Raw genomic sequence first — 82,432 nt, 5'->3', positions numbered from 1 at the left:
TCCTGAGCCAGGATCAAACTCTCCAAAGAATTTGATATAGCTCTTTAAAAATGACGAAGCTTGCGCTTCATTCAAAAATTGTAAAACTTTTTTGCCTCATCGTTCAGTTTTCAAAGTTCGTCTGCCGCTCTTAGCGACTCATTAATAATAGCACCTGCTCTACTATTCGTCAACTATAAAAATAAAATATTTTAAAAGAATAAAAACGTGGTGTGTTTTCGGTCGCCACTATATAGAAGAAACACACCACAGATCATTGGAATGCAATGATTCGAACTTCATCTAAACGAGTCAAATCGTACATTTCTTGCGTCGGTTCAGATATGACAATCGGTTGTTCGACGTTCGGTGTATAGTTACGGATTGTACCTCGAACCCCACTACTCAACAACACAGTTCGACCGACTTCATAAAATCCAAGCAATGTCGCCAAAAGGGTAAGTGCTTCCCCATCGTAAGCTTCATTTTGCCACATATAGAAATATGCCTCTTCCGGTGTCAAAGCGTCTCGAAACGTGCGTGGGGCTGTCAACTGACAAAATCGATCTGCCACAATGAACAGCGGCGAGGCCGGATGGAGCGACCGCTCCTCGAGACGATTCGGAAAGCCAGAACCATTAAGACGCTCATGGTGTTCCGCAACCAACTTACTGACGCGCTGGCGCAGCGTCTGATCTTGAGGCAACATCGCCATCGATACGAGTGGATGTTGATACAATAACTCTCGTTCCATTTTTGTGAAATAACGCATATGCGACCATTTTCGAATTTTTGCGTAGCTGGCGTCTGCAAAATACGAGGCGATGCCGTAGTCGAACTGGAGTCGATGTTCATCCCCCCGATACTTGGACAAGGTCCTTGCAACGAGTGCGCGATAAATCGCATGATGAATGACGTGATTTTTTCGAAGTGGTTGTTTCGTGAAAAATGTAACGATAGCTGATAATGGATAATCACGACGAAACAATTGATGGATAAACTCTAAGGCTTCATAGGGATTCGGAGCAATCCGTTCCTCCCATTGATTATAGTGACGTTCATATTGGAGGATCTTCTCACACAAATCGCGTTCTTCTTCTTGCGTGAAGCGACGACGTTCCACAGGAGCAACTTCAATCGTCTCCACTTTTAAAAACCGAAGCAAGCGTAAATGTTCATTCGTCAGTCTAATGCCAGCCTCTAATGAAGAGACCGATGTTTTTAGGACCATCCCTACGTGAACGTTTGAAATAGCGAGTCGCATGCTCATCCCTCCTGATCGTATGAAAACAGGTCGAACGGAAGCTCCGTTCGACCTGTTTCGCCTTATTCGGTCACTTCAGACGATAGGTCGGTTTCTGGTGCTTCACCATCAAATCCATTCTCCATCTCATCTGCTGATTCCTCTTCTAGCTCATCTTTTTTCAATTTTGCGATGGTCGCTAAGCGATCGCCGTCCTCGATGTTCATGACTTTCACACCGCGCGTACTGCGACCCATTTGTGAAATCGTCTGTGCGTCAATTCGAATGGCGACACCGAGCTCGGTCATGAGCATGATATCGTCGTCCTCATCCACGACTCGCATACCGACGACGGTGCCGCGGTCGGTCTTGATTCCGATGATTCCAGAACCACCTCGACCTTGCGTACGGAATTGCTCCATTGCGGTACGTTTTCCGTAACCTTTTTCCGTGATGATCAATACGTCTTGTGTCGGTCGTACGATTTCCATCGAGACAACTTGATCATCGTCCTTTTTCAATCGGATGGCACGAACGCCGCGAGCTGTACGGCCCATCGAACGCACTTCCCCTTCAAGTGGGAAACGAATCGACATCCCTTCACGCGTCACAATCAACATTTCGTCGTCGCTCTTCGCGAGACGAACGGTGACGAGTTCATCGGTGTCATTCAAACTGATGGCACGAAGTCCATTTTTATTGATGCGGGCATACGCCGAGAGCGGTGAACGTTTAACGAGTCCTTGTTTCGTAATGAATACGAGCGACAATTGCTCATCCGCCACTTCCGCTTCCGAGTCTTCAGTGCCATCCTCGACGATGGCCTTGTCCGCCAAGTAACTCTGGAAATCGACCGGAATCATCGTTTCGACTTTCTCTCCTTTATCGACTTGGAGCAAGTTGATAATCGGCATCCCTTTCGCAGTCCGACTCATCTCAGGAATCTCATAGCCTTTCAAGCGGAAGACACGGCCGAAATTCGTAAAGAAGAGAATCGTATCATGCGTAGATGCAGACAAAAGACGTAACACGAAGTCTTCATCGTTTGTGCCCATTCCTTGTTTCCCTCGTCCACCACGGCGTTGCGTACGATATGAGTCACTCGGGATCGACTTGATGTATCCTTCACTCGTAAGTGTGATCATCATGTCACGGACCGGAATCAAATCTTCATCTTCGAGTTCGATGATGTCCGTACGGATTACCGTCCGACGTGGATCGCCGTAACGCTCTTTGATTTCTGTCAACTCGTTGCGGATGATTTGGAGCAAGAGTTCTTCGTCCCCTAAAATGGCACGAAGTTCTTCAATCAAGGCACGAATCTCACGATACTCGCCTTCGATTTTCTCTCGTTCAAGTCCAGTTAACCGCTGAAGACGCATGTCGAGAATCGCTTGTGTCTGTTCAGTCGACAATCCAAAACGAGCGATCAACTTCTCGCGAGCCTCGTCACCGGTCCGTGTACTACGGATGATGGCGATGACTTCGTCCAAATGATCCAGTGCCACGCGCAATCCTTCGAGGATGTGCGCACGTGCCTCAGCCTTGTCGAGGTCGAATTGTGTCCGACGACGAACGACTTCTTTTTGGTGCTCGATATAGTAATAAATCGCCTGCTTCAAGTTGAGGGTCTTCGGTCGACCGCCGACGAGGGCGAGCATGTTGACTCCAAACGTCGTTTGCATCGGCGTTTGTTTATACAAGTTGTTCAAAATGACGCTGGCATTCGCATCCCGGCGTACTTCGATGACGACACGCATCCCGTTACGGTCTGATTCGTCACGAAGGTCGGTGATGCCTTCGATTTTCTTGTCGCGTACCAAGTCGGCAATCTTTTCGACGAGGCGCGCTTTGTTCACTTGATACGGGATTTCATGAACGAGAATGCGCTCACGGCCATTTTTCAACACTTCGATCTCAGCTTTGGCACGCATCGTGATCGATCCACGACCCGTCTCATAGGCGCGGCGAATTCCGCTACGTCCTAAAATCTCACCAGCTGTCGGGAAATCAGGACCAGGAATATGCTGCATCAACTCAGAAATCGTGATATCCGGATTATGCGTCAATGCAAGTACCCCATCAATCACTTCGTTCAAGTTATGCGGCGGTACGTTCGTGGCCATCCCGACTGCAATCCCGCTCGTTCCATTAACCAAGAAGTTCGGGAACCGGGCAGGCATGACGACCGGTTCTTTTTCTTCCCCGTCAAAGTTCGGTTGGTAATCGATTGTATTCTTCCCGATATCACGGACGAGTTCCATCGCAATTTTCGACATCCGCGCTTCTGTGTAACGCATCGCTGCCGCCGAGTCACCGTCGACAGAACCAAAGTTTCCGTGGCCATCTACGAGTTCGTAACGGTAACTAAAGTCTTGCGCCATCCGAACCATCGTCTCGTAAACGGCAGAGTCACCGTGTGGGTGATACTTACCGATAACGTCACCGACAACACGCGCCGATTTCTTATGGGGCTTGTCAGCACGAATTCCAAGTTCGTTCATCGCATAAAGAATGCGGCGGTGAACCGGCTTCAAACCGTCTCGTACATCTGGGAGGGCACGTGACACGATTACGCTCATCGCATAGTCCATGAACGAGGTGCGCATCTCTTGGCTAATATTTATATCCTTGATATTTTCTTGTTCTGCCATTCGTTATTGCCTACCCTTCTTTTTAAATATCGAGGTTTTTCACGTAATGCGCATGTGATTGGATGAAGTCACGTCGCGGCTCGACATTGTCACCCATGAGTGTTTCAAAGATCTCATCCGCCTCAATGGCGTCTTGAAGGTCGACACGAAGCATCGAGCGTGTCTCTGGATTCATCGTCGTGCTCCACAGCTGTTCAGGGTCCATCTCACCGAGACCTTTGTAACGCTGTACACTGTAACGAGCATTTTCTGGAAGCTGTTTAATCGCTTCTTGCAGTTCCCGTTCATTTTGGACGTAGGTGACGTCTTTTCCGTGCTTCAAGCCGTAAAGTGGCGGTTGCGCGATATACACATAGCCGCTTTCAACGAGCGGACGCATGTAACGGTAGAAGAACGTCAAGAGCAGTGTCCGAATGTGGGCTCCATCGACGTCGGCATCGGTCATGATAATCAATTTATGGTACCGCGCCTTCGCGAGATCGAACTCTTCCGCGATCCCAGTCCCGAGCGCCGTAATAATTGTACGAACTTCTTGGTTGGCTAAAATCTTATCGAGTCTCGCTTTTTCGACGTTGATGATTTTACCTCGAATCGGCAAGATCGCTTGGAAGTGACGATCGCGACCTGATTTTGCAGAGCCACCGGCCGAGTCACCCTCGACGATGTACAATTCAGACTTCGATGCATCTTTCGATGAACAGTCTGCTAGTTTCCCAGGCAATGAACTGACTTCGAGGATTCCTTTTCGGCGAGTCATTTCACGAGCACGTTTCGCTGCAAGACGAGCACGTGCCGCCATTAAACCTTTGTCGACAATCAATCGCCCGACAGACGGGTTCTCAAGCAAGAACTGCTCAAACGTGTCTGTGAAGAGCGAGTCTGTCGCTGTACGAGCGTCAGCGTTGCCGAGCTTTGTCTTCGTTTGACCCTCGAACTGTGGCGATGGGTGTTTGACCGAGACAATCGCCGTCAATCCTTCACGTACGTCATCCCCTGACAAGCTACCATCGGCTTCTTTCATGAGACCGAAGCGTTTTGCATAGTCGTTGATCGAACGAGTCAGTGCCGTTTTGAACCCTGTCTCGTGCGTTCCGCCCTCGTGGGTCGGAATGTTGTTCGTGAATGAATAGATGTTGCTCGCAAATCCTTCGTTGTACTGAAGCGCGATCTCAACTTCAATCCCATCCTTCGTGCCATGTACATAGACAGGCTCATCGTGGATTGAGGCTTTTGAGCGGTTCAAGTGTTCAACGTATGACTTGATTCCGCCCTCGTAATGATAGTTGCGTTCAATCGTCTCATCACTGCGCTCGTCTTTTGCGACGATGCGAAGCCCTTTGTTCAGGAAGGCAAGTTCGCGCAGACGTGTGGCGAGTAAATCAAAGTCGTATTCGAGCGTCTCCTCAAAGATATCGCCGTCCGGGAAGAAACGGACAGTCGTACCCGTCGTATCAGTCGTACCAACAATTTCGAGTTCTCCTTGTGGAACACCGCGTTTGAATGATTGGTAGTAGACGTTGCCGTTACGGCGAACGAACACTTCAAGTTTCGTCGACAAGGCGTTAACGACCGAGGCCCCGACGCCGTGCAAACCGCCTGAGACTTTATATCCGCCACCACCGAATTTACCTCCGGCGTGAAGGACCGTGAAAATGACTTCAACGGCTGGACGTCCCGTTTTCTTTTGAACATCGACCGGGATGCCTCGCCCGTTGTCTTCAACGACGACTGAGTTACCCGGCTCGACCGTGACCGTAATCGTGTCACAGTGTCCCGCGAGTGCTTCGTCAATCGAGTTATCGACGATTTCCCATACTAAGTGATGGAGTCCTCGTGAGCTCGTCGAACCGATATACATCCCCGGGCGTTTGCGAACAGCTTCTAACCCTTCAAGTACTTGAATCTGATCGGCACCATAATCTTGCATTTGTTTTTCGTTTTCGTTACTCATCGGTTTCATTCACCTACTATACATGAATTGGTGTTCATATGGATTGGTCTTACTTCATACAGATTCTGTTTCAACTTCGCCCTGTTTCACGTGAAACACCTTTGCTTGTTGAATCGTTTCGTGAGCGATCCCATCAATATTGGTTGTCGTGATAATCGTTTGGACTTTTTGGCCCATCGTATCGAGCAGATGGGTTTGGCGATGGTCGTCTAATTCAGATAACACGTCATCTAACAAGAGCAGCGGATATTCCCCGACCTCTTCGTGAATCAGTTCAATCTCCGCTAGCTTTAAAGACAAAGCCGCTGTGCGCTGCTGACCTTGCGAACCGAACGTTTGGACATTGCGATTGTTGACGTACAACTCAAAATCATCTCGATGCGGACCAAATAACGTCACACCCCGTCTTCGTTCGTTCTCTCTTATTTTATCAAACTTTCGACGATACGTTTCAAACATCGCATCTTTTGGGTAACGTTCTTTTTGGAATGTATCCGATACGTACTGAATCGTCAGTGTCTCCAAGTTTCGCGTGATGCCGGCGTGAATCGGTCCGGCCCATTTTTCGAGTTGATCGATGAAATGATGGCGCCGTGAAACGATTTTCACCGCAAGTTCAATCATTTGATCGGTAAGTACCTCGAGCAGTGTCTCATCCCCGCCTTTGATCGACAGCTGCTTCAACAAGGCGTTCCGTTGCTTCAGCGTCTTCAAATACTGATTCAATTCATGTAAATAGACAGGACTCACTTGCCCGATCTCCATATCTAAAAACCGACGTCGTCCTTGCGGGCTGCCTTTGACGATGGCGAGGTCTTCTGGTGCGAACAGTACGACGTTGAAGGCCCCGACGTAGTCGCTGAGACGACGTTGTTCGAGATGGTTCAATTTCGCTTTTTTCCCTTTCGGTGAAAACGTGAGCGATTGGACCGTCTCACCGGTCCGTTTATGAATCCGCCCTTCGACCATCGCAGCATCCGCTTCCCAGCCGATCAGTTCACGGTCTTGCGTCGTCCGATGTGACTTCGCGAGCGCAAGTACGTAAATCGATTCGAGTAGATTCGTTTTCCCTTGGGCATTTTCCCCGATGAGAACGTTCGTCTGTTCTGAAAAATCTAGCTCGAGGGTTTCGTAGTTGCGGTAGTTTTGCAATCGGATCGACTTTAAGTGCACGTTAGTTCCCCTCGATTTGGAAGTCTCCGAAGCCTTCGACTTCGATCGTATCCCCATCCCGTAGTTTCCGTCCGCGACGTTGATCGACCTCGCCGTTCACTTTGATCTGAACGTCCTCTAAAAAGAACTTCGCTTGGCCTCCGCTTGAAATAATATCAGCCAACTTCAAAAATTGTCCGAGTGTTACATACTCGGTTGTAATCGACACTTTTTGCATGTCGTCACTTCCTTTCTTTCATACTTAGTACAAAAAATCGCCATACTTATTAGTTTATCGAAAAACGTCGAATAAGGCAAAAACGGGGATGATAAGGTGAAACACCTCATCATCCCCGAATCCGCTCCGTCAGATTTAAGACGTACGGACTGGCAAGATCAACTGAAGGACGCTATCCTGTTCGACCGGACGCAAGATGAACGGTCGCATCGAACCCGTAAACTGGATTTCGATTTCTGAAGCATCAAGCGCACGGAGTGCATCCATCACAAATTTAGAGTTGAATGAAATTTTTAACTCTTCTCCTTCAAGCGACAGGATGCTGACGCGTTCTGACACTTTCCCGACTTCTGGAGAGTGGGACGAAACTTCAACCGTCGTCGCTTCTTCCGCGACAAATTTAATGACGTTGTTGCGATCGGCCCGGGCGAGCAGCGAGGCTCGGTCAATTGCCTGCAAGAAATCTTTAGCGTTCAAACGGACCGCTGTCCGGTATTCTTCCGGAATCAAACGTGATGTGTCCGGGTACGCCCCGTCTAAGAGACGTGAGAAGAACGAGATGTTTTTCATTCGGAATAAAATTTGTTGATCCGTCAAAACAATCTCGACTGGCAATTCTTCGCGGTCGAGCAATTTAGCGAGCTCGTTCAATGAGCGGCCCGGTACGACAACGTTTTGGAACGTCAAATCGTTGTCGGTCTCGAACCGTGCCCGACGGAGGGCTAAACGGTGGCTATCCGTGGCGACACAAGTCAAAAATCCTTTCTCAGCTGAGAAGTTAACCCCTGTAAGAACGGGACGTGTCTCTTGTGCTGATACAGCGAAGCTCGTCTGACGGATGATTGTCTTCAACAAATCAGCCGGCAAGTAAAAACGACGCTCGCTTGAAAGCTCAGGAAGACGTGGGTATTCATCTGGGTCGAGTCCGTTCAAGTGGAATTCGGCTTGTCCTGACTCAATCCGCGTCATAAAGTTTGGAGACACTTCAAGTGTCACTTCATTCGTCGGCAACTTTTTAACAATTTCGCCAAGGAAGCGTGCATTGAGCACGACGCTGCCTGCTCGTTGGATTTGAATGAGTTCGATTCCGCCTTCTTCAATCGGGATTAAGCGTTCGATTGAAATCTCGGTATCACTTCCTGTGAGTGTCAACCCATCGGCATGAGCCTCAAGCTTTAAACCTGTGAGGATTGGAATCGTCGTTCTAGAAGCAACGGCCTTCGATACGTCTTGTACGGCTTGCATGAATACATCTCGCTGAATCGTTAAGTGCATGTGGATAATTCCTCCTAAGTGAACTGAGTCATATAGTTTAATAATAATAGTATTATTTAAGTCATAATAGTAATAAGGGCTGTGGATACTGGGGATAAGTCACTTGAACCACTCGTACTAAGCCATTCTGCCTGTGAATAACATGTGGATAACTATGTGGGTTTATCCACAGGATATCCACAGCGAAACACAAGACGTTAGGACAAAGCCTTCTTTAGTGTCTGAATCGTCTCTTGCATCTCTGGATCATGCTTGAGTAACGTACTAATTTTCTCATGAGCGTGGATAACTGTCGTGTGATCACGTCCGCCGAACTCTTCTCCTATCTTAGGAAGCGAGCTTTCCGTCATCTCACGGGACAAGTACATCGCGATTTGACGAGGGAATGCTAGCGTCTTCGTCCGTTTCTTCGCTTTCAGCTCGTCTACTTCAATATTAAAGTGACGACCGACAATCTCTTGAATGTCACGAATGACGATTTTCTTCGCTTCTTGGACCGGCATGATATTGTGCAACGCTTCGGCAGCGACATCCGGATCAATCGGACGACCGACGAGTTTGGCGTAGGCGACGACGCGCGTCAACGCCCCTTCGAGCTCACGAATGTTCGTGTCGATTTGATTGGCGATGTACAGCATGACGTCGTTCGCGATATCAAGCCCTTCTGCTGTCGCTTTCTTACGTAAGATGGCAATCCGCGTTTCGAGGTCAGGCGGTGTGATATCTGTGATAAGACCCCATTCGAACCGCGAACGAAGACGATCTTCGAGCGTCGGGATCTCTTTAGGCGGTCGGTCGCTAGAAATCACAATCTGTTTTTGGTCGTTATGAAGCGCATTGAACGTATGGAAGAACTCTTCCTGCGTCTGCTCTTTACCGGCCAAGAACTGAATGTCATCAATCAAGAGGACATCGATGTTCCGATAACGGTTACGGAACTCTTCGGTCTTATTGTCACGAATCGAGTTGATGAACTCATTTGTGAACTTTTCAGATGATACGTAAGCAATTCGTGCGCCAGGCTTTTGCCCTTTCACGTAATGCCCAATCGCATGCATCAAATGTGTCTTGCCGAGTCCGACTCCCCCATAAATGAAGAGCGGGTTATAGGCGCGGGCCGGAGCTTCTGCCACGGCGAGCGAGGCGGCATGGGCAAACCGGTTTCCGGAGCCGATGACAAATGTCTCGAAAATGTATTTGTCATTCAGTTGTCCGAGGTTCCCTTCCTCTTTTGGCAGTACTGGAATCGGCTGTTCTTTCATTTCTGTGGCAGCAATCGTTTCTTTCGATCCATCCGCAGGTGCATACTTGTGTGCTTGCGACTCCTCGATAAAATGAATCTCAAGCTTGTTGTTTGTCACTTCTTCAATCGTATCTTGTAACAATGACAAGTACTGACGTTCAAGCCAAGTCACAATGAAACTGGCTGGCGCGGATACGACGAGCGTCGTCCCCATCAACGAAATTCCTTCTGTTGATTTCAACCACATATCAAAGCTGGCTTTTGGCGTTCGTTCCTCTTCTTCAATCAGAGATAAAACATTTCTCCAAATCTCGCGAGCATTCTTCAATGAAAGACCTCCTTTACTCACATGTTGGCGAAACTTATTCACATGATATACACATTCACTATTCTATAGTAGATACTAGGGTTATCCCCAGAGAACAAAAACTGTGGATAACGTTATCCACATGGTGTTGATGTTGGGGATAACAGTTATCCACAGCCTGTGTATATCTTGGAATTGCTAAAAGTTCATCCACAAGTTTGTGCACATTCAGTTTATCAAAATAAAATAGACGTGGCAACGGTTTTTGATATTTATCCACAGACGACCAAAAGAATCCACAGGCAGTTATCCACATGCTGTGTACAGTGTGGATAAACTGTGGATATGTTGTGGATAATTGTTAGTAAGCAAAGTTGTGGTCAGAAAAGTTATACACAAAAGAGGAAGAAGGAATGGAGAAGAATATTTTTTTAAAAGAAGAAAATGAAAAATTAAAAAACGGCATGCTTAATTTGTTGAAAAAGAAGGAGTTATTCACATATAAGTGTGGATAACTCTTGGGATATGTGGATAAAATGGCTTAAGACAGCTGTTTGTAAAAAAGTCACTGTAAGATTGTTAATTCTCGATGTTACTTAACGCTTCCGTTTCTTCTAAATCGTGCCATCCAGAGATCGTCTCCCCCTCCCCTGGCAATTGATTTCGCCCTAATGGAAAACCTAACGAAAATTCATTGACAATCTGGGGAACTGTTTATATAATCTTAAAGACTGCCTTAAATGAAACTATAACTTGCTAATAGAGCGTTAACCTTGAGGAGGTGCTTTAACCATGAAACCAACTTTCAATCCTAACAACCGTAAGCGTAAGAAAGTCCACGGATTCCGTGCTCGCATGGCGACTAAAAACGGCCGCAACATTCTTGCAGCTCGCCGTCGTAAAGGCCGCAAAGCCTTGACTGTCTAATAAAGATCATGAGATTGCCCGAGGATTTTTCCTTGGGCAATCTTTTTTTATATCGTCACAGAAGTCACACAAACGGACGGAAAAAGCTGATTCGCCCTCGTTGAAACGAATGGGATATGGTATGATGTTAGTTGACGATTTTTGAAGTGAAGGATGGAGTGAGAATTTTGAAAAAAGAATACCGCCTGCAAAAGAATGAAGAGTTCCAAGCGGTGTTTCGTGAAGGACGCTCCGTGGCCAATCGTCAGTTTGTCGTCTACACGCAAAAAGCGGATCAAGCGCACTTCCGGGTCGGACTTTCGGTCAGTAAAAAGCTTGGAAATGCCGTGGAACGAAACCGGATGAAACGATTGATGCGTGAATCACTTCGCTTGCTCGAACCAAACGTGGCTCCGCACAATTACGTCATCATTGCGCGCAAACCTGCGACGTCCCTTACACAAGATGAAGTGACGGAAAGCTTGAAACACGTCTTTAAACGGGCTAAAGTTTGGAAGCAGAGACAAGTCGATCGATCGTAACAATCCGAGCTCGTTCTTTCATATATAACGCGAACTAATTAGGATTGACCGATAGACGTGTGATGAAACAAAAGAATCGATAAAGAAAGCGTAGGAGGAACTATGAGCAAAAAGCTAAAATTAGGATTGTTGGCCGTCATGACCGGCGTCATCATGTTGATGGCTGGTTGTGTCGACCCATCGACGATCCAAGGAGAGCCGATCACGGCTGAGACGGAAGGCTTCTGGTCGAAATACTTTGTTTGGCCATTGGCATGGTTGTTGAAAGAAGCGGCTTACTTAATCGGTGGGACGTGGCAGTACGGATACTCGATCATCGTTGCGACGATTATCGTTCGTCTCTTGATTTTACCGCTTATGATCAAGCAGACGAAGAGCATGGGTGCGATGCAAGTGTTGCAACCGGAAATGCTCAAGCTTCGTGAGAAGTACAGCTCGAAAGACCAAGAGACGCAACGCAAGCTTCAAGAAGAAATGATGAAGATGTATCAAGAGTATCAAATCAACCCGCTCGCGGGCTGCTTGCCAATCTTGATTCAAATGCCGATCCTCTTCGCGTTCTACGATGCGATCCGTCGGACACCTGAAATCTTTGAAGCGCAGTTCCTTTGGTTCGACCTCGGGGCACCAGATCCGACGTTCATCTTGCCGATTCTCGCGGCAATCTTGACGTTTGCACAGCAAAAAATTTCAATGGCGGGCCAAGAACAAAACCCACAATTGAAAATGATGCTCTACATCTTCCCGGTGATGATCTTCGTCATGTCGATTACCCTTCCGGCTGCCCTCTCGATGTACTGGGTCGTCGGTTACATCATCTCGATCATCGTGACGATGGCAATCATGCTCCCGATGCGTGAGAAGATGAAAGTCCAAGCTGAAGCGAAGATTGCGGCGAAAGAAGCAGAACGTGCCGCGCTTGCTGAAGAAGAGAAGAAGACGAAAAAGAAAAAACGTAAATAAATCCTAAGGCTGTGGATAACCAATCCACAGCCTTTTTTTGTCGCTTCGGATGGATAAGGGCCGAATACGGGAATAAAGGAAGAAGTGGTCTACTTCGTTACATCGGAAAGGGGTCTTTCAAATGGAGACGCTTATCAAACGGTTGGAACGGTCGACATTCATTCAGGCAGCACTTTATGTCATCATCGGTTTACTCATCATCTTATATCCACGTTTCTTTTTTGATGCGATTGTCTATGTGGTCGCGGCTTATTTTGCCATCATCGGTCTAATCGCCATCGTTCAAGGGTTGCGCCACAAACGAAACGGCCTCCCACCCGGCTTTTTTATGGGAATCATCTATCTATTGATCGCCTTGATCGTCTTTTTCTTCGCCGAGACGTTAGCGAGCCTGCTTCCAATCTTCATCGGTGCCCTCTTCTTGTTCGGGGGGATCATCCGGTTGATTCAAGCCGTCGGATTTCGCCGGACGATCGCCAATCGGTGGATGTACTTCATGCTGAGCAGTCTATTGTGGATTGGGATTGGCCTGCTCATGTTGGCGAACCCGTTCGATAGCCTGCTCGTCTTGTTCCAATTGTTCGGCGGTTTTCTCATCGCCGTCGGGGTGATCGAATGGGTGCTCTATTTCACGCTCCGCTCGTCGAGACGTCAGCAAGCATAAACGAAAGCCGCTCACATCAGGAGCGGCTTTTTTCACGAGTGACGAGTCGGTCCAAAAACGGACGAATCACTTCGAACGCAACGGTCGTCTCGAAGAAGGGACGCTCGGCTTCGAGACGGGAGATATACCAGCGAGCGGCTGTCGCATGATGGTCGGGTGTCAACGCTTCATAAAAGGTCCGGATTTCAATCCGCTGCCGGGCGGCCACGTCTTTCAACCCGAGCGCGGCCCGTTCAGGTTCATAGTGAGCGGCAAGTGCGTAAGCGAAATGACTCATGCCTTGCCGGAGCATCTCGACGGCCCAGACATCGTTGCCGCGGTCACGGGCTTTCGTATATTGGAAAAAGAACCAAATCGCATCAAACACGTGTCCGCTCAAATTTTCAACAGATAAAGTGAGCGAACTCGGGTGATGTTGCAGTCGGTGTTCCGGATCGTACAGCACCGTAATTGTGTCTTGATGGTTCAACGTGTCCGCCGTCACCGTGAAGAAGTCGAGATGCAAGAAATCATCATAGACGACGATCAGTTGCGGGGCCACGATATCGATTTCGTCCTCGAGCAGGATCGGGCGATATGTGGCCAGATGGTCGCGGCGGCGCGGCAAGAACTCATTCAGGCTGTCAGGGGCGACCATGACGTACAAGTCGACATCGGAATGTTCGTCCGCTTCACCACGTCCGAACGATCCTTTCAAGAAAATGGCCTGCACATCCGTGTCGGAGATGAGGCTGTCGGTCAATGTGGCGATGGCATCTTGCTGTCGCATTTCATCACGTCCTCCATGGAAATATATTCCTTTATTGTACTAAAGTAATTCCTTGAAATGCAACCGTTGCTCGAGAGGTCGGACTCTTTCGTTCGAGACAAATATCGTGTATAGTAGGTGCGTTATGCATAAGATAGAGGAAGTAGTAAGAAGTATGGGAGGGAAAGATGATGCTAGAGTTTGACACGATTACGGCGATTTCGACGCCGATGGGTGAAGGGGCAATCGGAATCGTCCGCTTGTCCGGTGACCGCGCCGTCGAGACGGTGGGCCGTGTGTTTTCTGGAAAAGATTTGACGAAAGTGGAGTCACATACGATCCATTACGGAAAATTGAAACGTCCTGGCACGGACGAGGTCGTCGATGAAGTCATGGTGAGCATCATGCGCGCACCGAAGACGTTCACGCGAGAAGACGTCGTCGAAATCAATTGCCACGGAGGAATCGTCGCGGTCAATCGTGTCCTCGAACTGATTCTTGAACAACCGGACATCCGCTTGGCAGAACCGGGCGAGTTCACGAAACGCGCCTTTTTAAATGGACGCATCGATTTGTCGCAAGCAGAAGCCGTCATGGATTTGATTCGTGCCAAAACGGATCGGGCCATGAACGTCGCCATGTCACAAATGGAAGGACGTTTGTCACGGCTTGTCCGCGAGTTGCGTCAATTGTTGCTTGAGACGATTGCGGCGGTCGAGGTCAATATCGACTACCCGGAATACGACGCCGAAGAGATGACCCAGGCCATCGTCGAAGACAAGGCTTGCGAAGTGAAGCGTGTGCTCGAGCAACTGCTTGAGACGGCGCGACAAGGGAAAATCTTGCGGGAAGGTCTCGCGACAGCGATTATCGGTCGGCCGAACGTCGGCAAGTCATCGCTCATGAACACGCTCGTTCAAGAGACGAAAGCGATTGTCACGGAAATCGCCGGCACGACGCGCGATACGATTGAAGAGTATGTGAACGTCAAAGGCGTTCCGCTCAAATTGATTGATACGGCAGGGATTCGCGAGACGGAAGACATCGTCGAGCGGATCGGTGTCGAGAAATCGCGCAAGGCGCTCACGGGCGCGGACTTGATTTTGCTCGTCTTGAACGGGCACGAAGGTCTGACTATCGAGGATGAGGCCTTGTTTGAGGCGATTGCTGGTATGAATGCGATCATCATCATTAATAAGACGGACTTGCCACAAAGTATGGATTCTTCTAAGCTGGAGAAACTAGCGGCAGGTCGCCCGATCGTGGCGACGTCTCTCTTATTAGAAGAGGGAATCGACGCATTGGAGAAGGCGATCTCGAACTTGTTCTTCGCTAAAGGCGTCGAATCACAGGATATGACATATATCTCGAACGCACGACACATTCAACTCATCAAACGGACGATCGAACAAATCGATGAGGCGCTCGGAAGTGCCGTCATGAATTTGCCGATCGATATGGTCCAAATCGATTTACGACGGGCGTGGGACACGCTCGGCGAGATCAACGGGGACACCGTTCAAGAAAGTTTGATTGATCAACTCTTTTCACAGTTTTGTCTTGGGAAATAATAAGGAGGAACAACTATGGCTTACACGGCAGGCGAGTTTGATGTCATCGTCATCGGAGCCGGTCATGCAGGGATCGAGGCCGCACTGGCGTCGGCACGCATGGGCGCGAAAACGGCGATGCTCACGATGAATCCGGATATGGTCGGATTCATGTACTGCAACCCATCGATCGGTGGTCCCGCGAAAGGGATCGTCGTTCGCGAAATCGATGCCCTCGGCGGCGAGATGGCGAAGGCGATCGATGCGACATACATTCAAATGAAGATGCTCAACACATCAAAAGGTCCAGCAGTGCGCGCATTACGGGCGCAAGCGGACAAATTCCAATACCAAAATCATATGAAGAAAGTGCTTGAAGACGAACCGAACCTATTGCTTCGTCAAGCGCTCGTCGAACGACTTCTCATCGAAGACGGGAAAGTCGCCGGTGTCGTCACGAATACCGGTTCGGAGTACCGCTCGAAAGCGGTCATCGTCACGACGGGTACGTTCATGCGCGGTCAAATCATCATCGGCGAGTTGTCGTATGAGAGCGGTCCGAACAACCAGATGCCTTCGGTCGAATTGTCGAAGCATTTAGAAGAGCTCGGGCTCGAACTCGTCCGTTTCAAAACGGGGACACCACCACGAATCGACGGCAAGACGATCGATTACTCGAAGACGGAGATTCAACCAGGGGACGACAATCCGTCGCTCTTCTCCTACACATCGAAAGACCTCGACCCGATCGAGCAAATCCCGTGCTGGCTCACCTACACGAGCGAGCGGACGCACCAATTGATTGATGAGAACTTGCATCGTTCGCCAATGTACTCAGGTGCCATCAAAGGGACGGGCCCGCGTTACTGCCCATCGATTGAAGATAAAGTCGTCCGGTTCAACGATAAACCGCGTCACCAAATCTTCCTCGAGCCAGAAGGTCGCGACACGGAAGAAATTTACGTGCAAGGCTTCTCGACGAGTATGCCGGAAGACGTTCAGCATCAAATGCTCCGGACGATTCCAGGGCTTGAGAACTCAGAGATGATGCGCCCTGGATACGCGATTGAGTACGATGCAGTCGTACCGACGCAACTTTGGCCGACACTCGAGACGAAGACGGTCGGCGGATTGTTCACGGCAGGTCAAATCAACGGGACGAGCGGCTATGAAGAAGCGGCCGGACAAGGAATCATGGCCGGAATCAACGCCGCATGCCAAGTGCTCGGCAAAGATCCGGTCATCTTGGACCGCTCACAGGCGTATATCGGCGTCTTGATTGACGACCTCGTGACGAAAGGGACGAACGAGCCGTATCGCTTGCTCACATCCCGTGCCGAGTATCGGTTGCTCCTGCGTCACGACAATGCGGACCTTCGCTTGAGCGACATCGGTCATGAAGTCGGTCTATTGTCACCAGAGCGTCATGCCCATCTTGAAGACAAACGAGTCGCGATTGCGGCAGAAGTAAAACGTCTCAACGGACTCGTCATCAAACCGTCGGCTGACGTGAACGCCGTGCTCGAAGAAGTTGGCGCGAACCCGCTCAAAGAAGCGACGCATGCCAGTATTCTTTTGAAGCGGCCAGAAGTGACGTACGCGACGCTCATGCGCTTTGCACCGGCACCGATCGAAGTGCCGTTTGAAGTGGCGGAGCAAGTCGAGATTCAAGTGAAATACGAAGGCTACATCTCGAAGCAGCTCGAGCAAGTCGAGAAGATGCGTCGGATGGAAGAAAAACGGATTCCGGAGAAACTCGATTACGATGCAATCGGTGGTCTTGCGACGGAAGCGAAACAAAAACTAAAACAAGTTCGTCCGCTCTCGATTGGACAAGCGTCACGTATTTCCGGGGTAAACCCGGCGGACGTTTCGATCCTTCTTGTCTATATCGAGCAAGGACAATACGCGACAGTGGAGTGAAACGATGAACCAATCCCAATTTATTGAGGCGCTGCAGGCAGAAGGGTTTGAATTGAGCGAGAAACAACTCGCTCAGTTCGAACTGTATTTCGAGATGCTCGTCGAGTGGAATGAGAAGATGAATTTGACGGCGATCACGGACAAGGAAGAAGTGTATTTGAAGCATTTCTATGACTCGCTCAGTGCGGCGTTCCATTTCGACTTCGCAAACGTGGATACCGTATGTGATGTCGGTGCCGGGGCTGGATTCCCGAGTTTGCCGCTCAAAATTCTATTCCCGCACCTTCACGTGACGATTATCGACTCGCTTAACAAGCGGATCACGTTCTTAAACGAACTCGCGCTCGCGCTCGGGTTAGAAGGTGTGGCGTTCCATCATGGACGCGCCGAAGAGTTTGGAAAAAATAAAAAATTTCGTGAGCAATTTGATGTCGTAACCGCCCGTGCGGTTGCCCGGATGACGGTGCTCGCCGAGTACTGTTTACCGCTCGCAAAAGTCGGCGGAACGTTCGTAGCGCTCAAAGCAGCGAAGGTTTCCGACGAGCTTATCGATGCGAAAAACGCCTTGGCCGTGCTCGGTGGGAAAGTAAAAACGACACACCAGTTCCTATTGCCAGGAGAGATGAGTGAGCGTAATATCGTAATTGTAGATAAATTACGAAAAACGCCTGGGAAATATCCACGTAAAGCGGGTACCCCAGCGAAAGAGCCGCTAATCTGAGCAATAGTGTTTCACGTGAAACTAAAAGCAGATTCCGGTAGTGGAATCTGCTTATTTTTTACATAGAGGGGTGCCGACGTTGAAGAAAACATTTGCTAAACTGTTCGGAAGTCGTCCGGAAGTAGCCGTCGCGGAACTGGCAGAAGTCAAATCGAATGATGCTGTCCAAGAAATTGCCTTATCGTTGCTTTTACCGAACCGTTATCAACCGCGTAAAGTATTCGAGCCGGCTAAAATTGACGAATTGGCCGTCACGATTGACGAACATGGTCTTTTGCAGCCAATCGTCGTCCGAAAAGCAGAAGAGGGACGCTACGAGATTATCGCTGGGGAACGCCGCTTCCGCGCCGTTAAATCGCTCGGCTGGTCGGTCATTCCGGCCATCGTCCGGGAGATGGATGACGATACGACAGCTGCCTTGGCGCTGATTGAGAACTTGCAACGCGAACAGCTCAGTCCAATCGAGGAAGCGGAAGCATATGATCGTCTGCTCGCCATGAAAGGTCTGACACAAGACGCGCTCGCGAAGAGTCTCGGCAAGAGTCAGTCGACAATTGCCAATAAACTACGCCTGTTGAAATTGCCGAACGACGTCAAGCAATGTTTGCGCGACCGCCAAATCAATGAACGTCACGCTCGGGCGCTTTTGCCGCTCAAAGAGGAAGGACTCCAGCTCCAAGTGCTCATGGAGATTATAGAGCAGGACTTTAACGTCAAAGAGACGGAAGAACGCGTCGCCTTCTTGACGACACCGATTGAAGAAGAGAAGCGGAAACCGAAAAAGCAACGCCGTCGGACGAAAAGTTTCGCACGTGACACGCGAATCGCCCTCAATACGATCCGGGACTCGGTCAGTTTGATCGGAAAGACCGGGATTGAAGTCCAGACCGAGGAAGTCGAAGAAGACGAATTTGTTGAAATTCGAATTCGAATCCCGAAAGCACGGCCACAAAAGTGAGCCTGTGCTTTTTTTATAGCTATCAGTCAGAAGGAATGGAGGAATCATGATGGAACGGTTACCGATTAAACACATTCGTCCCAACCCGAACCAGCCCCGTAAGCAGTTCGAACCAGAAAAGCTAGACGAGCTCAGGCAATCGATTGAACGTTATGGTGTGTTGCAACCAATCGTCGTCCGTAAAGCGAGTGGGTTTTATGAAATCATCGCCGGCGAGCGCCGGTTTCAAGCTGCGAAGTTAGCCGGCAAGACGGATATCCCGGCATTGATTGTCACGGCCGACTCGGACCGCGTCATGGAACTCGCCTTGATTGAGAATATTCAACGTGCCGACTTGAACGCGATCGAAGAGGCGCTCGCCTACGAACAGTTGATGCAAACGCTCGGATTGACCCAGCAACAACTGGCCGAACGCGTCGGCAAGAGTCGGAGCCATGTGACGAACAGCCTGAGACTGCTTCGGTTACCGAATGCGGTCCAGCATGCGGTCATGGTCGGTGAGTTGACGATGGGCCACGCCCGGGCCATCACCGGCATGAAATCGGTTCAGGCGATGGAACAGATTGCCCGTCGCGTCATCGCCGAGCAATGGACGGTCCGCCGACTCGAGCGCTATTTACAAAAAGAGCGCATTGAAAAAAAGACGCTCAAACGCTCGGACGCCGACGTGGAAGCCGTCGAGGCGGTGCTAGCGGAACGTCTTCAAATGGATGTATCGATTCGCCCGCGTCGAAAAGGGGGCGTCCTCGAGCTGAAGTATTTCTCGCAAGACGATTTGGAGCATTTGTTGACGCTTTTATCGCCTCAAGATTTCGATTCGTCGCGAGATTGACGAAGCCGGGTAATGGTTGCCTCTTCTTGATGGAGCCGTCCGATTCGTAAGTCGAACTCGACTAACCCGTCGGTGATGAAACGGGCCAACTCGTAGACGAGATGTAAGCGTGTGTTCTGCAAAATCATCATCTCCATAAAGCCGCTCACGTTGACGACAGCTTTGATGTTGTATTCACCGACCGAAGGGAGCTCTTTTTGGACGCCGGCGCCAGGAGCGAGCGGCCCTTCCGAAAAGAAGATATACCCGACACTCGACAATCGGCCGAGACAGGCGTCGATTGCAATGATGAGGGGGCGGTGAAATCGTGTCTGAATCTCGTGGAGCGTCTCGACGAGGTTCAAGGCATGGACCGGTTTTGTCAGTGTCCCGTAAACATGGATATTGCGAACGGACCGTTCTTCGAGGAAGGTACCGACGAGCGGTCCGAGTGAATCCCCCGTGGAACGGTCGGAGCCGATACACACGAGGACGATGGGACGATGCGTCTCTTTCGCCAACTGGTCGTGCAGTTGATCGGCAAAGAGCTTGGATCCACTCCGTTCGGTATGTTCGATGAAGAAAGAGTATGGTTTATGAGGTTTTAGGCGAAACGGCATGAATCTCATCCTCTCTTCTAAGCTGCCTGCGTCTAGTTGCAATTGCGGAATGAAACCGTATTATCCCATTCCCGGAACACCGAAACTTATAACGTCCGGATGTAGGGTTTGAGAAAAGTCGTCAATTATGGTTTGATGAGTTAGAATCTATAACTTTAGAGGTGACAACATGGCTTCACAAAATACAGATACAGACTTGAGCACAGTGGCCGATGAGACGATTGATAACGTCAATCGGTTCGTCGCTTATTTCCAAGACACGGAGATGTGGATTGGGCTCGGCATTAAATTGACAGGTGTCGCGCTCATCATCTTGGCGCTTTATGTGGCGTCACGCATTTTGACGTCGATGGTGCAGCGCGTGTTCGCCTTGCGCAAAATCAAAGAAGATAATATCGTCGCCCAGCGCCAAAATGAGACGCTGTCAAAACTGACTCAAAACACGATTCGGTACGTCCTTGGCTTGATTATGATTTTGACGGTGCTAGGCCAGTTCGGCGTCAACATCGCTGGTTTGATCGCATCGGCCGGGGTCGCCGGTCTCGCCATCTCGTTCGGGGCGCAGAACTTGGTGAAAGACGTCATCACGGGCGCCTTCATCATCTTTGAAAATCAATACAAGAACGGGGATTACGTCAATTTGAATCAACAAGTCGACGGGACCGTCATCGAAGTCGGGATTCGGACGACGAAGTTGAAGGGATTGAACGGGCAAGTGACGATCATCCCGAACGGACAGATCATGCAAGTGACGAACTACTCGCTCGAGAACAGCGTCGCGGTCGTCGATATCGGTGTCGCCTATGAAGAAGACATGGGCAAAGTCGAGAAGGCGTTGAAAGAGATCGCGAAGACTGTCGAAGAGAAGTATCACGACTTGTTCATCGAGCCGATCACGCTCGCCGGGGTCCAGTCGCTCGGACCGTCGGAAGTCGTCTATCGTCTCATGGCCGAAGTGCCACCGACGCAACATTTCGCGGCCGGACGGATTTTGCATAAAGAGTTGAAAACCGGACTTGATGAGCGCGGAATCGAGATCCCGTATCCGCGGACCGTCATGATGCCGCCAACCACATCGACTAAAGGAGCGCCCGAAAATGCAGGCTAAATCGTATGAGTTGAACGATTTTGTAGAAATGAAGAAACCACACGCCTGTCAGACGAACCGTTGGCAGGTGACTCGGGTCGGGATGGACATTCGTATCAAGTGTCAAGGCTGCGGGGCGAGTGTACTCATGCCGCGCCGAGACTTTGATAAGCGATTGAAAAAAGTGCTTCCACAAGAGAACGCCGCTGAATAAGTGGCGTTTTTCTCTATGTTACAACCGTGAGTTGCGGTTTAATCGAGGACTAACTATAATTGTGAAGGATGTGACGGTGTGGTGTACTGAACGTACCCACTCCACAGACGGATCAACATTTCCCGGGAAAGCCGGATGAGGAGGAAATACAAGTGGGATTAACAGCAGGAATCGTCGGATTACCGAACGTCGGGAAATCGACATTATTTAACGCCATCACGCAAGCCGGTGTAGAGGCAGCCAACTATCCGTTCGCCACGATCGACCCTAACGTTGGGGTCGTCGAAGTACCGGACGCGCGTCTTGACCGGTTGACGGAACTCGTCAAACCGAAGAAGACCGTACCGACCGCATTTGAGTTTACAGACATCGCCGGAATCGTAAAAGGTGCGTCAAAAGGGGAAGGGCTCGGAAACAAATTCCTGGCTAACATCCGTGAAGTCGACGCGATTTGCCAAGTCGTCCGTTGCTTTGAAGATGACAACATCACACACGTCGCGGGTAAAGTCTCACCGATCGATGACATCACGACCATCAACCTCGAATTGATTTTGGCCGACCTTGAATTGGTCGAGAAACGCATCACACGCGTTCAAAAAATGGTCAAGTCGAAAGACAAAGGCGCAGCTCAAGAGCTCGAAGCACTTGAAATCGTTCAAGCAGTCCTCGAATCGGAGCGCCCGGCTCGTGTTGCTGAATTGACAGAGGATCAACTCGCTATCGTCAAACATTTCCAGTTGCTCACGATGAAGCCGATGCTTTACGTCGCGAACGTGAGTGAGGACGAAGTGGCTGACGCGGACCAAAATCCTTACGTCCAAGCAGTTCGTGAACACGCCGCGACAGAAGAGGCGAAAGTAATCGTCATCTGTGCTCGCATCGAGGAAGAAATCTCAGAACTCGAGCCAGAAGAGCGCCTTGAGTTCTTGCAAGACCTCGGCATCGAAGAGTCGGGGCTCGATCAATTGATTCGTGCCGCCTACTCGACGCTCGGTCTCGCCACATACTTCACGGCTGGTGAGAAAGAAGTGCGCGCCTGGACGTTCAAGCAAGGCATGAAAGCTCCACAATGTGCGGGCGTCATCCACTCTGACTTTGAACGTGGGTTCATCCGTGCCGAAGTCGTATCGTATGAAGACTTGTCAGCTGCCGGCAACATGACGGCAGTTAAAGAACAAGGGAAACTTCGCTCAGAAGGAAAAGAATACGTCTTCCAAGACGGCGATGTTGTCACGTTCCGCTTCAACGTTTAAGCCATTTTCCGCAAACGTATTGTAAAATGAACAGAAGTTTGATAGTATATTATGACGTGAGTAAAACAATTGTTTGCTCCTTGCTCCTACAACCGGTAGGAGCCGTTAGTCCAAGAGGAGGTGAAAGATAATGCGTAAATACGAACTTCTTTACATTATCCGTCCATCAGTTGATGAGGAAGCTAAGAAAGCTTTAATCGAACGCTTCAACAACGTCATCACTGAAAACGGTGGTACTGTTGATAAAACAACAGACATGGGTAAACGTCGTCTCGCTTACGAAATCAACAAGATGCGCGAAGGACACTACGTTCTTCTCAACATCACTGCTGAGCCTAAAGCGATTCAAGAAACAGAGCGTCTCATGAAGATCTCTGATGACGTTGTCCGTCAAATGACAACTAAAGACGAGCGTTAATTCTTAACGCTTCATATTGCGAAAGGGGAGCTTTGAGATGATTAACCGAGTTGTGTTAGTTGGTCGATTGACACGCGATCCAGAAATGCGTTATACGCAGAGCGGGATTGCCGTAACTCGCTTCACTCTCGCTTGCGATCGTCCATTCACTGGACAAGATGGGAAGCGCGAGGCGGACTTTATTGATTGTGTCGTTTGGCGCAAACAAGCAGAGAACGTAGCACAATATTTGAAAAAAGGCAGCATGGCCGGCGTAGACGGTCGCCTTCAAATCAGTAGTTACGAAGGTCAAGATGGCCAACGTCGTTACCGGGCAGAAGTCGTAGCCGATAGCGTACGCTTCCTTGAACCACGCGGTGCTTCAACGCAACGTGATACAGCACCGGCTGGAGATGTCTTCGGTGGTGGTGAGTCAAGTGGATCAGGATGGGGCGCAGCCGCTTCTTCGACTTCATCTCAGTCCTCGAACTCAAACAAAGGTTTTGAAGCTGACCCGTTCTCGGGTGGCGGAAAAATCGACTTATCGGATGACGATCTACCATTTTGATCGCGTCGATTCGAAACTAAACTAAAAAGGAGGTCTTCACATGGCACGTCGTCCAGGAGGTCGTCGTCGTCGTAAAGTATGTTTCTTTACGTCGAACAACATCACTCATATCGATTATAAAGACGTAGAATTGCTCAAACGCTTCGTTTCGGAGCGTGGTAAAATTCTTCCACGTCGTGTGACTGGTACTTCAGCGAAATACCAACGTCCACTTACTGTCGCTATCAAGCGCTCACGTCAAATGGCTTTGCTTCCATACGTTGCAGAGTAATTTTTGACACACGGCTTATCCCTCGGGATAGGTCGTTTTTTGTTTTCCGAGCCGATGTAGGAGTGTAAGTGAAACGGACGGATATGGTATGATAGAGCAGAAACCATTTAGATATCATGGGTGGAACACCACTCATTTTAGGAGGCACACATGTACAGTGGTGAAGCAATAACATCAGTGAAGAACCAGTACGCGCGTCACGCCGTTCCATATGTGATTGGACTGCTTGTCGCGTTAGGATTGGCGTTCTACAGCATTGTGGCGGCAATCACCCTGTTCGTGGGCACGCTGATTTTTTTCATCTATCAGCAAGTGACGATTCGACGAGAACGCAAGGCGTGGGAACAATACGTCCATTCTTTGTCGCATCGAATCGAAGACGTGGGGAAAGAAGCGCTCACCGGCATGCCGATTGGGATTCTCGTCTTTGACGAAACTCGTCGCATCAGCTGGTTCAATGAACAGTCTCGACTCATCTTTGAGCTCGAGATGGAACTCGGGATCTCGATCGATTCGATTCACTCGGCGTTCACCGAGTTGATTGAGGAAGAAGAGGACGAGGCGACCATCGAAGTCGGAGACCGCGTTTATCGGGTCCTCTACAATAAGGAATATCAGACCCTTTACTTGTTCGACATGACGGATGAGGCAGAGATTGAACAAAAATACTCGGAAACGCAGACGGTGATCGGCGTCTTATATTTAGACAACTATGACGAGATGTCAACCGCTGTGGATGAACAGGTCCGGAGTGAAATCAATCGACGCGTGACCGTCCTCTTGAACCAATGGGCTCAAAAATACCACATCTATATGCGTCGAACGGCAGCCGATCGTTTCTTTCTCGTGATGAACGAACGGACGCTCTCCGAACTCGAGAACAATCGATTCTCGATTCTCGATGAGGTCCGTGAGGCGACGAAAGAGCATAAAATTCCGCTCACACTCTCCATCGGGATCGGTTGTGGGGAGACGACGCTGACGGAACTGGGGAACTTGTCGCAATCGAGCCTTGATTTAGGGCTCGGACGCGGCGGGGATCAAGTCGTCGTCAAACGTCATAACGGGAAAGTCCGCTTTTTCGGCGGCAAGACGAACCCGACCGAGAAACGGACCCGGGTTCGCGCCCGCGTCATCTCGAACTCGATGCGTGATTTGATTCGCGAGTCGAGCCGTGTCCTGATCATGGGGCATAAAAACCCGGATATGGACTCGCTTGGAGCATCCATCGGCATCATGAAACTGGCTGAATTTGTCGGACGTGAGGCGTACGTCGTCATCCCGGCCGGCGAGACGAGCGTTGGGATCCAACGTCTCGTCAATGAAGTCGAAAACGACGAAGAGCTGTATAGCCGTTTTTTGACCGAGTTCGAGGCTCAACCCCTCATCGACGAACAGACGCTCCTCGTCGTCGTCGATACGCACCGGCCGTCGCTCGTCATCTCGCGGGATATTCTAGACCGCGCGGAACGGGTCGTCGTCATCGACCACCATCGCCGTGGTGAAGAGTTCATTGAAGATCCGGTCCTCGTCTATATGGAGCCGTACGCATCCTCGACGTGCGAACTCGTAACGGAGTTGATCGAGTATCAGGCCGGTACGCGCAAGCTATCGATTTTAGAAGCGACGTCGCTCCTCGCAGGTATGGTGGTCGACACGAAAGGATTCACCTTGCGGACCGGGTCACGGACGTTCGATGCCGCTTCCTTCCTTCGGATTCAAGGGGCAGACACCGTGCTCGTCCAGCACTTCATGCGGCAAGACCTCGATTCGTATATCGAACAGTCTCATATTCTCGAAAACACGGACATCTATTCCGACGGCATGGCGATCGCCGTCGCCTCGGACGATGAAGTGCACCATCAAGTGTTGATCGCCCAAGCCGCTGACCAGCTCCTTAATATGGAGGGCGTCAAAGCATCGTTCGTCATCGCCGTCTTACCCGACGGCCGAACCGGCATTAGTGCCCGTTCGCTCGGTGATGTCAACGTCCAAGTCATCATGGAGATGCTGGACGGGGGCGGTCATTTGACGAATGCGGCGACACAATTGAACGTGAGCCCGGAACAGGCGAAAACGTTATTACAAGAAGCGATTGATCATTATATGACAGATGAAACAGAGGGAGAGGATTCTGAATGAAAGTCATTTTAAAAGTAGATGTTAAAGGTCAAGGTAAAGCTGGTGACGTCAAAGACGTCGCGGACGCTTACGCGAAGAACGTACTCTTTAAAAAGAACTTGGCGGTCGAAGCGACACCGGGTAACTTGAAGGCGTTCGCCGCAAAAGAGCGACGCGCCGAAGAAGCGGCTGAAGCAGAATTGAAACAAGCCCTGCAGTTGAAGGACAAGCTTGAAAAAGAGACGATCGTCGTCAAGACGAAGTCAGGTGAGGGCGGTCGCGTCTTCGGATCGGTCACGAGCAAACAAATCGGTGAAGCGTTGAAAGGGATGGGCTACAAGATCGACAAGCGTAAAATCGAGCTCGAACACCCAATCAAAGCGCTCGGGTTTACGAAAGTGCCGGTGAAGTTGCACCACGACGTCACGGCTATGTTAAACGTTCATGTTCAAGAAGCGTGAAGGTGAGGTAGACACGTATGAGTGATGCGATTCAAGTCAATACCCCGCCACATAGCGTCGAAGCGGAACAAGCTGTCCTCGGGGCCGTCATCCTCGATTCCGATCGGCTGATCACGGCCTCGGAACGGGTCGACCCGGACGACTTTTATCGTGTCAGCCATCAACGAATCTTTGAGGCGATGCTGAAAATCAATGACCGGGGCGAACTCGTCGATTTGGTCACGCTCAGTTCGGAGCTTCAAGCCCAAGGTATTCTCGATGAGATCGGTGGATTGAACTATTTGGCGGAAATCGCCGAGGCGGTTCCAGCCATCGGGAACATCGGGTATTATTTGAACGTCGTCGATCAAAAGGCGGCACTCCGCCGCTTGATTCGGACTGCGACGAATATCGTCTCGGACGGCTATGAACGCCAAGACGAGGTCGATGCCGTCCTGTCAGATGCTGAGCGGAACATTTTGAAAGTCTCGCAACGAAAAGGGCAGTCGAGCTTTCATCCGATCGGTTCCGTCTTATCGGACGCCTACTCGACGATTGAAAAACTGCACCAATCGAGCGGCGAAATCACCGGCATCGCGACCGGGTTCAGCGATCTCGATAAGATGACGGCTGGGTTTCAACGTAACGACCTCATTATCGTCGCGGCCCGTCCTTCCGTCGGGAAGACGGCCTTCGCCTTGAATATCTCGCAAAACGTGGCCGTCCGTACCGGCGAGAACGTCGCCATCTTCAGTTTGGAGATGGGTGCCGAGCAGCTCGTCATGCGGATGCTCTGTGCGGAAGGCAATATCGATGCCCAGCGTCTACGGACGGGTCGGCTCGAGGCCGAGGACTGGGGGCGTCTCTCGCTCGCCATGTCGTCGCTGTCACAAGCCGGTATCTATATCGATGATACGCCGGGTCTCCGGGTCAACGAGATCCGAGCCAAGTGCCGTCGCTTGAAACAAGAGCACGGCCTCGGCATGATTATGATTGACTACTTGCAGCTCATCGTCGGGAACGGCAAGCCGGGCGAGAACCGGCAACAAGAAGTCTCGGAAATCTCGCGTACGCTCAAAGCGATCGCGCGTGAGCTTCAAGTGCCGGTCATCGCCTTGTCCCAGCTCTCACGTGGTGTTGAGAGCCGTCAAGACAAGCGGCCGATGATGTCAGATATCCGGGAATCCGGGGCGATTGAGCAAGATGCCGATATCGTCGCGTTCCTCTACCGGGACGACTATTACGATAAAGAGAGTGAAGACGCCAACACGATCGAGATCATCATCGCCAAACAGCGTAATGGTCCGACCGGCACGGTCAAGCTCTCGTTCCGAAAAGAATATAACAAGTTCGTCAACATGGAGACGCAAGCTTTTGCGCCACAGATGTAGAACGAGTCATTCCGCCAAAGGCGACGTCACGAGACGTCGCCTTTTTTGTCGGTCTTTGGACCTAAACGTATTCAATTTTTGAAGAATTCATTCGTTGGATGGGAAATGATGCGTCAATAACGAACGAAAGGTTACAATATAAAAATATCGTTCGGTATTAGGTTGACTTTCACGAGAAGCAAGTGTACACTTACGGATGGTTTGAATAGAACGTTTATCTACAAGGAGGATTCATTATGTCATCAGTAGTCGTAGTGGGAACGCAGTGGGGCGATGAAGGTAAAGGGAAAATCACGGACTTCTTATCGAAGCAGGCCGAGGTCGTCGCGCGTTATCAAGGGGGAGACAACGCTGGTCATACGATCGTCTTCAACGATACGAAGTATAAACTTCACTTGATTCCATCGGGGATCTTCTACTCGGACAAAACATGTGTCATCGGGAACGGGATGGTCGTCAATCCGAAATCGCTCGTCACGGAGCTCGCGTACTTGCACGAGCGTGGCGTGAGTACGGATAACCTCCGCATCTCGAACCGGGCCCACGTCATCTTGCCGTACCACCAATTGCAAGACAAGCTCGAAGAGGACGCGAAAGGCGACGCCAAAGTCGGGACGACGCTCAAAGGGATCGGTCCTTGCTACATGGACAAAGCGGCGCGTATCGGGATTCGCATCGCTGACCTTCTCGACAAAGAAGTGTTCGCCGAGAAGCTCAAGACCGTCCTCGCGATTAAAAACCGCATGTTCGTGAAGATGTATGAAGTCGATGCGATTGAATTCGATGACATCTTCGAAGAATATTACGCGTACGGCCAACAGTTCGCCAAGTACGTATGTGATACATCGGTCGTGTTGAACAACGCGCTCGACGAAGAACAGAAAGTGTTATTTGAAGGCGCACAAGGTGTCTTGCTCGACATCGACCATGGAACGTACCCGTTCGTCACATCATCGAACGCAGCTTCAGGCGGCGTATCGAGCGGTGCCGGAATCGGACCATCGAAGATCCATCACGTCGTCGGCGTCTGTAAGGCGTACACGTCACGTGTCGGAGACGGCCCGTTCCCGACCCAGCTTGACGATGAGATCGGTCACACGATCCGTGAAGTCGGAAAAGAGTACGGTACGACGACAGGACGCCCGCGTCGCGTCGGTTGGTTCGACTCGGTCGTCGTCCGCCACTCGCGCCGCGTCAGCGGCATCACAGACCTTTGCCTCAACTCAATCGACGTGTTGACAGGTCTTGAGACGCTCAAGATTTGTACGGCATACGAGTTCGAAGGCAAGCTCCTCGACGAGTACCCGCCGAACTTCCGCGTGCTCGAACAGTGCAAACCGGTGTTTGAAGAGCTCCCAGGCTGGACAGAAGACATCACAGGCGTTCGCAAGTTCGAAGACTTGCCGGTGAACGCGCAGAACTATGTCAAGCGCATCGAAGCGTTGACAGGTATCGAATTGTTGACGTTCTCGGTCGGACCGGCACGTGAGCAGACGGTCATCTTACGTGATATTTACGAAGCATAAGACAGAGAGCCCTCGTGGCTCTCTTTTCATTTCCACGGAAATGGACCACGCTTTCTAACCTATAGAAAAAGAGTTACAATGTAGACATGTACGTTTAACGATAAGAGGAGGACTCACTGAATGGATCGTACGATTTTAGTGGTAGATGACGAACAACCAATCGCAGATATATTGAAGTTTAAGCTTGAAAAAGAAGGTTACCAAGTCCACGTCGCCTATGACGGGGAAGAAGCGCTCGTGAAAGTCGAAGAAGTCAAACCAGATTTGATTTTGCTCGACATCATGTTGCCGCTCAAAGACGGTATGGAAGTATGCCGTGAAGTCCGGAAGAAGTACGATATGCCGATCATCATGTTGACGGCGAAAGACTCTGAGATCGATAAAGTGCTCGGACTCGAGCTCGGTGCTGACGATTACGTCACGAAGCCGTTCAGCTCGCGCGAGCTCTTGGCCCGCGTCAAGGCGAACATGCGCCGTCATGCAACGGCCCCGTCCCCAGAAACGAAAGGTGCCAACGCCAATGATATCGTCATCGGTGACTTGACGATTCATCCGGATTCATACATGGTCACGAAACGGGAAGAGAAAATCGAACTGACACACCGTGAGTTCGAGCTCATCCATTATCTTGCCCAAAACATCGGGCAAGTCATGACGCGCGAGCATTTGCTCCAGACGGTATGGGGCTATGACTACTTCGGCGATGTCCGTACGGTCGATGTGACGGTCCGACGTTTGCGCGAGAAAGTCGAAGACAACCCATCGACGCCGACGTATATCATCACGCGCCGTGGTGTCGGTTACTATTTAAAAGCAGGAGAAGAAGACTAAACGATGAAACGGACGAACTTCTTTAAATCTATCCAGTGGAAGCTCGTCGTCATCTATGCGCTGCTCATTCTTGTTGCGATGCAAGTCATCGGAGTGTACTTTGTGCGCTCCCTCGAACGACAATACATCAACAACTTCTCGCAGTCGCTCGTCGATCGCGCCAACCTTCTGAGCTATAACGTCAGTGAAGGGATCGCATCGAACGGCGGTGACTCGACTTCGGACCAGCAGTTGAACCAGGTACTGGATCAACTGCTGTCTGAGTTTACGGAGAGCACGACGCTAGCTGATGACATTCGCGAAGTCCAGATTATCGACACGAACAGTGTCGTCCGGGCGACGTCGAATCCGAATAACCAAAGTCTCGTCGGACAACGGACGGCGAACTCGTTTATTCAAAAATCGTTTGCGACGAGCGGAGCGCAAGAGACGCTCGTCTATGAAGACTCGAACGAACGCATGCGTGTCGTCGCCGTCCCGGTCAAATCCGAGGTCGATGGGACGACGACCGGTATGATCTATATCGAGGCCTCGATGCAGTCCATCTATAACCAAATGGAACAAGTGACGAGGATTCTCGCGACCGGGACGCTCATCGCTCTCATCATCACATCGATCCTTGGGGTGTTGCTGTCACGGACGATCACGCGACCGATTGCGGATATGCGTCGTCAAGCCGTCGAGATGCAAAAAGGGAATTTCTCGCGGAAAGTTAAAGTCTATTCCGACGACGAGGTCGGCCAACTTGCTTACGCCTTCAACGAATTGACCGATGAACTCATGGAGGCGAACGCAACGACGGAAGCCGAACGGCGCCGCTTGACGAGCGTCCTCGAGAACATGTCGGACGGGGTCGTCGCGACGGATCGTTCGTTGCGCGTCATCTTGATGAACGACCAAGCCCGCGATATGATCGGGCTCGCTGAAGAAGAAGCGATGGGGGCGAACCTACAGAACTTGCTCGAATTCGATGACGAGATCGTCATTCCGGAAGACGGGACGATGCCGCCAAAACTGATCGACCTCAGTACGGACGAAGAACTATTCCTCGTCCGCGCCTACTTCTCACCGATCCAAAAGCATAGCGGACCAATCACCGGTCTCATCGTCGTTCTGCACGATGTGACCGAGCAAGAACAAGTCGAGCAAGACCGCCGTGAGTTCGTCGCGAACGTCAGCCACGAGCTGCGGACGCCGCTCACGACGATGCGGAGTTACCTCGAAGTGCTCGCGGAAGGCGCATACAAGGACGATGAGCTTGCCCCGCGCTTCCTCGAGACGACCCAGAATGAGACGGAGCGGATGATTCGCCTCGTCAACGATCTGTTACAGCTATCGAAGATGGACAGCAAAGAGTATACGATGCAAAAAGTGAAGTTCGATTTTATCCAGTTCTTCAACGACATCATCGACCGGCATGAGATGACGAAAGGCGAGACGATCCAGTTCCGCCGGAAGCTCATGAAACGCCGGGTATACGTCCACGCCGATCAAGATAAGATGACGCAGGTCATCGACAACATCATTACGAACGCCATCAAGTTCTCGCCAGAAGGCGGGACGATCACGTTCCGGACGATGCTCCGTGCCAAGCGACTCGTCATCGGTATTAAAGATGAAGGGGTCGGCATTCCGAAATCGAATTTGAAGAAAATCTTTGAACGGTTCTACCGGGTCGATAAGGCTCGGGCCCGCAATATCGGCGGGACCGGACTTGGTTTGTCGATTGCCAAAGAAGTCGTTTCCGCCCATGGCGGCGACATTTGGGCCGAGAGTGAGTTCGGACGCGGGACGACGATTTACTTCACCATCCCATTCGATACGATCGTGGAGGTGAATGACTGATGGAACGACCACGCTTCTTGGCGAAGCCAGAACTAGTAAAATCGCTCGTCTTGCTCACCTTGATCGTCACGTCCATCGTCCAAACGGTCATCCTCTGGGACTACCATCCGAAGTATCAGTCGGTCCAGTCAGAGACGCAAGTCGCGACGGTGGATGAGTCGCTGCAACGACAACCGCGCCAAGTCATCGTACCGGCCCAGACGGTCGTCCACGAGAACAACGCCGTCTTCGCCACGAAAAACTCACCGAAACAGATTATGCGTGTCATCCGGGAGTCGTTCGAGGCGAGCGAATTTAAACCGCTCGCCGTCAAGAACGTCCCGAGTTTGTATGCGGGTGTCGATGAGGCCGTCGAATTGATTTTACCGGAGCCGTATTATGCGGATACACTCAGCTACATGCTTCCGGGCTCATACAGCTTGTCCGGGAAAGTGCCACAGCGGGCCCTCATCTTCATGGAGGACGACACGTGGCGCATCCGCACGATCATGAGCGACCAATCACTTTGGGAAGGACGTTTGTCGAAAGTCGGCCAAGGGGACGTCAACAGTCTGTTCTTGAAAGACTCAGACCGATCGATGCGTCGTGTCACGTACACGGATGAACGCGTCAACTACATCCCCGTCGTCGGACCGGAGATGAACGAGCTGTTCGCTTACGACGTATCTCAGATTCAAATCTCGGCCCGTCTTGATTGGATGCGCGATACGTTCTTCCCGGGCGACCCGAACGTGCAGGAAGTCGATCCGGCCAGCTCCGTGGGCGCACTCACGAACGGGATTAGCGTCGCCGAATATGATGCGAACCTGAACGCGAGCCGTTATCGAAACTTATCACGCAACAGTTCGGAACAGGAGTCGGTCATCGGACTCGACACGATCGTCGAGTTCGTCAACTTCCACGGAGGTTGGGTCGATGAGACGTCGGAGAGCCAAGGTTTGTCGCTTCGGTTTGATGCGATCACTCCGGCCAACAAAGGTTTTGAAACGACCGTGTTCCGGTTTCACGTGAAGGGTTTCCCGGTGTTCAGTCAACGGGAGGCGTTTATCAACAACGATGCCGTCGACTTATCGACGCTGCGTGTCGAGAACGACGGGACACAAGTCCGGTCGATCACTCGGCACCATCTCGAGATCGATCGCTTGATCTCGGTCGGGACGACACAGCTCGCGGATGGACAAGATGTGGTCGATACGCTCGTCAATGCCGGACGATTTGAAAACGTGACCGAGATTCGACTCGGCTATGAGATTGAATACAATGAAGACACGAGCCGTTACGTCACGTTCTCCCCGAACTGGTTCGTTCGGGAAGCCGGAAGATGGATCCCATTCGATCAACCGGATGACTGGACAGAAAGGATGATGTATCGTGGATTGGAGTAAAGCGAAAACGATTCTTCTCTTCGCCTTCCTCGCGCTGAACATCTACCTGTTGTTCCAGCTTTTGACGGAAACGTGGGCGACAGAGGTCGTGACGAACGACAATACGTCGATTGCGCAAATCTTGGACCAACGAAACGTCGATGCGTCGAAGTTGCCGCGGATGGGTCGGGATATCGGTTATTTGACGGGGTCGTCGGAACAGATGTCGGCCTCGATGATCACGAAGAACCGGGAAGCCCAACTGGCGACGACGCTCGACAATATGCAACTCGAAGTCGAGCTCAAACAGCCGGTCCCGCTCGATCAAGACGATTTACGGACGACTGCGTCGACGTTCGTCTCCGAGTATGTCCCGTTCGGTTCCGAGTATGCGTACTGGCGCTATGACGCCGAGACGCGTCAAGTCGCCTTCGCACAGACGTATGAGAACAATAAGATCTTCTCGAACCCCGAGATCGATGGGGGAACCGAGCAGTACATCGGTCCGTCGCTCCTGTTGCTTCAATTGAACGAAGCGCTTGAAGTGACCGACTATAAACAACGTCATTTGACGAACTTGTCCTCGAAGTCGCAAGACGATCTCGTCTTGACGGCGAGCGAGGCGATCTCGCAACTCGCGGCCCGGAAGTACTTCCAGCCGAACCAAGAGATGCGGGCCATCAACACGGGCTTCTATAGCCTGCCGCTCGACAGTTCCGGCAGCTTGATTATCATGCCGCCGCTCTGGTCGATCACGATTGACGAGGACGTCTACTTCGTCAATGCGATCGATGGGACCGTCGAACGGGTCGAATTTGATTCAGAAGAATGAAAGGAGTGATCGAGTGACTTTACGCTATAGTGTGCTTGCGAGCGGTTCGACCGGGAACGCCCTCTACATTGAGACGGAACGGGCGAAATTGCTCGTCGATGCCGGATTGACCGGGAAGGCGATGCAACAACGCATCACTGAGATTGGACGATCGTTTGATGGGATCGATGCACTGCTCGTCACACATGAGCACTCCGACCATATTAAAGGTGTCGGGATTCTCGCTCGAAAATATAACTTACCGATTTATGCGAACGCGAAGACGTGGGATGCGATGGAATCGTTGATTGGAAAAGTCGACCCGGCCTTGAAGTTTCACTTCGAGGTAGGGGAGATTAAACAGTTCGGGGATATCGAAATCGAGTCGTTCAATGTCAGCCATGACGCGGCCGACCCGATGTTCTACCAGTTCGCGCATGAAGGCAGACGCCTCGCCCACATCACCGATACGGGCTATGTGTCCGATCGGATGAAAGGCGTCATCCGTGGGGCCGATGATTTTATTTTCGAATCGAACCATGACGTCTCGATGCTTCAAATGGGACGGTACCCGTGGAGCGTCAAGCGACGGATTCTTGGGGACTACGGTCACGTCTCGAACGAAGACGCGGCCATCGCGATGAGCGAGGTCATCGGAGACCAGACGAAACGGATTTATTTGGCCCACCTCAGTAAAGATAACAATATGAAAGAACTCGCTCAAATGAGCGTGTCCCAAACACTCGGGATGCGCGATGTCGACCTCGGTCGCATCAAATTGTGCGATACCGACCCATCGACCCCCACTTCGCTCGTTTCTTTATAAGCGAACTTGGGAAAAGACAGATAACACACTGTCTTGAAGGGGGGACGCGTCGTGAATGAAGAGAGACACCATGAGTATGAACCTCAAGACGTCGAACCTTTAGAGCACGAAGCAGATACAATGAACGATGTAAAACCGACGTACCCATCTCGCAGCGAATGGCGCCCGAAACAAGAAGAACATGTGCGCCATAAGCCGCGAATGAACTTAAAACCGTTGTTACTCGGAGGGGTTGGCGGATTCTTAGGAGCGGCTTTGTTCTTTTTGGCGATGATGCTCTGGGATTCCCCAACCTCTCGTTTTGTGACAAATGAACTGATTCGGACGGAACAAGCCGTCACCATCACGGAATCCGACATCACGAGCGCTGTGACGGGCGCTAAAACGTCCGTCGTCAGCATTACGAACATCCAGCGGGCGTTCACCTCGGACTCGCAGTGGGAGGCCGGAGCGGGCTCTGGTGTCATCTATAAGGTCGACGGCGACACGGCGTATATCGTCACGAACTTCCACGTCATCGAAGAAGCGGACGAGATCAACGTCGCGTTTTCTGACGGACAAGTCGCTTCGGCGACGATTCTCGGAGAAGACCCGCTCAACGATTTAGCTGTCGCATCGGTCGAACTGCCCGCCAATATCGATGTCGCCCCGATCCCGCTCGGTGACTCGACCGTACTTCAAGCGGGCGAGACCGTCATGGCGATCGGCAATCCGCTCGGCGTCTTTTCAAACTCGGTCACCCGTGGTATCGTCAGTGGTGTCGAACGCACCGTGCCGGTCGATACGAACAGTGATGGCCTCATGGATTATAACGCCGAGGTCATCCAGACCGACGCCGCCATCAACCCGGGGAACTCCGGCGGGGCACTCATCAACATCCGTGGCGAGCTCGTCGGCATCAACTCGATGAAAATCGCCGAGGCGAGCGTCGAAGGGGTCGGCTTCTCGATTCCCGTCAACGTTGCGCTGCCGGTCATCGATATGCTCGAGCGTGATGGGAAAGTGACGCGGGCCCAGCTCGGCGTCACGATTCAAGAAGTCATCGCCGTACCGGGTAACGTCCGGGAAGAGTATGGGATTAGTTTTGACAACGAAGACGGGGTGTTCGTCGAGGCAATCACGCCCGGCAGTCCGGCCGAAGAGGCCGGACTTCGCGTCGGTGACGTCATCGTCAAAATCGGCGACCGCGACATCAAACGTTACGTCGATTTGCGGGACGCGCTGTATCGTGACGCCACGGTTGGCGATAACGTCACGATTGAATATACGCGACGCGGCAAGGCAGGCAAGACCGAGGCCACATTAACTGAAGCAACCTAAAGGAGCGGCGACGCTTCTTTTTTAAGGAGGAAACTTTGTGGAAAAAAAAGTATGCAAGGAACATGTTGAAATCGCGTTAGATATCATTGTCGATGAGACGGGGGAATACCCGTTGCTCGAAGAACTATCCACAAGTGGACAAGTGACATGTGAGTTCTGCGATGCCGACGCAACATATGTTGTGTCAAGCAAAAAATGATTATCAACATGTGGATTTGTGGATAACTCTGTGGATAACCCTATGGATAACTCCAAAAAAACTGTGGAAAAAGGAAGAATTGGATGAATATTTCAATTATCACGGTCGGCAAACTAAAAGAGAAGTATTTGAAACTAGGGATTGCCGAGTACACAAAACGCCTGTCGGCCTATGCGAAAGTGCAGGAAATCGAGGTCGCGGACGAGAAAGCGCCCGAGCATTTGAGTGAAGCGGACATGATTCTAGTAAAACAAAAAGAAGGCGAGCGGATTTTGGCGAAAATCAGTCCGGACACGCATGTGATTGCCTTGGCCATCGACGCCAAACAACGGACGAGCGAAGAGTTCGCCCGCGAGCTCGACAACTTGGCGACGTACGGGAAGAGCAAAATCGCGTTCGTCATCGGCGGATCGCTCGGCTTATCGGATGACGTCATGAAACGTTCGGACGACACGATCTCCTTCTCAAAAATGACGTTCCCGCATCAATTGATGAAGCTCGTCTTGTGTGAGCAGATTTATCGGGCGTATCGGATTAACCGGAATGAGCCGTATCATAAATAAATGAGGTTTAAAAAGCAATCAAACTGGTTGCTTTTTTTTTGCAAAGCAAAGTACACATTATTTATAGTAAAATGTTGGAAAGTCGAGTTAAGGAGGATATGACATTGTATTTAAAAAAGATAAAAATCTGGAACTTTAGAAAATTTGGGGAGAGAGAAGACGGTGCACCAGGAGTTGAAGTTGAGTTTAATAAACGATTTAACATAATAATTGGAGAAAATGATGCTGGGAAAAGTTCAATTATTGATGCTATATATTTAACTTTAGGAACATTAAGTGCAGAAAATCCAAGAATAACGGATAAGGATTTTTATTCAGATGCTTATGGAACAAAAGACAATTTAAAAATAGAGTGTATATTCGCAGATTTAACGGAAGAAGAAGCGGGAGTATTTCTAGAGTGGCTATCATTCAATAGCATGAATGAATTTGAGTTAGAAGTTAGATTAACTGCAAAAACATTAAACAATGATTATATCGGGAAAAAAATAGAAAAAAACATCAAAGCCGGACCCTTAAATGCAGACTTTAATTTAGAAAGAATTCCAAAAGAATTGTTAAAAACAACATACCTTAAGCCACTACGTGATGCTGAAAATGAATTAAGACCTGGCTTTAAATCGCGACTTGCTCAAATTTTAAGTGGACATTCAGCATTTCGAGCAGCTGAGAATGAAACACACATATTAGAAGAAATTGTGTCTGAAACAAATCAAAAGATTGAAGACTTTTTTAAAACAACCTATAAAGATGAAAAAACAATTATTGGTGAAATTACATTGTATTTAAACGAATTTTTTAATAAGAGTAGAAAAGATAGTACCAACGTTTATCAACCACGGTTTCAAGTTACTCCTGCCAAACTAAGCGATATCTTGAAAAAATTAAGTTTAGATTTAGATGATAATGTCTCTGGTCTCGGGAGTTTAAATTTATTATTTATTGCTGCTGAACTTCTTTTACTAAATGAGGGGAAAAAAATAGGACCATCAATAACACTAATCGAAGAAATAGAAGCACATCTTCATCCTCAAGCTCAATTAAGATTGATCAAATTTCTTCAAGGTATACTTGAGGATGAAGACGAGAGTAATGGTCAATTTATTATATCAACACATAGTACTACTTTAGCAGCGTCAACTCCTCTTGAGAACATCATTTTAATTCACGATAACAATGCGTATCCTATGAATTTTGAAAATACTAAACTAGAAAAAGAAGATTATGAGTTTTTAGAAAGATTTCTCGATACAACTAAAGCTAATCTATTTTTTGCGAGAGGAGTAATCTTGGTTGAAGGAGATGCAGAGAATTTATTATTACCTGCATTAGCTGAAGTTATAGATCGTCCACTTCATAAGTATGGAGTCTCAATAGTGAATTTGGGAAATACTGCATTCAAAAGATACGCCAAAATATTTTCAAGGTCTGAAGAATGGATCGGAAGAGGTTTACCACCATTAAATCTTCCAATTTCATTAATTACAGATGTAGATGTAAAACCCTATATTTACTATGAGATAGAAGAAAAAAAATTAGAATTATATTCATTTGAAAATGAAGAGCAGTTAAAAAAAGTTCTTGATATTTATGAGTTGAAAGATGAGGAATTATCAACAGATATTTTAGGAAAAGAATTTTCTACATTGAAAAAAATTAAAGATGCGTTAGAAGATAGTTTATTGATTTGTGATGAGAAAGATGAAGCATTAAAAGAGTTAACTTTGAAAAAAATCGATAATCACTATATTTCAATGCTTGAGAAAGATAAAAAAGAAAGATTAGAAAGTGAATATAAGAGTGAGACTTCAAATATCGAAGTATTTATTGCTCCTCATTGGACACTAGAATATGTATTAGCTTTAAGTTCTTTGAAAAAAGAATTGGCTGTTGCAGTTCATTACAGCAGATATAAAAATCCTGAAAGCAAAGGTAATATGGCTAAACTAGATACTCTAATTATAGAATTGAACAAAGAAGAAAACACAGTAAAAAACGCATATACTTTGTTTAAGCCTGTAAACGAAAAATTAGTATCAAAAGCAATAGTAGCTCAACAGTTAGCCAAAAATTTACTAACAAAGAGCGATGAAATAAAAGAGGCAATAGAGGATGATTCTTACCTAAGCTATCTAGTAAATGCTATCTATCATGTAACTGAACCAAAAGGAGAAAGATAGAATGGTAGAAAAACATGAAACTCTAACTCACTTTGAACAAAAATTATTACCTGAGGGCAATAATTTTTCAGAGGAACAAAAAACAGTAATCTTTTCTGAAAGTGATAGGAATATAGTTGCTGGACCAGGGAGCGGTAAAACGACTGTACTAATGGCAAAAATAGCAATGTTACTTAACGAACAAAAAGAAGACTTCAAAGGGCTATGTATTATTACTCATACCAATGTGGCTGTTGAAGAAATAAAAAGCGGTTTAATGAACATGGGTATAACTGAAATTGGATACCCGAATTTCGTTGGCACAATCCATGAATTTTTTAATTATTTTTTTGCATTCAAGGCTTACAATGAGATTTTTCCAGATATCCATCCTTCATTTCGGGACGAGGAATTATATAAAGAAAGATTTAAAGAGGTTTTTAACAAACATAAACCTTCTTCATATTCAGGATCGCCTCCGACTACCAAAGTTGAGAAAATCCATTTGTTAATTAATGATAATAAAGAGGTTCTCTTAAGAGAAGATTGTCCTTCCTTTTATGAAGTCGCTTTAACAAAAACCCTAGAGGAAATAATTAAATTAGGCGAACTTAGACATAATGATTCTTTATCATTGTCACAATGGTATATAAAAAAGTATGAGAGGAAGATAAAAAAAGGATTTGAAGAAAGGTTTTCATGGGTGTTCTTAGATGAGGCTCAAGATACAAGCACCTTTCAATACGATTTACTGAAAAAGCTGTTTAATGACTCTTCAATTACTTTTCAGAAATTTGGTGATCCTTACCAAGCTCTTTATACTCTTTACGATAATGGTCCAGATGCCTGGTTACCTCATGAAGAAATAACAGAGGGAGTTGGCTTCGACTCGATTTCTCAGAGTACTAGATTTGGTGAAAGCATAGCAAAAATATTAAGAACAACTTGTATAAAAAAATATGAAAATTTAACAGGGGACGTTAGAAGAAGTTCATTTAAACCACATATGTTTTTGTATAGTACAGAAAATGAAGTTATAAATAAATATATTGAAGTTGTTGAAAATTTAAAAGAAAATCATGAAGAATTTAATAAAAGTAACAAAAAGATAGCCGTTGTGGGGTTAACGCATAATGATTTATCGAGGTATAAAAATGGATATAAAAAAGTTAAATCAGTTAAAACAAGATCAGAAAGCATTATCAAAAGTTATTATGAATTACTTTTGAAGAGTATTTTAGAAATAATCAAAGACGTTGATGAATCTATATTACCAAATCCAAAAATTTCTTATAATGTGTCTTTTTTAAAAAGAGAAATAGAAAATAACGACATGAGTATTAAATCTAAAATGAGCAGTTTAGTTGTTTCAATTGTAAAAGATAGAGGTGAGATAAACGGAGACTTAGAGCAATTGATTCTTCATGTACTCAAAGAGTTTTGTGAGAATCATTTTATGCGAAATACAATATCTCTTGATTATAGTAAGTATGTTCGTTATTTTAGTGAAAATTTGGTAAGAATTTATCTAAGTTATTCTGTAACAGACAAAGAACATTCTATTGAAAAAAAAATAATTGAGAATCAAATTTATTTTGGTACGGTTCATTCTGTAAAAGGGGAGACACACAAGTCGACTCTACTTCTTGAATCTAAATTATCTGAAGGACCTTACAGAGATCCTACTTTCTTTTACGACTGTTATCTCATTTCTAATTACTTAATCGGAGAGTTTGAGGACTATAATCGATTTGAAGATCAATTAAAAAAAAATGCTACTAGAAAAGCTCTGAAAACTGCTTATGTCGCATTAAGTCGACCAACACACTTTGCAGGAGTTGCGATAAAAAAATCACACATCGAAGCTGACTTAGGACAATTTATTGAAAAAGCTATCAATGCTGGATGGGAAATTGTTGATGTAGAGTAGTTTTAAACATTGCAAATATACCTCACTTAAATCTAATAGGGAGAGCCGTATCATAAGTGAACTCAAATAAAAGGTTGGTGAGCGTCAGCTCATCAACCTTTTTGATTGCTTTGATAACATAGATGTTTTTCAATAGTATTCCAACAATCACTCTTTTTTTATTACATAAACTAATTTAATTTTTTTGAAGAAAGATGCGAAAAACTAATTTTACTCTCCTTTTTTATATTAATAATAGTATGATTTATCCATAGATATTTAAATGTTTACATATAAAGAGCGGTATTCAAATTTTAGATTAGGCAAAAGAATGACTGGTGTTTTCAAAACGAAGTGTTAAATGTTTTTACTACTTGAAAACGAGTTTATGAAACAACTCGTATAGGAGGAACATCGAATGGACAAGAAAAATGAAAAATCGTCACAATTTGCACGTACATCAAAGAATCAAGAACCAATTAAAAAAAGACGGTATGGAGTGATCTTGAGTGTTACGTTATTGACTGTGCTTCTTGGATCAATGGCAACTTGGTTTTTTGTTGGAAATGCATCTAAGGATAAAAGCTCTGTGACAGTTGATCAAGTTCGTGAAATTGCGACGCTTGCAACGGCTGAGGCGCATCTTTCGGCAACTATTGAAGAAGAGAGCAATGAATTGTTAGGCATAAAATTACCATTTAACTTAGCTGGAACAAAACAAAAAATCTTACTTGTTGTTCCTGGTACGGTTATAGCAGGAGTTGATTTAAAAGGAATAACTTCTGAAGACATTGACGTTAATGAAGAGACAAAGCAATTAACTATCGTCTTACCCAAAGCAAGCTTTCTTCAAGAGCCGGCAATCGATATGAGTGATGTGGCCCATGTTTCAGATGAAGGGGTGTTTCGTGGAGAAGTCACGTTTGACGAGGGAACAGTTTTAATGGAGAAGGCGCAACAAGATATTAAGGATATGGCTGTTGAAATTGGTTTGTTAGATACAGCAGAACAAAATGCTGAAAAATTCTTAATTGGTTTCTTTGATAACCTTGGTTATGAGGTAAGTGTTACTTTCAAATAATACGTTAAAGAAAACTATAGAACTACATTCAAATGAAAAGGACGTTCGATTATCGCTTAACCGCTAATCATCGTCCTTTTTATATTAAGTTACTAAATGTGAAGGGTGAAATTGTGATAAAAGAACAATTGATTCAATTCGCAGAATATAAGTTATACACCAAATCAATTCAACACGATTCCGCAAACGTGACGGTCGTCATGGACGCTGGGTACGGTGATGACTCAACCTCTTGGAGCCCGTTGATAGATGATGTTTCGAAGTTGGCTAACGTGTTCTTATATGATCGTGCAGGACTTGGTCAAAGTGAAACCGGCGCGAATCCAAGAACGAGTCGAAACATGATTCAGGAACTGAGGCAGCTACTGACGGAAACCAATACGAAACCTCCTTACCTCCTTGTCGGACATTCTTTTGGCGGGGTGAACATGCAGCTGTTCGCGGCTGAATATGAAGAAGACGTCAGCGGACTCGTTCTAGTCGACGTCACACCGAAAGACTATCGCGAGCGATTCCTGCCGACGATGTCACAAGACTTTCAACGTGCCTACCATCAGCAATTCGTCCGCGAAGGGAACTACGAAGAGTTCATGGAAAGTTTGAAGCAATTAAAAGAGACGGAACTGGCATTCCAGATTCCGGTCATCGTCATCGCGGCCGGCAAGAAGGACCACTACTCCAATGAATCGCAACGATTTTGGAACGATATGCAGAAAGAACTCATGCAAATCTCGTCAAATTCCGAATTCGTCCTTGCCGAAGCGAGCGCCCATTACATCCAGCGAGATGAGCCGGACGTCATCTTGGCCGCCATCAAACGATTGATTGAACGATTCTAATGATCTACCGAGACCGGCCATCGAACAGTGATGGTCGGTTTTTCTCAATGAGCAACCCGATTATCCGATGTCGTATTGCCGTCAAAAAACCGATGTGATAAAATCACACGGCAAATGATTATCATTATCAATAAGAAATGGGAGAATTTAATCCAATGAACAAAATCGAATTATATAAAACGGCCTTTATCAACGGACTTGATGTCGAGCCAGACGATTGAGTATGACTGGAAGATGTTGAAGCAGTTTGATGAACATCTGCGTCCGGGTGGGGTCGTCATCGTCTCACTCTCGCAAATCACGTTCAGCAATGCGGAGATTGGCCGGAAAGAAAATTATTATCAGGTATTGGACCGGGAAGACATCGAACCGGTCAGCACGTTCGATTACTATACGTACACGTCGATTCCCGCGTTGAATAGTGGGAGCGTCTATACGGCGCTGTCGCGAGACATTCGTGATTTAAGGTGGGAGTCGCACGAACCGTGGGTGAATAACGGCAAGAACTATTCGGAACGAAAATACGAGATGGTCGAAGCCCAGTATAAACAAGCTGTGGAGAATCGTGACATCGAGCAGAATATGGAACGCGTGACAGACATCGTCACGTATTGTCAGACGAAAGGCTATCGCGTCGTATTGGCGATGGAGCCGGTCCACGCGTCTTACAACGCCTGTTTTGATGAAGCGGTCATGGACCGACTCGTCCATCAACATTTGGCCTCGCTCGAGTTGGACGTCCCGTTCCTGAACTACATGACTGACGAACGGTTTATCCATCAGCGCGAGTACTTTCATAATCCGGACCATTTGAACGGGAAAGGGAGAACGCTCCTATCGTCTCTCGTCTATGAGGATTTGAAACGGCTCGGCTATCTGTAAGAAAAGGAAATCTACAATCGCGTAGATTTCCTTTTTAGGTGGATGCAGATTATGTGTGAACTTCGCTCATCAACGCATGCGTGTTACCCTCCGAGTCTTTGAAAAAAGCCATCCACGTCTCGAGGGTCTCCATTTTCGCGACGAGGTGCGGCTCGTCGATAAACTGAACGCCTTTCGCTAAAAGCTGTTCATACGCCTCAGTGAGATTGTTCACTTGGAGATACAGCACGGAGCTCGCTTTGGCAAAGTCTTCATTCTCAGGACGCGACAACATGAGCCGCACGTCGTTGCATTCTAGAAAGGCGAGGCTGCCGGCTTGGAACAGGAGCGGAATTTCAAGTGTGTCCCGGTAGAAACGGACCGCACGATCCAAGTCGTGCACCGGTACGTAGATTTGTCTGATTTGCTGAATAAGATTCAATCGATATCCCTCCTAAAGTGGCATCTGTGACCGTGTAGCGCATGTATTCTTGATTAACGCGCTTGGCGAATCCGTTGAGCGGTGAACATCCCGAGCGCCAGAAGGACGGCAAGGCCGATCCATGTGAGGACGTAAATCAATGGCGACCCGGTCGTCCCGATGGCCACCTCGTTGTGAAGCGTGGTGACGTTGCCCGCCTCGGCGATGATATCAGGTTCATAATTGAGTGTGCGGATGAATCCGACCCCGAACGTGGCGACGAAATACAACAGGTGAAGCGCGGTCGAGATGAGTATCACGCGTTTCGTGATCTTCAAGTCAATCTTCCTTTCCGTCTTTCGCATGTTGGCTGTGCGAAAGTTTTTGTTCCATTTGCGTATGTAATTTAGTGACAATCCCGTCCGGATGCGGAGAAATCGCGAGTTGAACATGAACCGGGAACATGGTCCATAAATCGGTCGGATAAGACGAGCCGTCACGCGGCAACCGATGACCTTGAATCGTAAATGATTCGTCATCGTCGTCAAGGTATAATACAAGGGGGACGGACATGCCCGAACCTTGCTCGAAGCGATCACCTTCTTGCACGTACTCTTGGATGAGCGCCCAGACGTACACTTCATGTTTCGTCGTATTCGTGTCGAGTATTTGATATGACGTCCACACGTCACCGCCGAAGTTCGGTTCCATCACTTCGGTCGACAAATAGCGTTCCATCTCTTGATGATCAACCGAAACGGACTGACTCATCGAGACAAACGACTCTCCCGTCGTGACAGAATATATGGTTGCGACGATGGTGATGGTCCAAAAGGTGGTCCACATAAGTTTTTTCAAAATAAGTCCCCCATATCTGTTCACCGATAAAAGATTTGAGTTTATCGTAGCGCATTTTTACCTAATCGTGGGAATTATTGACTAAAATTTTAAGGGGAGGATTGGATGCAAACGGTATATATAGCGGGAGGATGCCTCTGGGGCGTCCAAGCGTTCATCAAGACGTTACCCGGTGTCATCGAAACGGAGGCCGGACGGGCGAACGGGACGACGGATACGCTTAACGGACCATATGACGGTTACGCCGAATGCGTCAAAACGACGTTCGATTCGAGCATCGTCACGATGGAGGATTTGATGCACTACTTGTTCGAAATCATCGACCCGTATAGCGTCAATCGCCAAGGCGAGGATGTCGGTGAAAAGTATCGGACCGGCGTCTATAGTACAGACCCGCGCCATTTGGAAGCCGCGCGCACGTTTATCGACAGTCGCAGCGACGCGGACCGAATCGCGGTCGAGGTGTGTCCGCTCACGAACTACGTCCGGAGCGCGGACGAGCATCAAGACCGGCTCGCGCGATGCCCGGACGATTACTGCCACATCCCGAAGACGTTATTAGAGAAGTATAAACAATGAGCCGACACGATGCCGTGTCGGCTCATTTGTTATACCCGCTCGAGGACGTTCACGAGCAGTTGATGCACGACCTCGTGGTCGCGCACGTCATGCAGTTTGTAGTCTTTCCCGGGCAATGTGTACCACTCGGCCGCCCCGACGTACGTGATGGCGAGTTCGAGCGTGCCGTCTTCCTGGCACGTCGTCCGTAATTCAAGTTCTCCACTGATGACACCGACTTCCTCGGTCATGACACCGTGGGAGGCTTTAAAGATGGAAGATTGCTGGTTCATCGTGAACTCCTTTCAAAACTTAATAGCTGCAGGCGTTGATGGCCGTTTGCAAGGCCGTCTTTTCTGTCGATTGGAGGCTGAGGCCCCAACGGCTCTTCGTCTCAACCCACATCTTCGCATAGGCACAGCGTGCACCGGTACGTGGCGGTTGCCATGTCGACGGATCTTGGTCCCCTTTTGAACGGTTTGAGCTGGCCGAGACGGCGATGAGCTGAGGCCCGTTCAAATCATTTGCGAAGCTTTGACGTTTCGTTGTCGTCCAGCTGCTTGCACCTGAACGCCACGCTTCAGCCAATGGGACGACGTGATCGATATCGATGTCAGACGGCGACGTGAACGTGATGCCGTCATAGTAACTGTACCACTTACCGGTCGTGACCGGACACTCGTCGACGACCGAGTCGGCGTCGCGTTTCAAGACGACGTGACGCGTGTTACACCCGTTCCCTTGGCTACTCCAATGCGGGAACAAGTCACGGCTATAACCGGTCATCGATCCTTCTGTCTTCACCGTCAACGCGTTCAATTTAGACAGCGCGGTCGATTTCGACGGGATGTTCGGCGGGAGCGCCGAGGCGGTCGGGGTCGTGAAGTGGAGCGATGTAGCGACTAATATGATGGCGAACAACGAACTGATGCATTTTTTGAACATGTTTGTGCCTCCTAAGTATGTATGACGACTGAACGACGTGCATCGTAAACGCACGATGCACATCGACTATACATGGCAAGGATGTGAGAAATACGCAAATTTACAAAAAATGAATCTAACGATTATAAAAGTTGAGGTCAGGGACATGATACATGACATCAGACGTCCCGGCTTTAGCACTACTGACATACGCGTCAGCATCAACTATTGGTATAATGGAATCGGTTTGTAGTAAAGGACGAAGGAGTGGTACGTAATGAATCAAAAAGATATCGCGGCAATCCGCAAGCATTTCAAGTTAAATGCGGAAGCGGTCAAAATCGCTGACATTTATAATATTTATATTCGCCAAGACAGCAACGAGATTTTCCATGAGGAGCTGCGCTCGTTCCCGTTTGTCGAGCAGGAGCACCAAGAGCTGTTCCTCGCTAATTTCAAAAAAGTGCTCGGCGGTAAAATCGATGAGAAGTTGTTCGAAGTGAAGTTTCAACATCCAGAATCGGGCCAGACGGACCATACGCAGACATTATTGTATGAGGCATTACGGACCGAAGACATCGAAGAATGGGCCGGTATGATGCAGCGGGTCGCATTGAAGATGGTACAGGACGCACCATTCGAAAAAGATATGGTCATCACGTTCATCCGCTTCAAATACAATAAGCCGACGCGCCGTCACTCGGAGGAGACGGAAATTGATATGCGTGACGAAGTATGGACGTCGCGCTTCATTCTCGGCAGTATCAATCAGACCGAGCTCCCAAAACAGTCGCTCGTGTTCGACTATATCGAGCGAGAGTTCAAGTCAAATATCTTCATCAATCCGGTCATCAAGCTCGACGCACCGATCGGCGGTTTCTTGTTCCCGTGCTTCACGGACAATGCAGCTGACGTCAACCATATCCTATATGCGGCCCAGAAGGCGCACCAGCCGGACTTCGGCTTCATCGAGAACGTCTTGAACGGGACCGAGATCGTGACGGCGGTCGAGGAGAAGGCGATGTTCGAGGAGGTCGTCAAGACCGTCATCGGTGAAGAAGTGAACGTCGGGACGCTCGCTACCGTTTACGATGAAATCAACCAGATGATCCTCGCCGAAGCGGAGCGTGAGGACGAGGAAGAGAGCGTGCCGATGATTGACGCCCGCACCGTCGAAATCGTCTTGAAGGCGAGCGGGGTCGAGGACGTGACGACGGAGAAGGTCGAGCAGGCGTTCCAACAAGTCGTCGACGACCGCCAATATGAGATGAAGGCGAGTAGCGTCGTCCCAAAATACACGTCGAAGTCGATTAAAATCAATACGAAAGTCGCCAATATCTCGATCAGCCCGCAAGACTTGAAGTACGTGAGACAAGTGAACGTGAAAGGGAAACGTTGCCTGTTGATTGAACTAGAAGAAGACACGGAAATCGAAGGATTCAAGTTGATCTCGGAAGAGCTGCTCGACTAATATATTCCGAATGGAGGCCATCGAGTGCATCCGACAGAGCTGATTGAATATTTGCTGGTAGCTGTTGTCGTCTTTCTGATTTTTGCGGCATCATATGTATTTCGCGGGAAATGGCGGACGATGATTCGTCTGTTGGCTGTACTCTGCATCCTCACGTATGCGGTGTTTTATGCAATCCGTCCGTTTTTAATTGAGAGTCGACTCGCGGCGGACGTCATCATCCTTGAAGACAAACTCAAAGAACGACATCCGAATGAAACGTTCACTGTCACGACGATTCCATTTCGGACCGAGGGGTACGAGAGTACAAATCCATACACGATATACGTGACATTTTCGAGTGAGCCGGATTCGGAGTATTATTATCAGGTGACAGACGAAGGCGAAGTCGAGCAACGAGGATTCAGTTCGACGATTGAAGGGAAAATTGACTTTCACCATTTAGGAAAATAAGCTCAGGCTCAATGCCTGAGCTATTTTTATGACAATCAGGTGAGAAAGGTTGAATTTATGACATGTAATCGTAAAGCGTTTTCGGAAATGCTGATTAAACATAAATAAGGTCCGGAGAGATCATCCTCTCCGAAACCTCGCTTGTTTACTTATGAGCTTTACTAACTTTTAGCTTTTTGCCTTTGATCGGTGTGGATTCCATCGCTTGGAGGACGAGTGAGCCTTTACCGTTCAAAATGTCAACATACGTCATTTGATCGTTGATTGTGATGATCCCGATATCGTCTGCTGTCACGCCAGGAATTTTTGCAATCGTCCCGACGAAGTCGACGGCGCGGAGTTTTTTCTTCTTCCCGCCGCTAAAGTGAAGTTTCATGATGTCTTGGTTGATGCGGGCCGTCTTGTTGTTGCGAACGACGCGTCGTCCGCTCAACTTCTCTTCGAACGCAGCTTGGTTGCGCGCGACTTGCGCTGCGTTCGGCGCATCCATCTCTGGGATATCGAATTTGATGAATGCCTCAATGGCGCGAACGAACTTGCCTTCATGAGGGGTTGCGAGCGTGATTGCCTTCCCAGCGTTTCCGGCACGGCCGGTGCGGCCGGTCCGGTGCACGTAACTCTCTTTTTCCATCGGTACGTCATAGTTGATGACGAGGTTGACGTTATCGACGTCAATCCCACGTGCTGCGACATCGGTCGCGACGAGATAACGGAAGTTACCCATCTTGAAGCCTTCCATGACGGCGAAGCGGTCTTCTTGCTCTAGGCCACCGTGGAGTCGTTCGCACGAGTAACCGGCTTGGTCGAGCTCGGTATACACCGTGTCGACATGTTCTTTCGTCCGGCAGAAAATGAGGCAGCTGTCCGGGTTCTCGACGACCGTCACATCTTTCAGCACGGCGAGCTTGTCTTCACGGCGGACTTCAATCAAACCATGTTCAATCGTCGATGCGGTGACACCGCTCGATTCGATGGCGATACGGACTGGTTCATTCATGTGCTTTTGGCACAAGCGTTCGATGTCATTCGGGAATGTCGCCGAAAAGACCATCGTCACGCGATCGCGCGGCAATTCTTGAAGAATCGCTTCGACGTCAGCGAGGAAGCCGCGATTCAACATCTCGTCGGCCTCATCGATAATCAAGTAATCAATTTTATCGAGGACGAGCGTCTCCCGTTCAATATGATCCATGACGCGTCCCGGTGTTCCGACAACGATATGCGTTTTCTGTTTCAATTCATCACGTTGTTTCGAGAACGGCTCTTTCCCGTAAACGGCAGTCGCCTTGATTCGTTTGAAACGACCGATGTTCGTCATATCTTCGCGGACTTGAACGGCAAGTTCGCGTGTCGGTGTGAGAATCAGCACTTGCGGCTTGTTCTCTTCCCATTCGATGAGTTCCGTGACCGGAATGCCGAACGCTGCTGTCTTTCCGCTTCCGGTTTGGGCTTTGACGACTAAGTCTTTGCACTCAAGTGCGAGCGGGATGACTTTCTGTTGGACTTCGGTCGGTGATTCGTATTTCATGATGCCTAGTGCGCGTTGGATGTCTTCGCTTAGGCGATAGTCTAAAAAGCTTGGTTGATTCATAGGGTTACCTCATTTTCGTGTAAGAAACTTCTATTCGAGAAATTTTCATTAGCAATTTGGATTACGCTTCATTATACACGAAAGCAACCCATTCGTCGTTCATCCCAACAATCGTTTGAATGTAAAGCGGGACAAGTCGAAAGGACGTTCCATATTTAACAACTGTTCTACAAAGACGCTTTTGATTGTCATTCTTCATAAAGCAACCGCTGCATAGACGGTTCAAGTTTAAATTGTGGATGGTCTTCCAAGCAGGCTGAGAATAAAGTGTGAATCGATTGTTTGGCACGTTGGATGGATATCGGGTCGATTGAATTAGGATATGTCTGTAAATAATCCTCGATGAACGAACGGTTCAATGTGTGATAAGCCTTGAATTGATGCGCTTTTCGTCCCTCTTTCAATGTCTGGGCTGTCAACGTCAACTCACGCAACGTCTCAAGCATCTTCAAAGCATAAATGAGATTGTTTCGCTTCAACTCTTTCTCCAGTGCTAGCGAGGCATAGATAAACTCAAAGGGAACATCACTGGTCTCGTATCGAATCGGGCTCTCAACAAAACGCTCATGTTCAATCTCCATGTGTTGGAGGAGTTGCCCGTCCCGATCGACCACGACGTTCCAAAGTGGAGAACGGACCGGGAGTAGTTCGAGTGGGGCGATGGAGATGTTAAACTCCAAGCGATTCTCGAGTAGGACAATCAGCAAAAAGATGTCCGGTCCGAACTGCTTTTCTTTAACGAAAATAGGGGATAATCGGAGAAAGTAGTCGGTTAAATTCTGCTTGATTGATTGGGGGTCAACATCAGGGCGGGCAGCCACCATTAAATCGATATCGGAATAGCGGTCCTGATATCCTGAGGCACCGGAGCCGAGCTGAACAACCCCTTGAACGCCTGTGTCAGTTTGTAAGTGATTAAGAACGTGTTGGAACTGTGTGTCTCTTTCAACTGTACTGTACATAGAATGACCTCAATTTCGTAGATGATAAATCCTTATTCTACCCATCAAAAGCGAATCCTTTTAATTTATAAAAGGATGGAATAAAGGTATACATAACTAGTGAGCGTATAAGCCAACTTTAAACTATAAATTCAGAGACGAATCATCAGAACAGTAGGTTAAGGGGCCAGTCATAAAAAGACTGGTGGCTAGTTGTCGATTGTCCAGATACAAAATCGTTTGGCGACAACGCCGGTGAAGTGCTCACAGACAGTTCTTGCACACGTGATGATTCGTTAAGTGTGAAAATAGGTGATGACTTTATGTCGACCTACTTTTGTATCAAAAGTAACGAGTTATTTTGTATAATGGAATAGACATCTTGTGATTTGAAAGGGGGGCGCATATACGTGGAAAATCGTTTGAGATTTTCTAAGTCTTCAATCACTCATGCAAAGCCAGTTGTCACAAAGGCGATCGTTTGCATGGGGCAGAATGTATAAGTTGATCGCTATATAATTTTTACAACAATGGCTTTGCTTCCTTATTGTCGAAATTCTTATAAGGAGCGAGCAGATATGAAGTACGTAAATGCGCAACACATTCTTCCAGAGAAATTGCTTCAAGAAGTTCAACGATACGTCCAAGGGGAAACACTTTATGTGCCCCGGACAGTTCAAGAAAAGAAGCGTTGGGGAACGGTCAGTGGCGGGAAAAAGCTACTTGAAAAGCGTAACGAAGCGATTCGGATATCCTTTGCGAAAGGGACCGGGGTCGATCAATTGGCGGATGAATACCATTTGTCTGTCAGTACAATTCGCAAAATCATCTACATTTCAAAATAATTAGCGGCACAACGCATGTTTGCGATTGTGCCGTTTTTTATATAAAACAGTTCTAACTTAAAGTAGGTACATATTTGTAGTGCAAAATCCTTTACACTAAAAGAAGTCAGGATTGGAAAGGATGACTGAACATGCTAGAGCGTTTTATTGAAAACCACCAATTTAATTACATTCGAGAACAAGTAGAAATCATTCGAGATAGTCGAAAGAAAAGTTTACCGGTCTCCGTATTACAAGCTGTCATTGATTTGGCCAATGCCAAAATTTCATATCTATTTCCAGAAGCGACGCCATCTCAGCTCGCAATGATCGACGTGTCAACCTTACAAACAGATGAATCATATGACATGTTTATAGATGGATTAAGACCCCATGTCCGGTCGTTTCCACACGTTTCGGAACAACAAGTGAAAAAACTGTTTCCAAAACAGAAAAAGCTGAAACTTCCAGACGTAGCGGGTCTCAATGTGAATCGGATGTCCTATATGAGTTGGAATGACTTGCGTTCTAATCGAAAATATATCCTTTGCGAGAAGGAAGATCATCAGCTGATTGGGATTGAGTGTAAGCCAAGCCCGAATTCGAAGAAAAACATTTGTGCCTTCTGTAATCAGTTGGCAGAAGTCTCATATTGTGTGACTATCACGAAAGCAAAACAAGCCAAAAATCCTGACTATTATAAAGCGATTGGGACATATATCTGTACAGATAGTGCCACGTGCAACGAAAAAATGACAAATCTTAACGGCTTAATGACGTTCGTCGAAACAGCTTTGACAGAGTGAGTAAAAGATCGACTGTCCGTCGATCTTTTTTGCATAGAGCCTAATAGATCGCTAGCTATGCTAATGCTTAGTTCTCTATTAGTATGCCTGAAGTGATTTGACGGTATGACGTAGCTGGTCGATCTCCTCGTTTTTCCATCCGTTTCGGTCTGCGGCGTTAATTAACTGCCGGCTCGTTTTGATGAGTGCCTTTGTTAATTCCACAAGTGTTACCGTTCCCAGGATTGTTTAGGGACGATCCTCTTCTATCAATGTGAGCTCAACTTCTGTGCCGGTCACTTTTTTAGCAGCTATTTGAATTGGACCGTCCATGAATTGGAATGAGTAGGTTTCCTGCAACGGGGCGAATAAGAGGGCGCGGCCATTGTCAATCCACCATGTCAACACGATAGCAACGAAATCTGACCAGCCTTGTCCCGGGAAATAATCATGAAAATCGATGACGAAAGTGATGTTCCCAACGATTTGATTCGAGTACGTTAATGAATGTACATCAAGTTCGATTGAAATATGATGTGGCACACTCGTTCCTCCTTTATGACCACTCACAACAATAAAGGCGGGTTCGTCGTAGGTGACCGTCTTTCAGATATTGTGGCAGCGAAAACAAACGGTCTCACTGCAATCGGGTGTCGCTTTGATTTTTCTTAAGAAGAGGAGTTACACCAAGCGGACTACATCGTTAATGAGTTGACAGACATTCTAGAACTCCTTAGTCCACCTCACGTTGCGTGTTGAAAGATTCTGAATCGATTTCGGGTATGGTTTCGTATATAAGGTACCACATACAATCGGAGGGATGACGATGAACACGCTCTACATGAAACAAAAGGTTTTCAGCCTACGTGGCCGGTTCAGTATCAAAGATGCAGATGAGAACGATCTTTATTTTGTAGAAGGTAGTTTTATGAAGTTACCGAAGTCGTTCACGATTTCTGACAAGAATGGATACGAGATTACGACGATTACGAAAAAGACATTCAGCTTTTTGCCGACATTTTACGTCGATGTCGAGGGGGAGGCGACGTTAACGATTTCAAAAGAGTTCACGTTCTTCAAGCCGCGCTACACAATTGATGCAGCCGGGATTGAAGTCGATGGCAACTGGTGGGATATGAACTTCGAAGTACGCCAAAACGGACATGTCATCGGTAGTGTCCAAAAGAAGTGGCTAACGTGGGGCGATACGTACGAAATTCGAGTAGTCGATGATACGATGGAACACTTACTCATCTCAATCGTCGTCGCCATCGACTGCGTCAAAGCAGATCAAGCGGCATCTTCGAGCGCCGCGACGTAAAGGGGATGGAACGATGGAGTTTTGGGATGTGTATGATGTAGACCGCAAGAAAACAGGGCGAACGTGGCAACGAGGGATACGCCTTCCTCAAGATGATTATCATCTCGTCATCCACGTTTGCATTTTCAACAAGGATGGACAGATGTTGATTCAGCAGCGCCAACCGTTCAAAGACGGTTGGGCGAACATGTGGGACATCACCGTCGGCGGTGGCGCCACGGTCGGCGATACGAGTCAACAAGCGGCGATGCGCGAGCTTGAAGAAGAGATCGGGCTGAAACTTGATTTATCTAACACACGGCCCCATTTGACGGTCAACTTTGACGAAGGGTTCGATGATATCTATCTCGTCGAAGCAGAAGTTGACCTCGATGAGTTGACGCTCCAACCATCAGAAGTGCAAGCCGTGCAATGGGCGGATGAGGCGACGATTCTTGATATGATCAGGTCAGGGAAATTTATTCCGTATCACGAACCGATGATTCCGTTGCTGTTCGCGATGCGAGGACAATGGGGAGGTATCAATCATGTGGAAGTCATATAAGTGGATCAATGAACCAGACGAAGTGAGTCTCGGTGAAAGCTTGACGTTCCAGACAGCACCCGACACCGACTTTTGGCGGAACACCCATTACGGGTTCAACCGGATGACGGCCCACGCTTTGGTGACGGATGTGTCGTCTAAGCGGTTCACATGTCGCGCGACGATTGAGATGGATCCGAGCCATACATATGACCAGGCCGGCATCCTGTTATACGTTAACGACGAGCATTGGCTTAAGACGTCCGTCGAATATATTCCGGACGGACCGTCACACCTTGGGGCCGTCGTCACGTCCTTTGGCTACTCGGATTGGTCGACACGTGATTTCCCGAACGACGCCATCCGTGAACCGTTGACGTTTGAACTCGCCTACACCGATGGCGATGTTGAGGTGTTCTTCGAATACGAGGGGGGCACGCGTGAACAGTTGCGAATCGCTCACCTCCATGACGTCTCGACGTTACGCATCGGACCGTACGCCTGTAGTCCGGATTCGAAGGCGCCAGGATTCAACGTCACAATTTCAGATTGGACAGTTACGGAAGCATCGACTTGATATAAGGTCGGTGCTACCATATTGTTAAAAGAAGAGTTGAACACAGAAATGCATCTTATTAAAGAGAATGTATCAGTTTTAGATGCCCGACATTTCACTCATGACGTAACACGAAAGAGCGCCTCGCATGTGAGACGCTCTTTCGTGTTTAAGACTCTCGTTTCCGGCTAATCAACCGTGCCGTCCGAAGCAAAGAAGGTAGTAGCTTCCGACGCTTGCGAATGGCCAAATACCTAGCTTCCCACGTCGGTTTGAACTTATGTTTGAACTGACGAAGCCCGCTGAACGGATAGATATAACTGATGTTTTCGAAAATATCGGCTGCAATCCGTTCCGGCCAGTACGCGAACGTGTGCTCACCGACCGATGCGAGTGGCGCCATGCCAAGACCGACGTAGGCGTAGTCGTTGGCTCGTGCCCACTCGATTACATGGAGAATCAGCACCTCAATCGAGCCGGGCAGAGCATCATTCTTAGAGCGCATTAAATCGATGGAGACGGTATCACTGCCGCGGAGCAACGTGATGAAGGCGACGACTTGTCCCGTGTCATCACGTAGGAGAGCGACCGGATAATGGGTCAAAGCCTGTTCGTTGAAAAACCCGAGCGAGAATCCTTTCTCGCTTCGATTGCCGAGCCAGTCATCCGAGATGAAGCGCAGTGACTTGATCAAGTCGGGCGATGGATGCATGACGATGTCAGCCGTATAGTCTCGCTTCGTGAATTGGTTATAAAGCGAGCGCATGTTGGCGCGCTTTTTGCCGGTGAGCGAGAACGTGGCGACGTCGACCGTCGCCTCTTCACCGAGCTTGAAGAACGTGAACCCGGCGTCGTGCAGGCGCGGCATCCAGTCCGGGGTGACTTGATAAAAGAGTGGGATATAGCCGAGGCGATCCGTCTCTTCGATAAAGGCGAGCAACAGGTGTGACGCGGCGTCGCGCGCGCCTTGCACATCTCCGAGGACGATAGCGTGATTGCCGGACACGGCGAACAACAGACACGCCTCGTCGTCCGGGCCATAATAGACGAGCTTGTCGTTCATATAGGCCAAATCGAACGCGCTCGTCGTCGCATGGGTGGCTTGAAACGCCGCGAAGCGGGACGGTTCGAACGACGTGCCGAGCTTCGGACGTTTCAACCGGTTGAACAGGGTGAGCATGCCGATCAACAACAGTCCGGACAAGACGACGGCAGCGATGCTCAACCCGGCGGCCGCGTCGGGGTCGAAGAAAATCGTGTCGGTCTGACTGAACGACTGCAGCAGGAACGCGTGTGTGCCGATGTAGAGGCCGGCATAGGCGACGTTGCGCACGAAACGGCTGACAGTCACGATGGAGCGATACCGTTTATGCTGGGTGCGAGTTAACCAGACGAACAAGGCAAACCCACCGACGACGAACGCTTCAAACAGGTTGAAGCCGCGCGCGATGACACCGATGCCGGCGACGACACAGGCGACCCCGACGAGCCAGAGCACACGTTTCGTCCGGATGTACATCCCGAACGTGGTCAGGAGTGTCAACAGACCGGCCGTGAACAGCGCGAGCGTACCGACCCACTGTACCCAGAGGGCGGTCGAATAGAGCGGTGACACACTCGGTAACAGCGTCTGGAACCAAAGGACGAGGCTCGTCATCAATGCGATCAGGCTTCCGGCGAGCCGTCCGGTCTTGACGAGTGTGCGCGACACGATGCGCCAGACGACGGTCCCGATCTCATAGGACGACCCGATGATCGGTTTATACTCGATCTGTTTGACGACCTGGTCTCCGAAGACGAGGGCCGCCAAAAACAGGCTGATCATGAATGGGACGATGAAATAGACGAAGCGATAGACGATCAAGGAAGATAAGACGATCTCTTGGTCGATGCCGAGCTGGGTCATCCCGACGAGGTATAATAAATCAAACGAACCGACACCACCCGGGACGAGCGAGACGACCCCGACGATGGTCGCGACGATGAAGACACCCATCATGGCCGGGAGCGACGCTTCGCCCCCGAGTAAATGCAGGGCATACAAGGCGACGAGTCCGGCCGTTACCCATTCGGCGAGTGACGTCGCGATATAGCCGACCAAGGTCGGCCAATCCAAGTTCGACCGCTTCCGCGTCACATAGATGTAGAGCGGCAGGACGGCGAGTGTCGCGAGGAGCACTGGCCAAATCCATTGTTTCGTTGCGGTGAGCGCACCGGCCGGGAAGAGCCCGAGCAGCACCCCTGCGGCAAGTAGCGACAAGCCGCTGATGAGTGTCGGGGTCATCCAGCCGATAGCCCGGAGCAATCGCAACGTGTCCGTATACGGTCGATACAGCGACGTTCGGAGCGCGATGCCGATGACGCCGCCGAACCCGATCATGCCGTTCATCGCGTTCGTGATCCATGCCGCGCGAAGCAGCTTCGAGAGCGGGATATGGACGTCGAGCGAGCGCAGTAAAAAGTAGTCGTATCCGGTCATCGTCAAGACGGCGACGAGGCCGAGTCCGATCAAGGCGATTTGTTCAAAGCCCGTCAACGCCTCTAACGTTTGAAACGCCGCGGCGAGCGACAGGTTTTGGAGCTCCTGGCCGCTCTGATAAAGAATCAATCCAATCAATAGGAATGGAAGCAACCATTTCAGTTGTTTCCAGGAAAATCGCTTGTGCATCGTATGTACTCCTTCTGACTTGATTAGCTAAAGTGTACTCAATCGAGTCGCGTAATCATAGTACGAGTCAAAGGGGGAGACGGATTCAAAATCAATGAGATTCGTGAATCGCGGGAATGTAGACTGTAAGGGCAAGAAACAGGACGAGTGAACGAAAATCAATCTGATACATTGGAACAAAGGGGGTGGACTGAGATGCTGACGTTTGAAGAGAAGTGGGAGAAAGTGCTCGCCTGTGACGCGGCGTATGACGGACAGTTTTATACCGCGGTCAAGACGACCGGGATTTACTGTCGGCCCTCGTGCCGCTCGCGGAAGCCGAAGCGGGAGAATGTCGATTTTTATGAGACGAAAGTGGAAGCGGAGTCGTCCGGCTTTCGGCCGTGCAAGCGATGTCAGCCCGAGGTCGACCGTAGTCCGGCGAGCGCGCTCGTCCATGACGTGACGGCGTTCGTGCTCACGCATTACAAACGGCCGCTCAAGCTTGAGGAGATTGCCGAGCACGTCAACTTGAGCCCGTTCTATGTCGAGCGGACGTTCACCCAAGCGACGGGCGAGACGCCGCGCCGTCTGCTCGAAAAGGTTCGCATCGACAAGGCGGCCCATCTGTTGCGGACGACGGACATGAGCAATCTCGCCATCTGTTATGAGGTCGGCTTTCAAACCCCGTCCAACTTTTATCGCGTTTTCCGACGTCTCAAGGGATGTTCACCGAGCATGTATCGAAAGGGGGGAGCCGATGAGTCGCTCATCGTTCGAGATTCACGTCACCGCTCCGTTTGATTTTCAACAATGTCTGCAATTTTTGCGACGCTCTGACGATGAAGTGATGCATGTCGCCCGTGAAACGTCCGTCTCAAAGCTGTTCGATGTGGACGGACGATTGCTGCTAGGGGATATCATGGAGACGGCTCACGGCCTCGTCATCACGTTCCCGGAAGACGACATCACGAGCTCGGAACAGAAACACGTGGAGCGCTACGTCCGCGACTGGTTCGACCTCGACCAAGACGTCGCGGCGTTCGTGCGGATGGCCGAGACGGATGAACTGTTGCGTCCGCTCGTCCGAGAGTACGAGGGGCTACGCCTGATTGGGTTCCCGGACTTGTTCGAGGCGCTCACGTGGGCCGTCATCGGTCAACAGATCACACTCTCGTTCGCCTATACGCTGAAACGACGGTTCGTCGAGCAGTATGGACCATCCCGGGAAGTGGACGGCGTGACGTACTGGGCGTTCCCAAATCCTGAGACGATTGCGCTGCTCGACCCGAGTGAACTGAGACAGCTCCAATTCAGCACCCGGAAAGCAGAATATATCATCGGCATCGCCCAGGAGATGACGGACGGACGATTGTCGAAACAGCAGTTACGCAGCGAGCCACCCGACGTGATGCATGAACGGTTGTTAAGCTTACGCGGTGTCGGGGAGTGGACGGCCGCGTATGTCCGGATGAAGTGTTTCCAAGATCCGACGGCGTTCCCGGTTGCGGACGCTGGTCTGCATCAGGCGTTGAAGCATCATCTTGGGCGAAGCGACAAGTTGACGGCAGACGAAGTGAGGCAGTACGGGGAACGCTTTGCCGGGTGGGAGGCGTACGCCACATTCTATCTATGGAGGTCGTTGTATGGAGACGTATAGACTGGACTATGTGAGTCCGATTGGAATTCTAGAGATTGTCGGGACAGAGACGGCCATCCGTTCCATCCTGTTCGTTGAACGCGATGATGTCCGCTTTGAAGCGGATGAAATGACGCCGGACGTGTTGAAAACGTGCCATCGAGAAATCGAGGAATACTTCATCGGACGCCGGCACTCGTTCACGTTCCCGTTTGAAGTCGAGGGGACGGTGTTTCAACAGGACGTGTGGCAGGCGCTGGCCATGATTCCATACGCCGAGACGACCTCGTATCGCGGACTGGCCGTGACACTCGGCCGTGACCGCGCCGTGCGGGCCGTCGGCAGTGCCAACGGGCGCAACCGGTTGAGCATCGTCATCCCGTGCCATCGCGTCATCGGATCGAACGGGACGTTGACGGGCTATGCGGGCGGACTGTGGCGAAAGGAATGGTTGCTTCGACACGAGCAAACCAACGCATATTCAGGCCTGGCAAAAAAACTTCTACCCCTCCATATCTGATACAATGGAGAAGTCCTATCGTGACGTCTGAATCGACGTAGTGGTCTAGGACGATTCTCGTCACTCAGGAGCGATTTTTGGAGGGTACTATGATTAGATTATTGGCAGATTCAACTTGTGATTTATCCGATGAGATTTTAGCAAAATACGAGATTGGCGTCGCGCCGCTCATCATTACGATTGACAACAAGTCGTATGAGGACCGTGTCGACATCCAGCCCGATGAGTTTTACGGAATGTTGGAAGCGCTACCGGAATTCCCGACGACGGGGATGCCGAGCCCAGCGACATTTATGAAGCTGATGGAAGAGGCCGTCGAGAGCGGACATGACGAGATTCTATGCATCTGTATGTCGAGCGGGACGAGTGGGTCGTATCAATCGGCCGTGCTCGGAAAAGAATATTTCGAAGAGGCACATCCTGATTCGACGGTGAAAATTCATATCGTCGACTCTCGTTCGATGAGCCACGGCAGCGGCTGGTTGTTAATGAAGAGCGCCCAGATGCGTGAAGCCGGGGCGACGTTCGAGGAGCTCGTTGACTTCAACGAGAAGTATAAGCTGAAAGTGAAGCACTTCTTGTCGGTCGACGACTTGGACCATTTGATTAAAAGCGGCCGCATCTCGAATGCGAGCGCCATCATCGGCAAGCTGTTGATGGTCAAACCGATCATGAGCATGAAGAATGGCAAAGGGGCCATTGTCGCCAAAGAGCGCGGAACGCGTAAAGTTCTCAAGCACTATACGGACGAGTTCATCAAACGTTGCGACAAGGACATTACCAACTTTGTCATCATCGGCTATACGTCCGATCAAAAGATTGCTGAGAACTTGAAGGCGAAGATTCAAGCCGAATCCGACTTCGAAGGTGAGATTTACCTTATGCAGATGGGCGTCTCGGTCGGGACGCATGTCGGTCTTGGTGCCATCTCAATGTTTTTTGTGGAAAAATAAAACGAAAGCCGTCTCATTCATGAGACGGCTTTTTCTGTGGATAACGTTATCCACAGGCAGGGACAGACCAGACACGTTCCACGTACCAAGAGTTATCCACAATTTTGAGGTGATAGACGTCGGGATTACTCAGATTGCGCCACGTGTCAAAGTCGAAGCGGTTATCCACATGTTGAAGAAGTAGCGCAAGCAGGTTGCCGTGTGTCACGAGGACGGTCGTGCCGTTTACGTCGTCGAGTGAAGTGATGACGCTCAAAATCCGGTCCGTCGCATCTTGACCTGACTCGGCACCTGGCACACGGAACGAGGCATCGGTGAACGAATGACGGAGCAACTCGAACCAATCGTCGCGCGGTTCGAGCGAGAGGATGCGTTCGCGCAACTTCGGCTCCGTCTCGATGGTCAGCTGTTTGGACGTGGCGAGTGGTGCAATCGAGGCGATGGCTCGCGTATAGTCGCTCGAGATGATGCGGTCGACGGGAATGTCTCGAAAGAAGTCAGCGAGGGCGAGTGCTTGTTGTTTGCCGGCTTTAGTGAGTGGGGCGTCCGGCTCTTGTCCGGTGGCCGAGCAATGACGGATGAGATAGAACGTAGACATAAAGTTCCTCCTTGATCATTTTTATGCAGAAGATAATAATGAAATATATGTAAAATAAAATACTGGTATTGAAATTATTTGAATTTAGTATAAATCATGTTGGAGGTATGTATGACTCATTTTACAGAACAACTCAAAAATTCGTTAGAAAAAGGGTTCATTGATAAGCATCATCATCACGTGAGTCCATTTAAACCTGAGTTATTAATGAATGAAAAACATAAACGACAAGATGTACTTACTTCACTTCTAGACGAACTAAAGGGATGCCAATCTTTCTTATTCTCTGTTGCGTTTATTACGGAAGCTGGCTTAGCTACGTTAAAATCTACGCTTTCCGACTTACATGATAAAGGTATCCGTGGAAAAATCATGACTTCAACGTACCAATACTTTAATCAACCTAAAGTCTTTAAAGAACTATTAAAACTGAAGAATGTAGATATTCGCATTTCAGAAGTTGAGGCATTCCACTCTAAGGGATACATTTTTCAACATGAAGAGTACTACTCATTAATTGTTGGAAGTTCTAATTTGACGTCTGGAGCGTTAAAGACAAATTACGAGTGGAATCTGAAGTTGACCTCTCACGAGAATGGAGAAATTGTCGGACACTTCCTCGATCAGTTTGAAGAAATGTGGAGTGTTTCAGTTCCATTGACACTTGAATGGATTTCAGCTTACGAACGTTCCTATCGTCCAGTCTTCGGAGAACGTGTAGCTGAATTTCCAGACTCGTATGGAGTCAATCGATTAAAAGAAGCGTTACAGGTAGAACCTAATTCGATGCAACTAGCAGCTTTAAGTGGGATTGAGGCCGTTCGTGCGCATGGAAATACAAGAGCGCTCGTCGTATCAGCGACGGGCACGGGAAAAACATATTTAGCCGCTTTTGATGTTCGTCGCTATCGACCGAAGCGAATGCTATTCGTAGTGCATCGCGAACAGATTTTGCAAAAAGCAAAGAATGATTTTCATCGAGTCATTGGTGGTGATGAAAGTGATTTTGGTATCCTGTCAGGTTCGAGCCGAGCAATGGGGGCCAGGTATGTCTTTGCAACGATCCAAACAATTTCTAAACAAGAAACATTAGATCAGTTTGACCGAGACGCATTTGACTACGTATTGATTGATGAGAGTCACCGAGCAGGAGCGGTTACATATCAACGAATTATAGAACATTTCACACCACAATTTTTATTAGGAATGACAGCAACTCCTGAACGTTCAGATGGATATGATTTATTTAAGTTGTTTGATTACAACATTGCATATGAGATTCGGTTACAAGAAGCGCTTGAAGAGGACATGTTGTGTCCTTTCCACTATTTTGGAGTGACAGATCTTGAAGTGAGTGGAAATCAAGTTGAGTTTGATGTATTCACTCAGCTCGTGTCAGAGGAACGTGTAGAACGGATTATCGAGAAGATTGATTACTATGGTTTTTCTGGAGAGCGTTTATGTGGTTTGATGTTCTGTAGTTCAAAACGAGAAGCGAAACGACTTTCTGAGGAATTGAATCATCGAGGTTTTAGAACATGTGCTTTAACGGGAGATGATTCGCAAGAAAAGAGACGAGTTGAAGTGACTAATTTGGAAGAGGGTCGTCTAGATTACATTTTAACAGTTGATATATTCAACGAAGGTATTGATATTCCAAGCATTAATCAAGTCGTCATGTTGCGACAGACAGAATCAAGTATTATTTTTATTCAACAACTAGGACGGGGATTAAGAAAACACAGCTCAAAACAATACGTGACTGTTATCGATTTCATTGCTAATTACAAAAATAACTATTTGATTCCAATCGCTTTATCCGGAGACCGCTCTCAAAATAAAGATTCGATTCGGAGAAAAGTAATCGATCGTAGCTATATTTCTGGCACGTCGACCATTAATTTTGAAGCCATCGCAAAAGAGCGAATTTACGAATCGATTAATCAAGCAAAACTAACGGACTTAAAAGTGTTAAAAGAGGCTTATCACAATTTGAAAAACCGTTTAGGCCGACCTCCGATGCTAAGTGATTTTGTCGAACATTATTCAATGGATCCAATTGTTATTGGAACAAAGAAGGGTCATTACGGTGCCTTTTTGAATATAGTGGAGCCTGATCTCCCTGATCTTCCTTCCATTCATTCGAAAGTTCTGTTGATGGTGACCCAAGAGTTATTATCAGGAAAACGAGTACATGAGGCATTGTTAATGCAACTTCTGTTGGAGCAGGAAAGTTTGAACAAACAAGATTTTATTCATCGCTTGCGTGAGCAGGGCATACGAAGTGATAAAGCTACCATTCACTCTTTAGAAAACGTATTATCACTAAACTTCTTTAAAGATGCGGATCGATTGAAGTATGGAGGACACGCCTTAATTTCTTGGGAAGATGAGGTGTATAGATTCTCATCTCATATGCACTCTTTATTAAAAGATGAATGGTTCACTCAGCTGTTTAAAGATGTATTAACAGCTTCCTTAGCTAGAGGTCAACGATACGATCAAACAAAACCATTAACCCGACTTGAAAAGTACACGAGGAAAGATGCTTGCCGCCTATTAAATTGGGATAAAGAAGAACAATCGACGATGTATGGCTACAAAATAAAACATCAAACTTGTCCGATTTTTGTCACGTACCATAAGGGTGAAGACGTTGAAGCTAGCGTCAATTATGGAGACTCCTTTATTAATCCAGAAGTGTTTCATTGGTATACGAGAAGCAGAAGAACGACAAAATCGGAAGAAGTACGTAAAATCATTGAAGCACAGGAAAGAGAAATCGATATTCATCTCTTTGTGAAAAAGGATGATGATGAAGGCGGAGATTTCTACTATTTGGGTGAAGTCAAACCGGATCGCGAATCTGTTCAAGATACGACAATGCTGAATCAAGACGGACAGGAATTGTCTGTTGTTACGATGAACTTACTCCTCCAAGAACGTGTCGATCAGCAAATTTACGACTACTTACACGAACAAACGCATTAATAAAAGCCGAGACGTGATTGTTACACGTTCTCGGCTTTTGTCGTTTGATTAATGACGTCGTTGACGGCAGGAATATCTGCTGGGGCCCACACAAGGGAATGTAAGTTATCGCGTTTTAACCAAATTAACGCATCGTGTTCTGTCGCGGTAGGCGTTCCTGATTTTAACTCAGCACGCAATGAAATCAATTGAATGATGAACGTTTCATATTCATGTACATGTTCATTAATCACTTCGTGCGCAGTGATTTCGCAAGCTAACTCTTCAGAAATCTCACGTTCAAGTGCTTCTTGCAAATTCTCACCGTCTTCAACTTTTCCACCAGGGAACTCCCACATGTTTGGGATCAACATATTTGTTGAGCGAAGGGCGCAAAGGATTTCTTGATTTTCATTTTCAATCACTGCTGCAACCACTTTTACTTTCTTTTTCATCATAGCAACCTCATTCTCTTCAGTATTCGTTGCACTCATCATAACATCTCTAGTTACTGAGAGTTGTCTAAGGGAGAAACTCTAAAAGTTTTCCGTACTTAACCCTTATCAAACATCACAAAAGCGTTATAATCAATATAACAATTATAAACGGGGCGAGTCGGCGAATGGGGATTTACCGAATCGTCTCATACACAAATCCAGGGGAGAAGGATGGGGTTTTCATGAGCAGTGTTCAAAAGAGAACAGACGTCATTTTGATTGGTGCCGGTATCATGAGTGCGACGCTCGGGTCGCTTTTTAAAGAGCTCGTACCAGAGTGGGAAGTCAAAGTGTTTGAGAAGCTCGAAAGTGCAGGGGAAGAGAGTTCGAACGAATGGAACAACGCCGGGACGGGACATGCCGCCCTCTGCGAGCTGAACTATACGACCGAGAAGCCGGATGGCACACTCGATATCTCGAAAGCGATTAACGTGAACGAGCAGTTCCAAATCTCGCGTCAGTTTTGGGCGCATCTCGTCAATAAAGGCTTGATTCAAAACCCGGAAGCGTTCATCCGTTCGATTCCACATATGAGTATGGTCCAAGGCGAGAACGATGTCCGCTTTTTGAAAAAACGTTTGGAAGCGCTAACAAATAATCCGTTGTTTGAAGGAATGGTTTTATCGGATGACCCGGAACAACTCCGTGACTGGATGCCGATCGTCATGGAAGGACGTTCCGTCGATGAGCCGATCGCGGCGACGAAAATCGATTCAGGTACCGACGTCAACTTCGGTGCGCTCACACGGATGCTGTTTGACCATTTGACCGGTCAAGGCGTCGAGGTCAATTACAAGCATAGCGTTGAGGACGTGAAACGGTTAGCGAACGGATTGTGGGAAGTGAAAGTGAAAGATATCGAGGCGAACACGATTGAGACGCACACGGCGCCGTTCCTGTTTATCGGCGGCGGTGGAGGCAGTCTGCCACTCCTTCAAAAGACGGGCATCCCGGAGTCGAAGCATATCGGCGGATTCCCGGTGAGTGGTCTGTTCCTCGTCTGTAAGAACCGTGACGTCATCGAACAGCACAACGCGAAAGTATACGGCAAAGCGAAAGTCGGCGCACCGCCGATGTCGGTGCCGCACCTCGACACGCGCTTCATCGAAGGGCGCAAAAAGTTGTTGTTCGGACCGTTCGCCGGCTTTACGCCGAAGTTCTTGAAGACGGGCTCGAACCTCGACCTTATCCAATCGGTCAAACCGTACAACGTCGTGACGATGCTCGCGGCCGGGGCGAAAGAGATGCCGCTCACAAAATATTTGATTGAACAGGTGCTCTTGTCGCATGACAAACGGATGGACGAGCTTCGCGAATTCATCCCAACGGCGAAGAACGAGGAGTGGGAAATCGTCGTCGCCGGACAACGCGTCCAAGTCATTAAAGACACGCCGGACGGCAAAGGGACGCTCCAGTTCGGAACGGAAGTCGTCAGCGCCGAAGACGGATCGGTCGCAGCACTACTTGGTGCGTCACCGGGAGCCTCGACGGCCGTGCACGTCATGTTAAAAGTGCTCGAGCAGTGTTTCCCGAACCGGATGCCGGAATGGGAACCGAAAATCAAAGAGATGGTGCCTTCTTATGGCGTCTCGCTCTCTGATCACCCGGAACTGTTCAAGACGATTCACGAATCGACAGCAATGGCGCTCGGCTTGAAAGAGAAAGGCGTCGTCCACAATTAAGCGAGTACAGGCGAGGATATGTTCATATTCTCGCTTTTTCTTTTTGATTTTTGCATAAAAAAAGACCTCTTCGCACGGAAGGGGCCAATCAAGTAGTGGCGACAGGTTCTTCGCTCAAATAAGCAGCAATTTGTTGATCGATAATTTCTTCCGACAATTCAAGCGCGAGCGAAAGTTCTTTCACGAGGATCGTTTTAGCGTTCTCTAGAATCTTGCGGTCCTGTTCATATAACTTTTTGTTCAACAAGATAGCTTCGCTTTGGCGGCGAGCAAGCGTGTTGATGACTTGAGCGATGTCGTGCCGGTTACCCGAGTGCACGACGTTCAAGAATTCGCGATTGCGGTTGTTCGGATGGGGATTCCATTCGACACCCGGCGAGCGGAACGATTCGAGGATCTCTTTTGCTTCTTTCGCTTCAAGGAGCGTCAACATCATCACTTTATCACTATCGACGGGGATACTGATTTGCAACTTCTGTGCGTTATTGATGGGATGGAGCGTGTAGTACGACTTCGTCTCACCCGCGACTGTCATGTCGGAAATGTCGTCAATGCGGCAAACTCCGTGGGTCGAATAGATGATTAAATCACCAGTTTTGAACAAATCGATCACCTCTTCCTTTCATCAAGTATAGTAGTTCATGACACGAAATGTCAACTCGGTTGACATTTGAGGTGAGATATGACACAAAAAAATCTCTCCCAATCGTTAGGAGAGATTACAAATTCCAGTCGGCTTTCAACAACATTTTCAGTTGTCGGAACGCGGCGTCACCGAGTGATTCGGCTATTTTTTGTTCGAGTTCGGCTTTCAGTGCCTCGTTCTGTTCGTAGCAACGGACTCCGAGCTCGGTCAGCTCGATACATTTATCTTTTCGACTCGTCGGATGATCGGTCACCGTGACGAGGTCTTTGGCTTTCAAGTTCTTGATGAGCTTATGGATCGCTTGGCGGGAGATGTGGACGTTGCGTGTCACTTCGGCAATGGTCGGCTTCGTCTTATAGATGCGGGCGAGCACGTACCATTCGGAGTTGGAGATGTAGATGTCATGTTGCTCGTTCCAAGCCCGCTCGCTGATGCGACGGATTTGGTCATGTCGCTCACTGAGGAGGTCGAGGAGTCGTGTCGTCGGTTCTGTTGGAGTCAAATTGGTCACTCCTATTCGTTTTTGTCGTTCCTAACTATACAAAAGCGGATGTGCCGCGTCAATGCGTGAAACGAGTTCACCATTCTCTGATAGGATTTGACGGTTTGGGGAACAGGAAAGCAGAGGAGGGAATTACATGCCGACACGTACCGATTTATTTCAACGCTATAAACAACGTATTCTCGAACTGCCCGACCTGGAGGAAGCGACACTGAAGAGTGAACCGTTCTTACTCGAGGAGGACCCGAACAAACAACTTACAATCTATTACGCTCCGTTCGAATACGTTAACCCGCAGGCCAAAGTCGTCATCGCCGGGATTACGCCGGGACTGTATCAAATGCGGCAATCGTTCGAGGCAATCCGTGATTTGGCGGACGCGCCCGACGAGGAGGCGCTCCGGGCTGTCAAACAACGTGGCAGCTTTTCCGGACCGATTCGTAAGAACCTAGTGACGATGCTCGACGACTTGGAGTTGCATCACCACCTCGGTCTCCCGACGACGCTCGACTTATTTGGCGAGGCGAACCATCTTGTGCAGAATACGGCGGTGCTACCGTATCCCGTCTTCTATAAAGGGAAGAACTACAACGGGTCGAGTCCAGACATGTTGAAGACGGACTTGTTCCGGTCTTATGTCGAAGGCAGCTTCGCCGACGAGATGGCCGTCCTCGAGGACGCACTCATCTTGCCGATGGGGATTAACGTCCGTCGTGCCGTCGAGACGCTCGTCGACAAGGGCATTGTCGCGCCAGAATGCGTCGTGAGCGGATTTCCCCATCCATCAGGGGGGAACGGCCATCGGCATCGCATCTTTGCCGAAAATCGTGAATCGATGCGGCGCCATATCGCTGACCATTTCAAACAGCACCCGTTAAAGTGAACCGCCCCGTGCGGTTCTTTTTTGTGAAGCACTTCAACTGACAACCTTCCTTTAGTTCGCTAAAATGGAAAACGGTTATCATTCTTTTCCAAAACAATAGAAAGGAACCGTCTATGATCACGTTAACGAATGTCAGCAAACAGTTCGGCCGCGACGCAGTGGTCCGTGACGTCTCGCTTCAAATCGAGCGGGGCGAGGTCTACGGCATCATCGGCGCGAGCGGGGCCGGCAAGTCGACGCTGCTCCGGTTGATGAACCTGCTCGAGACACCAGATACAGGGCAAGTCACGGTCGATGGGGACGAATTGACGAGCTTATCGAGTCGACAGCTACGCGAGAAGCGCCACGTCATCGGCATGATTTTCCAACAGTTTAATCTCGTCGCGAACAAGACCGTCTATGACAATGTGGCCGCTTCAATGAAGCTGGCTGGCCGGCCGCGCTCGACGCATGAGGCCCGGGTGCTCGAATGCCTTCGTTTCGTCGGGCTCGAGTCGTTCAAAGGTAAATACCCGGCGCAGCTCAGCGGCGGGCAGAAACAGCGCGTCGCCATCGCGCGGGCGCTCGCGAACGAACCGCACGTCTTGTTATGTGATGAGCCGACGTCGTCGCTCGACCCGAATACGACGGCTGAAGTGCTCGGCGTGTTAAAGTCGATTAACGAGCGGCTCGGCGTCACCATCGTCATCGTGACACATGAGATGGACGTCATCAAACAAGTGTGCGACCGCGTGACCGTCATGACGGACGGTTCGGTGTATGAGACGATTGATGTCATTCCGAGTGGGGTCGCAGACATCGACGACAATCCGTCCTGGTTCGTCGATCAACTGAAGAAGGCAGGTGAACCACATGCCTGAGGTGCTCCTGCAATATCAGACCGAGATTTGGCAATCGATCGGCGAGACGTTCATCATGGTCGGCTTCTCGATTCTCGCGGCCGTCCTCCTCGGCCTGCCGCTCGGGACGTGGCTCTACTTGTCACGAAAAGGGCAACTGCTCGAAAATCGGGCCGTCTTCTCCGTGCTCAACTTGATCGTCAATATCATCCGCTCGTTCCCGTTCCTGTTACTCGTCGTGTTTTTGATTCCATTTACGCGGCTCATCATTGGAACGGCCATCGGGACGGCGGCGGCAACCGTGCCGCTCGCCATCATCGCCATCGCCCATTACTCACGACTCGTCGAGCAGTCACTCCTTGACGTACCGCGTGGCGTCGTCGAGGCGGCCGTGTCGATGGGGGCGTCCATCAAAGACGTCATCTTCAAGTTCTTGTACGTCGAGGCCCGTTCCGGTCTCGTCCTCGGGCTTACGACGTCAATCATTAGCTTCATCTCGTACTCGACCATCATGGGGGTGGTCGGGGGCGGTGGCATCGGCGACTTTGCCATTCGCTACGGCTATCAACAGTTCAAGACGGAGCTGATGATGTACATGATTTTGATCATGCTCGTCTTCGTCCAGATGATTCAGTTCACCGGTACGACGGTGGCTCGGCTCATCGACAAACGCTAATTACCTAAAGAAAGAAGGAGAACTTATGAAAAAATTATTGGCGCTTTTCGCCTCACTCACACTCGTCCTCGCGGCGTGTGGGAACGATTCCGAAACGAACACGACGGAAGCCCCGTCAAACGAGCCGCAGACGCTCAAAGTCGCATCGCTCATCCCACCGATGACGGATATGCTTGAAATCGCGAAAGAGCAACTCGCAGAAGACAACATCGAGCTCGAAATCGTCGTCCTCGGTGACAACGTCCAACCGAACACAGCGCTCGCAGCAAAAGAAGTCGACGCGAACTTCTTCCAACACGTCCCGTACATGGAAGAGTTCAACCGCAGCAATGACGCTAACCTCGTCCCAATCGAACCGATTTACTTCGCCAACTACGGTGTCTACTCGAAAGAGTATGACAACATGGACGATATCCCGGAAGGCGCGACGATTGCCATCGCGAACGACGTGTCGAACATCGACCGCTCGCTCTCGTTGCTTGCGCAACACGATGTGATCGAGCTCGGTGAGAAGAACGGGTCGTATTACACGCAAGCCGATATCACCGAAAACCCGAAGAACCTCAAGTTCGAGGAAGTCGATTTGCTCATGCTCGCGCGTGCGTACGATGACGTCGATGCGGTCCTCATGACGCCGGCCTATGCGGCGCCACTCGGCTTGACGCCGAAGAGCGATGCCCTCTTGACGGAAGGTGTCGAGAACGACTTCGCCATCACACTCGTGGCCCGTGAAGACAACAAAGATGAAGAAGCCATCCAGAAACTCGGCGAAGCACTCACAAGTGACGAAGTCCGTGCGTTCTTGGAAGAAAATTACGAAGAAACGGCGATTCCGGCGTTTTAACGAGAAAAGATTGAGCCCAGACGGTTCAATCTTTTTTAGTATTCCTCGTATTCTCTCGGGTCTTGATTATCGATGCGGCCGTCTTGCTTCGTCAGGGCGTTGAGCGTCTCCATTTCGTCCTCGGTCAATTCGAAGTTGAAGACGTCGAGGTTCTCTTTTTGGTGCAACTCGCTCGACGAACGCGGGAGCGGGATGACACCGAGTTGGACGTGCCAACGCAGAATGACTTGGGACACGGTCTTGCCTTTTTGTCTTGCTAGTTCCGCGATCGTCTCGTCATGCGTGACAGTCCGGGCTCGGCTCAACGGACTCCATGCCTCAGTGATGATGCCGCGCTCTTTGTCAGCTTGACGCTGTTCTACTTGGGAGAAGTATGGGTGGAGCTCGATTTGGTTGATGACCGGTGTCTCACCCGTCTCCTCAATCAAACGGTCGAGGTGCTCAGGCATAAAGTTCGAGACGCCGATGGAGCGGATCCACCCGTTCTCTTTCGCTTGGATGAGTGCGCGCCACGCCTCCACGTATTTGTCTTGTTTCGGATTCGGCCAATGTAACAGGAACAAGTCCCAATAGTCGAGGTTCGCCCGGTAGAGCGACTCACGAATCATCTCGAGCGCATCGTCGTAGTCGAAGTATTGGGCGCGAAGCTTCGACGTCAAGAACAGTTGCTCGCGCGGGATGCCGGATTGCCGGACGGCTTCGCCGACCGTTCCTTCATTGTCATAGCGAATTGCCGAATCGATGAGACGATAGCCGTTGCGGATAGCGCTCGTGATGGCGTCGACGCCCGGTTCACCTCGTAAATAAACGGTGCCGAGCCCGATTGCCGGAATCTCGTAGCCGTCATGTAGTTTGATGGTTGGGATGTTCATGAAATGCCTCCTCATTCAAAATTCGTTCTCTTGTCCGATATTCCACTTTCCGGGGGAATCAAACGTTTGAATCGGTCGGAGTTAATTAAAATGGAGTTGCCTATTTTCCTGTTTTTGGGGTAATTGGCATGAGGTGATGGGGATGAAGTGGTGGTGGATGTTCGGGATATTGGCCATTGGAGGAATGATGTTCGTCAATGAGGCTTGGTATGGAAACTCGGCGGCGTTTGGAACGGCGACCAGTATGATTATCGTGGCGTTGATTGGCCTAAAGAGTTTAGAAAACCGATATCGGATAAGAATGGGAGTCATCTTTTCATTATTGATTGCTGAAGCGATTTACTTTGGGTTGCCGAGTTATTCAGTCGCCGAGGCGGAACATACTTTGAAACATTCACACTGATACGGAACAAAGTCCGAAAACACGCGATCTTACGCGCTTTTGATTTAGAGTTGGTGTTTGTTTGGTGTTTAAAGATAATAAACGAAAATTAATGATGAAATACAAAACGGCCCTTTTTACACTTTCTGTTAGTGTTTGGATGAGCACCATTTTTTTATTATAGCTTGGAGGGTTTCGTTAAATAGTTGAGTTATTCACACATTCGCGACAAAATGTTAAACAAAACTACCTGTTTAGGTGATTAGGATGATAGCTGTTTGTTAAACAAACTATTTGAGCCTATGGCGGATATTCCAAAAAAAAACGGTAACTGGATCATGTTGTTCCATAATCTTCATTAGCTTTTGTTTAGTAATTGGAGCAAATTCTGAGTAACGCCAATGGATAATGTGAAAGAGTACACTTAAACTAACTACTTTTCTAAAGCCTGCTGAATAAAGAATGTACAATATAATGAATTTTTGTGATTGTATGTCGATGTTCGATAATATATAAGAGTTATTCCGTAAAACAGTTGGTTTTGTTTTGCTGTTCTTTTATAATTTTTCACTTTTACAATAGAACTTGATTCGAATCAATTTTTATTTCATAGAAACATCCTAGACTAGAGTCATCAACAAGGAATACAAATGAAAATGAAATTGGAGGGAATCAACATGCAAAGATATATATTAAGTAAAAAGAATTCCATTACACTGATCAGTGCAATTTTGATTGCACTTGCATTCTTCGGACGATTTTCCTTAGACAACATGGCCATTTTCAATTGGTCGCTCATCATTGCATCCATTCTCGGTGTGGCGCCGATTGCAATCCAAGCCTATCAGGCATTAAAAGTAAAAGTTGTCAGTATTGATGTTTTAGTTACCATTGCAGTTATTGGAGCAGTATTGATTCAAAATTATGAGGAATCAGCCATCGTTACTTTCTTATTCTTATTTGGTTCTTACTTGGAGCAGCGTACCTTGAACAAAACACGTTCTGCCATTAAAGAATTAACAGAGCTGGCACCAGAAAGTGCTTTAAAGCAAATGGAAAACGGAGAATTTGAAGAAGTAGATGTCGATGATGTAGACGAAGGTGATATTTTATTAGTTAAAACGGGTGCAAAAGTTCCGGTAGATGGAACAGTCTTAACTGGTGAAGGTCACATTAATGAAGCAAGTATTACTGGAGAATCTCTACCTGTAAGTAAAAAGGTTGATTCTGAAGTATTTGCAGGATCTATCTTAGAAAATGGAACGATCCAAATTCGAGCTGATCGCGTTGGAGAAGATACAACATTTGGTAGAATTATCGAATTAGTGGAAGAGGCACAGGATTCCAAATCAGAAGCAGAACGTTTCATTGACCGATTCTCAAAATACTATACACCAGCTGTGTTAGTCCTTGGTTTTATTGTTTGGTTTTTCTCAAAAGATATTGAACTAGCTATCACGATTCTTGTTTTAGGATGTCCAGGTGCATTAGTTATCGGGGTTCCTGTATCCAACGTTGCCGGTATCGGAAACGGTGCACGTAATGGTGTCCTCTTAAAAGGTAGTGAAGTTATCAATGACTTTAGCAGAGTAGATACTATCGTTTTTGATAAAACAGGAACATTGACAGTAGGAAACCCTGAAGTTGCCGAAAAAGAATTTTACGGACAAAATACTGAAGAGGTTCTAGGATATTTAGCAAGTGTGGAGCGTGAATCGGACCACCCACTAGCGAAAGCTGTCCTACAGGATATTGGCGAGATAACTTTCTCTACTGTTGAAGAAACCGAAGTCGTTAAAGGTGGCGGAATTGTAGCAAAAATAGGTGTTCATCGTATAGCCGTTGGTAACGTAGCTTTAATGGAAAAGAAAAATGTGAAATTAAGCGAAAAAGCTAAAAAAGACGTCGAACGCTTTGAGAAAAATGGAAATTCTCTTGTGTTAACTGCGGTCGACGGAGAATTAAACGTTCTGATGGGTATTCGGGATCAAATCCGCCCAGGTGTTAAAAAAGATCTTCAAAAACTGAAAAAACTAGGGGTCAAAAACCTTGTCGTTCTTTCTGGGGACAACCAAGGAACCGTAGATTTAGTTGCTCGAGAACTTGGGTTAACAGAAGCACATGGTCATATGCTACCGGAAGGAAAATCTGCTTATATCGAAAAAATGCAAGCAGAAGGCGGGATCATTGCCTTTGTCGGTGACGGAGTGAATGATAGTCCTTCACTAGCCTTAGCAGATATCGGAATTGCCATGGGAAGTGGAACAGATGTTGCAATTGAAACATCCGATGTTGTTTTAATGAATTCTGACTTTAGTCGTTTACCACACGCATTAGGCTTAACAAAATCAACTTCAAGAAACATGAAACAGAACATTACCATAGCAGTTGGTGTGGTATTAGTCTTACTTGCCAGCCTACTATTTGGTGAATGGATGAATATGTCAATCGGGATGTTGGTTCACGAAGCAAGTATCTTAGTAGTCATCTTGAATGGTATGAGATTGCTTCGATACCGTTTGAGAGAATAATTTTAATAGAAAGCAGTCTTGATGAATGATAAAGGGGAAGTATTCAGGTAGGAAGAACAAAATACTCCCCTACTTTTTCTTAAAACTTGATTTGCATCAAATTCATTTCGTTGAACCTGAACTATACTTAAATTGTAAAGAAGAAGAGGGAAAACAAAAAAATAAAAGATAAGATGAAAGGAGAAATAATTCATGCAAAAAGCAATTATTCAATTAGAAACATTATCTTGTCCATCTTGTATGCAAAAGATTGAAAATGCGGTGAAAGGATTAAACGGGGTTAATCATGATAGCTTAAAAGTATTATTTAATGCCAGTAAAGTAAAAGTAGATTTTGATTCAGAAACGATCACCATTAACGACATCGAAAAAGCCATTGAAGACTTAGGATATCCAGTCGTCAAATCAAAAGTAAAATCGGCCTAAGACCAAAAAACCACAAGAAAGAGGGAACGAATAATGTCTGAACAGACATTTAACGAAGTAATAACAAACCATTTTGAAAAGCTGGATTTATACACCACTGCAATTACACGGGCCCATGGTAAGAATCACCCAGAAGCCTTTGAAGTACGTGAATTGTTTGAAACAATTAGTGGAAAAGTAAAAGACGCAGGTACGAACAAACCTGACTTAGATGCTGAATTTGCTCAATTACGAAAAATCACAGACAACTACACCATTCCTGGAGATGTATGTGAAACGTATGGAGGCACATTCGAGATGTTATCAGAAGTAGATAAAGCATATCAGGCTTAAAGTAACTCAAAAACAAAAGAATAGATTGGTTTACGGTCGTTAAAAAATGAAGGGGGAAATGATTTATGCAAAAAGCAACGATTCAATTAGAAACCTTATCTTGCCCATCTTGTCTCCAAAAGATTGAAAATGCGGTGAAAGGAATAAACGGTGTGAATCAAGATAGCTTGAAAGTAATGTTCAATGCAAGTAAAGTAAAAGTAGATTTTGATTCAGAAGCAGTCGCTATTAACGATATCGAAAAGGCAATTGAAGACTTAGGATATCCTGTTGTCAAATCAAAGGTAAAACCTGCTTAATCGAGTGAATAGAAAGGAAGCCTAGGATGCCCTCTTAGGCTTTTTATAAAAGGAAGAGGTTATTTTGGAACAAAACCAATGTTGTCATCACCAACATGGACATGCAGAATGTATTCGTATTGTCCCCATTTTCAACCATTTGGAAGACTCACAAATGGATTTGATTGCGGAATCTGCCAAGACACTTCATCTTAAAAAAGGGGAAATGTTATTCCGTGCAGATGAGGAAGATGATACCTTATATATTATCAATTCAGGTAAGGCTCGGATTTACCGCTTATCGGATTCTGGAAAAGAACAACTTGTTCGCATTTTAAATCCTGGTGATTTTACAGGTGAAGTCGCCATTTTCCAACCTGGAAGTATTCATGAGAATTATGCGGAAGCACTACAAAATACATCTATTTGTTTAATTAAACGAGGTGATTTACAGAAGTATTTGGTGGAATATCCGCAGATCTCATTAAAAATACTGTCAGAAGTAACGATGCGTTTAAAGGATTCTGAAAAACAAACCACACAAGTAGCGATTGAAAATGTAGAAACCCGCATTATATCCTTTTTAGCTGAGAATATTGAAAAGGGAAGTGGCAATAGTCCAACGATTATCTTACCAATGTCCAAAAAGGATTTAGCCTCGTATCTTGGTACCACACCAGAAACAATCAGCCGTAAATTTACTACTCTAGAAGAACTTGGATTGATTAAACAGTTACCGAAAAAGAAAATTAAAATAATGGATTTAGATCAATTGTTACTTCATACTAAATAAATATAAGCAGAGTAGCGTGCCATCATTAACGTGTTAAGTTTAATAGTACAAAACATAAAATAACAAACATTTTAGCAATCCAATTAGCATATAAAATGGATTGCTAATTTTTGTTGATTTAACAATGTTTATCTACAAAAAGAAAGAGAAATGGCTACTTATTTGGCACTTATTTTACCAAGATGACATAAACTTGTGTCAACTGCATAATTCATTAGCAAAACACCCCTATTAACTAAGCTAATTACTCTGGACGGTTTGTCAAATTAAGCGCAACACTTCCTCCGCGAAGGCCTCGTGTGCGGTCTTCCAGCCGAGACATTTCCTCGGCCGCCCGTTGATCTTGGCGAGCGCGTCCACGATCTCTCCTTGGCCGACCGTCGCGAAGTCCGATCCTTTCGGGAAGAACTCGCGCAGGAGGCCGTTGGCGTTCTCGTGGCAGCTGAACTCCTTGCCCCGGTCCGTCGTCGCCGTCCTGAACGTGCCCTCCGGGAAGGCGCCGTGCACCGCATGGATCGCCCCCTCCATCGAGGCCGCGGTGCGGTCCGCGATCGGCAGGGCGAGATAGAACCGGCTCTTCCGCTCGATGAACGTCGCGACGCACGCCTTCGACTTCCCTCGTCCGGAGACGACGGTGTCGAGCTCCCAATGCCCGAACGTCCGGCGCCCCCTGACCTCGGGCGGCCGTTGTGAGATGGAGAGTCCGATGTTGATGCGCCCGCGCGTCTCGGTCGGCTTTTGACGTTTCCCCTTCTGACGGAGCACGGCCAGGGGCACGTCGATCCGTCCCGCATAGATCCAACGGTAGATGGTGGAGAAGGCAATGTTTCCTGTGTAGAGACGGCCGACGATCTGTTCCGGGGACCAGGTCGCACGCAGCTTCTCGACGATCGTCCGGCGCATCGTGTCGTCAAGTTTCGTCTGATCTCCCGCGAGACGGTCGATGGCTGTCGTCCGAGCCGTCTCGCGATGGACCGGATGGACATTCCGAGCTCCAGATACGTCTCTATTTTCACGCGTTCCGTTGTGGTAAGATGGGTGTAGCTCATAGCGATTCCTCCGTCTGAATGTTTGTTGTGGTGACTTCATTCTACACGAGGACGTCGCTGTGGGCTTTTTTTGTGTTCACTTTTGGGTGTTGCATTTGGGTGTTGCACTTAATTTTATAATTCATCACACATTGAAAACCCAATTATTAACTACCTAAATGTGACAATTATATGAAGAGTTCTATCATTTTACTTATGCTTATACTAAAAGCAATATAAATGTCTAAACATGATATGGGGAAAATACTTTGAATAAAACCATAATGTGAGTTTTATTGAGGTTGTCACTATTGTATGGGAAGAAAATAGTTATGAGTAACCGGACTCTATTAACATCATGCCTTTTGACCAGGGATTATACAAAAAATTCATATGTAAGGTGAATATGGGTTTAATGAAAAAATAAAAGAATAAACTGTTGACAAATATTGATTACAGTTGTAAACAAAAAAACATAAATTGATTACAAATGTAAACGAAAAGTGGAAAGGTGGATTGTAGCATTTTCAAACAACCTAAATTAATTTTTAAAAAAGAGGAGCGATTAAACATGAATAAAAGAACAGGTAATTGGTTAGGGTGGATCGGGATTATAGCTGCAATCATTGGGTTTTTATTTGAACCATTTTGGTTTGGTGGTGCTGCGGTACTTCTAGGATTGATTGGGTTAGCATCTCCAAAGAAACCCTTAAATTGGACTTCGATTACGCTGGGAGTTGCTGCAATATTATTTGGGATGATTTAAAAAAAATTATTTGACAATTAACGATTACAATTGTAAACTCTAAATATAGATTGATTACAAGTGTAAACGAAAATGGGGTGTTGCAATTGTTGACAGAACAAAATTCTAAAATTACGGATGCTGAATGGGAAGTGATGCGTGTTGTATGGACAAATAACAAAGCTACAAGTAAAGAAATTAGTCAAGTCCTAGAGAAGAAGAAAGTTTGGAAATCGGCAACTACGAAAACACTCATCGGACGATTAGTGAAAAAAGGGATGCTTAATACAGAAACGCAAGGTAATCGTTACCTTTATACCGCATCGGTAAACGAAGATGAAAGCATAAAAGGTGTTACTACTGAACTATTTGAACTTATTTGTAATAAAGAGGTAGGAAAGACAATCACAGAATTGATTTCAAAGGCTACCTTGAGTCACAACGATATTGCGATGTTAGAAGAAGTTATAAAAATGAAGAAAAAAGATGCTGTTGAAGAGGTTGAGTGTAAATGTGTTCCCGGTCAATGTCACTGTCAAGATCATAATCATATGAAACATCATTAATATAAAGGAGAGTATATCAATGGAAAAAGTAACTTTAAAAGTAACAGGAATGAGTTGTGGACATTGCGTAAACAAGATAGAAACTGCATTACAACAACTAAATGGTGTTGAAAAAGCAACAGTGAATTTAAAAAAAGGAATGGCAAAGGTAAAGTATGATGACTCCATTCAAACATTAGAAAAATTAATTTCAACGGTAAGCGAAGTAGGTTATCAATCGGAAATTATCAAATAAAAATTAATGTAAAGGGTGAAAGACTATGGCTACGAAAACGTTAAATATTGAAGGAATGACCTGTGCATCTTGTGTCCAAACGGTAGAAAAAGCTACTAAAAAGTTGCCAGGAGTACAAGAATCAAACGTAAATCTAGCAACAGAAAAATTGAATATCAGTTATGACGAAAGTTTAGTTTCATTGCAAGATATACAGGAAGCTGTTGATAAATCTGGGTATAAAGCTGTTATAGAAACGGAACAGAAAACGTTTGCTATTACTGGAATGACCTGTGCATCTTGTGTCCAAACAATTGAAAAAGCAACACGTAAGCTAGATGGTGTATTAGCGTCTAATGTTAATCTGGCAACAGAAAAAATGAATATTACATTTGACCCAACCGTTGTTACTATTTCAGACATTTCACAAGCCGTTTCTAATGCAGGTTATGAAGCCCATGAAGACATTACGTCTGCGGACTCAGTTGATGTAGATAGAGAGAAAAAACAAAGAGAAATGAAAGGCCTTTGGAACAGATTTTGGATTTCAGCAGTATTCACTGTGCCATTATTTTATATAGCGATGGGTCACCTAGTAGGTGCACCATTACCAGGTTTTATCGATCCAATGATGAATCCAGAAGCCTTTGCTATTACACAGCTACTATTAACATTACCAGTAGTATTTGTAAATAGAAAAATCTACAAAGTAGGCTTTAAAACTCTCTTTAGTGGACACCCAAATATGGATTCATTAATTGCTTTAGGTACAAGTGCTGCATTTTTATATGGTATTTTTGCAACGGTTATGATCTATTTAGGAGATACAGGTTATGCAAGTGAACTATATTTTGAAACGGCAGCAGTTATTCTAACACTGATTGTACTTGGGAAATATTTAGAAACATTAACGAAAGGTAAAACGTCAGAAGCAATTAAAAAATTAATGGGCCTAGCGCCTAAAACTGCGATGGTTATAAGAAATAATCAGGAAGTTGAAATTTCTATTGATGAAGTTATTGTCGGTGATATTGTCATTGTTAAACCTGGTGAAAAAATGCCAGTTGATGGAGTTGTTATTGAAGGAACAACTTCAGTTGATGAATCAATGCTAACAGGTGAAAGTATCCCAGTTGAAAAAAACAAGGGTGACACTATTATCGGAGCAAGTATCAATAAAAACGGTACAATTCAATATGAAGCAACCAAAGTTGGGAAAGATACTGCATTGTCGCAAATTGTTAAACTTGTTGAAGATGCACAAGGATCTAAAGCTCCCATTGCCAAATTAGCCGACATTATTTCTGGTTACTTTGTTCCAATCGTTATTGGAATCGCAATTCTATCGGGATTAGCATGGTACTTCGGTGGTCAAACAGGAATTTTCGCACTAACCATCGTTATCTCAGTATTAGTTATTGCTTGCCCATGTGCCCTTGGTTTAGCAACTCCAACAGCAATTATGATTGGAACAGGTAAAGGGGCAGAGAACGGTGTATTAATTAAAAGTGGTACAGCTCTTGAAACAACACACAAACTACAAACGATTGTATTCGACAAAACAGGTACAATCACTGAAGGAAAACCAAAGGTAACAGACATTGTTGTTGCAAATGGTATTTCCGAAGAAGAATTACTATCACTGTCAGCATCAGCTGAAAAAGGTTCTGAACATCCTTTAGGCGAAGCAATAGTTAAAGGTGCCGAGGATAGAGGATTAGCATTGATGAAAACGAGTAGCTTTAATGCGATACCAGGTCATGGTATTGAAGTAACGATTAATGGTGATAACCTGTTACTAGGGAATCGGAAATTAATGGATGATCGTCATATCTCATTAGGCGATTTAGCCGCTAAATCAGATGAATTGGCTAACCAAGGAAAAACGCCTATGTATATTACCATAAATGATAAAATTGCAGGTATTATCGCTGTGGCAGATACAGTCAAAGAAAATAGTTTAAAGGCGATTGAAAAACTTCACAAAATGGGAATTGAAGTTGCCATGATTACTGGTGATAACAAACGTACTGCTGAAGCAATTGCTAAGCAAGTTGGTATTGACCGAGTATTAAGTGAAGTCTTACCAGAAGATAAGGCAGCCGAAGTGAAAAAACTTCAAGATGAAGGAAGAAAAGTAGCAATGGTTGGAGATGGAATCAATGATGCACCAGCGCTTGCCCAAGCAGATGTAGGGATAGCCATTGGCTCAGGTACGGATGTTGCAATGGAATCAGCAGATATCGTCTTAATGAGAAGCGATTTGATGGATGTACCAACAGCTGTAGAATTGAGCAAGTCTACGATTCGAAATATTAAACAAAACTTATTCTGGGCATTTGCTTATAATACGGCAGGTATTCCTTTTGCAATGGGTATCGTCTTCCTCCTTGGAGGACCATTATTAAGCCCAATCATTGCCGCAGCGGCTATGAGTTTGAGCTCTATATCCGTGTTGTTAAATGCTTTACGACTAAAACGTTTTAAACCTTCTACTAATTAGAAGGATTATTATAAAAAACGACGGTTTGTCAAATTAAGCGCAACACTTCCTCGGTGAAGACCTCGTGTGCGGTTTTCCAGTTCAGGCACTTCCTTGGTCGCCCGTTGATCTTGGTCAGTGCGTCCGCGAGTTCGTCATGCGCCACCTGCGCGAAGTCCGTTCCTTTCGGGAAGAACTCGCGGAGGATCCCGTTGGCGTTCTCGTTGCTCCCCCGTTGCCACGATGCGTACGGGTCGGCGAAATACATCGGCACACCGAGTGACGCCTGGATGCGCTCGTGACCGCTGAACTCCTTGCCACGGTCCGTCGTCGCCG

The 82,432-nt window shown here is 47.7% G+C and carries 85 protein-coding genes and 1 pseudogene; 60 read left to right on the top strand and 26 right to left on the bottom strand.

The annotated features are described in order from the left end of the window. Nucleotides 1-253: 253 nt before the first annotated feature. The 7 genes from KNP06_RS13305 to dnaA form a co-directional block, all read right to left on the bottom strand. Nucleotides 254-1,243 (bottom strand): HD-GYP domain-containing protein, encoded by a 990-nt coding sequence (locus KNP06_RS13305; protein ID WP_138858550.1) that lies wholly within the window; start codon nt 1,241-1,243, stop codon nt 254-256. A 62-nt stretch (nt 1,244-1,305) separates the two neighbouring features. Then, nucleotides 1,306-3,876: a DNA gyrase subunit A gene (gene gyrA, locus KNP06_RS13300; RefSeq protein WP_034780292.1), complete on the bottom strand. Its 2,571-nt coding sequence runs from the start codon at nt 3,874-3,876 to the stop codon at nt 1,306-1,308. Nucleotides 3,877-3,898: 22 nt separating this feature from the next. Continuing rightward, the gene (gene gyrB / locus KNP06_RS13295) at nt 3,899-5,827 is read right to left on the bottom strand and encodes a DNA topoisomerase (ATP-hydrolyzing) subunit B (RefSeq protein ID WP_034780293.1); all 1,929 of its coding nucleotides are present in this window, start codon (nt 5,825-5,827) and stop codon (nt 3,899-3,901) included. A 54-nt stretch (nt 5,828-5,881) separates the two neighbouring features. Further along, nucleotides 5,882-7,000 carry a DNA replication/repair protein RecF gene (gene recF / locus KNP06_RS13290; RefSeq protein WP_034780294.1) on the bottom strand — a complete coding sequence of 373 codons (1,119 nt, stop codon included), beginning with the start codon at nt 6,998-7,000 and terminating at the stop codon, nt 5,882-5,884. Between the two features lies 1 nt (nt 7,001). Continuing rightward, the gene (gene yaaA / locus KNP06_RS13285) at nt 7,002-7,217 is read right to left on the bottom strand and encodes a S4 domain-containing protein YaaA (RefSeq protein WP_034780295.1); all 216 of its coding nucleotides are present in this window, start codon (nt 7,215-7,217) and stop codon (nt 7,002-7,004) included. 135 nt (nt 7,218-7,352) lie between these two features. Continuing rightward, complete coding sequence (gene dnaN, locus KNP06_RS13280; RefSeq protein WP_034780296.1) at nt 7,353-8,492, bottom strand: DNA polymerase III subunit beta; 1,140 nt, start codon at nt 8,490-8,492, stop codon at nt 7,353-7,355. A gap of 197 nt (nt 8,493-8,689) precedes the next feature. After that, nucleotides 8,690-10,063 carry a chromosomal replication initiator protein DnaA gene (dnaA, locus tag KNP06_RS13275; RefSeq protein WP_214712522.1) on the bottom strand — a complete coding sequence of 458 codons (1,374 nt, stop codon included), beginning with the start codon at nt 10,061-10,063 and terminating at the stop codon, nt 8,690-8,692. Between the two features lie 771 nt (nt 10,064-10,834). Here dnaA and rpmH point away from each other — a divergent pair. The 4 genes from rpmH (at nt 10,835) to KNP06_RS13255 (ending at nt 13,117) form a co-directional block, all read left to right on the top strand. Further along, nucleotides 10,835-10,969 carry a 50S ribosomal protein L34 gene (gene rpmH / locus KNP06_RS13270; RefSeq protein WP_015880216.1) on the top strand — a complete coding sequence of 45 codons (135 nt, stop codon included), beginning with the start codon at nt 10,835-10,837 and terminating at the stop codon, nt 10,967-10,969. 167 nt (nt 10,970-11,136) lie between these two features. Next, on the top strand, nt 11,137-11,490 hold the full coding sequence (gene rnpA / locus KNP06_RS13265) for a ribonuclease P protein component (RefSeq protein ID WP_034780297.1): 354 nt from the start codon (nt 11,137-11,139) through the stop codon (nt 11,488-11,490). A 102-nt stretch (nt 11,491-11,592) separates the two neighbouring features. Beyond that, on the top strand, nt 11,593-12,453 hold the full coding sequence (gene yidC, locus KNP06_RS13260) for a membrane protein insertase YidC (protein ID WP_034780298.1): 861 nt from the start codon (nt 11,593-11,595) through the stop codon (nt 12,451-12,453). A gap of 121 nt (nt 12,454-12,574) precedes the next feature. Then, nucleotides 12,575-13,117: an HdeD family acid-resistance protein gene (locus tag KNP06_RS13255; RefSeq protein ID WP_138860250.1), complete on the top strand. Its 543-nt coding sequence runs from the start codon at nt 12,575-12,577 to the stop codon at nt 13,115-13,117. A gap of 16 nt (nt 13,118-13,133) precedes the next feature. Here KNP06_RS13255 and KNP06_RS13250 read toward each other — a convergent pair whose 3' ends face one another. Continuing rightward, nucleotides 13,134-13,886 (bottom strand): nucleotidyltransferase domain-containing protein, encoded by a 753-nt coding sequence (locus tag KNP06_RS13250; RefSeq protein WP_138860249.1) that lies wholly within the window; start codon nt 13,884-13,886, stop codon nt 13,134-13,136. A 170-nt stretch (nt 13,887-14,056) separates the two neighbouring features. On the opposite strand from KNP06_RS13250, the gene mnmE reads away from it, so the two are divergent. From mnmE to KNP06_RS13225, 5 genes are all read left to right on the top strand, one after another. Then, nucleotides 14,057-15,436, top strand: coding sequence for a tRNA uridine-5-carboxymethylaminomethyl(34) synthesis GTPase MnmE (mnmE, locus tag KNP06_RS13245; protein WP_214789382.1), 1,380 nt, complete (start codon nt 14,057-14,059; stop codon nt 15,434-15,436). Between the two features lie 15 nt (nt 15,437-15,451). Further along, nucleotides 15,452-17,338 carry a tRNA uridine-5-carboxymethylaminomethyl(34) synthesis enzyme MnmG gene (gene mnmG, locus KNP06_RS13240; protein ID WP_138860248.1) on the top strand — a complete coding sequence of 629 codons (1,887 nt, stop codon included), beginning with the start codon at nt 15,452-15,454 and terminating at the stop codon, nt 17,336-17,338. A 4-nt stretch (nt 17,339-17,342) separates the two neighbouring features. Next, a complete protein-coding gene (gene rsmG / locus KNP06_RS13235) occupies nt 17,343-18,059 on the top strand; it encodes a 16S rRNA (guanine(527)-N(7))-methyltransferase RsmG (RefSeq protein WP_034780307.1) in 717 nt (238 codons plus the stop codon). A 79-nt stretch (nt 18,060-18,138) separates the two neighbouring features. Continuing rightward, entirely contained in the window at nt 18,139-19,017 is an 879-nt protein-coding gene (gene noc, locus KNP06_RS13230) for a nucleoid occlusion protein (protein ID WP_034780308.1), read from the top strand. Nucleotides 19,018-19,066: 49 nt separating this feature from the next. Then, on the top strand, nt 19,067-19,849 hold the full coding sequence (locus tag KNP06_RS13225) for a ParB/RepB/Spo0J family partition protein (RefSeq protein ID WP_138860246.1): 783 nt from the start codon (nt 19,067-19,069) through the stop codon (nt 19,847-19,849). Here KNP06_RS13225 and yyaC read toward each other — a convergent pair. After that, entirely contained in the window at nt 19,822-20,448 is a 627-nt protein-coding gene (gene yyaC / locus KNP06_RS13220; protein WP_214789381.1) for a spore protease YyaC, read from the bottom strand. The genes KNP06_RS13225 and yyaC overlap by 28 nt on opposite strands. A 169-nt stretch (nt 20,449-20,617) precedes the next feature. Here yyaC and KNP06_RS13215 point away from each other — a divergent pair, with 169 nt between their 5' ends. The 23 genes from KNP06_RS13215 (at nt 20,618) to KNP06_RS13105 (ending at nt 44,345) form a co-directional block, all read left to right on the top strand. After that, nucleotides 20,618-21,556, top strand: coding sequence for a mechanosensitive ion channel family protein (locus tag KNP06_RS13215; RefSeq protein ID WP_214789377.1), 939 nt, complete (start codon nt 20,618-20,620; stop codon nt 21,554-21,556). After that, nucleotides 21,546-21,749: a DUF951 domain-containing protein gene (locus KNP06_RS13210; protein ID WP_034780313.1), complete on the top strand. Its 204-nt coding sequence runs from the start codon at nt 21,546-21,548 to the stop codon at nt 21,747-21,749. The genes KNP06_RS13215 and KNP06_RS13210 overlap by 11 nt, the downstream gene beginning before the upstream one ends. A gap of 152 nt (nt 21,750-21,901) precedes the next feature. Further along, nucleotides 21,902-23,002 (top strand): redox-regulated ATPase YchF, encoded by a 1,101-nt coding sequence (ychF, locus tag KNP06_RS13205; protein ID WP_034780315.1) that lies wholly within the window; start codon nt 21,902-21,904, stop codon nt 23,000-23,002. 130 nt (nt 23,003-23,132) lie between these two features. Beyond that, nucleotides 23,133-23,420 (top strand): 30S ribosomal protein S6, encoded by a 288-nt coding sequence (rpsF, locus tag KNP06_RS13200; protein ID WP_021067861.1) that lies wholly within the window; start codon nt 23,133-23,135, stop codon nt 23,418-23,420. A gap of 37 nt (nt 23,421-23,457) precedes the next feature. Beyond that, nucleotides 23,458-23,967 carry a single-stranded DNA-binding protein gene (gene ssb / locus KNP06_RS13195; RefSeq protein ID WP_024371077.1) on the top strand — a complete coding sequence of 170 codons (510 nt, stop codon included), beginning with the start codon at nt 23,458-23,460 and terminating at the stop codon, nt 23,965-23,967. A 40-nt stretch (nt 23,968-24,007) separates the two neighbouring features. Continuing rightward, nucleotides 24,008-24,238, top strand: a complete 231-nt coding sequence (gene rpsR / locus KNP06_RS13190; protein ID WP_015880232.1) for a 30S ribosomal protein S18 — start codon at nt 24,008-24,010, stop codon at nt 24,236-24,238. A gap of 150 nt (nt 24,239-24,388) precedes the next feature. Then, a complete protein-coding gene (locus tag KNP06_RS13185; protein ID WP_138860243.1) occupies nt 24,389-26,380 on the top strand; it encodes a DHH family phosphoesterase in 1,992 nt (663 codons plus the stop codon). Then, a complete protein-coding gene (rplI, locus tag KNP06_RS13180; protein WP_214712511.1) occupies nt 26,377-26,820 on the top strand; it encodes a 50S ribosomal protein L9 in 444 nt (147 codons plus the stop codon). The genes KNP06_RS13185 and rplI overlap by 4 nt, the downstream gene beginning before the upstream one ends. 17 nt (nt 26,821-26,837) lie before the next feature. Beyond that, nucleotides 26,838-28,190, top strand: a complete 1,353-nt coding sequence (dnaB, locus tag KNP06_RS13175; protein WP_214789374.1) for a replicative DNA helicase — start codon at nt 26,838-26,840, stop codon at nt 28,188-28,190. 236 nt (nt 28,191-28,426) lie between these two features. Further along, on the top strand, nt 28,427-29,716 hold the full coding sequence (locus KNP06_RS13170) for an adenylosuccinate synthase (protein ID WP_214712510.1): 1,290 nt from the start codon (nt 28,427-28,429) through the stop codon (nt 29,714-29,716). A 120-nt stretch (nt 29,717-29,836) separates the two neighbouring features. Continuing rightward, nucleotides 29,837-30,547: a response regulator YycF gene (yycF, locus tag KNP06_RS13165; RefSeq protein ID WP_214789371.1), complete on the top strand. Its 711-nt coding sequence runs from the start codon at nt 29,837-29,839 to the stop codon at nt 30,545-30,547. A 3-nt stretch (nt 30,548-30,550) separates the two neighbouring features. Then, nucleotides 30,551-32,392, top strand: a complete 1,842-nt coding sequence (gene walK, locus KNP06_RS13160; RefSeq protein ID WP_214712509.1) for a cell wall metabolism sensor histidine kinase WalK — start codon at nt 30,551-30,553, stop codon at nt 32,390-32,392. Then, on the top strand, nt 32,392-33,777 hold the full coding sequence (gene yycH, locus KNP06_RS13155; protein ID WP_034780327.1) for a two-component system activity regulator YycH: 1,386 nt from the start codon (nt 32,392-32,394) through the stop codon (nt 33,775-33,777). The genes walK and yycH overlap by 1 nt, the downstream gene beginning before the upstream one ends. Continuing rightward, entirely contained in the window at nt 33,764-34,588 is an 825-nt protein-coding gene (locus KNP06_RS13150; RefSeq protein ID WP_214712507.1) for a two-component system regulatory protein YycI, read from the top strand. Before yycH ends, KNP06_RS13150 begins: the two co-directional genes overlap by 14 nt. A gap of 13 nt (nt 34,589-34,601) precedes the next feature. Then, a complete protein-coding gene (locus KNP06_RS13145) occupies nt 34,602-35,393 on the top strand; it encodes an MBL fold metallo-hydrolase (protein WP_138860239.1) in 792 nt (263 codons plus the stop codon). Between the two features lie 51 nt (nt 35,394-35,444). Continuing rightward, nucleotides 35,445-36,713 (top strand): S1C family serine protease, encoded by a 1,269-nt coding sequence (locus tag KNP06_RS13140; RefSeq protein ID WP_214789368.1) that lies wholly within the window; start codon nt 35,445-35,447, stop codon nt 36,711-36,713. A gap of 37 nt (nt 36,714-36,750) precedes the next feature. Then, entirely contained in the window at nt 36,751-36,912 is a 162-nt protein-coding gene (locus KNP06_RS13135; RefSeq protein ID WP_021067873.1) for a CxxH/CxxC protein, read from the top strand. 83 nt (nt 36,913-36,995) lie between these two features. Beyond that, a complete protein-coding gene (rlmH, locus tag KNP06_RS13130; RefSeq protein WP_058765186.1) occupies nt 36,996-37,475 on the top strand; it encodes a 23S rRNA (pseudouridine(1915)-N(3))-methyltransferase RlmH in 480 nt (159 codons plus the stop codon). 104 nt (nt 37,476-37,579) lie between these two features. After that, nucleotides 37,580-39,655, top strand: coding sequence for an ATP-dependent nuclease (locus tag KNP06_RS13125; protein ID WP_214789366.1), 2,076 nt, complete (start codon nt 37,580-37,582; stop codon nt 39,653-39,655). Nucleotide 39,656: 1 nt separating this feature from the next. After that, entirely contained in the window at nt 39,657-41,564 is a 1,908-nt protein-coding gene (locus KNP06_RS13120; RefSeq protein WP_214789364.1) for a UvrD-helicase domain-containing protein, read from the top strand. Nucleotides 41,565-41,961: 397 nt separating this feature from the next. After that, nucleotides 41,962-42,624 carry a DUF4230 domain-containing protein gene (locus KNP06_RS13115; protein ID WP_029596432.1) on the top strand — a complete coding sequence of 221 codons (663 nt, stop codon included), beginning with the start codon at nt 41,962-41,964 and terminating at the stop codon, nt 42,622-42,624. 113 nt (nt 42,625-42,737) lie between these two features. Next, on the top strand, nt 42,738-43,463 hold the full coding sequence (locus tag KNP06_RS13110; protein ID WP_214789361.1) for an alpha/beta fold hydrolase: 726 nt from the start codon (nt 42,738-42,740) through the stop codon (nt 43,461-43,463). Between the two features lie 234 nt (nt 43,464-43,697). Then, complete coding sequence (locus KNP06_RS13105) at nt 43,698-44,345, top strand: hypothetical protein (protein WP_251131600.1); 648 nt, start codon at nt 43,698-43,700, stop codon at nt 44,343-44,345. A 49-nt stretch (nt 44,346-44,394) separates the two neighbouring features. Here the strand turns inward: KNP06_RS13105 and KNP06_RS13100 are convergent, their stop codons facing one another. From KNP06_RS13100 to KNP06_RS13090, 3 genes are read right to left on the bottom strand one after another with little or no spacing between them, the layout of a single operon-like run. Continuing rightward, nucleotides 44,395-44,766 (bottom strand): VOC family protein, encoded by a 372-nt coding sequence (locus tag KNP06_RS13100; RefSeq protein ID WP_214789355.1) that lies wholly within the window; start codon nt 44,764-44,766, stop codon nt 44,395-44,397. A gap of 53 nt (nt 44,767-44,819) precedes the next feature. After that, nucleotides 44,820-45,083 (bottom strand): hypothetical protein, encoded by a 264-nt coding sequence (locus KNP06_RS13095; protein ID WP_214789352.1) that lies wholly within the window; start codon nt 45,081-45,083, stop codon nt 44,820-44,822. A gap of 1 nt (nt 45,084) precedes the next feature. Beyond that, entirely contained in the window at nt 45,085-45,603 is a 519-nt protein-coding gene (locus KNP06_RS13090) for a hypothetical protein (protein WP_251131599.1), read from the bottom strand. A gap of 105 nt (nt 45,604-45,708) precedes the next feature. Between KNP06_RS13090 and KNP06_RS13085 the strand changes: the two genes are divergently transcribed. After that, complete coding sequence (locus tag KNP06_RS13085; RefSeq protein WP_214789350.1) at nt 45,709-46,182, top strand: peptide-methionine (S)-S-oxide reductase; 474 nt, start codon at nt 45,709-45,711, stop codon at nt 46,180-46,182. Between the two features lie 29 nt (nt 46,183-46,211). Here the strand turns inward: KNP06_RS13085 and KNP06_RS13080 are convergent, their stop codons facing one another. Both KNP06_RS13080 and KNP06_RS13075 read right to left on the bottom strand, forming a co-directional pair. Continuing rightward, nucleotides 46,212-46,454 (bottom strand): hypothetical protein, encoded by a 243-nt coding sequence (locus tag KNP06_RS13080; protein ID WP_214712495.1) that lies wholly within the window; start codon nt 46,452-46,454, stop codon nt 46,212-46,214. A gap of 19 nt (nt 46,455-46,473) precedes the next feature. Further along, nucleotides 46,474-47,106 (bottom strand): HNH endonuclease family protein, encoded by a 633-nt coding sequence (locus KNP06_RS13075; RefSeq protein ID WP_214789347.1) that lies wholly within the window; start codon nt 47,104-47,106, stop codon nt 46,474-46,476. A gap of 256 nt (nt 47,107-47,362) precedes the next feature. Between KNP06_RS13075 and KNP06_RS13070 the strand changes: the two genes are divergently transcribed. Next, a complete protein-coding gene (locus tag KNP06_RS13070; protein WP_214789344.1) occupies nt 47,363-48,556 on the top strand; it encodes a DUF4317 domain-containing protein in 1,194 nt (397 codons plus the stop codon). A gap of 24 nt (nt 48,557-48,580) precedes the next feature. Beyond that, entirely contained in the window at nt 48,581-49,009 is a 429-nt protein-coding gene (locus KNP06_RS13065; RefSeq protein ID WP_214789341.1) for a hypothetical protein, read from the top strand. Between the two features lie 145 nt (nt 49,010-49,154). Here the strand turns inward: KNP06_RS13065 and KNP06_RS13060 are convergent, their stop codons facing one another. Together KNP06_RS13060 and KNP06_RS13055 are read right to left on the bottom strand one after the other, a co-directional pair. After that, on the bottom strand, nt 49,155-50,600 hold the full coding sequence (locus KNP06_RS13060) for a DEAD/DEAH box helicase (protein ID WP_214789338.1): 1,446 nt from the start codon (nt 50,598-50,600) through the stop codon (nt 49,155-49,157). A 188-nt stretch (nt 50,601-50,788) separates the two neighbouring features. Continuing rightward, entirely contained in the window at nt 50,789-51,562 is a 774-nt protein-coding gene (locus tag KNP06_RS13055) for an aminoglycoside 6-adenylyltransferase (protein ID WP_214789336.1), read from the bottom strand. A gap of 557 nt (nt 51,563-52,119) precedes the next feature. Between KNP06_RS13055 and KNP06_RS13050 the strand changes: the two genes are divergently transcribed. Both KNP06_RS13050 and KNP06_RS13045 read left to right on the top strand, forming a co-directional pair. Further along, on the top strand, nt 52,120-52,386 hold the full coding sequence (locus KNP06_RS13050; protein WP_138860218.1) for a CD3324 family protein: 267 nt from the start codon (nt 52,120-52,122) through the stop codon (nt 52,384-52,386). A gap of 131 nt (nt 52,387-52,517) precedes the next feature. Next, nucleotides 52,518-53,171, top strand: coding sequence for a FusB/FusC family EF-G-binding protein (locus KNP06_RS13045; protein ID WP_138860217.1), 654 nt, complete (start codon nt 52,518-52,520; stop codon nt 53,169-53,171). Nucleotides 53,172-53,249: 78 nt separating this feature from the next. Here KNP06_RS13045 and KNP06_RS15435 read toward each other — a convergent pair whose 3' ends face one another. Together KNP06_RS15435 and KNP06_RS13040 are read right to left on the bottom strand one after the other, a co-directional pair. Continuing rightward, nucleotides 53,250-53,375 (bottom strand): hypothetical protein, encoded by a 126-nt coding sequence (locus KNP06_RS15435; protein ID WP_285801372.1) that lies wholly within the window; start codon nt 53,373-53,375, stop codon nt 53,250-53,252. 24 nt (nt 53,376-53,399) lie between these two features. Then, complete coding sequence (locus KNP06_RS13040; RefSeq protein WP_251130139.1) at nt 53,400-53,693, bottom strand: hypothetical protein; 294 nt, start codon at nt 53,691-53,693, stop codon at nt 53,400-53,402. Nucleotides 53,694-53,976: 283 nt separating this feature from the next. Between KNP06_RS13040 and KNP06_RS13035 the strand changes: the two genes are divergently transcribed. The 3 genes from KNP06_RS13035 to KNP06_RS13025 are packed head-to-tail and all read left to right on the top strand — an operon-like array spanning nt 53,977 to nt 55,571. Next, nucleotides 53,977-54,471: an LURP-one-related/scramblase family protein gene (locus KNP06_RS13035; RefSeq protein ID WP_214764150.1), complete on the top strand. Its 495-nt coding sequence runs from the start codon at nt 53,977-53,979 to the stop codon at nt 54,469-54,471. A gap of 13 nt (nt 54,472-54,484) precedes the next feature. Continuing rightward, a complete protein-coding gene (locus KNP06_RS13030; RefSeq protein ID WP_214789333.1) occupies nt 54,485-55,015 on the top strand; it encodes an NUDIX hydrolase in 531 nt (176 codons plus the stop codon). Continuing rightward, nucleotides 54,999-55,571 carry a DUF1349 domain-containing protein gene (locus tag KNP06_RS13025; protein WP_214708225.1) on the top strand — a complete coding sequence of 191 codons (573 nt, stop codon included), beginning with the start codon at nt 54,999-55,001 and terminating at the stop codon, nt 55,569-55,571. The genes KNP06_RS13030 and KNP06_RS13025 overlap by 17 nt, the downstream gene beginning before the upstream one ends. A 148-nt stretch (nt 55,572-55,719) precedes the next feature. Here KNP06_RS13025 and mprF read toward each other — a convergent pair whose 3' ends face one another. Beyond that, a complete protein-coding gene (gene mprF, locus KNP06_RS13020) occupies nt 55,720-58,218 on the bottom strand; it encodes a bifunctional lysylphosphatidylglycerol flippase/synthetase MprF (RefSeq protein ID WP_214789330.1) in 2,499 nt (832 codons plus the stop codon). Between the two features lie 195 nt (nt 58,219-58,413). On the opposite strand from mprF, the gene KNP06_RS13015 reads away from it, so the two are divergent. The 4 genes from KNP06_RS13015 (at nt 58,414) to KNP06_RS13000 (ending at nt 61,309) form a co-directional block, all read left to right on the top strand. After that, nucleotides 58,414-59,001 carry a bifunctional transcriptional activator/DNA repair enzyme AdaA gene (locus KNP06_RS13015; protein WP_214789327.1) on the top strand — a complete coding sequence of 196 codons (588 nt, stop codon included), beginning with the start codon at nt 58,414-58,416 and terminating at the stop codon, nt 58,999-59,001. Next, entirely contained in the window at nt 58,958-59,857 is a 900-nt protein-coding gene (locus KNP06_RS13010) for a DNA-3-methyladenine glycosylase family protein (RefSeq protein WP_214764146.1), read from the top strand. The genes KNP06_RS13015 and KNP06_RS13010 overlap by 44 nt, the downstream gene beginning before the upstream one ends. Beyond that, the gene (locus tag KNP06_RS13005; protein WP_138860211.1) at nt 59,844-60,356 is read left to right on the top strand and encodes a methylated-DNA--[protein]-cysteine S-methyltransferase; all 513 of its coding nucleotides are present in this window, start codon (nt 59,844-59,846) and stop codon (nt 60,354-60,356) included. The genes KNP06_RS13010 and KNP06_RS13005 overlap by 14 nt, the downstream gene beginning before the upstream one ends. An 89-nt stretch (nt 60,357-60,445) precedes the next feature. Then, nucleotides 60,446-61,309 carry a DegV family protein gene (locus KNP06_RS13000; RefSeq protein ID WP_214789324.1) on the top strand — a complete coding sequence of 288 codons (864 nt, stop codon included), beginning with the start codon at nt 60,446-60,448 and terminating at the stop codon, nt 61,307-61,309. Between the two features lie 46 nt (nt 61,310-61,355). On the opposite strand, the gene KNP06_RS12995 is transcribed toward KNP06_RS13000, so the two are convergent. Next, nucleotides 61,356-61,907 carry a histidine phosphatase family protein gene (locus tag KNP06_RS12995; protein WP_214789321.1) on the bottom strand — a complete coding sequence of 184 codons (552 nt, stop codon included), beginning with the start codon at nt 61,905-61,907 and terminating at the stop codon, nt 61,356-61,358. A 111-nt stretch (nt 61,908-62,018) separates the two neighbouring features. On the opposite strand from KNP06_RS12995, the gene KNP06_RS12990 reads away from it, so the two are divergent. After that, nucleotides 62,019-64,898 (top strand): DEAD/DEAH box helicase, encoded by a 2,880-nt coding sequence (locus tag KNP06_RS12990; protein ID WP_214789319.1) that lies wholly within the window; start codon nt 62,019-62,021, stop codon nt 64,896-64,898. 20 nt (nt 64,899-64,918) lie between these two features. Here the strand turns inward: KNP06_RS12990 and KNP06_RS12985 are convergent, their stop codons facing one another. Next, the gene (locus KNP06_RS12985; RefSeq protein ID WP_214712469.1) at nt 64,919-65,332 is read right to left on the bottom strand and encodes a (deoxy)nucleoside triphosphate pyrophosphohydrolase; all 414 of its coding nucleotides are present in this window, start codon (nt 65,330-65,332) and stop codon (nt 64,919-64,921) included. Between the two features lie 224 nt (nt 65,333-65,556). Here KNP06_RS12985 and mqo point away from each other — a divergent pair, with 224 nt between their 5' ends. Next, nucleotides 65,557-67,056: a malate dehydrogenase (quinone) gene (gene mqo, locus KNP06_RS12980; RefSeq protein WP_214789316.1), complete on the top strand. Its 1,500-nt coding sequence runs from the start codon at nt 65,557-65,559 to the stop codon at nt 67,054-67,056. A gap of 88 nt (nt 67,057-67,144) precedes the next feature. Here the strand turns inward: mqo and KNP06_RS12975 are convergent, their stop codons facing one another. Together KNP06_RS12975 and KNP06_RS12970 are read right to left on the bottom strand one after the other, a co-directional pair. Next, nucleotides 67,145-67,669, bottom strand: a complete 525-nt coding sequence (locus KNP06_RS12975) for a CarD family transcriptional regulator (RefSeq protein ID WP_131472030.1) — start codon at nt 67,667-67,669, stop codon at nt 67,145-67,147. 106 nt (nt 67,670-67,775) lie between these two features. Next, nucleotides 67,776-68,204, bottom strand: coding sequence for a MarR family winged helix-turn-helix transcriptional regulator (locus KNP06_RS12970; protein ID WP_214789313.1), 429 nt, complete (start codon nt 68,202-68,204; stop codon nt 67,776-67,778). A gap of 136 nt (nt 68,205-68,340) precedes the next feature. Here KNP06_RS12970 and KNP06_RS12965 point away from each other — a divergent pair, with 136 nt between their 5' ends. The 4 genes from KNP06_RS12965 (at nt 68,341) to KNP06_RS12950 (ending at nt 71,446) form a co-directional block, all read left to right on the top strand. Continuing rightward, nucleotides 68,341-69,087, top strand: coding sequence for a hypothetical protein (locus KNP06_RS12965; RefSeq protein WP_214789308.1), 747 nt, complete (start codon nt 68,341-68,343; stop codon nt 69,085-69,087). Nucleotides 69,088-69,200: 113 nt separating this feature from the next. Then, nucleotides 69,201-69,947 (top strand): methionine ABC transporter ATP-binding protein, encoded by a 747-nt coding sequence (locus KNP06_RS12960; RefSeq protein ID WP_214789305.1) that lies wholly within the window; start codon nt 69,201-69,203, stop codon nt 69,945-69,947. Then, on the top strand, nt 69,940-70,602 hold the full coding sequence (locus tag KNP06_RS12955) for a methionine ABC transporter permease (protein WP_214789301.1): 663 nt from the start codon (nt 69,940-69,942) through the stop codon (nt 70,600-70,602). The genes KNP06_RS12960 and KNP06_RS12955 overlap by 8 nt, the downstream gene beginning before the upstream one ends. A gap of 25 nt (nt 70,603-70,627) precedes the next feature. Continuing rightward, nucleotides 70,628-71,446, top strand: a complete 819-nt coding sequence (locus tag KNP06_RS12950) for a MetQ/NlpA family ABC transporter substrate-binding protein (RefSeq protein WP_021067914.1) — start codon at nt 70,628-70,630, stop codon at nt 71,444-71,446. A 35-nt stretch (nt 71,447-71,481) separates the two neighbouring features. Here KNP06_RS12950 and KNP06_RS12945 read toward each other — a convergent pair whose 3' ends face one another. Then, a complete protein-coding gene (locus tag KNP06_RS12945; protein WP_131472018.1) occupies nt 71,482-72,318 on the bottom strand; it encodes an aldo/keto reductase in 837 nt (278 codons plus the stop codon). 142 nt (nt 72,319-72,460) lie between these two features. On the opposite strand from KNP06_RS12945, the gene KNP06_RS12940 reads away from it, so the two are divergent. From KNP06_RS12940 to KNP06_RS12915, 6 genes are all read left to right on the top strand, one after another. Further along, the gene (locus KNP06_RS12940) at nt 72,461-72,721 is read left to right on the top strand and encodes a hypothetical protein (protein WP_211780193.1); all 261 of its coding nucleotides are present in this window, start codon (nt 72,461-72,463) and stop codon (nt 72,719-72,721) included. Nucleotides 72,722-73,377: 656 nt separating this feature from the next. Beyond that, on the top strand, nt 73,378-75,231 hold the full coding sequence (locus KNP06_RS12935; RefSeq protein ID WP_214789298.1) for a heavy metal translocating P-type ATPase: 1,854 nt from the start codon (nt 73,378-73,380) through the stop codon (nt 75,229-75,231). A 192-nt stretch (nt 75,232-75,423) separates the two neighbouring features. Beyond that, on the top strand, nt 75,424-75,657 hold the full coding sequence (locus KNP06_RS12930) for a heavy-metal-associated domain-containing protein (RefSeq protein ID WP_131472014.1): 234 nt from the start codon (nt 75,424-75,426) through the stop codon (nt 75,655-75,657). A 33-nt stretch (nt 75,658-75,690) separates the two neighbouring features. Beyond that, on the top strand, nt 75,691-75,990 hold the full coding sequence (locus KNP06_RS12925) for an iron-sulfur cluster repair di-iron protein, ric (RefSeq protein WP_128123856.1): 300 nt from the start codon (nt 75,691-75,693) through the stop codon (nt 75,988-75,990). 65 nt (nt 75,991-76,055) lie between these two features. Beyond that, nucleotides 76,056-76,289 carry a heavy-metal-associated domain-containing protein gene (locus tag KNP06_RS12920; RefSeq protein WP_026907428.1) on the top strand — a complete coding sequence of 78 codons (234 nt, stop codon included), beginning with the start codon at nt 76,056-76,058 and terminating at the stop codon, nt 76,287-76,289. Between the two features lie 64 nt (nt 76,290-76,353). Next, on the top strand, nt 76,354-77,061 hold the full coding sequence (locus KNP06_RS12915; protein ID WP_029333958.1) for a Crp/Fnr family transcriptional regulator: 708 nt from the start codon (nt 76,354-76,356) through the stop codon (nt 77,059-77,061). Nucleotides 77,062-77,322: 261 nt separating this feature from the next. Here the strand turns inward: KNP06_RS12915 and KNP06_RS12910 are convergent. Further along, nucleotides 77,323-78,110: pseudogene (locus tag KNP06_RS12910) on the bottom strand (IS30 family transposase). Between the two features lie 550 nt (nt 78,111-78,660). On the opposite strand from KNP06_RS12910, the gene KNP06_RS12905 reads away from it, so the two are divergent. The 4 genes from KNP06_RS12905 (at nt 78,661) to KNP06_RS12890 (ending at nt 82,117) form a co-directional block, all read left to right on the top strand. Next, nucleotides 78,661-78,855 (top strand): hypothetical protein, encoded by a 195-nt coding sequence (locus KNP06_RS12905; protein WP_211779501.1) that lies wholly within the window; start codon nt 78,661-78,663, stop codon nt 78,853-78,855. 86 nt (nt 78,856-78,941) lie between these two features. Beyond that, the gene (locus KNP06_RS12900; protein ID WP_211779500.1) at nt 78,942-79,400 is read left to right on the top strand and encodes a CopY/TcrY family copper transport repressor; all 459 of its coding nucleotides are present in this window, start codon (nt 78,942-78,944) and stop codon (nt 79,398-79,400) included. A gap of 19 nt (nt 79,401-79,419) precedes the next feature. After that, nucleotides 79,420-79,635: a copper chaperone CopZ gene (gene copZ, locus KNP06_RS12895; RefSeq protein ID WP_211779499.1), complete on the top strand. Its 216-nt coding sequence runs from the start codon at nt 79,420-79,422 to the stop codon at nt 79,633-79,635. Between the two features lie 25 nt (nt 79,636-79,660). Then, nucleotides 79,661-82,117 carry a heavy metal translocating P-type ATPase gene (locus KNP06_RS12890; protein ID WP_214789295.1) on the top strand — a complete coding sequence of 819 codons (2,457 nt, stop codon included), beginning with the start codon at nt 79,661-79,663 and terminating at the stop codon, nt 82,115-82,117. 28 nt (nt 82,118-82,145) lie between these two features. Here KNP06_RS12890 and KNP06_RS12885 read toward each other — a convergent pair. After that, nucleotides 82,146-82,432 (bottom strand): IS30 family transposase (locus KNP06_RS12885; protein ID WP_214789292.1); only part of this gene is annotated, 287 nt, incomplete at its 5' end.

Source organism: Exiguobacterium sp. s21 (assembly GCF_018617975.1).
Classification (GTDB): Bacteria; Bacillota; Bacilli; order Exiguobacteriales; family Exiguobacteriaceae; genus Exiguobacterium; species Exiguobacterium mexicanum_A.
The sequence above is the reverse complement of the archived record's forward strand: the minus strand, read 5'-3'. Positions and strand labels throughout refer to the sequence as shown.

Bases quoted from the DNA above. Each gene is read 5' to 3' on its own strand.
- KNP06_RS13305 (WP_138858550.1), bottom strand. From the start codon at position 1,243: ATGCGACTCGCTATTTCAAACGTTCACGTAGGGATGGTCCTAAAAACA.
- gyrA (WP_034780292.1), bottom strand. From the start codon at position 3,876: ATGGCAGAACAAGAAAATATCAAGGATATAAATATTAGCCAAGAGATG.
- gyrB (WP_034780293.1), bottom strand. From the start codon at position 5,827: ATGAGTAACGAAAACGAAAAACAAATGCAAGATTATGGTGCCGATCAG.
- yaaA (WP_034780295.1), bottom strand. From the start codon at position 7,217: ATGCAAAAAGTGTCGATTACAACCGAGTATGTAACACTCGGACAATTT.
- dnaN (WP_034780296.1), bottom strand. From the start codon at position 8,492: ATGCACTTAACGATTCAGCGAGATGTATTCATGCAAGCCGTACAAGAC.
- rpmH (WP_015880216.1), top strand. From the start codon at position 10,835: ATGAAACCAACTTTCAATCCTAACAACCGTAAGCGTAAGAAAGTCCAC.
- yidC (WP_034780298.1), top strand. From the start codon at position 11,593: ATGAGCAAAAAGCTAAAATTAGGATTGTTGGCCGTCATGACCGGCGTC.
- KNP06_RS13255 (WP_138860250.1), top strand. From the start codon at position 12,575: ATGGAGACGCTTATCAAACGGTTGGAACGGTCGACATTCATTCAGGCA.
- KNP06_RS13250 (WP_138860249.1), bottom strand. From the start codon at position 13,886: ATGCGACAGCAAGATGCCATCGCCACATTGACCGACAGCCTCATCTCC.
- mnmE (WP_214789382.1), top strand. From the start codon at position 14,057: ATGCTAGAGTTTGACACGATTACGGCGATTTCGACGCCGATGGGTGAA.
- mnmG (WP_138860248.1), top strand. From the start codon at position 15,452: ATGGCTTACACGGCAGGCGAGTTTGATGTCATCGTCATCGGAGCCGGT.
- rsmG (WP_034780307.1), top strand. From the start codon at position 17,343: ATGAACCAATCCCAATTTATTGAGGCGCTGCAGGCAGAAGGGTTTGAA.
- KNP06_RS13225 (WP_138860246.1), top strand. From the start codon at position 19,067: ATGGAACGGTTACCGATTAAACACATTCGTCCCAACCCGAACCAGCCC.
- yyaC (WP_214789381.1), bottom strand. From the start codon at position 20,448: ATGCCGTTTCGCCTAAAACCTCATAAACCATACTCTTTCTTCATCGAA.
- KNP06_RS13215 (WP_214789377.1), top strand. From the start codon at position 20,618: ATGGCTTCACAAAATACAGATACAGACTTGAGCACAGTGGCCGATGAG.
- KNP06_RS13210 (WP_034780313.1), top strand. From the start codon at position 21,546: ATGCAGGCTAAATCGTATGAGTTGAACGATTTTGTAGAAATGAAGAAA.
- rpsF (WP_021067861.1), top strand. From the start codon at position 23,133: ATGCGTAAATACGAACTTCTTTACATTATCCGTCCATCAGTTGATGAG.
- ssb (WP_024371077.1), top strand. From the start codon at position 23,458: ATGATTAACCGAGTTGTGTTAGTTGGTCGATTGACACGCGATCCAGAA.
- rpsR (WP_015880232.1), top strand. From the start codon at position 24,008: ATGGCACGTCGTCCAGGAGGTCGTCGTCGTCGTAAAGTATGTTTCTTT.
- KNP06_RS13185 (WP_138860243.1), top strand. From the start codon at position 24,389: ATGTACAGTGGTGAAGCAATAACATCAGTGAAGAACCAGTACGCGCGT.
- rplI (WP_214712511.1), top strand. From the start codon at position 26,377: ATGAAAGTCATTTTAAAAGTAGATGTTAAAGGTCAAGGTAAAGCTGGT.
- dnaB (WP_214789374.1), top strand. From the start codon at position 26,838: ATGAGTGATGCGATTCAAGTCAATACCCCGCCACATAGCGTCGAAGCG.
- KNP06_RS13170 (WP_214712510.1), top strand. From the start codon at position 28,427: ATGTCATCAGTAGTCGTAGTGGGAACGCAGTGGGGCGATGAAGGTAAA.
- yycF (WP_214789371.1), top strand. From the start codon at position 29,837: ATGGATCGTACGATTTTAGTGGTAGATGACGAACAACCAATCGCAGAT.
- walK (WP_214712509.1), top strand. From the start codon at position 30,551: ATGAAACGGACGAACTTCTTTAAATCTATCCAGTGGAAGCTCGTCGTC.
- yycH (WP_034780327.1), top strand. From the start codon at position 32,392: ATGGAACGACCACGCTTCTTGGCGAAGCCAGAACTAGTAAAATCGCTC.
- rlmH (WP_058765186.1), top strand. From the start codon at position 36,996: ATGAATATTTCAATTATCACGGTCGGCAAACTAAAAGAGAAGTATTTG.
- KNP06_RS13120 (WP_214789364.1), top strand. From the start codon at position 39,657: ATGGTAGAAAAACATGAAACTCTAACTCACTTTGAACAAAAATTATTA.
- KNP06_RS13115 (WP_029596432.1), top strand. From the start codon at position 41,962: ATGGACAAGAAAAATGAAAAATCGTCACAATTTGCACGTACATCAAAG.
- KNP06_RS13105 (WP_251131600.1), top strand. From the start codon at position 43,698: ATGTTGAAGCAGTTTGATGAACATCTGCGTCCGGGTGGGGTCGTCATC.
- KNP06_RS13085 (WP_214789350.1), top strand. From the start codon at position 45,709: ATGCAAACGGTATATATAGCGGGAGGATGCCTCTGGGGCGTCCAAGCG.
- KNP06_RS13080 (WP_214712495.1), bottom strand. From the start codon at position 46,454: ATGAACCAGCAATCTTCCATCTTTAAAGCCTCCCACGGTGTCATGACC.
- KNP06_RS13075 (WP_214789347.1), bottom strand. From the start codon at position 47,106: ATGTTCAAAAAATGCATCAGTTCGTTGTTCGCCATCATATTAGTCGCT.
- KNP06_RS13070 (WP_214789344.1), top strand. From the start codon at position 47,363: ATGAATCAAAAAGATATCGCGGCAATCCGCAAGCATTTCAAGTTAAAT.
- KNP06_RS13060 (WP_214789338.1), bottom strand. From the start codon at position 50,600: ATGAATCAACCAAGCTTTTTAGACTATCGCCTAAGCGAAGACATCCAA.
- KNP06_RS13055 (WP_214789336.1), bottom strand. From the start codon at position 51,562: ATGTACAGTACAGTTGAAAGAGACACACAGTTCCAACACGTTCTTAAT.
- KNP06_RS13050 (WP_138860218.1), top strand. From the start codon at position 52,120: ATGAAGTACGTAAATGCGCAACACATTCTTCCAGAGAAATTGCTTCAA.
- KNP06_RS13045 (WP_138860217.1), top strand. From the start codon at position 52,518: ATGCTAGAGCGTTTTATTGAAAACCACCAATTTAATTACATTCGAGAA.
- KNP06_RS13035 (WP_214764150.1), top strand. From the start codon at position 53,977: ATGAACACGCTCTACATGAAACAAAAGGTTTTCAGCCTACGTGGCCGG.
- KNP06_RS13030 (WP_214789333.1), top strand. From the start codon at position 54,485: ATGGAGTTTTGGGATGTGTATGATGTAGACCGCAAGAAAACAGGGCGA.
- KNP06_RS13025 (WP_214708225.1), top strand. From the start codon at position 54,999: ATGTGGAAGTCATATAAGTGGATCAATGAACCAGACGAAGTGAGTCTC.
- mprF (WP_214789330.1), bottom strand. From the start codon at position 58,218: ATGCACAAGCGATTTTCCTGGAAACAACTGAAATGGTTGCTTCCATTC.
- KNP06_RS13015 (WP_214789327.1), top strand. From the start codon at position 58,414: ATGCTGACGTTTGAAGAGAAGTGGGAGAAAGTGCTCGCCTGTGACGCG.
- KNP06_RS13010 (WP_214764146.1), top strand. From the start codon at position 58,958: ATGAGTCGCTCATCGTTCGAGATTCACGTCACCGCTCCGTTTGATTTT.
- KNP06_RS13005 (WP_138860211.1), top strand. From the start codon at position 59,844: ATGGAGACGTATAGACTGGACTATGTGAGTCCGATTGGAATTCTAGAG.
- KNP06_RS13000 (WP_214789324.1), top strand. From the start codon at position 60,446: ATGATTAGATTATTGGCAGATTCAACTTGTGATTTATCCGATGAGATT.
- KNP06_RS12995 (WP_214789321.1), bottom strand. From the start codon at position 61,907: ATGTCTACGTTCTATCTCATCCGTCATTGCTCGGCCACCGGACAAGAG.
- KNP06_RS12990 (WP_214789319.1), top strand. From the start codon at position 62,019: ATGACTCATTTTACAGAACAACTCAAAAATTCGTTAGAAAAAGGGTTC.
- KNP06_RS12985 (WP_214712469.1), bottom strand. From the start codon at position 65,332: ATGAAAAAGAAAGTAAAAGTGGTTGCAGCAGTGATTGAAAATGAAAAT.
- mqo (WP_214789316.1), top strand. From the start codon at position 65,557: ATGAGCAGTGTTCAAAAGAGAACAGACGTCATTTTGATTGGTGCCGGT.
- KNP06_RS12965 (WP_214789308.1), top strand. From the start codon at position 68,341: ATGCCGACACGTACCGATTTATTTCAACGCTATAAACAACGTATTCTC.
- KNP06_RS12960 (WP_214789305.1), top strand. From the start codon at position 69,201: ATGATCACGTTAACGAATGTCAGCAAACAGTTCGGCCGCGACGCAGTG.
- KNP06_RS12955 (WP_214789301.1), top strand. From the start codon at position 69,940: ATGCCTGAGGTGCTCCTGCAATATCAGACCGAGATTTGGCAATCGATC.
- KNP06_RS12950 (WP_021067914.1), top strand. From the start codon at position 70,628: ATGAAAAAATTATTGGCGCTTTTCGCCTCACTCACACTCGTCCTCGCG.
- KNP06_RS12945 (WP_131472018.1), bottom strand. From the start codon at position 72,318: ATGAACATCCCAACCATCAAACTACATGACGGCTACGAGATTCCGGCA.
- KNP06_RS12940 (WP_211780193.1), top strand. From the start codon at position 72,461: ATGAAGTGGTGGTGGATGTTCGGGATATTGGCCATTGGAGGAATGATG.
- KNP06_RS12935 (WP_214789298.1), top strand. From the start codon at position 73,378: ATGCAAAGATATATATTAAGTAAAAAGAATTCCATTACACTGATCAGT.
- KNP06_RS12930 (WP_131472014.1), top strand. From the start codon at position 75,424: ATGCAAAAAGCAATTATTCAATTAGAAACATTATCTTGTCCATCTTGT.
- KNP06_RS12925 (WP_128123856.1), top strand. From the start codon at position 75,691: ATGTCTGAACAGACATTTAACGAAGTAATAACAAACCATTTTGAAAAG.
- KNP06_RS12920 (WP_026907428.1), top strand. From the start codon at position 76,056: ATGCAAAAAGCAACGATTCAATTAGAAACCTTATCTTGCCCATCTTGT.
- KNP06_RS12905 (WP_211779501.1), top strand. From the start codon at position 78,661: ATGAATAAAAGAACAGGTAATTGGTTAGGGTGGATCGGGATTATAGCT.
- copZ (WP_211779499.1), top strand. From the start codon at position 79,420: ATGGAAAAAGTAACTTTAAAAGTAACAGGAATGAGTTGTGGACATTGC.
- KNP06_RS12890 (WP_214789295.1), top strand. From the start codon at position 79,661: ATGGCTACGAAAACGTTAAATATTGAAGGAATGACCTGTGCATCTTGT.